Source organism: Streptomyces sp. NPDC111628 (assembly GCF_055635195.1).
Genome location: NZ_JBVKBZ010000001.1, coordinates 705,459 through 816,154, shown reverse-complemented (window position 1 = coordinate 816,154; position 110,696 = coordinate 705,459). Strand labels below are relative to the sequence as shown.

The following is a 110,696-nucleotide window of genomic DNA, read 5'->3' as shown; positions in this document are numbered from 1 at the left end:
CTGCAGACCGGGGTGCCCGGTCAGGTCGTCGACATCGACTCGGTGCTGCTGAACACGGTGGGCGTGGCCCTCGCGCACCTCGCCGTCGTCCCGGCGGGCCGGGCCCGGCTCCGCCGCTGGTACCGGCAGGACGGACGGGAGGGCGTCCTCCAGGAGGAGCCCGCTCAGGGTCGGACCCCGACGATTCCCAGGGTCGGTATCGCCCCGTAGAGCGACGCTTTGTGCGGTTCGTCTCCGTAGCGTGGAGGGCAGATGAAGGGGAAGCCGGAGGGCAGCCCCACCGACACGCTCACGAAGGAGCCGCGATGTCCAGCCTCGCCCGCCCCACCCACGGCCGCATGATCGGCGGAGTGTGCGCCGCGCTGGCCCGGCGCTTCGGCACCTCGGCCGGCACGATGCGGGTGATCTTCCTGGTCTCCTGCCTGCTGCCCGGCCCGCAGTTCCTGCTCTACCTGGCCCTGTGGATCCTGCTCCCGTCCGAGGAGAAGGCCGCCCGTACGGCCTGGTGAAAGACGTACCACCCCCTCTGGTACACCGATGGGGCGCACCCGGCGACCGGGTGCGCCCCTTCGGCGCGTACGGGGGGGGGGGGCGGTGGTGCTCAGCCGCCCAGCGGGAGGCCGTTGACCGGCAGGCCCTGGGTGGGCAGCCCCTGCAGCGGCACACCGCCGAGCAGCTTGGCGACCGGCTCGGTCGGGCCCTCGGCGAGCTGCTCGGCGACCACCTGCTCGACCACCGGCTGCGCGACGGTCAGGCCGGTGTGGGAGATCTTGCGGCCCTGCTCCAGCACGTTGCCCGCGCCGGGCGCCACCTGGGAGACGGTCTCGGCGGGGAGGGTGCGGGCGACGGAGTCCACCGTCTGCGCGGTGTCCGGGAGCTCGGGGGCCGCGGTGGCCGCGCCCGCGCCGGCGGCGGCGAAGGCGGCGCCGAGGGCGGCGACACCGAGGGTCTTGGCAGCAGACTGCTTCATGAAGATGAGTCCTCGTAATGGGGTGACGGGGATGTGAGCGGTCCTTGACCGTAAACACGCCCCGCCCCCGGCGGCAAACATCGAAATGCGGACGGATGGTGAATGCCCGTCCGCGTTTCCGTATTACCGTCGTCCCGCACTCAGCCGTCGGATTCCGAAGAACCGCTGGTCGAAGCCGTCTGCTGGAACAGCCATTCGGACTTCAGCTCGGCATATCCGGGCTTGATGACGTCATTGATCATGGCCAGTCGTTCATCGAAAGGAATGAACGCTGATTTCATCGCATTGACGGAGAACCACTGCATGTCGTCGAGCGTGCAGCCGAACGCCTCGACCAGGTGCTCGAATTCCCGGCTCATGCTGGTGTGGGACATGAGCCGGTTGTCGGTGTTGACGGTGGCCCGGAAGTGGAGCCGGCGCAGCAGCCCGATCGGGTGCTCGGCGTAGGAGTCGGCGGCGCCGGTCTGGAGGTTGGAGCTGGGGCACAGCTCCAGCGGGATCCGCTTGTCCCGGACGTAGGAGGCGAGCCGTCCGAGCTTGACCGAGCCGTCCTCGTGAACCTGGATGTCGTCGATGATGCGCACTCCGTGCCCGAGCCGGTCGGCGCCGCACCACTGCAGGGCCTGCCAGATGGAGGGCAGCCCGAAGGCCTCGCCGGCGTGGATCGTGAAGTGGTTGTTCTCCCGCTTCAGGTACTCGAAGGCGTCCAGGTGCCGGGTGGGCGGGTAGCCGGCCTCGGCGCCGGCGATGTCGAAGCCGACGACGCCGAGGTCGCGGTAGCGGTTGGCCAGTTCGGCGATCTCCAGGGAGCGGGCGGCGTGCCGCATGGCGGTCAGCAGGGCGCCGACCCGGATGCGGTGGCCGTGGTCCCGGGCGCGCCGCTCGCCCTCCCGGAAGCCCTCGTTGACGGCCTCGACGACCTCTTCGAGGGTCAGCCCCTTCTCCAGGTGCTGCTCGGGGGCGTACCGCACCTCGGCGTAGACGACGCCGTCCTCGGCGAGGTCCTCCGCGCACTCGGCGGCGACCCGGACCAGGGCGTCGCGGGTCTGCATGACGCCGACGGTGTGGGAGAAGGTCTCCAGGTACCGCTCCAGGGATCCGGAGTCGGCGGCCTGCCGGAACCAGGTGCCGAGCAGGTCGGCGTCGGTCTCGGGAAGGCCGTCGTAGCCCGTCTCGCGGGCGAGTTCGACGACGGTGCCCGGCCGCAGCCCGCCGTCGAGGTGGTCGTGCAGCAGGACCTTCGGCGCCCGGCGGATCCGGTCCGGCGACGGGGTCTTCGAGACCGTCGCGGTGTTCGCCGCGGCGCTCTTCTCGGTGCTCTGGCTCGTCATTTGCGCACTCTAACTCCTACGCGCGTAGAACGCCGGGCGAATACCGGGACCCGATGCGGTGTACGGACTCCTCGATATGTAACGGTGACCGCGCGGACGGGTTCCGTACACCCGGTCTTCTGAGAATCTTCTGACATGGCACAGCAAGCGACGCCGGTCCGTCGGGCCCGGCTGGGGCGGACGCTCGGTCCGGAGGGGACGGCGGTGAGCGGTGTGGTGCTGCTGCTTCCCGAGGGCGACGAGGTCTCCGACCGCAGGCCCTCCGCGCTGCTCGCGGCCGCGTCCGTACGCGCGTTGGGGCGCAGGCTGGCACGTGCGGGCCGGGAGGAGGGTCTGGCCACGCATGTCGTGCACTACCGCTACCGCGGCTGGAACGGCGCCGAGGCCCACCTCGCCCGGGACGCCGAGTGGGCCGCCGACGAGGCCGTACGGCGCTACGGCGACGTACCCGTCTGCCTGGTCGGCACCGGAATGGGCGGCCGGGCGGCGTTGCGCGCGGCGGGGAACGAGGCCGTCAACTCGGTCCTGGCGATCGCCCCTTGGCTGCCGGAGGACGACGTGGCCGCGCCACCCGAACCGGTGAAGCAGCTCGCCGGGCGGCAGGTGCTGATCGTGCACGGCACGAACGACGGGCGCAGCGACCCGGAGTTGTCATTCCGGCTCGCCTCCCGGGCGAAGAAGGCGAACCGCGGCGTGTGCCGGTTCGAGGTGCATTCCGACGGCCACGGGCTGCGTCAGTACCGGGACGAGGTCGCCGCGCTGGCCGAGGACTTCGTGATGGGCGTGCTGTTCGGACAGTCCTTCTCCCGCCCGGTGGAGGACGCCCTGGCCGCTCCCCCGCCGCTGGGCCTGCGGATGCCGTTGGCGGCGGGGTTCGGGAAGTCGCTGCGGCGGTAAGCAGCCGCGCCCGTCTCGAAGTTCAGGAGGGCAGCAGACTGCCCCTCCTCGACAGCAGGAACCGCTTGAACGCCGCCACCGGTGGCGTGTCCGTGCGCCCCGCCAGCCAGGCCACGCCGATCTCGCGGGCGGCGCGCGGGGCGGTGACCGTCAGTTCGACCACGCCGGGGCGGGGCACGGCGGGCGGCGGCAGCAGGGCGACGCCGAGACCGGCCGCGACCAGGCCGCGCAGCGTCTCCGCCTCCTCCCCCTCGAAGGCCACCTTGGGCCGGAAACCGGCCTCCTTGCACAGCGCGTCGGTGATGCGCCGCAGGCCGTAGCCGGGCTCCAGGGTCACGAAGATCTCGTCGGCGGCCTCGGCGAGGCGGATGCGCCGGCGCCCGGCCAGGGAGTGGTCGGCCGGGACGACCAGGCGCAGCTTCTGCTCGTCGAGGCGGCGGGCGACCAGGTCGGGCGCGTCGGGGACCGGGGAGGTGAGGCACAGGTCCAGCTCCCCCGCGCGCAGCCGCTCCAGCATGGCCTCGCCGTAGTTCTGCACGAGGCTGAAGCGGACCCGGGGGTGGTCGGCGCGGAAGGCGTGCAGCAGGCCGGGGACGGTCTCGGCGCCCATGGTGTGCAGGAAGCCGAAGGCGACCTTGCCGGTGGCCGGGTCGGCGTCGGCGCGGACCTCGTCGGCGGCCCGCTCGACCTCGGCGAGGGCGCGTTCGACGGAGCCGAGGAAGGTCCGCCCGGCGACGGTCAGCGCGAGGGTGCGGCCGCGGCGCACGAACAGGTCCACGCCGAGGTCCTCCTCCAGGCGGACGAGGGCGCGGGAGAGGGTCGACTGGGGGACGTTCATCTCCTGGGCGGCCCGGGTGACGTGCTCGGTGCGGGCCACTCCGGCGAAGTGCGCGAGGCGGGGCGCGAGCAGCGCGACGATGTCTTCTGTGTCACCGGACGGTGACAGGCGGGGCCGTGAGCTTTGCTGATGCACCATGGGAACGATTATGGCCATTCCATGCATTGGACGGATGAGTAAGGGGCTTCGTACCTTCGTGGCATGACTCCCGCCGATACCGGGGCGTCCACGGTCGTGGACGCCTCCGCCGTCTCCGCCGCCTCCGACGCCGATTCCTTCGAAGCCTCCGACTCGCGCATGGCTCCGGGCGGCCCCGGATACCGCCGGATGAGTCTCGCGCTGTTCCTGGCGGGCGTCGCGACCTTCGCGCTCCTCTACTCCACCCAGGCCCTGCTGCCGCTGATCTCGGGCGACCTCGGCGTCACGGCGAGCGACGCGAGCTGGACCGTGGCCGCCGCGACCGGCGGCCTCGCGGTGTTCGTGCTGCCGATGAGCGCGCTGTCGGAGCGGTTCGGACGGCGTACGGTCATGACGGCGTCGCTGGCGGTCGCGGTGACCGTCGGGCTGCTGGTGCCCTTCGCCCCGTCGCTCCCGGCGCTGGTCGCGCTGCGGGCGGTGCAGGGCGCTGCGCTGGCCGGGCTCCCGGCCTCGGCGACGGCGTACCTCGCGGAGGAGGTGCGGCCGCGGGCGCTGGTCACCGCGATCGGCCTGTTCGTGGCGGGCAACAGCGTCGGCGGGATGAGCGGCCGGGTGATCACCGGCTGGGTCGCCCAGGAGTGGGGCTGGCGGGTCGCCGTCGGGGTCATCGGCCTGGTCGCGGTGGCGTGCGCGGTGGCCTTCCGGCTGCTGCTGCCGGCGCCGAAGCACTTCACGCCGGGTTCGCTGCGCCCGCGGGTCCTGGTCCGCACGGTCCGCGACCACCTCGCCAACCCGCTGCTGCGCCGCCTGTACGCGATCGGCGCGCTGTTCATGACGGTGTTCGGCGGTGTCTACACGGTGATCGGCTACCGCCTGACCGAGGCACCGTTCTCCCTCCCGCAGGGCCTGATCGGCTCGATCTTCCTGGTGTACCTGGTCGGCACGGTCTCGGCCTCGACGGCCGGCCGTCTGGTGGACCGTCTCGGCCGCCGCGGGGCGCTCTACCTGGGCGCGGGGACGACGGCGGCGGGCCTGCTGCTGTCCCTGGCGCCGTCCCTGCCGCTGGTCCTCCTCGGCCTGGTGCTGATCACGGCGGGCTTCTTCGCCGGGCACGCGGTGGCCTCCTCGGCGGTCGGCAAGACCGCCCGGCACGGCCGCGCCCAGGCCTCGGCGCTGTACCAGTCCGCCTACTACGTGGGTTCCAGCGCGGGCAGCACGGTCGGGGCGGTGGCCTTCCACTCCGGCGGCTGGGCCGGCACGGTCGCGGTGGGGGTGCTCGCGGTCGTGGGCGTCGTGGTCATCACGGTCTCCGGGTCGCTGGCGGCCCGCCGCCAGGCCGCGGGCGCGCCGGTGAGGGCTCTGGGCCTGCCGCGCTGACCTGCGCCTTTGTTGACTGCACAGGCCATTGTCAGTCCCCTGCGGTAGCTTCCGAAGTGCGAGGCGCGAAGACGCGCACGACGGGACGCCACAGGGGTGGGTGGACGATGACCAACGGCACCGTGACGACGGAGCTGGACTCCGCGCTGGAGAAGCACCGGCCCGAGCTGACGGGGTACTGCTACCGGATGCTCGGTTCCTCCTTCGAGGCCGAGGACGCGGTGCAGGACACGCTGGTCCGCGCCTGGCGGAGCTACGACAAGTTCGAGGGCCGCTCCAGCCTGCGCTCCTGGCTGTACCGGATCGCGACCAACGTCTGCCTGGACATGCTGACCGCGGGCAACAAGCGGGCGCGTCCGATGGACCTGACGGAGGCGACCCCGCTCGCCCAGGCCGCCCTGTCCCCCCGCCCGGACCACACCTGGCTGGAGCCGATGCCCGACGCCCGCGTGCTGCCGCAGACCGCCGACCCGGCCGAGGCCGCGGTCGCCAAGGAGTCCGTGCGGCTCGCCTTCATGGCCGCCCTCCAGCAGCTGCCGCCCAAGCAGCGGGCGGTGCTGATCCTGCGCGAGGTGCTGGCGTGGAAGGCGAGCGAGGTCGCCGAGCTGCTCGGCACCTCGGTCGCCTCCGTCAACAGCGCGCTCCAGCGCGCCCGCGCGACGCTCGCCGAGCGGGCGGACCGGGGGGCCGACGCCGCTGTCTCGGACCCGCTGGACGAGGAGCAGCAGAAGCTCCTGGAGCGCTATGTCGCGGCCTTCGAGGGCTACGACATGACGGCGCTGACGGCGCTCCTGCACGAGGACGCGGTCATGACGATGCCGCCGTTCGACCTGTGGCTGGCCGGCCCGGCGGACATCACCGGTTTCATGACCACGCTCGGCGCCGCGTGCGCCGGGTCCCGGCTGCTGCCGGTCCAGGCCAACGGGCTGCCGGCCTTCGCGCACTACAAGCCGGACCCGGAGGCGGGCGGCTTCGCGCCGTGGGCGGTCCAGGTGCTGGAGATCTCAGACGGCCGCATCACCGGGTTCCACTGCTTCCTCGACACCAAGCGGTGGTTCCCGCTGTTCGACCTGCCGCTCCGTCTCGAAGCGGAGGCCGACGAGGTCCAGTAGGGCGTGCAGGGCCGGATCGGGGTCGCGCAGCCGGATCCGGCCCCCGGTCCGCCGGGCGGTGAGCTCCAGCCGGGCCAGCAGGTCGACCACGGCGAGCCCCGGCGGCCCGAGACCGCCGACGTCGCAGACGACCACCCCGGCCCGGGTGCTTTCCAGCAGCGCGCGCACCTCGTCGCAGAACCGGGGCGTCTCCCCTCGGGAGACGGGCCCCGGCAGCACGAGTACGGCGGGTGTCACGGCGTCCACGTGCGGTAGACCGGGCGTCGGCCGGGAAGTCATCGGTGTCCGCCGCCGGAGATCGCAGCAGAGATCACATTGACGTGCGCGGACTCCGCCCCGGAGGGTTTGCTGCATGCCCCACGCATCCCCGCCGTCTCCCCCTGCCATACCGTCCCTGGTCCGCCCGCTCGGCGGGGAGGTGCCGTGCAGGGGGTGCTGACCGGCTTCGCGGTCATCGCGGTGGTGATCGGCGTCGGCTATGTGCTCGGCCTGCGCGGCCATCTGGGCCCCCAGGGCCGCGAGGTGCTGACCAAGCTCGCCTTCCACGTGGCGTCACCGGCCCTGCTGTTCACGACCCTCGCGACGGCCGACCTGTCGGTGGTCTTCTCCGCCCGGCTGCTGGTGACGGCCCTGTCCACGGTGGCGGTGGCCGGTGCGTTCGTCGCGGTGGGCGTCGTACGGGGCTGGGGTGTGGGCCGTACGACGATCGGCGCGCTGTGCTCCGGTTACGTCAACTCCGGCAACCTCGGCATCCCGATCGCCGTGTACGTCCTGGGCGACGCCTCGCTGGTGGCGCCGGTGCTGCTGTTCCAGCTGGTGCTGGTGACGCCGGTGGCGGTGACGATCCTGGACCTGTCGCGCGGGGGCGGCGGGGGCACCCTGTGGCGGCGCCTGCTGACGCCGCTGCGCAATCCGATCGCGCTGGGCTCACTCGCCGGGGTCGCGGTCGCCGCGAGCGGCTTCGAGGTGCCCGACCCGGTCATGGACCCGGTGACGCTGATCGGCAACATGTCGGTCCCCGCGGTGCTGCTGGCCTTCGGCATCGGTCTGTGCGGCTCCACGATGCCGCTGCGGGGCGTGGAACGGCGGCCGGTGCTGCTCGCGGTCGCGCTGAAGGCGGTGGGCCAGCCGGCGGTGGCCTGGGCGCTGGCGTCGGGGGTCTTCGGTCTGCGGGGCCCCCAACTGCTCGACGTGGTGGTGACGTCGGCACTGCCCGCCGCGCAGAACCTGTACACGTACGCGTCGACCTACGGCGTCGGCGAGCGCCTGGCCCGCGACGCGATCCTGGTCTCGACGGTGGTGTCCGTGCCGGTGCTGGTGGGGGTGGCGGCGGTGCTGGGGTGAGTCAGGCCTCGGGGAACTCGCCGGTGTCGATGGTCAGGTCGAAGGGGGCGGGGAGCTTGACGGGGTCGCCGAACTTCGCGGCGCTCAGTACCCGGTAGACGTCACCCTTCGGTTCGCCGTAGAGGGTCGCGGTGGGGCCGCCCGGGGCCAGGCAGTCGATGAGAAGGTACAGGGGGACGCCTGCTTCCGCGTAGCCCGCGAGTTTGTGGGTTCGGTCGTTGGTCGCCGTGGCCGTGGAGGTGATCTCCCCGACCAGTTCGGCCGTGGAGGCGGGGATGAGCTGATCGTCCCCCGCGCGCAGCGCCTCGCCGGCCACGACCGCGAGGTCCGGCACGTACAGGCCGAGCCGGGCCGGTACGGCCAGGGGCAGCCGCTGGTAGACGCCCCACTCCTGCGGGATCACGTCGTAGAGGCGTCGCTGTACGCGTTCGGCGGCCACGTTGTGCGCGAGCGAGGAGAGGGGGGCGACCGTGATCAGCCCTTCGACGATCTCCACCTTGCAGGCCTTGGGTGCCTCCGTCCGGCGCCAGACCCAGACGAGTTCGTCCCACATGTTGTCGGCCAGGACGTAGTCGCCCTCAAGTTCCCGCATGCGGGCAGTCAACATGCCGAACGGGACCGGTGGAGGTGCACCGGTCCCGTTCACTCGATCGAGGAAACCTCCTGATCAGGCGATACGTTCCCGCACCACCGGCGAGGCGGTGAAGTCCGTGCCGGCCGAGGCGACGTCGTACGCGCCCTCCACCGCCGCGAGGGCGTACTCGAAGCGGTCCGGGGTGTCGGTGTGGAGGGTGAGGAGGGGCTGGCCCGCGGTGACCGTGTCGCCGGGCTTGGCGTGGAGTTCGACGCCCGCGGCGGCCTGCACCGGGTCCTCCTTGCGGGCGCGGCCCGCGCCCAGGCGCCACGCGGCGACGCCGACGTCGTAGGCGTCGAGTCGGGTCAGGACGCCGGAGGCACCCGCCTTCACCACGTGCTGTTCCTTCGACGTGGGCAGCGCGGCGTCCGGGTCGCCGCCCTGGGCCGCGATCATGCGGCGCCAGACGTCCATCGCCGAGCCGTCGGCCAGTGCCTTCGCCGGGTCGGCGTCCTTGAGGCCCGCGGCGTCGAGCATTTCGCGGGCCAGGGCGAGGGTCAGCTCGACGACGTCGGAGGGGCCGCCGCCGGCCAGGACCTCGACCGACTCGCGGACCTCCAGGGCGTTGCCCGCGGTCAGGCCGAGGGGGGTGGCCATGTCGGTGAGGAGCGCGACCGTCTTCACGCCGTGGTCGGTGCCGAGGCCGACCATCGTGGAGGCCAGTTCGCGGGCGTCCTCGATGGTCTTCATGAAGGCGCCCGAGCCCACCTTCACGTCCAGGACCAGCGATCCGGTGCCCTCGGCGATCTTCTTCGACATGATGGAGGAGGCGATGAGCGGGATCGCCTCGACCGTGCCCGTCACGTCGCGCAGCGCGTACAGCTTCTTGTCGGCGGGCGCCAGGCCGTCGCCCGCCGCGCAGATCACCGCGCCGGTGGTGTCCAGGACGTTCAGCATCTCCTCGTTGGACAGGAGGGCGCGCCAGCCGGGGATCGACTCCAGCTTGTCCAGGGTGCCGCCGGTGTGGCCGAGGCCGCGGCCGGAGAGCTGCGGGACGGCCGCGCCGCACGCCGCCACCAGGGGCGCGAGGGGCAGGGTGATCTTGTCGCCGACGCCGCCCGTGGAGTGCTTGTCGGCGGTCGGGCGGGACAGGGACGAGAAGTCCATGCGCTCGCCGGAGGCGATCATCGCGGCCGTCCAGCGGGCGATCTCGCCGCGGTTCATGCCGTTGAGCAGGATCGCCATCGCGAGCGAGGACATCTGCTCGTCGGCCACCTCGCCGCGCGTGTACGCGTCGATGACCCAGTCGATCTGCTCGCCGCTGAGCTCGCCGCGGTCCCGCTTGGTGCGGATGACGGAGATGACGTCCATGGCCATGTCTGGCTGTCCTAACGCGAGTTGCTACTTGGTGAGGTGGTCGGGGCCGAAGGCCTGCGGGAGCATCCGGGAGAGCGGGAGGATCCCCTCCGGGGTCTCGAGGAGCAGCTCCGGGCCGCCGAACTCGTACAGGAGCTGCCGGCAGCGGCCGCAGGGGACGAGTACCTCGCCCTCGCCGTCGACGCAGACGAAGTGCGTCAGCCGGCCGCCGCCGGTCACCAGCAGCTGGGAGACGAGCCCGCACTCGGCGCACAGGCCGATGCCGTAGCTGGCGTTCTCCACGTTGCAGCCGGTGACGGTGCGGCCGTCGTCGACGAGGGCGGCGGCGCCCACGGCGTACCCCGAGTAGGGGGCGTACGCCCGGGACATCGCGTCCCGGGCCGCCGTGCGCAGCTCCTGCCAGTCGGCCCCGGTCACTTGCCCTGGCCCTTGCGGTACTGCATGCCGTCCGCCTTGGGCATCCGCAGCCGTTGCGCGGACAGGGCGAGGACGACGAGCGTGACGACGTACGGCGTGGCGGAGACAACCTGGTTGGGGACCTCGTTGGTGCCTGCGTACCAGGCCGTCATCCCGGCGGCCGCGAGCAGGAGCAGCCCGCCGCCGTAGCGCTTCACGACCAGCAGGACCACTGCTGCGACGACCAGCAAGACTGCGAGGTACGGCAGGGCCGAGTCGAGTCGGGACGGCATCTCGTCGTCGACCCCGTTCCAGATCGCCATCAGCGCTGCGAAGACCAGCGCCACCGCACCGGCCATGTACTTCTTCTTCAGCAGCACCGCGACCGCGGTGACCACCAGCAGGAACGCCACCAGCAGCAGCAGCGCGTGCACGTTGGCGGAGCCGCCGCGCAGGTTGAGGCTGTCGGTGTAGCCGAAGAGACCGGCGCCGATGGCGAGGCCGCCCGGCATCCAGTTGCCGAAGATCATCGCCGCGAGGCCGATGTAGCCGCGGCCGCTGGTCTGGCCCTCCAGGTAGAAGGGGTTGGCCACGATGGACAGGAAGACGCCGCCGAGACCGGCCAGGCCGCCGGAGATGATCACGGCCAGGTACTTGTACTTGTAGACGTTGACGCCGAGGGACTCGGCGGCGATCGGGTTCTCGCCGCAGGAGCGCAGCCGCAGGCCGAACGGGGTGCGCCACAGGATCCACCAGGTGGCGGGGATCAGGGCGACCGCGATCAGGGTGAGCCAGGAGACGTCGGTGACCAGGCCGCCGAGCAGGCCCGCGATGTCCGAGACGAAGAACCAGTGCTGGTCGTTGAGGCTGTCCAGCCAGCCGGAGAGGCCCGGGATCGAGAAGTGCCCGAGGGAGTCGACCGGCGGCGACTGCTTGGCCGAGCCGCCCTGGTGGCCCTCGAAGGCGAGCGGGGCGAGGTAGCGGGTGGCGCCGAGGGCGAGGATGTTGATGGCCACACCGGAGACGATGTGGTTGACGTTGAAGGTGATCGTCACGATGGCGTGCAGCAGGCCGCCGAGGCAGCCGCCGACGATGCCGACGAGGACGCCGGTCCACGGCCCCCACTGGAAGCCGGCCCAGGCACCGAACCAGGTGCCGAGGATCATCATGCCTTCGAGGCCGATGTTGACGACGCCCGCGCGCTCGGCCCACAGACCGCCGAGACCGGCGAGGCCGATCGGCACGGCCAGCTGGAGGGCGGTGGACATCTGGCTGACGTTGGTGATGCCGTTGGCGCCGGTGATCAGGCGGACGATCGAGGTCAGCGCCAGGGCTCCGGCGATGACCAGGAGCAGCACGGGCCACGACATGCGGCGGCCGGTCCGTGGTGCGTGCTCCAGCGACGGCTGGTTGACGTCGGTCGCTGTGGTCGGAGCGGTCATCGGCCGGCCACCTCCTTCTTCGAGTTGTCGGTGGCGCCGAGGACGTGACCGGCGGCCAGCTCCGCGCCGACCCGGCGCTGCTGGCGGCGCAGGCCCCACTCACGGACGGCCTCGTAGGAGACGACGACCGAGAGGACGATCAGGCCCTGCATGATGACCGCGATCTCCTTGTCGTAGCCGTGGAAGTCCAGCTCGGGCGAGGCCTTGTCGAGCCAGGCCCACAGCAGGGCGGCGAAGGCGATGCCGACCGGGCTGTTGCGGCCGAGCAGGGCGATGCCGATGCCGAGGAAGCCGATGCCGGTGGGGAAGTTGAGGCTGTAGGTGTGGGTGTCGCCGAGCAGGATCGGCAGACCCGCGAGACCGGCGAGCCCGCCGGAGAGCAGCATCGCGGTGAGCACCATGCGCTTGGGGCTGACACCGCTGGCCGCGGCGGCGGACTCGGAGGCGCCGGAGGCGCGCAGGTCGAAGCCGAAGCGGGTGCGGTTGAGGACGATCCAGTAGCCGATGCCGAGGAGGACGGCGAGGATCACCAGGCCGTAGATCTCGCCGGCCGCGCCCGTGTCGATGCCGGGGACCCAGCCGGACTCGTGCATCTCGCCGGTGGTGTTGTTGTTGCCGATCTTGACGCCGAAGACGTCCGGCAGCCACAGGTAGCCGATGACGGAGGTGGCGATGGCGTTGAGCATGATCGTCGCGACGACCTCGCTGACGCCCCGGGTCACCTTGAGGACACCGGCGATGCCGGACCAGAAGGCGCCGGTGAGGACGGCGGTCAGGAGGAGGAGCGGGATCTGGAGGGCGGCCGGCAGGTTGGCGTGGGCGCCGACGATCGCGGCCATCATGGCGGCGAGCTGGTACTGCCCGTCGACGCCGATGTTGAAGAGGTTCATCCGGAAGCCGATGGCCACCGCGAGGGCCGCGATGTAGTACATCGACGCCTGGTTGACGATCAGGACCTGGATGTCGGAGAACCCGGCCTGCTCGAACATGAGGGCGAACGGTTCGACCGGGTTCTTGCCCGAGGCGATCAGGACGATCGCACTGAGCACGAAGGCCACGGCGAGCGCGATGACCGGTCCGGCCACCGCGAGGAGCACGCGCTCCTTGTCGAACTTCTTCATCAGCGGGCCTCGTCTTCCGGAGACTCGGGGGACTCAGGGGCCTCGGGGGACTTGAGTGACTTGGACGGCTCGGACGGCTCGGGGGCGTCCGGGGACTTCGGGGACTTCGCCGGACCGGCCTCCCCGCCCTCCCCGGCCGGGGTCCCGGCGTTCTCCTCGTCCTCCAGGTGTCCGGAGGCGGCGCCGGTCATCGCCGAGCCGAGTGCCTCGGGGGTGATGGTGGCGGGGTCGGCGTCCGCGACCAGCTTGCCGTCGTAGATGACCCGGAGGGTGTCGGACAGGCCGATCAGCTCGTCCAGGTCGGCGGAGATCAGCAGCACGGCCAGACCCTCGCGGCGGGCCTCGCGGATGTGGTCCCAGATCGCGGCCTGCGCGCCGACGTCCACGCCGCGGGTGGGGTGGGCGGCGATGAGGAAGCGCGGCTTGTGGCTCATCTCGCGGCCGACGATCAGCTTCTGCTGGTTGCCGCCGGAGAGCGAGGCCGCGGTGACGTCGATGCCGGGGGTGCGGACGTCGTACGTCTCGACGATGCGGCGGGTGTCCTGCTGGGCGCTCTTCAGGTCCAGCCAGACGCCCTTGCTGTTGGGCTTCTCGGTGACGTGGCCCAGGATGCGGTTCTCCCAGAGGGGTGCCTCGAGGAGCAGCCCGTGGCGGTGACGGTCCTCGGGGATGTAGCCGACGCCCTGCTCGCGGCGCTTGCGGGTGGGCAGCGCGGTGATGTCCTGGTCGAGGAAGCGGATGGAGCCGGAGTCGGCGTGGCGCAGCCCGATGAGCGCGTCGACCAGCTCGGTCTGGCCGTTGCCCTCGACACCGGCGATGCCGAGGATCTCACCGGCGTGGATGGTGAAGGAGATGTCGTCGAGCAGGGCCTTGCCGCTGGGCGCGGCCAGGCGCAGCGTGTCGACGGTGAGGACCGCCCGGTCGGTGACCGTGGACTCCGCCGTCTGAGGCGTGGGCAGCTCGCTGCCGACCATCAGCTCGGCGAGCTGACGGGGCGTGGTCTCGGCGGGGACGGCCGTGCCGACCGTCGTGCCGCGGCGGATCACGGTGATCTCGTCGGCGACCGAGAGGACCTCGCCCAGCTTGTGGGAGATGAAGATGACGGACAGGCCCTCGGCCTTCAGCTCGCGCAGGTTGTCGAAGAGGGCGTCCACCTCCTGCGGCACCAGGACGGCCGTGGGCTCGTCGAGGATCAGCGTGCGGGCGCCGCGGTAGAGGACCTTGAGGATCTCCACACGCTGGCGGGCGGCGACGCCCAGCTCCTCGACCAGGACGTCGGGGCGCACGCCGAGGCCGTAGCGCTCGGACAGCTCCTTGATCTTGCGGCGGGCCCTGGCGCCGATGCCGTAGAGCTTCTCGCTGCCGAGGACCACGTTCTCGAGGACCGTGAGGTTGTCGGCGAGCATGAAGTGCTGGTGGACCATGCCGATGCCGCGGACGATCGCGTCGGCGGGCGAGGAGAAGGCCACCTTCTCGCCGTCGACCGCGATGGTGCCCTCGTCCGGCTTCTGCATGCCGTAGAGGATCTTCATCAGCGTCGACTTGCCGGCGCCGTTCTCGCCGACGAGGGCGTGGACGGTGCCCTTGCGGACGGTGAGGTGGATGTCGTGGTTGGCCACGACTCCGGGGAAACGCTTGGTGATCCCGGCGAGTTCGACGGCGGTCACCGATTCGTTGACCGCCGCTCCGGCCGGAGGGCTGCTGGACGCGTTGATGGCGCACTCTCCTGGGGACGGGGGCCGTCTACGCGCGTAGCGCCCCTACGGCATCTAAAAGCGGCGGCACATCGACGCGACGGGGTACGGGGAGAGCGACTTCGAGGACGCTCTCCCCGTACCCCGCCGTGCGGCCGGGCCGGCGCGGTTACACGCTGTTCGAGGTGTTGCTGGTGCTACTCAGCCGTTCAGCTGCTCTTGACCTTGATCTCGCCGCTGATGATCTTCTCCTTGGCCGTCTTGATGGCTGCCTGGAGCTCGGCGTCGTCCGCGAACTTCGGGTTGGAGTCCGAGAGACCGACCTCGCCGGACTTCAGATCGCCCCGAACGATACCGGTCTCCGGCTTGCCGTCCTCGACCGACTTCGAAAGGTTGTAGACGGCCGAAGCGACGTCCTTCGTGGCCGAAGTCAGGATGTAGTCCTTGTACTTCGCGAGGGCTTCCTGCTTGTACTGGTCGGAGTCGACGCCGATCGCCCAGACCTTGTTGGCGGCGGCGGCCTCGATCACGCCCTGGCCGGAGAGACCGGCCGCCGCGTACACGACGTCGGCCTTCTTCTCGATCTGGCCCTCGGCGGCGGTCTTGCCCTTGTCGGGGCTGGAGAAGCCGCCCTCCTCCGCGGTCTGCGTGAGGTACTGCGAGATGACCTTGATCTTCGGGTTGGTGTCCTTGACGCCCTGCTCGTAGCCGGCCTGGAACTTGTGGATCAGCGGGACGTCCACACCGCCCACGAAGCCGACCGTGTTGGTCTTGGTGCTCTTGGCGGCGGCGACACCGGCGAGGTAGGACGCCTCCTGCTCGTTGAAGACCAGGTCCGCGACGTTCTTCGCCTCGATCGTGGCGTCGTCGACGATGCCGAAGGTGGTGTCCGGGTACTTCTCGGCGACGTTCTTCATCGCGGAGGCGTAGGCGTATCCGATGCCGACGACCGGGTTGTAGCCCTGCTTCGCCAGCGAGGACAGCCGCTGCTCCTTGTCGGCGTCCGTCTCGCCGTCGGTGGGCTCGACGTCGGCCGTCTCGTAGCCGAACTCCTTCTTGGCCTGCTCCAGACCGGCGTACGCCGCGTCGTTGAAGGACTGGTCGCCCTTGCCGCCGACGTCGTACGCGATGGCGAGACCCTTGTCCCCCTTGGACTCCGAACCGGAGTCGGTCGAGGTACCACCGCAGGCGGCGAGGGCGAGGGCCAGGGAGGCGGTCGCTGCGCCTGCGACCGTGATCCGGGAAATCCGGCGCATGTCTGGTGCTCCTGTCGTACAAGCGCCGGGGACGGTTCGGCTGCGGCGCTGGCTTCGCCGCAGATTAACGCGCGTAGACCTGCCTGAAAACCCCTTCTGTCCACCTTGTTATCCGCCCGTGAGCAAGGGGACGCGAATGGCGGTACGGGGCTTGCCGGACGCAAACGGGGGGTGGCGGAGGGTGACGCCCGGCGGCGGAGCCCGCGGAGCACGGAAGCGGACGGGCACCCGGGGGCGCCCGTCCGCTTCGTGAGGGTGTGTGCCGGGAGTGTGGCTACTCCGTCGCGACCTTGATGGAGCCGTCGACGATGCCCGCCTTGGCCTTCTCCACGGCCTCCTTGGCGCCCGGGACCTCGGCGAACTTCGGGTTGCTGTCGGACAGGCCCACGCCGTCGGACTTCAGGTCGAAGGTGTGGGTGCCGGTCAGCGGCTTGCCGTCCTCGACGGACTTGGCCAGGGCGAAGACCGCGCCGTTGATGTCCTTGAGGGCGGAGGTCAGGATGGAGTCCTTGTAGGCGGCGAGGGCCTCCTGCTTGTACTGGTCCGAGTCGACGCCGATCGCCCAGATCTTCGCCTTGGCGGCGGCCTCGATCACGCCCTGGCCGGAGAGACCGGCCGCCGCGTACACGACGTCGGCCTTCTTCTCGATCTGGCCCTCGGCGGCGGCCTTGCCCTTGTCGGGGCTGGAGAAGCCGCCCTCCTCCGCGGTCTGCGTCAGGTACTGCGAGACGACCTTGACCTTGGGGTCGGTGTCCTTGACGCCCTGCTCGAATCCGGCCTCGAACTTGTGGATCAGCGGGACGTCCACACCGCCCACGAAGCCGACGGTCTTGGTCTTGGTGGCCTTGGCGGCGGTGACGCCGGCCAGGTAGGAGGCCTCGTTCTCGGCGAAGACGAGGGACGCCACGTTCTTGCCCTCGACCACGGAGTCGACGATGCCGAAGGTGGTGTCCGGGTACTTCTCGGCGACGGCCTTCATCGCCGGGCCGTAGGCGAAGCCGACGCCGATCACCGGGTTGTAGCCCTGCTTGGCCAGGGACGTCAGGCGCTGTTCCTTGTCGGCGTCCGTCTCGCCGTCGGTGGGCTCGATGTCGGCGGTCTTGTAGCCGAACTCCTTCTGGGCCCGCTGCAGACCGGCGTACGCGGCGTCGTTGAAGGACTGGTCGCCCTTGCCGCCGACGTCGTAGGCGATGGCGAGGCCCTTGTCGTCACCGCCGTCGTCGCCGCTTTCGCCGCTGGTACCGCCGCAGGCCGTGGCGGCGAGTGCGAGCGACGCGACCCCCACCGCGACGCGGATCAGTCTTGATGTCCGACGCATCTGAAGTTCCCCATTCTCCAAAGCCCCGCAGCGGGCGCTCGGTTCGGCGCACAGTAACGCGCGTAGAAACTCCTGGGAACGGGGTTGCGCGGCGCCGTTATCCATTCGTGCCGCTGGCCTGATACCGCCGGTGCCGCTACGTCACGGCTACTGCACCGCGTCGATGAGCGCCGCCGCGGTGAACATCTCCACGCCGACCGTGATGGCGTGCTCGTCCACGTCGAAGTCGCCCTGGTGGAGGTCGCGGACCGTGCGCTCGCCGGGCGGGCGGACGCCCAGGCGGGCCATGGCGCCGGGCACGTGCTCCAGGTACCAGGAGAAGTCCTCGCCGCCCAGGCTCTGCTCGGTGCCCTCCACGGCATCGGTGCCGCGCCGGGCGACCATGGCGGCCTGGAGCAGTTCGGTGCTGGTGACCTCGTTGACGACCGGGGGGACGCCGCGGACGTAGGTGATCTCGGACTTGGCGCGGTACAGGCCAGCGATCTCGTCGATGGCGCCCATCACCAGGTCGGGCGCCTGCCGCCAGGCGTCGAGGTCGAGGCAGCGCACGGTCCCGGCCAGTTCGGCGTGCTGCGGGATGACGTTCGGGGCGTGGCCGGACTCGATCCGCCCCCAGGTCAGGGCGAGCCCGCTGCGGCTGTCCACGCGCCGGGCGACGAGCGAGGGCACGTCGGTGGCGACGCGGGCGGCGGCGGTGACCAGGTCGGTGGTGAGGTGCGGGCGGGCGGTGTGGCCGCCGGGGCCGTTGAGGGCGATTTCCATGCGGTCGCAGGCGGAGGTGATGGGGCCGACCCTGAGCCCGATCTTCCCGGCGTCCACCCGCGGGTCGCAGTGCACGGCGAGGATGCGGCGCACCCCGTCCAGCGCACCGCCCTCGATGGCGTCGGCGGCGCCGCCGGGCAGCACCTCCTCGGCGGGCTGGAAGACCAGCCGCACGGGCCGGGGCAGCAGGCCCTGCTCGTGCAGGGCGGCGAGGACGAGGCCGGTGCCGAGGACGACGGTGGTGTGCACGTCGTGCCCGCAGGCGTGGGCGCGGTCCGGCACCTGGGAGCGGTAGGCGCAGTCGCTCTTCGTGTCCGGGATGGGCAGGGCGTCGATGTCGGCCCGCAGGGCGAGCATGCGGGGCCCGCCGGACCACTGGCCCGAGTCGGTGCCGGTGCCGATGTCGCAGACGAGTCCGGTGCCGATGGGCAGTACGCGCGGCTTGAGACCGGCCCGCTCCAGCCGTTCCTTGATCGCGGCGGTGGTGCGGAACTCCTGGTTGCCCAGCTCGGGGTGCATGTGGAGGTCGCGGCGGAAGGACACGAGCTCCGCGCGCAGCGCGTCGGGCAAGGTGCCGGGCAGCGCGGCTTCACCGGGAGTGTCGGCCTCGGACTCTGGGGACATCAACACGTTCACCCTTTGCAGCGTAGGGCTCCCGGGCGATCGATGGACCCACGATCAACAAAATTCAGCCCGTTAGGGGAAGAAAACTCGGCCGCCCCACGCATAGCCATCGTCTCGCTTGGGTAAACTCGGCCGCCTTTCCGGCCGAGCCGATCATGAGATCACCGGGAGCGGCCCGACCGCTCCACGGCACCCGTCCTCTTCCCCACGGTTACCACGCGTGGCCCGCTCCACGCGCCCTACCCGGCGCCCGCCACCGCCGACAGCCGGTGCACGTCACGGGCCGAGCCGGTGACGCCGCTCAGGAAACCGCGGGCCCGCGGTGAGGCCGACTCGGTGAGCCAGGCGGGGTCGATGTCGCAGACGGCGACGCGGACCTCGGTGCCGGCCAGCGCCAGCGGGAGGGTGTGGACGACGGTGGAGGGGAAGCTGAGGATGGTGCGGCCGATCGGGCCGCGGCGGGCGATCAGCTCCAGCGGGAGGTCGGGGCGGACGATCTGCAGGCCCGTCTCCACGGCCAGCCGGTGCAGCTTCACGGCGCTCTCGCGGCGGTGGGCGAAGTAGCGGGCCGCCCCGTGGCTCTTGGCCAGGGCGCGTACGGCGTCCACGTAGCGGTCGGCGTCGACGACGCCGGTCTCCACCAGGGAGGTGCCGACCATGTCGGCGCCCTTGGTGATGCGGGGCGGGCCGAAGCGGGACCTGGTCCAGGCGAAGCCGTTCGCGGTGACGGTGACGCCTTCGGGGACGTCCTCGATGGGCATGGAGGAGAAGACCGACACCTGCCGGTCCGGGGTCGGGGTGAGGCGGTGGCGGGCGGACCGGGAGACCGGGGCGAAGAGCAGGTCGCGCGGGCCGGGGCGGCTGCCCTTGCGGTGCCAGCGCACCAGGCGTTCGCCGTGGGCCAGCTGGGTGACGAACTCCATCGTGGCCGTGCCGTCGTCGACGACGACGAGGTCGTGGGCGCGGGTGATGGTGAGGAGCAGCTGCACGTAGCGGGAGAACGGGTCGCCCATCACGATCCGGTCGGCCTGGCGCAGCGCGGTGGTCAGGCCGCCGACCGTGCGGAAGGGGGCGGTGGCGCCGCCGCGCGCCTCCTCCCAGCGGATCTCGTGGCCCTCCTTGCGGGCCAGTTCCGCCATGCGGCGCAGCTGGCCGCGGGTCATCGGGTCGACGGGTGAGAGGACCACGAGGGTGAGCTCCGCGCCGGGTGCGCGGGTGTGCGCCCACTCCAGCACGTTCAGCAGTTGTACCGGGCTCTCGACGAAGGCGAGAGTGCGGGGGCCGGCGTTCCCGGCGCGGGGGCTCATCGGTGGGGGACCGTCCCGTGGTGAGTGACTCGGTGGCCGGGGATCAGACGGTGACGGGCTCGCCCGCGGCGGCGGCGATCTCCGCCTCGGCGACGACGCCGGGGACGCGGCGCAGCTTCTTCATCGGGCCGAGCTCCGAGTCGTAGACCTTCTTGACGCCGTCGCCGAGGGAGGCCTCGATGGTGCGGATGTCGCGCACCAGGCGGGTCAGGCCCTGCGGCTCGACGGAGGCGGCCTGGTCGGAGCCCCACATGGCGCGGTCGAGGGTGATGTGGCGCTCGACGAAGGTGGCGCCGAGGGCGACGGCGGCCAGCGTGGTCTGCAGGCCGGTCTCGTGGCCGGAGTAGCCGATCGGGACGTTCGGGAACTCCTGCTGGAGGGTGTTGATGACGCGGAGGTTCAGCTCCTCGGCCTGCGCCGGGTACGTCGACGTGGCGTGGCACATGAGGATGTTGTCGCTGCCGAGGACCTCGACGGCGTGGCGGATCTGCTTCGGGGTGGACATGCCGGTGGAGAGGATGACCGTCTTGCCCGTGGCGCGCAGGGCGCGCAGCAGCTCGTCGTCGGTCAGGGAGGCGGAGGCGACCTTGTGGGCGGGGACGTCGAACTTCTCCAGGAAGGCGACGGCCTCGGTGTCCCACGGGGAGGCGAACCAGTCGATGTTCTTGGTCTTGCAGTACTCGTCGATCTGGCGGTACTCGTCCTCGCCGAACTCCACCCGGTGGCGGTAGTCGATGTACGTCATCCGGCCCCAGGGGGTGTCGCGCTCGATGTCCCACTGGTCGCGGGGGGTGCAGATCTCGGGGGTGCGCTTCTGGAACTTGACGGCGTCGCAGCCGGCCTCGGCGGCGGCGTCGATCAGCTTGAAGGCGTTCTCCAGCTCACCGTTGTGGTTGATGCCGATCTCGCCGGTGACGTAGACGGGGCGGCCGGGACCGGCCTCGCGGGTGCCGAAGGTGCGGATGCGGGAGTTGGTGCTCATGGCAGGGGGTTCCTTACTTGGACTGGGTGAGCGTGGGGGTGGTTGCGGGAGCGGGGTCGAGGGCGTCCAGGGACGGGCCGAGCAGCCAGGTCGCGATCTCCCGTACGGCGCCTTCGCCGCCGGGGACGGTGGTGACCGCGCGGGCCGCGCCGCGTACGGCGTCGTGGGCGCTGGCGACCGCGACGGGCCAGCCGACGAGGGCGAAGCACGGGAGGTCGTTGACGTCGTTGCCGACGTAGAGCACGCGTTCGGGCGCGATGCCCTGTTCCTCGCACCACTGCTTGAGGGCGAGGTCCTTGCGGTCGATGCCGTGCAGCACGGGGAGCTTGAGCTTGCGTGCGCGGGCGGCGACGACCGGGTTCACCTCCGTGGACAGGATCAGCATGGTCAGGCCGCTGCGGCGCAGGGCGGCGATGCCGAGTCCGTCGCCGCGGTGCACGGAGACGAACTCCCGTCCGTCGGAGTCGATCAGTACCCGGTCGTCGGTCTGGGTGCCGTCGAAGTCGAGGACCACGGCGTCGATGTCGCCCGCTGCGGGGAGGCGGGTGGGAGGGGCGTCAGCCAGGGCGCCGGGCCGGGCCGTGTCGAAGTGCGGGGCGAGGGCGCGGGCGCGGGCGAGGTCGTGCGGGTCGTCGATCTCCAGGACGCGGGCCGGGTCGGTGCGGACCAGTTCGGTGCGGCCGAAGAAGCGGTGCTGGTGCTTGCGGAAGCCGGGGGCGGCCATGGCGTAGGCGGCGCCGGTCTCCAGCAGGTCCTGGGGCCGGTCCTGGCGGCGGGGGCGGTAGGCCTTGTCGTGGTTGACGCCGTGGCCGCCGTCGGACCCGCCCGGTTCGTCGGCGCCGTCCCGCCAGACGAAGCCGTGGAAGGGGGCGACGGTGACGGCCGTGTCCGCGCCGTCCTCGACAACCGCGCCGGCCACTGAGTCGACGTCCTCGCGGACCAGGAAGGGGCTGGTGCACTGGACGAGCAGCACCACGTCGACGGCGGCGCCGTGCAGGGCCTCGTGGGCGTCCATGGCGTGCAGCACGGCGGCCTCGGAGGTGGCCGTGTCCCCGGCGATGGCGGCGGGGCGCAGCACCACCTCGGCGCCGGCCTCGCGGGCGGCGGCGGCGATGGCCTGGTCGTCGGTGGAGACGACGACGTCGGTCACGAGGCGGGCGGCCCGGCACTCGTGTACCGCGCGGACCACGAGCGGGACGCCGCCGACGGGGGCGAGGTTCTTCGCGGGCACTCCCTTGGAGCCGCCGCGGGCGGGAATCACGGCGAGCACCCGGCGCACCGAAGCGCCTTGGCCCGCTTGCGGGTTGGACATGGGTTCTGCTCCTTGCGCAGGTGTCGCGGATGGCGCCGCTGGTGTGGGCGCAACCGCGGAGGTCCCGGGTGCCGGGGCGGGCCCCCGGGTCGGGCCGGTCACAGCTCCCCCATCCGGCGGATCACCGGGGCGACGCGCTGGACGCCGTGGCGGTAGGCGCCGCGGGCCGCGCGGCGGACGACCTGGCGCACCGGGCCGGGCGTGCGGTCCGCGGCCGGGGCGCCGGGCAGCGGCGTGCCGTCGGGGGCGAGGTGGTGGCGGGCGAGGATGCCGGGGAGGTACCCGGGGGCGGTGGCGAGGGTGTAGTAGGGGGCGAGCGGCGGCAGGCCGCCGGGCCGGACCAGCAGGGCGGCGATGCGGGCGCGGGCCTCGTCGAAGGCGCTCTCGTAGCCGCCGTCCGCCGCGACGCCCTGCCGGGCGACCCACTCGGGGTCGGGGGCGGGGCGGTGGCCGGCGTCGAGCTGGTCCCAGGAGGCGAGGCAGCCGGAGCCCACGAAGTGGTGGTTGCCGAGCGCCTCGCGCACCCCGAGGTCGCTGAGGACGACGGTGGGGATGCGGCGGTGCAGGGATTCCAGGGCCGCCGTGGAGCTGATGGTGACCAGGAGGTCGGTGCGGTCCAGGACCTCGCCCATGTGCCCGTAGACCAGGCGGAAGTTGGCCGGCGGGTCGGCCCGCTGCACCAGCTTCTGGTAGGGCAGCTCCTCGATGTGCGTGGTGTGTTCGCCGGGCCTGGAGCGCAGCTTGAGCAGCACCTCGCGCTCGGGGTGCAGCCGGGCGTGGCCGATCAGCCGTTCGAGGAGGTACGTACGGTCCCGGCGGCTGTCCGGCACGGAGGGCTGCGCGGCGAAGACCACGGTGCAGGGGCGCTCGTCCCCGTCGCCCGGCTCACCGGCGTAGGCGGCCCCGCCCAGGAAGGGCAGGGCGACCTCGGTCACCGCGGCGGCGTCGGCGCCGACCCCCTCGTACACGGCGCGAAAACGCTCCGCGTCCTGGCGGGAGTTGGCGAGCACGAGGTCGGCGCCGTGGCGCAGCAGCAGGCCGTCGGCGAGCTTCTCGTAGACGACGCCGACGTATCCGGTGACGACCACGGGCCGTTCGGCGCGGTCCTGCCAGACGCGGCCGAGCCCGTGCAGCATCGCCTGGACGCCGCCGCCGACCAGGGCGAGGACGAGGATGTCGTAGGAGTCCTCGCCCCGCGCTCCGTCCATGGCGCGCAGGAACTCGACGGCGGTCACCTCGCGGAGCGAGTCCGCGCTGACGCCGACCTCGCGCAGCTGGCGGGCGGTGGGGGTGGCTCGGCCGCGCAGGAGGTAACCGTCGAGGTGGATCTCCGTGTCCCCGGGGCGGAGGCGGGTCGCGGTGAGCGCGCCCCATTTCCACCGGGTGTCGGAGTCCGCCAGGACGGCGACTCGCAGGGCCTTCGTTGCACTTGCTGGCACGCCGTAGACGCTAGGAAGCCGTTTCTAGGAACCGCCCAACCGGAATCCAACAAAGGGTGAACAGCACATCGCCGAATGGGGAATCGGCCGGTCCGAGCCGCGGAACAGCATCCGCTTCACCGCTTCGCCACGCCTCGTTCACCTCGTATCAAGCCACGGGTAAAGCCGGATGCCGGAGCGCCGCCTAACGTCCCTCACGTGCCAACTCTCTCCGTCATCGTGCCGTTCTACAACGTGCGGCAATACGCACCCGACACCCTGCGGAGTCTGCGCGCGAACGCGCGGGACGACTTCGAATTCATTCTCGTCGACGACTGCTCGACCGACGGGACCGCGGACATCCTCGCGCGCGCGGAGCACGAGCTGCCCGGGGCGGTCCTGGTCCGACACGAGCACAACGGCGGCCTGGCGACCGCCCGCAACACCGGCATCGACCGGGCGCGCGGCGAGTACCTCACCTTCCTGGACGGCGACGACTGGCTGGCGCCCGGCCACTACGACCGGCTGGTCGCCACGATCGAGGGGCTGGGCTGCGACTTCGTGCGCACCGACCACGTCCAGTGCACGGCACGGGCCCGCACCGTGTACCGGGTGCCGCACGGCCGCCGGGGCGTGGTCCTGCGTCCGCGGGACGCGATCCTGCCGGCCCACCGGTCCACGTCCGTCGACTACGCCTATGCCTGGGCCGGGATCTACCACCGGCGGCTGGTGGAGCGGGGCCTGCTGCACTTCACCGACGGGCTGCGCACGGCCGAGGACCGGCCGTGGATCTGGAAGCTGCACCGGGAGGCGGAGTCCTTCGCCGTGACCGGACTGCTCGGGGTCTTCTACCGGCGCGGTGTGGCGTCCTCGCTCACCCAGATCGGGGACGTCCGCCAGCTGGACTTCCTCCGCGCCTTCGACGAGGTCGTCGCGGGGGCGGCCGCGGACCCCGACGCCGCGAGTCTGCTCCCGAAGGCCGTGCGCACGTACTGCGCGATCATTTCCCACCATCTCGGTTCCATCGAAAGGTTCGAGCCTGCCGTGGCCCGGAAACTGAAGGCGATGAGCGCCGCCGCGCTGCGGCGGATGCCGCAGGACGCGCTCGACCAGGTGCTCGGCTCGATGGACACCGAGCGCGCCACACGGCTGCGGCGGCTGCGCCGGCGTGCGGTCGCGGGCGCGGGCGCGGGGGTGGCCGCGTGAGCACGCAGATCTTCCTGGCGTCGACGCTGTACGGCACGGCCACGCTCGCCGCGGCCCTGGACGCGGGCTGCTTCGACGCGGCCGACCGGCGGATCCTGCTGGTCTCCAACAACGCGGCGACGCCCGAGACGACGCCCGCCGTGGACGGGATGCCCGGATTCGAGCAGGTGCGGTCGCGGTTCGACGACGTGGTGTCGTGGAACGAGACGATCTTCCCCTTCCATCCGGGCGGCTGGTCGCCGCGGGTGGACGACGCACCGATGTGGGAGCGGTATCTGCGGCTGGCCTGGGGGCTCGGCGACGACGACGTGGAGCTCGTCGTGGAGTCGATCCAGGTGCACCCGGCGCTGGGCGTGGCGCAGATCTTCACCGACGCGCCGCTCACCGTCTACGCGGACGGTCTGATGAGCTACGGGCCCACCCGCATCAAGCTCGACCCGCTGGTCGGCACGCGCGTGACGCGGCTGCTCCACCTCGACCTGGTGCCGGGGCTGACGCCGCTGCTGCTCACCGAGTTCGGCGTGGCGCCGGAGATCGTGCCGACCCAGGCGTTCACCAAGGTGCTGGCCGAGCTGGCGGGCACCGGCGCCGGTCTGCCGGACGTCGAGGAACCGGCGCTGCTGCTCGGTCAGTACCTGTCGGCGCTGGGCATCCTGTCCGCCGAGGAGGAGGAGGCCCTGCACGTGCGGATGCTGACGGGCGCCGTCGGGCTCGGTCACACCCGTGTGGTGTTCAAGCCGCATCCCACGGCCCCGGCGCGCTTCATCCGCTCCCTGGAGCAGGAGGCGGAGCGGCTCGGCGTCGACCTCACCGTGCTGGACACACCGGTCCTGGCGGAGGTGCTGTACCAGCGGATGCGCCCGGCGCTGGTCGTCGGCTGCTTCTCCACGGCTCTGCTCACCGCGTCCGCCCTGTACCGCCTGCCGGTCGCCCGGGTCGGCACCGAGATCCTGCTGGACCGGCTGACGCCGTACGAGAACAGCAATCGCGTCCCCGTCACCATCGTCGACGCGCTGCTGCCCGAGCCGGACGACGCCGACGCCGTCGCCGAGCGGCGTCCGGGCCTGGACACCGAGGCCCTGGCGGCGCTGGTGCGGGCGGTCGGTTTCGCGATGCAGGCCAAGATCCTGCCGGAGCTGCGGCCGGCCGCCGAGGAGTATCTGCGGAGCAGTCTCGACGCCCGCACCCGGCGGTACTTCAAGAAGCGGCGGCTCACGTCGTTGGGGCTGCCCGGCGGAATTCCGGAGCGGCTGGCATTCCTGCCGCGCAATGCCACGGCACGCAGGGTCGTGCGCCGGGCGCGCAGTATTCGACGGTCGGTCCAACGCTGAGGAAATGTCCGGTGTCGGGAACATGAACGTGGAATTCCTCGCGTGCCCTGCCCCCTCGCGTTCATTTTCCCTTCACTCATTGGCCGCCCCTTCCCGTGCGATGATCCCCACGGGAAATCTCCCCAGAAAAATCACAACTGGGCTGGTCGTCTATGCGTATCGCCGTCTTCATCGAGAACCGCAACGGTGTCGGTCTCACCGCAGGGATCATGAACGCGCCGGGGGCACGGGAGCACACGTTCCTGCTGGTCACCGCCGACCTCGAAGGGGACGTGGGGCGGTGGATCGAGGAGGAGGCCTCGGCCCGGCTGGACGGGGCGCGGGTGGACAACCTGTTCCGGGAGGAGGAGGCGCTCGCGCACGCGCAGTTCCTGGAGGAGACAGCCCCCCGAATATCGGACTTCGTGCGGACCGAGTCCGTCGACCGGCTGGTCCTCTTCAACGACCGCTCGCAGCGCGGCAGCAGGGTCGCCCAGGCACTCACCGAGACGCTGCCGGTGGTCCTGGTCCAGGACGGGCATCTCGACTTCCACTACAAGAGGCTCGGCCCCGGGCTCCGCGACCAGAACTGGTACTACGGTTCCTCGGGCCCCGCCGCGGTCTGCGTCTGGGGGCCTTCCACCGCCCAGCACCTGCTGTACCGCAGGGCGGACGACGACCCGGTCGTCCACATCACCGGCGCCCTCGGCCACAGCGACGACCCGGACCTGCTGCGTGCCACGCTCAATCCGGCGCCGCGGCCCGCGCGTTCCTCGCGGGAGCCGCTGCGGATCATCGTCCTGGACCAGCCCCTGGGCGACCAGCGCAAACTGGCGGCCGGTCAGCACCGCGAGTACCTGCGGGCGGCCTGCGAGGCGCTCGCCGAGTTCGGTGAGGTCGCGGTCAAGCCGCACCCCTCGACCCTCTCCGGTCACCTGAACTGGCTGGGCACGCTGCCCGGGGTCACGGTCCTGGACGAGTCGACGCTGGTGGACGCGGCCGGCCTGGAGTCCTACGACCTGGCCCTGACGTTCTTCTCCACGTCTTATCTGCAGACCCTGCGCGCCGGTGTCCCGCTGGTGCTGTTCAGCCCGCCGCCGCTGAACATCGTCTTCCCCGCCGTCAATCACGCGCTGCTGCGCAACGTCGGCAGCGTGGGGGAACTCGTGGACGTGGTCGGGCAGTTGCACCGTACGGGCAAGTTCACCGGCAACAACACCGGTGAGCCGCTGACCCACTTCCTCACCTTCCACGACGACGTGGCGGAGCGGATCCTCACGGTGGTCCGGGAGGCGAAGGTCCGTACTCCGCGCGCCGTCCCGGTCTCCGGCGAGGCCTCCCGCGCGCCGGTCGGCACCCGTGCCGAGCGAGCGCTGCGGGCGGTACGGGACCGGCAGCGGCCGCCCCGCTCGCTGGCCGTGCTGGGCCTGGGCTTCGGCTATGTCACGGGCGTGGCGATCCCGGTCCTGACGTACACCCAGGCGCTGCTCGCGCACTCCCCCGTGGACGTCCGCTACATCGACCTGAGCGCGTACTGCCGTACCGAGGACGTGCTCGACGCGCTGCGGGACATCGATGTGGTCCTGGTCAACAGCCTCGCGCCGCTGTGGCGTTCGGCCCTCGGCAACGACCTCGTCGGCACGCTGCTCGCCGAGGACCGGGCGGTCTTCCTGTACGCGCACGAGACCGAGCACGTGATGGCCTACGAGGCCGAGCACAGCGCGCTGCGGCACAAGGAGATGCTGAAGCTGCTGCCGGAGCTGAGCGTGCTGTGCGTCTCCACGGCCCAGGCCGACATGTTCCGCGGGCTCGGGGTCGCCGATCCCGTCGTCGTCTACAACTCCGTTCCGCAGGACACCCACCGGGTCCGCGCCCGGGACGTGCCGGGGGCGCGGCCGCGGATCGTGATGGTCGGCTCCATGCAGGACCGCAAGGGCCTGGACCTCTTCTCCCGGGTCGCGGAGCTCGCGCACGCCGAGGGCCTGCCGTGGCGGTTCGCGTGGATCGGCCACCGCACCCCGCGGATCGCCTCGTCGACCCTGCTCTCCGACCGGGTGACGTGGACGGGCGCGCTGTCCCGGCCGCGGGTGCGGGAGGAGCTGGCCGCGTCGGACGTCTTCTTCCTCTCCTCCGTGGACGACCCGATGCCGCTGTCGGTGGTCGAGGCCGTCCAGCAGCGGCTGCGGGTGGTCACCTACCGTCGGGTCGGCTCCCACGAGGTGCTCGACGGGGTGCCGGGCTACCGCTCCTTCGCCGACTACACCCCCGAGGCGGCGTTCGAGGCCCTGCGGGCGGTACTCGGCGGGCAGGTCTCGGAGGACGACTACCGGGAGGTCGAGGAGCTGTTCGCCATCCCCGCGTTCACCGCCCGGATGACGGCCGCCCTGGGACTTCCCGGGCCCGACCGGGTGCCGCACGGGCGGGACGCCGTGCGGCAGGAGGACCTCGGGACGGCGGAAGGCGATGCTTCCGAAGAGCTGCGGGCGGTGCTCCCGCAGCAGATCCGGCACCTCAACGAGGACTTCAAGCGCCACGTCTCCACGGGGAACGTCGAGGACGCCCTGCGGGTGGGCACCGAGATCCTGCGCCGCCGGCAGCCGGTGGACGTGCTGATCGGCATGGCCGAACTGCAGGCCGCCCGGGGCCGGACCGGCGAGGCGTGCCGGCTGCTGGCCGCCGCGGCCATCGCCGGTGGCGACCGGGGCCGGGTGTGGTCGGAGATCTCCCGGGTGGCGGCCCTGCTCGGCCCGCGCGGCCGGGCCATCCGTCAGCTGGCCCGCAGGGAGTCGGTCAGGGCCCAGGTGACCCATCACTCGGCGCGGCTGCGCAAGGGGGACTGAGCAGCCGACCGCCCGGTGCCGCGGCGGCCGTCCCCCGCCGGACAGCCGGAGTTCCCCAGAAGTTCTCCCGATGGCCCCCTCGGCTGTTCTTCTCCCGCCCGTGCGCATGCCTAGCCTTGCCCCACCCCCACCCGTGTTCCTCGTACTCACGTTCAACTCCGTGACGGATTGAGGTCCTTGACCCATGAACAGCCGTTCCCTCCTCCGCGGTCCGGCGGCCCGGCGCCTGCTGCGCCCGGTCGCCGACCTGATCGACGAGCGCATCGAGCGGCAGGTCCGTTCGGCCGCCCGGCGCGCCGGTGCCCAGGGGGCACCGGGCGGCCCGGACACCGAGACGCTGGTGCGGGACGTCGAGGTGCTCAAGCGCCGGCAGCTCACCTTCGAGCTGCTCTGCGGCCCCCGTGGCCGCGGCATCTCGCGCATGGTGGCCGAGGCTCCGCTGGAACGTCTGTACGCCGAGGTCACGGCCCTGTCCGGGGACCGCGACGCGGCGGTGCGCAACGTCTCCGCCGCGTTCCGGCTGCTGGTCGCGCTGGAGTCGCTGGGCGTCGGCCGGATCGCGGGCGGCACGATGAACATCTGCGGCAAGCTCGGCACCATTCCGCTGCTCGACCCGCCGAACGACGAGGTCCTGGAGATCGGCACGCTGTACGGCATGTTCTCCGCCGGGCTCGTGCGGATGCTGGAGCGCGACGGCCGCGGCCCGAACCTGACCATCGTCGACCCCTTCGCCGGCGTCCAGCTCCAGCCCGGCACCGAGCAGCGCCCCGACCCCACCGGGACCCCGGTCGACGAGCACGCCGTACGCACCAATCTGGGCCTGGCCGGCCCGGCGGGCGCGGCGGCGCGCATCCAGCGCGGGTACTCCGAGGATCCCGGGACCCGGGCCGCCGTCTCGGACCGCCGCTACGGGGTGATCGTCGTGGACGGCGACCACTCGGCCAAGGGCGTCGCCCAGGACCTCGAGTGGGCCGAGGAGATCTCCGCGCCGGGCGGAATCGTCGTCCTGGACGACTACGGCGACCCCCACTGGCCGGGCATCAAGGCCGCCCTGGACGACCACCTGAAGGGCGAGACCCGCTTCACCTACCTGGGCAAGGCCGCGCACTCCGCGTACCTGCGGGCGTCCTGAACACCGATGAACGACCGGACAGCGGTCGAAGGAGTAGTACGAGCGTGACCAAGACGGTCGTGAGCACGTCCATACCGCGGCCGGAGGAGAACGTCTCCCCTCCGGCCCCGTCCGGCCCGGCACCGGCGCCGCCCAGGTCCACGAAGGGGCGGCTGCGCGCCCTGGACGGACTGCGGCTGGTGGCCGCGCTGATGGTGGCGGCGTACCACTACGGCGGGCGCGGCGGTGACGTGACCACGGCCTGGGGGTCGTCGCCGAAGTTCCAGTTCCCGACCCTGCACTCGCTGTTCGCCTACGGCTGCCTGGGCGTGCAGGTGTTCTTCGTGATCAGTGGTTTCGTCATCTGCATGAGCGGGTGGGGGCGGTCGCCGCGGTCCTTCTTCGCCTCGCGCGCCTCCCGGCTGCTGCCCGCCTACTGGGTGGCGGTCGTGCTCGTGACGGCCGTGTTCGCCCTGCCGGTCGTCGCCTACGAGGCGGTCTCGCCGAGCGAGGGCCTGCTGAACCTGACGCTGCTGCACCAGCCGCTGGGCGCCGACCGGGTCCTGGGCGTGGACTGGACGCTGTGGGCGGAGATCCGCTTCTACGCCCTGTTCGCCCTCTGCGTCGTCCTGCCGGGCGCGAGCCGGCGGCGGGTCATCCTCTTCTGCGCCTGCTGGACGCTGGGCGCGGCGATCGCACAGGCGGCCGAGGAGCCGCTGCTCGACCTGGTCCTGATGCCGCAGTACGCGCCGTTCTTCATCGGCGGCATCGGCCTGTACCTGGTGCACCGGGACCGGCGGGACGCGTACGCGTGGGGCATCGTCGCCGTGAGCTGGCTGATCGGCCAGTACTGGGCCGTGCAGGACCTGTGGCGCCCGCCCTCCCCGGACGCCTTCGCCAACCGGACGTCGTTCGGCATCATCCTGATCGTCACGCTGGGCTTCGCCCTGGTCGCCGTGATCGCGCTCGGCTGGCTGAGCTGGGCCGACTGGCGCTGGCTGACGGTCGCGGGTGCGCTGACCTACCCCTTCTACCTCGTCCACGAGCACCTGGGCTGGGTCGTCATCGAGGCGCTCCACCGGGATCTGGGCGTCCCGTCGTACGCCACCTTCCTGCTGACCGTCGCGGCGATGCTCGTGCTGGCCTGGCTGCTGAACCGGTACGTCGAGAACACGCTGACTCCCCGGCTGCGGAGTGCGCTGGCCCGGACACATTGAGCGATACGTGCGATTTTCTGACCGTCGTATCGCGCGTGCCCCCTCCATTTCGGGTGCCGAGGGGGCATCCTCGCCTCATGGCCACTGCGCAAGAGACGCACGAGTACCCCGGTGAGCTGAACGACGTCCCCGGCTGGTTCTGGCCGCTCGACCAGGTGCTGTTCTCCTGGTTCCTGGAGCGGCAGGAACGCCTGGACACCCGCGGCGACCTGCTGGAACTGGGCGCCTACCTGGGCAAGAGCGCGATCCTGCTCGGGCACCGGCTGCGGGACGGCGAGACGCTCACCGTCTGCGACCTGTTCGGCGCCGAGCCGCCGGACGCGGCCAACCGGGCGGAGGCGGCGAAGTCGTACTCCTCACTCACCCGCCAGGCCTTCGAACGCAACTACCTCTCGTTCCACGACGCCCTGCCGAGGATCATCCAGGCGCCCAGTTCCGCGGTCGTCGACGAGGTCGCGCCGGGCACCTGCCGCTTCGTCCACATCGACGCCTCGCACCTGTACGAGCATGTGGAGGGCGACATCCGCGCCGCCAGGGAGCTGCTGGGGCCCGACGGCATCGTCGTCCTGGACGACTTCCGCAGCGAGCACACCCCGGGCGTCGCCGTCGCGGCCTGGGAGGCGGTGCTCAACCGCGGGCTGCGCCCGGTCTGCCTGAGCAGCCAGAAGCTGTACGGCACCTGGGGCGACCCGGAGCCCGTGCGGGAGGAGCTGCTCGCGGCGCTGCGCGGGCACGACGACATCGCCGTGACCGTGGAGCGGGCCGCCGGGCAGCGGCTGGTGCGGACCCGCGCCCGGGGCAAGCGGCTGCGGCCGCCCTCGCTGCCGTCCTCACGGCACCCGGCGCCCGTTCCCGTCCCCGACGCGGGCCGGCCGGACGCCGCGCCGGTGCCCGAGCAGACCGCGCAGGCCCGTCCGGCGCGGGCCGCGGCCCGCACGGCCCGGCCGTCGGCCCGGCGGGACCGTACCCGGCGGCTCGCGCTGGACCTGCTGCCGCCCCTCGTCACGCGCGCGGTGCGCCGGTACCGGGCGGCGCAGCGGTCGAAGGCGGGCGGGGCCGCGGGGGCGGCTCAGTCGAGGCCGTAGTACGCCGCGATGCCCGCGATCACCACGGCCAGCGACTCCTCGAAGTGCCGGTCGTAGTCCGTGAAGATCTCCGCGCCCGCCGCGGCCGTCAGAGGGTAGTCGGCCAGCAGGCGGGCGCGCTCGTCCACGTCGAAGCCCTCCCGGCGCTCGCCGGGCAGGGGCTCGACGCCCTGCTCCTCGGTGACGAAGCCGAGGGTGAACAGGTACGTCGTCGTGTTCGCCCGGACCGCCTGCGCGAGGGTGAGTCCGACGGCCGTGAACAGCCGCAGGCTCTCCTCCATCTGCCCCGCGTGCACCGCGCCGGTGAAGCGTGAGCCGCTGAAGACCTTGGCGCCGTCGCGGTAGCCGAGCAGGGCCGCGCGCAGGCCCCGGTTGGCCTTGAGCAGCCGCTCCCGCCAGGTGTCGGCCGGGTCGAGGGGGGTGGTGGCGACCATCCGCCGGTACATCTCGGTGGCCATCTCGTCGAGCAGCGCCTGCTTGTCCTTGAAGTGCCAGTACAGGGCGGGCGCCTTCACGTCCAGCTCCCTGGCGATGGCGCGCAGGGTCAGGCCGTCCAGGCCGACGTCGTTCAGCAGCTCGAGCGCCGTGTCCGCGACCCGTCGGCGGTCCAGGGGGGCGCGTCGTTCCGTACTCACGCTTGACAGCTTAACGGCGTTAAGGCCATCCTCGAACCCGTACGGGACTTAACATCGTTAAGGAGAGTTGCCGTGAATGTCACGGATACGCCTGCCCTGGACGCGGATGTTCTGATCGTCGGCGCGGGCCCCACCGGCCTCGCCCTCGGTGTCGACCTGGCCCGGCGCGGGGTCCGCGCACTGATCCTGGAACGCGCGGACGGGCTGTTCCCCGGCTCACGGGGCAAGGGCATGCAGCCCCGCACCATGGAGGTCTTCGACGACCTCGGCGTCCTCGGCGCCATCCACGCGGCGGGCGGCACCTACCCGGTCGGCATGGTCTGGCAGAACGGCGAGCGGGTCGGTGAGCACCACATGTTCGACCCGGCGGAGCCGAGCGAGGGCTCGCCGTACAACGAGCCGTGGATGGTGCCGCAGTGGCGCACGCAGGAGATCCTGGCGGCGCGGCTCGCGGAGCTGGGCGGCAGCATCGCCTTCGGCCGGGAGGTCGCCGGTCTCACCCAGGACGCGGACGCCGTCACCGCGCACCTGTCCTCGGGCAAAACGGTCCGCGCCCGCTACCTGGTGGCCGCGGACGGCGGCCGGTCGGCGGTGCGCCGCGCCCTGGGCATCGGCATGACCGGCGAGACCGTCGACCCGAACCCGACGCTGGTCGCGGACGTCCGGATCAGCGGCCTGGACCGCGACAACTGGCACATCTTCCCGCCCCACGACGGCGCCGACTTCCTCGCCGTCTGCCCGCTGGCCGGCACCGAGGACTTCCAGGTCACCGCGCGGTTCCCGGAGGACGCGCACGTGGACCTCTCCCCGGACGGCGTCCGCAAGGTCGTCGCGGAACGCTCGCACCTCGCCGCCGAGGACGTGACCGAGGTGCGCTGGGCCTCCGACTTCCGGCCGCGGGCCGCGCTGGCCGACCGGTTCCGCTCGGGCCGGGTCTTCCTCGCCGGGGACGCGGCGCACGTGCACTCGCCCGCGGGCGGCCAGGGCCTGAACACCAGCGTCCAGGACGCCTACAACCTGGGCTGGAAGCTGGGCGCCGTGCTGGCGGGCGAGGCCCCGGCCGCGCTCCTGGACAGCTACGAGGAGGAACGGCGCCCGATCGCCGCGCAGATGCTCGACCTGTCGACCGGCGTCCACCGCGGCGAGGTGCGGCGCGGCGCGGCGACCCGGCAGCTCGGGCTGGGGTACCGGGAGTCGTCGCTGAGCCTGGAGACGCGGGGCGCCGTCGGCGAGGGCACGGTGCGGGCCGGGGACCGCGCGCCCGACGGGACGGTGGACGGCGTACGGCTCTTCGACGCCTTCCGGGGGCCGCACTGGACGCTGCTGGCGCTGGGCGCCGACGCGCCCGACGGTGTCGTGGGGCCCGCGGTGCGGGTGGTGCGCGGGGGCGCGCGGGAGGCGTACGGGGCGGGGCTGTTCCTCGTACGGCCGGACGGGTACGTGGGGTGGTCCGGGGACGCGCCGGAGGGGCTCGACGCCTACCTGGGCCGGTTCGGGCTGGGCGGCTGAGGCCCGGACCTGGTCCCCGGCCCGCCCCGCGTGACGTCTTCGCCCACGATCACCCGTCCGGGGCAACAGCCCGGCTCAGCGGCTGTCAGAACGCATCCGACGGGACGTACATCCCCCAGACCTCCCGAAGTGCGTTGCACACCTCGCCGACCGTCGCGCGGGCGCGCAGCGCGTCCTTCATCGGGTACAGGACGTTGTCCTCGCCCTCGGCCGCCTTCTTCAGGGCGGCCAGTGCCGAGTCCACCGCCGGCTGGTCGCGTTCCGCGCGGAGCCCGGCCAGGCGTTCGGCCTGCTGGGCCTCGATGGCCGGGTCGACGCGCAGCGGCTCGTAGGGCTCCTCCGCGTCGAGCTGGTAGCGGTTGACGCCGACCACGACCCGCTCGCCGGAGTCGGTCTCCTGGGCGATGCGGTAGGCGGAGCGCTCGATCTCGCTCTTCTGGAAGCCGTGCTCGATGGCGTTGACCGCGCCGCCGAGGTCCTCGACCTTGCCCATCAGCTCCAGCGCCGCCGCCTCGACGTCGTCGGTCATCTTCTCCACGACGTAGGAGCCGGCGAAGGGGTCGACGGTCGCCGTCACGTCCGTCTCGTAGGCGAGCACCTGCTGGGTGCGCAGGGCCAGGCGCGCGGACTTGTCGGTCGGCAGCGCGATGGCCTCGTCGAAGGAGTTGGTGTGCAGGGACTGCGTGCCGCCCAGGACCGCGCCCAGGCCCTGCACGGCGACGCGGACCAGGTTCACCTCGGGCTGCTGGGCGGTCAGCTGCACGCCCGCGGTCTGGGTGTGGAAGCGCAGCATCAGCGACTTGGGGTTCTTCGCACCGAACTCCTCCTTCATCACCCGGGCCCAGATCCGGCGGGCCGCGCGGAACTTGGCGACCTCCTCCAGGATCGTCGTGCGGGCCACGAAGAAGAAGGAGAGGCGGGGCGCGAAGTCGTCCACGTCCATGCCGGCCGCGACCGCGGTGCGCACGTACTCGATGCCGTCCGCGAGGGTGAAGGCGATCTCCTGCGCGGGCGAGGCACCGGCCTCGGCCATGTGGTAGCCGGAGATCGAGATGGTGTTCCACTTCGGGATCTCGGCCCGGCAGTACTTGAAGATGTCCGCGATCAGACGGAGGGAGGGCTTGGGCGGGAAGATGTACGTCCCGCGCGCGATGTACTCCTTCAGCACGTCGTTCTGGATCGTGCCGGTGAGCCGGTCGGCGCTCACGCCCTGCTCCTCGGCGACCAGTTGGTAGAGCAGGAGCAGCAGCGAGGCCGGGGCGTTGATCGTCATCGACGTGGAGACCTTGTCCAGCGGGATCCCGCCGAACAGCACGCGCATGTCGTCGAGGGAGTCGATGGCGACGCCGACCTTGCCGACCTCACCGCTCGCGATCGGCGCGTCGGAGTCGTGGCCCATCTGGGTGGGCAGGTCGAAGGCGACCGACAGGCCCATGGTGCCGTTGGCGATCAGCTGCTTGTAGCGGGCGTTTGACTCCGTCGCCGTGCCGAAACCGGCGTACTGGCGCATCGTCCACGGCCGGCCGGTGTACATCGACGGGTAGACGCCCCGGGTGAACGGGTACTTCCCGGGCTCGCCCAGCTTCTCGGCCGCCTCCCAGCCCTCCAGGGCGTCGGGCCCGTAGACCGGTTCGATGGGCAGCCCGGACTCGGACTCGCGCGTCATGGTGTGATGCCTCCCGCTGAGCACATGTTCGACTTGCTCGAACTACCCGTCATTTACCCGCCGGTACGGGCCGGTCCTTCGACGGACTGTATCCGCGCGCGTGCACCCGGTGGAGAGGCGCACGCTGGGACCTTCCTCACAGCCCCGGAGCGGGCCCGGTCACAACGATGCCGTGCCGTTCGCGGCGCGTCATCCCGGGGAACATCTCTGGGGACGTTCCTGCGGGGCCGTGAGACGACGGGGGGCCGTGATGCGTATGACGGGCATGGGGAGCACGGGATGGGTGGTCGCCGTCGCGCTGGGGACCGTACTGGCCGCGAGCGGCTGCACCGTGCAGGGCACGGGGCCCGACGGCAAGGGCCACGCGCCGGTGCGCATAGAGGTCACCGGCCACCCGCCGAAGAGCACGCCGTCCCCGGACCGGCACCGGCCGAAGAGCACGCCGTCCCCGGACCGGCACCGGCCGAAGAGCACGCCGTCCCCGGACCGGCACCGGCCGTCGAGTGCGCCGCCGGCCGCGCCGGAGGCGGCCAGGGTGCTGTGGAAGCGGGGCGACACCGGCCGGGACGTGCGTGAGCTGCAGGCCCGGCTGCGCCAGGTGGAGTGGCTCGTGGACGGGCCGACCGGGACGTACGACGACCTGACCGAGCGCGCGGTCAGCGGTTTCCAGGGCAAACGCGGGCTGCCGCGGACCGGACGGACGGACTCCGTCACCTGGCAGCGGCTGCTCGGGATGTCGCACGAGCCGGGCAGGTGGGACCTGTACCTGATGGGCGGTCAGCCGGCCGCCGCGCCCGACCCGCGCTGTACGAGCGGCCGGGTGCTGTGCGTCAGCAAGTCGAGCCGCACGCTGCGCTGGATGATCGACGGGCGGACCGTGTCCACGATGTCCGTGCGCTTCGGCTCGCAGTACACCCCGACCCGGGAGGGCGTCTTCCAGGTCTACTGGAAGTCCCGCCACCACGTCTCGACCCTGTACGACTCGGCCATGCCGTACGCCATGTTCTTCAGCGGCGGCCAGGCCGTGCACTACTCCTACGACTTCGCGGCCCGCGGCTACGCGGGCGCCTCGCACGGCTGCGTCAACGTACGGGACGAGGCGGCGATCGCGGATCTGTACGCGCAGGTGAAGACCGGCGACAAGGTCGTCGTGTACTGGTGAGGCGGTGCGGCGGCACGAGTGCCGGGCGGCGAATGGGGCGCGGGCGGGACCGGGGGAACGTGTCCCGCCCGCGCCGAGGTGCACGAGCCGCAGGTACGGGGGGAACCCCGGCTCAGTGCGAAAGCCGATGACCAGTCGGCTCACTCATTACTGCGTCACGGCGGCCGAAAGTGTCACACCCTCGGCGAGAAAACCCTCGCCGTCCGCGAAACCCCAGGTCAGAGGGGTCGCTGGGCTACGCGGCGTGAGGCGCGCCGGTGTGCTGCGGCCGGGGCTGGTAGGCCGAGGGGGTGTGCGGGCCGTGCGCCCGGTCGGGGTGGTGGGGGCGAGCGGGGTGGTGGGGACCGCGCCGGGGCGGGGCTATGTCGGCGTCGTCGTCGCCGTTGCCGCCGTCGTCGTCACCGTCGCCGCCCTTGCCCTGGCCCTTGCCTTTGTCCTGGCCCTGGCCGCTGCCCTTGCCGTTGTCCCTGCCTTCGCCCTCGTCGCTCTTGGCGCCCTTGTCGCCCTTGTCGCTCTTCTCGCCCTGGCTGTCGCCGTCGCCGGTGTCCGCGCGGAGCTCGCCCTCCCGGACCGGCCCTCCCGGGGTGGCCCGGTCGGCGCCGTCCCGGCCGCCGGTGCCGGTTCCGGCGAGGAGACCGCCGCAGTACTTCCCGACCCGCGAGGCTCCGCCGGCCGCTTCCTTCAGCGCGCGGCGGTGGGCGGTGTCGAGTTCCTTGCCCGCGCGCACCGTGCGGCAGGACGCGGCGAGGCTCGACCGCCGGCCGTCGGAGCCGCCGGGCTCCCGGTCGTCGGAGCCGCGGCCCCGGGCCTCGCCGCCGCCCCGCGCGGCGCCCCCCTCGGGCGCGCCCGGGGTGGCGCCCGGCACCGACCCGCCCTGCACGCCGTCCAGCGGCGAGGGCGGGGCGGTCGGACGGTCGGGGGAGGCCGCGGCCGAGACGGTGGCGGCGGGTTCCGGTTCGGTGCGGTCGAACGGTGTCGGCAGCACTCCGGTTCCGGCCGCGGCGGCCACGCCGCCGAGCATGCCGACGGTCAGTGCGGCGGCCAGTCCGAGGCGCAGGGGGCGGCCCCGGCGCGGCCGCCGGGCGCCCTCGCCGCGCGGGCCGATGCGGACGGGACCGGCGCCGGAGGGCCGGTCCACGGCACCGTGCCCGAACGCGGCCGAGGCCTCCGCCGACGCGTCGGCCCGTTCGGCGCGCACCTTGCGGAAGGCGGCCAACGCGGCGGCCTCGCCGGGGAGTTCCTCCCCGGTCGGCACGGGCGGGACGGAGAGCGCACCCAGCGCCGCGACGAGTCGTCCGGCACGGTCGCGGACCGCGGGGTCGGCACTCTCCAGTGGCTCCCCGCGCAGCAGGAACTCCGCCGTTTCGCGGTCCAGCCACTTGTCCTGCTCGTCGGCCATCACATGTCCTTCTGCGTCCGCGCACGCGTATGCGTCACACTCGCGGACGTCACCGCACGACCGCGCGGTTCTCGCTGCGGGGGCAGGGCGTCGAGCCCGCCGCCCGATTCCGGATCGCCGCCGAGCAGTTCGGCCAGTCGCTTCAGGCCACGGTGCGCCGCCGTGCGGACCGCGCCGGGCCGCTTGCCCAGGGTCTCGGCGGCACTCTTGGCGTCGAGGCCCACCACCACGCGCAGGACGACCGCCTCGGCCTGGTCCTGGGGCAGCCGGGCGATGAGGGAGAGGGTGCTGCCGGTGGCCAGCGCCTCCATGGCCTCACCCGCGGTGTCGGACTCCGCGGGCTTGCCGGTCAGCTCCGTCTCGTCGCCGCCGATCACCGGCCGGCGGCCGCGCATGCGGATCTGGTCCAGCGCGCGGTTGCGGGCGATGCGGGCGGCCCAGCCGCGGAACCGGTCGGCGTCGCCGTCGAACCGTTCCAGGTCACGGGCTATCTGGAGCCAGGCTTCGGACGCCACGTCCTCGGCGTCGTGTTCGCCGACGAGCGTGCGGACGTATCCGAGCAGTCGCGGATGCACGGCGCGGTACACGGTCCGGAACGCGGTCTCGTCCCCGTCCTGTGCCGCACGCACCGCGGCGGTCAGCTCCGCGTCGTCCCCCAGCACCGAGAAGCCTTTCTGCGCCTGAGCCGGCGCCGCTCTCGCGGACGTGGTCCTCGCCGTCGTGGTTGCTCCATGGATGGTCGCGGTGGTCCCCCGCGACTCCGTCGCGGGGGCAAGCCCCCCGCTGCATCGGCGCGAATGGCACGTTACGTCTTGAAACCGCCACTCGTCCATGTCCTCCTCGCATTGCCGTACAAGATGCAACTAACCCGTGACGCGGTGAGGTGTGACAGAAAACGCAGTCGCGGCGCTGAAGAGAGTACGGGCCGCCGCGCGGCCCGTGCCGCGCGACGGCCGGGGCCTCTCCTGTGGGGGGTGGCGGCCCCGGCCGTTGCCTTGGCCGCCGCGGTTTTCCCTGGTGGGCGCTACTGACCCCGGCCGGGGACCGGTTCCGCAGCGCCGCCCGCCCCGCCGCTGCCGCCCTTCCCCTGGTCGGCGTTTCCCTGGCCGCCGTTTTCCTGGCCGCCGTTTTCCTGGCCGCTGTCAGCGGCGCCTCCGTTCCCCTCGCCGTTCGACCGGCCCGTTCCGGTCTCCCGGGCGGGCTGCCCGGCGCAGTAGGCCTCGACCTGCTCCGCGCCGCCCGCAGCCGTGAGCAGCCGCTGCCAGGCCGTGGCGTCCAGCGCCTCGCCGCGGCCCTCCAGTCGCTCGTAGGCGCGGCAGTGGGCCTCGATGTCCTCTGCGGTGGCCGGGCGCGCCGGTGGCGCGGAGGTACCGGGGACCGTGGTGGCGGGGGCGGGTGTGGCGGCGCGCGGGGTGGCGACCGGCTGGACCGAGGCGCCGTCGGCCGTGGCGGGCGGGCGCCCCCGGTCCGGGCGGCCGTCGTCCGCGGCGGAGCCGCCGCCGCCCATGGCCGCGTACGCGACCCCGCCCAGGGTGAGGCTCGCCAGCAGGACGGAGAGCGCGGTCTTCAGCGTGCGCCCCGTGCTTCGTCCGTCGCGCGGCCGCCAGTCGTCCCGCCGCCGGGTGCGCACGGCCCGGGCCGGTGCCGCCTCCCGCGCGGCCCGGAACGCGGCCACGGCGTGCCGCTCGCCCTCGGCGTCGGCCCGCTCCCCGCGCAGCGCCGCGGCGAGCAGCGCCTCCGCGTGACGGGTGCCGCCGAGCGCGGCGGGCCGACGGCCGTCGTCCTCCCCGTGCCGTGCACCCATGTCCGCCTCCGCTCCCGCTCGGTCCGCCGGGCCGCCGCCCTCGGCGCCCCTCATGTCGACTCTCCCAGCGTCCTGGGGCCGTCATCCGTCACACCGTCGGCCCCCAGCTGCCGGGCGAGCCGCTTCAGTCCCCGGTACGTCGCCGTACGCACCGCGCCCGGCCGTTTGCCGAGCACGCGCGCGGCGGAGGGCCCGTCGAGGCCGACGACGACCCGCAGCAGCACCGCCTCGGCCTGGTCGCGCGGCAGCGCCGAGACCAGGGTGAGCGCGGCCTGGGTGGAGAGCGACTCCAGTACCTGGTCGTGCGTGCTGTGCGGGCCGGGCAGGTCCAGGACGTCCTGCTCCAGCGCCGTGGGCCGCGGCCGCACCTTCTGGCGCCGCAGGTGGTCCAGGGCCCGGTGCCGGGCGATGGTCGCCGTCCAGCCCCGGAAACCGGCCCCGTCGCCCCGGAAGCGCCGCAGGTCACGGGCTATCTCCAGCCACGCGTCCGCCGCGACGTCCTCGGCGTCCTCGCCGACCAGCCCGCGCAGATAGCCCAGCAGTCCGGGCTGCACGAGCCGGTAGGCGACCGCGAAGGCCGCCTCGTCACCCTCCTGGGCCCGCGCGACAGCCGCGCCCAGTTCCCCGTCGTACGCCTGTACGCGGCGGGGTTCCCCTCGCTGACCCAAGAACCGTCCTCGTCCGTACCGAGTTCCTCCGCGCGCTCGGGTGAGCGCCCCCCAAGGTCATCAGCGTCGGCGCGCACAGAAGTGTCACAGGAACGTCCGGGGCCGCGGGGGCCCGGACGACCGGCGTCACCGGGCCGCCGTCGCGTCCCGGCACAGCAGGCGGAGCGACCCGTCGCCGGCGAAGCAGCGGCGGGCCTCGTCGATCGGGTCCCACAGGCGGCCGTCCGGGGTGCGGACCCAGTGGTCGCCACCGGTCGCCCACCACTCGCCGCCCGTCTGACGGGCGATCACCTCCCCGGCGTACGCGCCGAGTCCGCGCAGCTCCGTCTCCACGGCGGCGTACGGCGCCGCCGCGTCCCGGATGCCGTCGATCATCCGGTCCACGCGCCACAGACTCTGCGCCGAGTAGTCCAGGCGCAGCCTCGCGCCCTCGCGCATCGTGGCCACCGCGTCCGCCGCCCACCGCACCGGCTTGGCGGCGGCCGACGGCCGGGCCTGCTGCGGGCTCGTCGTCCCGCTCGTCAATCCGTTCGTCAATCCGCTGGTCACAGTCGTCACATGGGCTATAGCGCCGTGGCGCGGCATTGCGTCACACGCGGGGAGCGGTCGTTCCGCAACCGGCGCAGGACCGCCCCACCTCCCCCACGTCCGCCGCACCGCCACCGCGCGTTCCCCGCACGACGGTCACAGGCACGGCCCGACGGCGGCCCCGGCGTTCAGCCCCGTCCCCGGGCCCGGCGGGAGACGACCGCACGCAGCACCCGGCGTCCCTCCGTGGAGACCTCCAGGGCCGGACGCAGCCCGGCCGCGCCGTGCCCGGCGAGCAGTTCCAGGACGCCTGCCTGGCGGCGCAGTTCGGCGGCGACGAGCGGGGAAAGCCCTTCCGTGCCCGCGTCGCGGGGGACGTCGCCCTCCGGAGCAGCGCCCGCCGCCGGGTCGAGCAGCCGGTGGATGCGGAGCGAGGCGACGGAACAGGCGTCGGCCCACGTCCGCAGTGCCGGTCCCGAGCACTCGGCCGGCGCGGCCGCGAGCATGCGGCGGGCCAGGACCACGGCCTCGTCCTCACCCGCGGCGTCGGGGCCGGCGAGCTTGTCCCGCACCTGCGCCAGCCCCTCGGCCCACTCGAGTCCCGTCGCGTCACCGGTCGCGTCACCGGTCGTGTCGCCGGTCGCGTGGGCGAGGGTCGCCCACAGGGGTCTGAGGGCCTCGTCGTCGCCGTCGAGCAGCGGGACGCAGCGATCCAAACAAGCCAGCCCGCTCGCGGCGAGTCCGCGTGTGTCGGCCCGCGCGATCAGTTCCACCAGGCTCATCGGGTGCCTCCCTGTTCCGGCCGCTTCGCCCCGCTCACCACCACGGAGCCCGCACTGACCCTTACTGCGTGCGACGGCCCGGGAGTGTCACAGCGGCACGACGCCCAGCCGGTCGAGGAACCGGAAGAAGAGGTTTTCAGCCACCGGACCGGAGGAAAGGACCCTGCCGGCGCCCGCGTCGGGCTCCACATCCGCAGCCGCCCCCGCAGCCGCCCCCGTTTCCTCGCCCTCGCCCTCGTCCTCGCCCTCGTCCTCGTCCGCATCCGGGTCGTCCGCCAGCACCCGCGCCAGCTCGGCGGCGCTCGCGGTACACCCCGCCTCGGCGGCCCAGGCGACGGCGCGCTCGGCGGCGTCCCGGGGTTCCAGGAAGTAGTCCTCCAGGGTGAGCCCGTCCCGCTCGGCACCCAGGTATCCGGCCATGGCGGTACGCGCCAGGCAGGTCGTCCACGCCCCGCTCTCGGGCGCCGCCGCCTCCACGACCACGCAGTCGCTGTCCATCACGTAGCCGAACAGCGCGGGCGCGCCGGTCTGACCGGCCAGGTCGTTCATGTTCCCGACGTCTCCGTCGCCGCCCGGGAACTCCCACACCTGCCAGCCGCCCGGCGCCGACTGGCGCAGGGTCATGTCCCCGGCGCCGGCCAGCGCCTCCAGCTCCGCGAGCGGCCGCTCGGCGCGGCCGACGACGAAGTAACCCCAGTAGCCCATGTCCCGGTTCCCCCCGGCGTGTCGGTTCGGCTGGGCAAAAGACCACCACAGCCGTACGCGAGTTCGCAGCAGGATCGGCCAATCGGCGTGTTGGCCGCGTCGGTCGCGGTCAGTCGAGCCGGTTCGCCAGCGCCGCGAAGTCCGTCCAGGACAGCTCCGGTTTGCCGGGATCCCACAGCTTCTGGACCGTCGCGGCCAGCGGCAGCCGAATGCCCTCGGCGACCTGGGCCTGGGTCTGGGCGTTCGGGAAGTCACCCCAGACGGCGAAGCTGCCGCCGAGTATCTGGTCGTCGTACTTGGCGTCGACGGCCGTGGTGCCGCGCAGGACGCGCGGGGTCCACTGCTCGTAGATGCGCTCGCCGGTCGGGTAGACGAAGGTCTGCGGCTGGCCGAGCACGTAGTAGAGGAACTCGTCGTTGTAGTTGAGGACCTGGCGGCCCTCCCTCAGGTACTCCGTCGGCGGGCGGGCGCCGATCTCCTTGCCGGTCCAGTAGGCGACCTTGATGTCCTTGAGCGGCTCGACGGACGTGTCCTTGAAGAAGCCGTCGTTCCACGCGCGCGGGGTGCGGTCGTGGGCCATGACCGTCTTGGCGCGGCCGTTGAGCCAGCCGGTGGTGAGGTCGGCGACGGTGCCGTCGGAGCCGTACGCCTTGCGGGCGGCGGCGGCCAGCGTCGGGTAGGACGCCTCCGGGTTGGGCACCACGAGCGCCTGGTACTCGTCGGCGCCCAGGTGGAACTGGGAGCCGGGGAAGAGGTCGGCGTACTCGTTCAGCAGGTCGTCGACGATCTTCGCGGCCTCCGGCTTGGAGATGTCGATGGCGCCGCGGGTGGCCGTGCCCTGCGCGTTGCGCAGCTGGAGGTCGGGGTGCGCGGCGATCACGGCGCCGAGGTGGCCCGGCGAGTCGATCTCGGGGACGACGGTGATGTGGCGCGAGGAGGCGAGGTCGATGATCTCCTTCATCTCGGCCTTGGTCAGGTGCTCGTCCGAGACGATCTCGGGGTGCGAGTCCGACTCGATGCGGAAGGCCTGGTCGTCGGAGAAGTGCAGCCCCAGCTCGTTGAACTTGAGGTCGCCCAGCTCACGGATCCGGTCCTTGATCCAGTCGGCGCTGTAGTGCTTGCGGGCGATGTCGAGCGAGAAGCCGCGCTTCGGTTTGGCGGGCTCGTCCTTCACGACGCCCTCCGGCGCGGTGCCGCCGCCGTCCACCGACTGCTTCAGGGTGCGGGTGCCGTAGTAGACCCCGGCCTCGGCGGGCCCGGTGACGGTGACCCGGCCGTCCCGCACGGTCATGGTGTACGACTCCGGGTTCGCGCCCTTGTCGGCCTTCACGTCGAGCAGCAGGTCCCCGGCGCGCTCGTCGTCCTTCTCCCCCGCGTACGTCATCCCCAGGTCGCCGGCGATCTGCTTGCCCTCGTCGGCGAGTCCGGAGTCGGCGACGACGACCCGGTTCCCCTTCTCGGGCTGCCAGCCGGGGCCGCGGGCGGCGGTGTGCTCACGCACGGCGGGTATGGTGCGCGGCTCCTTGGACAGCGGGTAGGACCGGCTGGGGCTGGGGGCGGCCGCCTCCCCGGTGGAGGACCGGGCCGCCGAGCCCTCCCGGTCGCCGTCACCGCCGCCATCGCCGTCGGTGGCCCACAGGCCGACCCCCACGCCGAGTGCGGCGACCACCGCGCCGGCGATCACGGCCCGCTGTCTCACCTTGTGCGCCGGTATCCGGCCTCCGTGCTGGCTCACAGCGCCAACCTAAGGTCGCCGTTGCCGTCATGCGTCCACCACATGTTCTGAAACTCTCCCGTTCGGGTGAAATTCGGGCATCGGACGGACACGCGTTGCCGTCACTCGATAACGTGACGCCACACCTTTCGCACAATCCCCTGCCGACACACACGTGAAGCCCACGAGGACCCACGCTGCCTGCGCACCGTCTCCCAGACCTCCCCCGCCGAGTGGCCATACCGGTACCGGTGCAAACACGCGCCACACCGGCAACAGCCATCCCGCTGGAGCGCTTCAACGCGGCCCCCGCCGAGGAGGCCGCCCAGACCCTCCTCGCCTGCCTGAACAGCCACGCCTGGGCCCACCGCCTCATCGCCCACCGTCCCTACCCGGACCTCCCCGCCCTCCTGGCGGCTGCGGACGAGGCGGCCTACGACCTCTCCCCGGACGACCTGACCGAGGCCCTGGCCGCGGAGACGCTGCCCGCTCTCCCCGAGGACACCTACGCGGCCGCCCACACCGCCCTGAACGCGGCCCACGCGGCCTACGAGTCCCGCTTCGGACACGTGTTCGTCATCAGCCTGGACGGTTTGACCCCGGACGAGACCCTGAACCACGTGCTGGCAGCCATCAGGTCACGTTTGAACAACGCCCCGGACGAAGAACGCCTGGTTGCGGCAGAAGAACTTCGCCAACTGGCAAGAACGCGGCTGACCAGCGCCCTCTAGGGGCGCGGGGAACTGCGCGACCAGCCACAGGCGGCCCGCACCCGGCATTCAAGGACAAACCCCCACCCCCGTAGCCGCCCCCCGCTCATACCCACTGCTCCTTTGAGTGCAACTTTGATCACACCGGCAGGCCCCCTGTAAGCACCGCAGGTACACGTCGCTACCATGCTGGGGGCCGGTGGACCGTACCCGGCCGGGCCCGACCGACAAGGAAAGCCGGCGCGGCCCCAATCCCCGCTCCCGGAGGAAATTTCCGTGCCGGCTGGAACGCTGTACCGCGGCCGGGAAGGAATGTGGTCCTGGGTGGCTCATCGAGTCACCGGCGTCCTCATCTTCTTCTTCCTGTTCGTTCACGTGCTGGACACCGCTCTCGTGCGGGTGTCCCCCGAGGCCTACGACACCGTCGTGGCCACGTACAAGACGCCGATCGTCGCGCTGCTGGAGTACGGCCTCGTCGCCGCCATCCTCTTCCACGCGCTCAACGGCCTGCGTGTCATCGCCGTCGACTTCTGGGTCAAGGGCGCCCGCTACCAGAAGCAGATGCTCTGGACCGTCGTCGCCCTGTGGGTCGTGCTGATGCTCGGGGCGATCTACCCCGTCCTCGGCCACGCCGCTCGTGAACTGTTCGGGAGCTGACGCCAATGTCCACGACTGAATCCCCCGCTTCCGGGATCGGCCCCGTCGAGGGCGCCTCCCTGTACTCGGTCGACAACCCGGCGCCGCTCATCGAGGCGCCCCGCGCCCGCACGAAGAAGTCCCCCAGGTCCACCCGGGGCAACTTCGAGATGGCCGCCTGGCTGTTCATGCGCCTGTCCGGCGTCGTGCTGGTCGTCCTGGTCCTCGGCCACCTGCTGATCCAGCTGGTGCTCGACGGCGGCGTCTCGAAGATCGGCTTCGCCTTCGTGGCGGGCCGCTGGGCCTCGCCGTTCTGGCAGGTCTGGGACCTCCTGATGCTCTGGCTCGCGATGCTGCACGGCGGCAACGGCCTGCGCACGGTCATCAACGACTACGCGGAGCGCGCGAACACCCGCCTGTGGCTCAAGGGCCTGCTCTACACCGCCACGGTGTTCACCATCCTGCTGGGCACGCTGGTGATCTTCACCTTCGACCCGAACATCCGCTAGGCACGGGGCTGCGAAAATCATGAAGGTACACAAGTACGACACCGTCATCGTCGGCGCCGGTGGCGCCGGCATGCGCGCGGCCATCGAGTCGACCAAGCGCAGCCGCACCGCCGTGCTGACGAAGCTCTACCCCACCCGCTCCCACACGGGTGCCGCGCAGGGCGGCATGGCCGCCGCGCTGGCCAACGTGGAGGAGGACAACTGGGAGTGGCACACCTTCGACACGGTCAAGGGCGGTGACTACCTGGTCGACCAGGACGCCGCCGAGATCCTGGCGAAGGAGGCCATCGACTCGGTCCTCGACCTGGAGAAGATGGGCCTGCCGTTCAACCGGACGCCCAACGGGACGATCGACCAGCGCCGCTTCGGCGGTCACAGCCGCAACCACGGCGAGGCCCCGGTCCGCCGCTCCTGCTACGCGGCCGACCGCACCGGTCACATGATCCTCCAGACGCTCTATCAGAACTGTGTCAAGGAGGGCGTGGAGTTCTTCAACGAGTTCTACGTCCTGGACCAGCTGATCACCGAGGTCGACGGCGTCAAGCGCTCGGCCGGTGTGGTCGCGTACGAGCTGGCGACCGGCGAGATCCACGTCTTCCAGGCGAAGTCCGTGATCTACGCCTCCGGCGGCACCGGCAAGTTCTTCAAGGTGACGTCGAACGCGCACACGCTGACCGGTGACGGCCAGGCGGCCGTGTACCGGCGCGGGCTGCCGCTGGAGGACATGGAGTTCTTCCAGTTCCACCCGACCGGCATCTGGCGCATGGGCATCCTGCTGACGGAGGGCGCCCGCGGTGAGGGCGGCATCCTCCGCAACAAGGACGGCGAGCGCTTCATGGAGAAGTACGCGCCGGTCATGAAGGACCTCGCCTCCCGCGACGTCGTCTCGCGCTCCATCTACACGGAGATCCGCGAGGGCCGCGGCTGCGGTCCCGAGGGCGACCACGTCTACCTGGACCTCACCCACCTCCCGCCGGAGCAGCTGGACGCCAAGCTGCCCGACATCACGGAGTTCGCGCGGACCTACCTCGGCATCGAGCCCTACACGGACCCGATCCCGATCCAGCCGACCGCGCACTACGCCATGGGCGGCATCCCGACCAACGTCGAGGGTGAGGTCCTCAGCGACAACACCACCGTCGTCCCCGGCCTGTACGCGGCCGGCGAGGTCGCCTGCGTGTCCGTGCACGGCGCCAACCGCCTGGGCACCAACTCGCTGCTCGACATCAACGTCTTCGGCCGCCGCGCGGGCATCGCCGCCGCGGAGTACGCGCAGAAGGCGGACTTCGTCGAGCTGCCCGAGGACCCGGAGTCCCTGGTCGTCGAGCAGATCGAGCGGCTGCGCTCGTCCACCGGCACCGAGCGGGTGGCGACGATCCGCCGCGAGCTGCAGGAGTGCATGGACGCCAACGTCATGGTGTTCCGCACCGAGCAGACGATCAAGACGGCCGTCGAGAAGATCGCCGAGCTGCGCGCCCGCTACAAGAACGTGTCGATCCAGGACAAGGGCCGGCGCTTCAACACCGACCTGCTGGAGGCCGTCGAGCTGGGCAACCTGCTCGACCTGGCCGAGGTGATGGCGGTCTCCGCCCTCGCCCGCAAGGAGTCGCGCGGCGGTCACTACCGCGAGGACTTCCCCAACCGCGACGACGTCAACTTCATGCGCCACACCATGGCGTACCGCGAGGTGGGCGACGACGGCGCCGAGTCCATCCGGCTCGACTACAAGCCGGTCGTCCAGACCCGCTACCAGCCGATGGAGCGTAAGTACTGATGGCTACCCCTGTCATGGAGAAGAGCGACCAGGCCCCCGAGCCGGGCTTCGCCGACTCCCCCTACATCACGGTCACCTTCCGCGTCCGGCGGTTCAACCCGGAGGTCGCGGCCGAGGCGACCTGGGAAGACTTCCAGCTGGAGATCGACCCGAAGGAGCGCGTCCTCGACGCGCTGCACAAGATCAAGTGGGACCTGGACGGAAGCCTGACCTTCCGCCGTTCCTGCGCGCACGGCATCTGCGGCTCGGACGCCATGCGGATCAACGGCAAGAACCGCCTCGCCTGCAAGACGCTGATCAAGGACCTCAGCCCCGAGAAGCCGATCACGGTCGAGCCCATCAAGGGCCTGACGGTCCTCAAGGACCTGGTCGTCGACATGGAGCCGTTCTTCCAGGCGTACCGGGACGTGATGCCCTTCCTGATCACGAAGGACACCAACGAGCCGACGCGTGAGCGCTTCCAGACCGCCGAGGACCGCGAGCGCTTCGACGACACGACCAAGTGCATCCTGTGCGCCGCCTGCACGTCCTCGTGCCCGGTGTTCTGGAACGACGGCCAGTACTTCGGCCCGGCCGCGATCGTCAACGCCCACCGCTTCATCTTCGACTCGCGCGACGAGGCCGGCGAGCAGCGGCTGGAGATCCTGAACGACCGCGACGGCGTGTGGCGCTGCCGTACGACCTTCAACTGCACGGACGCCTGCCCGCGCGGCATCGAGGTCACCAAGGCCATCGCGGAGGTGAAGCGAGCGCTGATCACGCGCCGCTTCTGACGTCCGTCCGGCCGTAGGCCGCCGCAGGGCCCCGTTTCCCATGGAGACGGGGCCCTGCGGCGTTCCTGCGGCCGGACGGCGTAAGCCGGCCGCGGGGTCGGACCGGCAATCAGCCGTTCCGGGCGACGATCGTCCTAGCCTGACGCCATGTCAGATGACGAGTCGTACGAACTGCTCGGGTTCGACAACGTACTGCTGCCCGTCGGAGACCTCGGTGAGGCCGTCGGGTTCTACGAGCGGGCCGGCTTCCCGGTCGCCTACCGGCTCGACGAGGCCGGGATCGCCCTGCTGAAGGCGGGCGTCGAGACGCCGGGGCTGCTGCTGCGGGCGGAGGAGGAGTTCGGGCGGCAGCCGCCGATGTGGCCCTCCGCGCGCGTGTGGCTGGAGGTGACGGACGCCCGGGAGGCGGCCAGGTCGCTGCGCGAGGCGGGGGTGCCGCCGCTGGACGAGCCGTTCCCCGTGGCCACCGGCTGGACCGTCGAGTTCGCCGACCCGTGGGGCAACGTCATCGGCCTCACGGACTACTCCAAGCGCCCGGAGCTGGGCCGCCGCCCCTGAGCCGCAGGCGATCCCCCATCCGGCTTGAACGTGTTCAAAAACAGGTCTACAGTCAGTCCTGTCAGCGTTTTGAACGCGTTCAAGAAGGGGTGGGGCATGGACCGCACCGTCATCGCCTACGTCATCTACCTGGCCGTCAGCATCGGTCTGACCGTCTGGGTGGCCCGCACGCTCAGCCGCAACGGGCGGGTCTTCCTCGCCGACGTCCTGCACGGCAACGAGAAGCTCGCGGACGCCGTCAACCACCTCCTGGTGGTCGGCTTCTACCTCGTCAACCTCGGCTTCGTCGCCCTCTACCTGAGCGACGACGAGACCATCACCGACACCCGGGGCATCTTCGAGGCGCTCTCGACCAAGCTGGGCGTGGTGCTGCTGGTGCTCGGCGTGATGCACCTGGGCAACGTGTACGTGCTCAACAAGATCCGGCGGCGCGGCATGATGGAGCGCGAGCAGCTGCCCCCGGTCCCGCCGCAGGGCTGGGTGGCCCCGACGGCCGGGGCCTGAGCAGATGGCTCCCGCTCCCGGGACGACGGCCGGCGCCCCCGTGCGCCGGCTCACCGTCCTCTACGACGCCGAGTGCGCCCTGTGCACCCACGTACGGGACTGGCTGCTGCGCCAGCCCCGGCTGGTGCCGCTGGAGCTGCTCCCGGCCGCCTCGGACGAGGCGCGCAGGCGCTTCCCCGGCCTCGACCACGGGGCCACCCTCGACGAGGTCACCGCGATCGGCGACGCCGGGCAGGTGTACCGGGGCGCCGCCGCCTGGGTGGTCGTCCTGTGGGCGCTGCGCCGGTACCGCGGGCTCGCCCACCGGCTCAGCACGCCCAAGGGCGCCCTGCTGGCCCGGGGGGCCGTCCTGGCCGCCGCCAAGTGGCGCGCCGGGCAGCGGCAGTGGGGCGGCAACGGGTACCGCCGCGCCGACGGCTGGGTCTACGAGCCGGGCCTCGGGTGGATCTACGCGGGGCCGGGCTGTGCCGACGGCGCCTGCACCACTGGATAGGCTCTGGACCCGTGCCTGCGACCAACGACGGCGCCGACGACGGTGCCCACCTCAGCAAGTCCGAGCAGACCCGCGCGCTGATCCTGGAGACGGCCATGCGGCTCTTCCAGGAACGCGGTTACGACCGGACCACGATGCGGGCCATCGCCCAGGAGGCCAGGGTCTCGGTCGGGAACGCGTACTACTACTTCGCCGGCAAGGAACACCTGATCCAGGGCTTCTACGACCGGATCGCCGCCGAGCACCGCGCGGCGGTCCGCGAGGTGCTGGCCAGGGAGACCGACCTGGAGGCCCGGCTGGCGGGCGTGCTGAAGGTCTGGCTGGACATCGCCACGCCGTACCACGAGTTCGCGGTGCAGTTCTTCAAGAACGCCGCCGACCCGGACAGCCCGCTCAGCCCCTTCTCCCCGGAGTCCGAGCACGCGCGCGTGGAGGCCATCAGCATCCACCGCGCGGTGCTCGCCGGGGCGAAGACCAAGGTGCCCGAGGAGCTGCGGGACATCCTGCCCGAGCTGATGTGGCTCTCCCAGATGGGCCTCGTCCTGTACTGGATCTTCGACCGCACCGAGGGCCGCGAGCGCAGCTACCGCCTCGCCGAACGCGGCGCCCGGCTCACCGCGCGGGGCGTCGTGCTGGCCCGCTTCCGGGTGCTGCGCCCGCTGGTGCGCGAGGTGCACGAGCTGTTCACGGACTTCCTGCCGGGCATGACGAAGATGATGCCGGACCCCGCCAAGAAGCCGACGCGGGACGCCGGTCCTCAGGCCTGACGGGACGCCAGCTCGATCACCGTGATGTCCGAGGGCGCCCCCACGCGCGTGGGCGGCCCCCAGGCGCCCGCGCCGCGGCTGACGTACAGCTGCGTGTCGCCGTAGCGCTCCAGACCCGCCAGCGTCGGATTGGCGGCCCCCGCGATGAGGTTGCCGGGCCAGAGCTGCCCGCCGTGGGTGTGGCCGGAGAGCTGGAGGTCGACGCCGTGGTCGACGGCGTCGTGGATCTGCACCGGCTGGTGGGCGAGCAGCACGCAGGCGCGGGCGCGGTCCCGGTCGCCGAGGGCCTTGGCGTAGTCGGGGCCCTGGCCCTCGTCCTCGCCCGCCACGTCGTTGACGCCGGCCAGGTCGAAGTGGGGCAGCTCGGTGCGGGCGTTCTCCAGCGGGATCAGGCCGAGCCGCCGTACCTCGGCGACCCACTGCTCGGCGCCGGAGAAGTACTCGTGGTTGCCGGTGACGAAGTACGCGCCGTGCCGGGCCTTCAGCCGGGCCAGCGGTGCGGCGGCCGGGCCGAGGTCCTTCACGCTGCCGTCGACCAGGTCGCCGACGACGGCGACGAGGTCGGGCTGCGTGGAGTTGATCGTGTCGACGACCTGCTGCGCGAAGCCCCGGCCGAGCACCGGGCCCAGGTGGATGTCGCTGACGACGGCGATGCGGAAACCGTGCGCCGCGCGCGGGAGCTTGGCCAGCGGCACGGTGACCCGCTTCACCTTCGGGCCGCTCAGCACGCCGTACGTGCCGTAGCCGACCGTGCCGACGGCCGCCGCGGCGGCGGCACCGGCGACGACGCGGGAGACGAAGAGACGGCGGGAGGGGACGGCGAGAGTGCTGCCCCGGGCCGGAGCTCCGGTCCCCGGCGCCTCGGGCGTCTCGGGTGTCTCAGACGCCTCGGGTGCCTCGGCCGCCTCGGGCGTCTTCGGCGGGGCCGTGCCGGCCGGTATGCGCGAGGTGTCCGCGGCCGGGGTGACCGAGGGCTCCGCCCCCGCCGTCCGCCGGACGGCCGCCCGGCGTTCCAGGAACCGCCGCAGCAGCGGCCGGACGACCTCGCCCGCGAGCACCGCGAGCAGCAGGTAGATCGACAGGGCGAGCCACAGGAAGCCCGGCCAGGCGAGCACCCGCTGGAGCCAGAACGGGGCGCCCGCGCGCTCGGCGACCAGCGCCCCGACCGCCAGCAGCCAGCCCCCGGCGATCACGGCCGCGCCGATCCGGCGCACGGGCCCCGGGGCGCGGGTCGTGTCGCGGAACAGGCGCCGCCACACATACCAGTTGGCCGTCACCAGGACGCCCACCATCAGCAACGCGACCAGCACGAAGACGACCACCATGCCGTCGTATCCCCTCGGTTGTGACGCCCAGGACGTGCCGGGCGTCCGCGACGTCCTCGTCGCCCATGACGTTCGGCTATGACGTTCGGCGCAGTGCGCGCACGCCGCGCAACCCGATGACCCCGACGACCGTCCCCAATACGAAGGAGACGATCGCGAGCAGCAGGTGCACCCAGAAGTACGCCGTGGGGTCGCCGTCCTCGAAGGCGAGCCCGCTGCCGTCCTTGACCAGGTTTTTGACGAAAGTGATCCAGATGATCCAGCTCCACACCCCGAAAGCGAGCAGGAACCAGGAGACGGGGCGGCTGAGCTTCATGGTTTCAGTATCGCCGCACGCTGTCCGGATCCGTGCGCGGGGTGGGGAGGGGGGTGGGACCGAACCGATCGCGAGGGGTACGTTTCCGCTCGTGCCCGCTCCCAAGAAGGCCCTCAGGCGATCCCTGACGGTCACCTCCGCCGCCCTGACCGCTCTCGCCCTCCTCTCCCCGGCCGCGCTCGCCGCGCCGAGCCCGTCGACGAGTCCGTCGGCCACTCCACCGGCGTCGATGTCGAGCGTGGGCGGCGCGCGGCTCGGGAAGCCCGGCACGCAGGTGGACCTGGCGGGCGGGGCGCCCGTGCTGCCGAAGGACCTCACGGCCCGGTCGTGGATCGTCGCGGACGCCGAGTCGGGCGACGTGCTGGCCGCGCACAACGCGCACTGGGAGCTGGCCCCGGCGAGCACCCTGAAGATGCTGTTCGCGGACACCCTGCTGCCGAAGTGGCCGAAGACGACGAAGCACAAGGTCGAGGTCTCGGACCTCGCGGGCATCGGCTCCGGGTCCAGCATGGTGGGGATCAAGGAGGAGGAGACGTACACCGTCCACGACCTGTGGCTCGGCGTCTTCCTGCGCTCCGGCAACGACGCCGTGCACGTCCTGTCGGCGATGAACGACGGCGTCGAGAAGACCGTCGCGGACATGAACGCGCACGCCAAGGAACTGCAGGCCGGCGACACCACCGTGGTCAGCCCCGACGGCTACGACATGCCGGGGCAGGTCTCCTCCGCGTACGACCTGACGCTCTTCGCCCGTTCGGGGCTCCAGAAGAAGGACTTCCGCGAGTACGCCTCGACGGTGCGCGCCAAGTTCCCGGGCGAGACGAAGAAGGACAAGAAGGGCAGGACGAGCCGCAAGCCCTTCGAGATCCAGAACACCAACCGGCTCCTGGCCGGTGATTCGGACGTGGAGGTCTACCCCGGCATCGCGGGCGTCAAGAACGGCTACACCACCAACGCGGGCAACACCTTCACGGGCGTGGCCGAGCAGGGCGGCAAGGTGCTGCTCGTCACCGTGATGCACCCGGCGGAGGACAAGCACAACGAGGTCTACAAGGAGACCTCCCGCCTCTTCGACTGGGGCTTCCAGGCGGCCGGCAAGGTGCGGCCGGTGGGGGAGCTGGTGGGGCCGAGGAGCGCCACCGCGGCGAGCCCTTCGGCCGGGGCCTCCGGTGAGGCCGGCGGCACCGGGAAGGGCGCCGCGGGCACGAAGCCGGTGGCGGGCGCCCCGGCCGGGAACGGGGCGGGCGGGGCCGGGGTCGCGGCCGGTATCGCCGCGGGGGTCCTGGTGCTGCTCGCGGGCGGTGCGTTCCTGATCAACCGGAAGTGGCCGCTGCCGGACCTGGTCCGTCGCCGGACCCGTCCGTGACGTCCGCGTCGCCCGGCTCCCCCAGTTCCTGCGCCTTGCTGCCCGTCGCCGTCCAGGAGGCGCAGAACAGCACCAGCTTCGCGGTGAAGTTGATCCACAGCAGCAGGGCGACGGGGACGCCGAAGGCGCCGTACATGCTCTTCGCCGCGACGCCCTGGATGTAGCCGCTGAGCAGCAGCTTCAGCAGTTCGAAGCCGACCGCGCCGATCAGCGCGGCCACCACCAGGCGGCGGCGCTCGGGCTGGACGCCGGGGAGCAGGGTCAGGACGTAGAGGAGCAGCAGGAAGTCGGCGAGCACGGCGACGGCGAAGGCGGCGACGTAGAGCAGGACGCCGCCGACCCCGCCCTGGGCGAGACCGATCGTGCGGATGATCCAGCCGACCAGCGCCGAGGCGACGGTGGAGATGCCGACGGTGATCAGCAGCGCGCCGCCGAGGCCGACGAGGACGCCCGCGTCCTTGGCCCGGTGCAGGACCGGGTTCTCCTCCTCGTCGGGCAGCTCCCACACGGCGCGCAGACAGCCCCGGGTGGCCTCGACCCAGCCCATGCCGGTGAACAGCAGCAGGAGGGCGGCGATGATGCCGACGGTGCCGGCGTTGTCGACGAGGCCCTGGATGTTCAGCTGGTCGGAGATGCCGGGGATCTGCTCGGCGAGCTTGTCCTGGAGCTTGTCCTGCTGCTCCTTGTTGAGCGTGGCGGCGGCGACGGCGGCGGCCAGGCTCAGCAGCGGGAAGAGCGCGACGAAGCTGGTGAAGGTCATGGCGGCGGCCAGCCGGGACCACTTCACCCGGTCGAGACGCTCGTAGGAGCGCCACGCGTGCGTGGTCATCAGGCGGGCGATCCACGGTCCCACGACGGGGAGCTTCTTCAGCCAGTCCATGATCCGACCCTGCCCCCGCTCGTCGCGTTCCATGATCCCGAGGGCCCTCCGGTTCCGGCCGCGGACCGGAAGACCAGTGTCCTTGTGCCCCAGAAGCGCAGGATCGTGCCCAGGATCATGCCGACCCCGGCGCCGGAGACCGTGTCGGCACGCTGCGAGGTGAGGCCGAGCCCGTAGTGGCTGACGGCCAGGCAGAGCAGCTGTACGGCGGCGCCGGCGGCGTTCACGGCGAAGAACACCGCCAGGGGGCGCAGGCCCCGGGGGCGGCCGAGGTGGCGGTAGGTGCCCAGGGCGTTGCCCGCGTAGGCGACCGAGCAGCCCGCGACGAAGGAGAGGGCCTTGGCGGTGAGCGGGTCGAGTCCGGCCGGGCCGCGCAGGCAGGTGAAGAGGCCGAGGTCGACGGCGTAGGCGAGCAGGCCGGCGGAGGCGAAGCCCAGCAGTTCGCGCCGGCCGGCTACCAATTGGCCACCGCCAGGCCGTACATCGCGAGCCATACGACGCCGATCAGCGCGAGGGCGCGGTCGCGCAGGACGACGTCCTCGGGTTCGCCCGCGGTGCCGCGGTCGGCGAAGACGGCGTAGCGCAGGACGGCGAGGACGAAGGGGATCACGGAGAGCTGGCGCCAGGGCAGGACGCTGGTGTGCGGGACGCCGCCCTCCTCCATGGCCCACAGGCAGTAGCCGAGGACGGCGACCCCGGCGGCGAGCTGCCAGACGAAGCGCAGGTAGCCGGTGGTGTACTCGGTGAGCAGCGCGCGCGTGGCACCGTCCTTGCCGGCCATCTGGACGGCTTCGGAGTACCGCTTGGCGGCGACCATGAACAGCGCGCCGAAGCCGGTCGTGATGAGGAACCAGCGCGACAGGGGGATGCCGAGCGCGAGTCCGCCGATCATCGCCCGCATCAGGAAGCCGGTGGTGACGACGGCGAGGTCGACGACCAGGACGTGCTTGAGGCTGACGCAGTACGCCAGTTGCATGGCGAGGTAGGCGGTCAGCAGGGCCGCGACGGGCGCGGGGCACAGCCGGGCGGCGAGGACGGGCGCGAGGACGCCCAGGGCGCCTCCCACGGCGTAGGCGAGCGGCACCGGGACGTCTCCGGCGGCGACCGGGCGGTGCCGTTTGACGGGGTGGGCGCGGTCGGCGTCGGCGTCGCGGGCGTCGTTGACCAGGTAGACGGCGGCGGCGCAGGCGGTGAACAGGACGAAGACCAGGGCGAGCCGGCCCAGCGCGTGCGCGGAGAACAGTTCGCCGGCGGCGGCCGGGGCGGCGACGACCAGGACGTTCTTGACCCACTGGCGGGGGCGTGCGGTGCGCAGCAGCCCGGCCGGGACCCGTCTCGCGCGGCGCGGCGGGTCGGGCTCCCGCTGCTGTTCGGGGGCGCGTTGGCGCAGGACGGTGGTGTCGGTGACGGCGGTGTCAGTCACGGGTGCCTCCGCGCATCCAGCCGGTGCCGAGCCGGGCCGTGAGCGCCCCCAGGGCGGCGCCCGCGGCGACGTCGGAGGGGTAGTGGACGCCGACGACCAGCCGGGAGGCGCACACCGCGGCGGCGAGCGGCCAGGCGGCACGCACCCCGAGGGTGCCGAAGACGACGGCGGCCGCGGCGGCCGAGGTGGCGTGGGAGCTGGGGAAGGAGTGCCGGCCCGCGGTGCGGACCAGGGGGACGACGTGCGCGGGGCGGGGGCGGCGCACGACCCGCTTCACGCCCATGCTGACGACGTGGGCGCCCGCGGTGAGGACGGTGCCGCGCAGCCAGGCCGTGCGCCGGGGAGCGTCCACGGCGGCCGCCGCGAGGCCCGCCGCGAGCCACAGCGCCCCGTGCTCCCCCGCCCAGGACAGGGCGCGCGCGGCGCCGGCCACGCGCGGGTCGGTTCCGCGGGCCCTGAGCGCGCTGACGATCCGGTGGTCCATGTCGTCGAGGTCGTCCATGTGGACTCACTGTCCACGCCCGCGGCACGCGAAGGCGGGCACACCGGAGCGACATACCATTAATCACCCGTTTCAGGGATGCTCAGAATGTTTTGGAACCAATCATTCACACATGGAGAGACGGGGCGATACGGTCACCGCCATGTCTGCCGACACCGTTCCCGACGCCGACTGGGGCACCGTCACCGGCTGGGGCCGTACGGCGCCCACCGCGGCGCTCGTCGTCCGTCCGCGGACGTACGAGGAGGCGGCCGTCGCCGTCCGGGACTGCGGGGTCCGGGGCGGCATCGCCCGGGGACTGGGGCGGGCGTACGGGGACGCGGCGCAGAACGCCGGGGGTGCCGTGCTCGACATGACGGCCCTGGACCGCGTGCACGCCGTCGACGTCGCGGGCGGCACCGTGCTGTGCGACGCGGGCGTCTCCCTGCACCGGCTGATGGAGGTGCTGCTGCCGCTCGGCTGGTTCGTGCCGGTGACGCCCGGCACCCGCTACGTGACGGTCGGCGGGGCGATCGGCGCCGACATCCACGGCAAGAACCACCATGTGTCGGGGTCCTTCACGCGGCACGTGCTCTCCCTGGAGCTGCTCACCGCCGACGGCCGGGTCCGCACCGTCGCTCCGGGCACGCCCCTGTTCGACGCGACGGCGGGCGGCATGGGGCTGACCGGCGTGATCCTCACCGCGACGCTGCGGCTCCAGCCGGTCGAGACGGCGCTGATGTCGGTCGACACCGAGCGGGCCGGCGACCTGGACGACCTGATGGCCCGGCTGACCGCCACCGATCACCGCTACCGCTACTCGGTCGCCTGGATCGACCTCCTCGCGCGCGGCAGGGCGACCGGCCGCGCGGTGCTCACCCGCGGCGACCACGCCCCGCTGGACGCGCTGCCCGCCCGCTCCCGCGCCCGGCGCGCGCCGCTGTCCTTCCGCACCTCGCGCCTCCCCGCGACCCCCGACTTCCTGCCGGGCGGACTGCTCAGCCGCACGACGGTGGGCCTGTTCAACGAGGTCTGGTACCGCAAGGCCCCCCGGGAGAGCCGGGGCCGCCTCCAGCGGATCTCCACCTTCTTCCACCCGCTGGACGGCGTCCCGCACTGGAACCGGGTCTACGGCCGCGGGGGCTTCGTGCAGTACCAGTTCGTCGTCGGGCACGGCCGTGAGGAGGCCCTGCGCCGGATCGTGCGGCGCATCTCCGCCCGCCGCTGCCCCTCCTTCCTGGCCGTCCTCAAGCGCTTCGGCGAGGCCGACCCCGGCTGGCTGTCCTTCCCCGTCCCGGGCTGGACGCTCGCCCTCGACATTCCGGCGGGCCTGCCGGGGCTCGGCGCGTTCCTGGACGAGCTGGACGAGGAGGTCGCTCACGCGGGCGGCCGCGTCTACCTCGCCAAGGACTCCCGGCTGCGCCCCGAACTGCTCGCCGCGATGTACCCCCGCCTGGACGACTTCCGCGCCCTGCGGGCGGAGCTGGATCCGCGCGGGGTGTTCGTGTCCGACCTGGCCCGCCGCCTCGCCCTGTGACTCCCCCGCCACCCCCGACCTGTCTGGAGCAGCCGTGAAGGACGCCTTCGGCCTCCCCCAGTCCCTCCTCGTCCTCGGCGGTACGTCCGAGATCGCGCTCGCCACCGTGCGCCGCCTGGTGGCCCGCCGCACCCGTACGGTGTGGCTGGCCGGGCGCCCCTCCCCCGCCCTGGAGGCGGCCGCCGAGCAGCTGCGCGGGCTCGGCGCCGAGGTGCGCACGGTCGCCTTCGACGCGCTGGACCCCGAGTCCCACGAGGCGGCGCTCGGCAAGGTGTTCGCCGAGGGCGACATCGATCTGGTGCTGCTGGCCTTCGGCATCCTGGGCGACCAGGCGCACGACGAGCGCGAGCCGCTGAACGCCGTGCGGGTCGCGCAGACCAACTACACCGGCGCGGTCTCGGCCGGGCTGGTCGCCGCCCGCTCCCTCCAGGCGCAGGGGCACGGCTCGCTGGTGGTGCTCTCCTCCGTCGCCGGTGAGCGGGCCCGCCGCGCCAACTTCATCTACGGCTCCAGCAAGGCAGGCCTGGACGCCTTCGCGCAGGGCCTGGGCGACGCGCTGCACGGCACGGGCGTGCACGTCATGGTCGTACGGCCCGGGTTCGTGCGGTCGCGGATGACCGAGGGGATGGAGGAGGCGCCGCTCGCCACCACGCCCGAGGCGGTGGCCACGGCCATCGAGCTGGGGTTGCGGCGGCGTTCGGAGACGGTGTGGGTGCCGGGCGCGCTGCGGGTGGTGATGGCGGGGGTGCGGCACCTGCCGCGGGCGGTGTTCCGGCGGCTGCCGGTGTGAGGCGCGGCTACCGGGTGGGCAGGGAGCCGGTCTCCACGCGACCGGCCTGCGGGGGCACGGTGGCGCTGCCGAAGGGGAACTCGCGCAGCTTGCGCCAGACCGCGTCGGCGCCCTGCTCGTACAGCGCGAAGCCGGTGCAGGGCCACTGGGCCTCGTAGTCGGACAGCTCCTCGTAGGCGCGGTCCATCGCCGCTTCCTCGATGGCGTGCGCCACGGTGACGTGCGGGTGGTACGGGAACTGCAGTTCGCGGGGGACGGGGCCGGACGCGTCGCGTACCCGCTTCTGGAGCCAGGAGCAGGCCGCCGCGCCCTCGACCACCTGGACGAAGACGACGGGCGAGAGCGGGCGGAAGGTCCCGGTGCCGGACAGCCGCATCGGGAAGGGCCGGCCGCGCGCCGCCACCTCCGCCAGGTGCGCCTCGACCGCGGGCAGCGCGGCGCCGTCGACCTCGGTCGGCGGCAGCAGGGTGACGTGCGTGGGGATGCCGTGAGCAGCGGCGTCGCCGAAGCCCGCGCGCAGCTGCTGGAGCTTGCTGCCGTGAGGCTCCGGGACCGCGATCGACACGCCGATCGTTACGGTCCCCACTTCGTCTCCTGTCGTTGTGTGTCCTTCGGGCGGACACCCGGATATCGACTGTACGGCCACCGCCCTGCCGTGGGCAGGCGCAACCGGAGTGATGTGCAGCGCTACGGCGGCATGCCGGGGCGCACGGACGGGGCCGGGGGCACCGCGGCGGCGGCACCCCGGGCGGTGTCGCGGGTCAGTGCTTGGCGGGGAGGAAGCCCACCTCGTCGTACGCCCGGGCGAGGGTCTCGGCGGCGACGCTCCTGGCCTTCTCCGCGCCCTTGGCGAGGATCGCGTCGAGCGTCTCCGGGTCGTCCAGGTACTGCCGGGTGCGCTCCCGGAAGGGGGTGACGAACTCCACGACGACGTCGGCGAGGTCGGTCTTGAGCGCGCCGTAGCCCTTGCCCTCGTACTTCCGCTCCAGCTCGGCGATCTCGGCGCCGGTGAGGGTGGAGTAGATCGTCAGGAGGTTGCTGACGCCGGGCTTGTGCTCGCGGTCGAAGCGGACCACGGTGTCGGTGTCCGTGACCGCGCTCTTCACCTTCTTCGCGGTGGCCTTCGGCTCGTCGAGGAGGTTGATCAGGCCCTTCGGGGTGGCCGCCGACTTGCTCATCTTGGCGGTCGGGTCCTGAAGGTCGTAGATCTTCGCCGTCTCCTTGAGGATGTGGGCGGTCGGGACGGTGAAGGCGTCGCCGTAGGTCTGGTTGAAGCGGTCCGCGAGGTCGCGGGTCAGCTCCAGGTGCTGGCGCTGGTCCTCGCCGACGGGGACCTGGTCGGCCTGGTACAGCAGGATGTCGGCGACCATCAGCATCGGGTACGTGAACAGGCCGACGGTGGTGCGGTCGTTGCCCTGCTTGGCGGACTTGTCCTTGAACTGCGTCATCCGGGAGGCCTCGCCGAAGCCGGTGATGCAGTTCATCAGCCAGCCGAGCTGGGCGTGCTCGGGGACGTGGCTCTGCACGAACAGGGTGCAGCGGTCCGGGTCGAGGCCGGCCGCGAGGAGCTGGGCGGCGGCGACGCGGGTGTTCTCGCGCAGTTCCTTCGGGTCCTGCGGGACCGTGATCGCGTGCAGGTCGACGACCATGTAGAACGCGTCGTGGGTGTTCTGCATGTCGACCCACTGGCGGACGGCGCCGAGGTAGTTGCCGAGGTGGAACGAGCCGGAGGTCGGCTGAATACCGGAGAGCACGCGGGGACGATCGTTGGCCATGTTCACCATTCTCTCAGGCTTCGGCGGGCGGTCGGGCACTGGTTCGGAACAGGGGGGGCTCCATTCCGGACCCGGCGGTGTAACAAGGGCGGGGAGCAAGGGCGGGGACGGAGGGGGTACGGCGTGCGGTGGTGCGCGGGAGCGGGAGCGGCGATGGCCGCGGTGCTGTGGGCGGGGGTGCCGGGGACCGCGGTGGCGGACAGTACGGCGCCCCTGGTGGATCCGGACGTGGCGGTGATCGTGTGGACGGGCACCGGGCGCACCACGTCCTGGCACGCGGGTGAGCGGGACTTCGACCGGCTGCGGAGCCTGCTCGACCCGTCGCGCTCGGAGACCGAGCCGGTGCCGGAGGACTGGACGCGGGACCACCGTCCCCCGGTGCGGTTCACGGTCCTGTGGGGGCTGACCGGGGTCGGTGGCTGGCCGCAGACGGAGCGGGCGCCGGGCGGGGACGTGGCGATGCTGCGGCAGGACCAGCTGTTCCTGGCCGGGGACGGCACGCCGTGGGTACGCACCGATCCGGCGCCGGACGTGGCGGACGACGACATCCGCTGGCACCGGGTGCCCCCGGACACCTACGCCCGGCTGGTCGACGAGGGCTTCCTCGCGAAGGACGGGACCGGGGCCGGCGCCGGGGGCGGAGGGGGCGGGCCGGACGGCGTGTGGTGGGCCGCCGCCGGGCTCGGGGCGGGCGTCGCGGGGACGCTGCTGACACGCCGCGCGGCGGACCGGTACCGTGCCGGACCGCCGCGCGGGGAGCCGCGTCAGGAGCTGATCGACCTCTAGGGGTGTCGCGGCCCCTCAGCCGAGGTCGATCTCCGGGTACAGCGGGAAGCCCGCGACCAGGTCGGTCGCGCGGTGCGCGATCTCGTCGGCGACCTTCGCGTCGAGGACGTGGGAGGCCTTGGACGGGGCGCCGGACTTGGTGGTGCCGGGCTCGGTGGCGGTGAGGACACGGTCGATGAGGCCCGCGACCTCGTCCATCTCCGCCGTGCCGAGACCGCGCGTGGTCAGCGCCGGGGTGCCGATGCGGATGCCGGAGGTGTACCAGGCGCCGTTCGGGTCGGCCGGGATGGCGTTGCGGTTGGTGACGATGCCGGAGTCGAGGAGGGCGGCCTCCGCCTGGCGGCCGGTGAGGCCGTAGGAGGACGCGACGTCGATCAGGTTGAGGTGGTTGTCGGTGCCGCCGGTGACCAGGGTGGCGCCGCGCTTGGCCAGGCCCTCGGCGAGGGCGCGGGCGTTGTCCACGATGCGCTGGGCGTAGTCCTGGAACGCGGGCTGCCGGGCCTCGGCGAGGGCGACGGCCTTGGCGGCCATGACGTGCGGGAGCGGGCCGCCGAGCACCATCGGGCAGCCGCGGTCGACCTGGTCCTTGAGGGAGTCGTCGCACAGGACCATGCCGCCGCGCGGGCCGCGCAGCGACTTGTGGGTGGTCGTCGTCACGATCTGGGCGTGCGGGACCGGGTCGAAGTCGCCGGTGAGCACCTTGCCCGCGACCAGGCCGGCGAAGTGCGCCATGTCGACCATGAGGGTCGCGCCGACCTCGTCGGCGATCTCGCGCATGATCCGGAAGTTCACCAGCCGGGGGTACGCGGAGTAGCCCGCGACGATGATCAGCGGCTTGAACTCGCGGGCGGAGGCGCGCAGGGCCTCGTAGTCGATGAGGCCGGTGGCCGGGTCGGTGCCGTAGGAGCGCTGGTCGAACATCTTGCCGGAGACTTCAGTAAGCGCAGTAAAAGGTTACCCTTGCCCGCATGAGCGCACCCACAACGACCGACGTGTCATGGACCGAGGCAGAGCTGAGGGAGCTTGCCGACATGGAACGCATGTCGGCAGACCTCCCCCAGGATGCCCGCCGAGCCCTCCTCTCCGTCCGCCTGTCCGTCCTGACGGACGAGACGACCTCACCCGCCCGCACGGAACTCGACCTCCGCCGTGACGCCCTCCGCCGTGGCTGGCGTGTCGTCGGCGTTGCGCGGGATCTCAACGTCAGCGCTACCAAGGTCCCGCCGTGGAAGCGTAAGGAGCTGGGCGAGTGGCTCAACAACCGCGTGCCTGAGTTCGACGTGATCATGTTCTGGAAACTCGACAGGTTCGTACGCCGCATCAGCGACCTTCACGTAATGATCGGCTGGTGCAAGGAATGGTCGAAGGATCTCGTCGCACTTAATGACCCCATTGACCTGTCCACCGAAATGGGTCAGGTGATGGTCACCCTCATCGCAGGAATGGCCCGCATTGAAGCGGTGAACACTGGCACCCGCATTTCCTCCCTCTGGAAATATTCGCGCAACCAAAAGGATCGCTGGCTTATCGGTAAGCCGGTATACGGCTTCACCACAGAGCAGTCAGCCGAATACCGCATTCAGGTGATTCACCCGGAGCAAAAGCGCGTGTTGCGCTGGACATACGAGATGCTTAAGCGCAAGCGTTCCGTTTCCCGAATCATCTACATGTTCCGCCGCGCGGGTATCCCCTCGGCCACGGGTAAGGAGTGGGGGGCTACGACCCTTTCCAAGCTCCTCAAGAACCCTGCCCTGATGGGTTACAAGGTTTACAAGCCTGAGGGATCTAACCCCAACATGCCTTCGCAGATCGTCTACGGGGATGACGGAAACCCTGTCGTCCTCTCAAAGGGTGTATTCGAGCCCGAGGAGTTCGAAGAGATTCAGGCCCTCCTCACTAAGCGACCTGGAGCAACACGAGTCCCCTCCACCAAAAAGCGTTCCCGCTTCTTGGGGGTAGCCAAGTGCCCCCACTGCGCCGGAAACCTGAAGAGGGACCGTCAGGAGAAGAAGAACCGTAAGGGGGAAACGAAGGTCTATGACTACCTTCGTTGCAGTCAACCTAAGCACATGTGTCCCGGCTTTACCGTCCCGAATCCTGAAGAGGTCTATGGGGTAATGACTGACGTTCTCCTGGGAGAACTGGGTGACATGGAAGTTGAGTATCGGGAATACGTGCGCGGCGCAGACACTGCTAAGAGGGTTACCAACCTTCAGGCATCCCTCAAGTACTACATGGAGGGGTTGAAGCCGGGCGGCATGTTCGCGGTCGGTGGTTACGTTCAGAAGGAGGCGCAGGAGTCCCTTACGAGGCTGAATAATGAGTTGTCCGAGATCGACCCTGAGACGACCAAAGACCGATGGGTGTACAAGAGCCAGGGAATCACCTATCGGCAACGCTGGCAGAAGGAAGGGCAGGAAGCAATGGAAGAAGACTTGGTACGGTCTGGTGTCAAATTCGTGGTACACAGTGCGGAAGTGTGCGACCTTCTGTTGCCCGAGCAGCTTCGTGAAAGCCTCATCATGAAGAAGGATGAGTTCCAAAAAGCGTTCTGACAGCACAAAGGCCCGCCCCAAGTGGGGCGGGCCTTTTCACTTCTCCAGCACCTTGACTAGGCGCTTCTCTCCAGTCTTCGACACTGCGTAGACGTTAACGGTCAAGGCTTCTTCCCCCAGTCCAACACCTTGGCTTCGTAGCCAGTCTCAGTGCGCCACACAACACGGAATACGCCTGCCGCCTGTAGGCGGGGAAGGCATCGATAGCAGGGAGCACGAGTCACGTACACGGTGCCCCCATCAAGGTCTTCACGCCTCGCGTGAATCAACAGGTTCTCTTCGGCATGGATCGAAATACAGTTGCCGTAGTCACTGCCTGGAGCAACGGCACCAGGACAAGGCCACACAGCCCCGCACGCACAGGAGTTGGGGTCATAGCCGCCCGAGGGCAAGGCGTAGTGCCGTCCACGGGGACAGAAGCCCTCTAGACAGCCTTTCTCCCCCGCAACCGTCCCGTTGTAGCCGGACATGCAGACACGGCGCCTGCGGTCCAGGAGGACTGCACCAACCTTGCTCCTGGTGCAGTCCCCCCGAGCTGCTACAGCGTCAGCTATGCCGAGCGCCCATCGATCCCAGCTAGGCCGGTCAGAAGGGTGCTGGTTCAGGGCTCTCCCCAATGATGAATCGGTGGGTCACGTCCTCGTATCCGGGCAGGGCGTAAACCGTCGCTCGCCTCAGGCCCTTACCTCCATGCCGGACGTACACGCCCCGGAGGGAGTTACGAACGTTCTCCTCCGTGTAGGCCAGCCTGTGATCCGGGCAGCCGTACGAGATCAGATACTTAGGCAGTCGCTCACTCACAGTCCATCTCCATCTCTTCGTACATCAGGCATTAGCCTTCTTCAGCATCTCTTCGAGTACGCTCATCTTCATTGCACAGCGGTGAGCGACGCCCCACTCTTGCGCGTGTACGGCGTTCTGCTGGCATTCCCGAAGCTGCGCAAGCTTGTCAAAGATGGCGCTCTTCAGCTTCTCGTCAGCAACAGTGACCGTGACGGTTACCTGATCTCTCGGGACGTTCCGCAGATCGATGTAGGCGTTGTCCCAGGTTGCATCCTGGCCATAGCGCGGAAACGCAGCCATTACTCTCCCTCACTCTCCGAAACAGTCACTACCTGCACACCCATAAGGCCTATCCACGTATCCGTTGCCATGTCCTTGGAAAGGTCGGCCGGCACACCGGAGGCAACAGCCTCCGTATAAACGGCTCCGACAATCCGAGCAGAGGCCAGGGCGTAAACACCCTTCTTCTCCAGGCTCTTGGCGTTCAGTTCCTCCTCCAGGCCCTCAACGAGGTTCCCAAAGAGGTCGTCCGGCTGCTTCTCGTTCTCACCCATCAAATCCCCCTAGTGCTTACTGTCTTCGAGTTCCAGAACGGAACCCCAGGACCGTCCACCAATCTCGGCGTCAGCCGGGATCAGCAGACCGTTAACGGTGAACTGCATGAGCCGCGCACACTCACGAGAGAGTTCCTCGGCCTCCCTCACGGGGAAGCTAAAGACCAACTCGTCATGAATAGGCAAGCGGCAGTACTCCAACAGGCCTGCCCGGTCGATCTCGATTAGGGCCCGAGCCGTCACGTCCCTGGAGCCCCCCTGAATGAAGTAATTGAGCGCTCGGAACCACTTACCGTGGTCCACCACCAGGCGGCGCCCGGTAGCCGTGTAGACGTAGCCGGTCTTACGGGCCTCGTCGGCTAGCTTTCGTCCAAAGGCCCCGACACCTGGATACGTTGCGGCGAACGCGTCCAGGACGGCCCGCGCCGTTTCTTCATCAATGTGGGCCTGCTCCATGAGAGCGCCCCAACCGCCCCCATACACGGTCAGGAAGTTGGCCATTTTCCCGATCTTGCGAGCAACCCCAGCGGCATCGGCCGTTATCTGGTGGAGGTCATCACCGTTCAGGAACGCGTTAAGCATCGTCCTATCACGAGAGAACGCAGCCAGATAGCGAAGCTCCATGTTGCCGAAGTCGATAGAGCACGAGACGTGCCCCTCTTCGGCGAGGAACATGTGCCGCACATACCCGTCTCCCGACGGGAATGTCTGAGCCGGGATGCTTCCCGAAATCGACATGCGGGACGTGCGGGCGAGGAGACTATTGATGCTCGCATGCACCCGATCGTTCGAGTCTCGGCCGTTCAGCGCCCGCTCGAACCACGTCTTACGCCACTTACCGGCCTTACGCGACTTGATTACCGCGTCTGCCATCGGATGATGGAGGCCCGAAAGGACTTCATCATCTGTCGACAGTTGGCCCTTCTTCGTCTTCTTGGTGAGCTTGATACCAAGATTCTTGAAGGCTTCTACAAGCTGAGGACCGGAGTTGGGATTCTCGACGCCGTATGACTTAGCGACCAGTTCCCACTTCTCTTGTTCCTCGGCTAGCTCCGCACTGCGCTTCTCGGCGTACCCAACATCAAGTAGGTATCCCTTCCGCTCCAGCTTGGCCGTGATGTGCGCTAGCCGATGTTCCCACCCAATGAGCCCCCGCTCTTTCGAGCGGAACGGAACAAGCTTGTAGAGGATTTGGAACAGGCGGTAGGCGAGGGCCGGGTCCATACCTGCGTACAAGTTGTACTCGTCATCATCCACACTGACGAGTGCCCAAATCTTTTCCTTAGTGGTCTTGTACCGCTTGGCAATAGCGGTCATCGACCCCTTTACTTCATCAGCCGTCTTAGCGCAGATATAGAACTTGGTCAGCTCTTCGAGCTTGAGCCCCGGTCCCTTCTCTCGAACCGCTCTGCCGTCGACAAGGTGTGCAAGCTTGGACGTGTCCCACGTCTTGGGCGCTAGGTCTTCCATGGGAATCCCTAGGCACTGCTCAACCACATGAAGGTCAAAGGTCCCGTTGTGGGCTACAAGCCAATCCAACTTGGCCAGGGCCTCACGGGTGGCCTGAGCGAACTCAGGCCCCTTCTCGACAGGGATAACCCAAGTCTCACTGCCTGTGCCGAACTGAGCGAGCCTCAGCCGAAATCCTCGGTCTGAGTCCCACCAGTCAAGCCCTGTGGTCTCTGTATCGAATCCGGCTATCCGATGGCGGCTGATCCAGTCCCTGAAGTGGGGGAGGTCTTCTGCGGTCTCAATAACCCGGATGTGGACCGGGCTTCCCTTGATGCTGTAGTGAATACTCCTCAATGGCCCCCCGTTTCAGGCGCTAGAAAATGACGTAGATCAGAAAGAGCAGAGCCCCGAGGAAACCGAGGGCGGCGCCGAGCACGGCAAGCAGGCCGTAAGCCAGTCCTCGGACAAGGCCGTAGACGAAACCGATGAAGAACTCTCGCAGCTCAATCACGGCGCAACCCTTCCGTTGTCTGCAAAGGCGAGATACGTAAGAGGCATAGCGTTACCAAATGCCTCCTCCATCTGAAGCGCCACCTTCTCTATCTCTTCCTGAGGGAAGGAAGGGAATGCGGATTCAGGGAACCGAGTACGCAGCCCAAGGAAGTGCATCAGGGACCGCGCATTGCACGTTGCGTAGTACGACGTGTAAATGCCGACCGGCAGCACCGTTCGTGCCACCTCACGGGCAATACCCTTGCTGAGCATTGCCCGGTAGTTGAGGTAGGCGAGTTCGTAGGCAATTGGCATGTTGAAGTCAATGGCGTTCCACTGCTCTTCTGTGCCGTCAACGTACTGATAGGCACCAGGCTTTCCTACCTGCTTAAGCGGTCGGTCTCTGGGCGGCATGTAGAAGACACCTTCCAGTTCCTTATACCGGCCGCTCTCCTCGTTGTAGCTCCATCCCGCACGGTGCCTCATGTGCTCTCGGGCCACGAATATCGGAGCTTCCACAAGGAAGGTAAAACTGGTGTGCTCGAAAGGCGAACCATGCCGATCCCTCATCAGATAGTTGATGAGTCCCGCGGGCTTGGTGTCCGACCCCAGAGAATCCAGCCCCTGAGTAGAAACACGTGCAGCCTGTACAACATCTGCATCGGTGGCACTGGCCTTGACCAGAGTTACCTTCATATCGCTGCGAAGCGTTATGTCACTCACTGAGTTACTCCAAAGAGAAAGGGGGCCGGAAGACCCGGCCCCCTAACTGGTGCCTACGGTTTAGCGGAACTCGCCCGTTTTCTGGTCCTTCCAGAGCGGGTCACACTGCTCGTGCTTCTCGCGTGCCTGGCAGAACAGAGCGGACCACGGGCCCTTGGCGCCCTGGCCCTCACGGAGGGTCCGGCCGTGCGGGCAGGAGTCGCCGTCTGCGGCCGGTGCCGCCTGCGTCTGCACCTTGCCTCCGGAGAACCGCTTGGGAGCCGCAGCAGACGCCTTCTGGGCGTCGTTGGGCTTGTGTGCCGCACGGACGGCAACAGCCGCGTGAGACACCATGTCGACCACGCCCTTATCGGCGAGGGCCTTCACCAGGTCCACGACGTTCTGAGCGACCTCGTCGGCCGTCTCGCCGTACACCTTGGGGGTCAACCACTCGGCCTCAAAGCCAGAGCCGCTCTTCAGGGTCAGGCCGATGGCGAACTTGTTTGGCTTAGCAGCAACAGCAGTAGTGGTGTCGGTCATAGGCGTAGCCTCCTGGGGCTGCTTCTGGTCGGCCCACGGGTTAGGGCCGGAAAATGGGCTAGGGGTGCTCAATTGACCTCACTAGATTGGACATGCGCCGGATGCGCAAATCTCGTCGTAACTCGTGTCGGTGGATTCGTCGTCGCTGATGTGCTTAATCAGGGCGTCGTACTCGTCCTTGGTGATCCGCTCATATGGCGGCTGCTCGAAGCTCATTTCCGGGAAGACGGTTGTTCCCTTGAGCTTCGGAAGGTACGGCTTCAGGGCCTTCATGAGGTCGTCAGCCGTGTACTTCTTCGGGTCGACATTGATGGTGTAGGACACTGCCTGATCAGCCCAGTACTTTTGGTACATGGCCTGAACCTTCAACATGTGCTCTAGTCCCAGATCCCCAGCATGCTCAAAAGCATCTCCCACAGTGCTGACAAGAGCGTCCTTAGTCGGGATCGAAACGACCGACGTGTTCGCCGCCTGCTTGTCTGGTTCAACGTGGTACCCCTTCCGCCTGTACTCCTCGACCTGCGACACCTCCGAAGGCTCTAGGTCCGAGAAGCGAATCCTGCGGATGAAGTAGCCAGCGAAAGGCGGGTGCGTCGCCTCACCAGACACACCGGCAAGCTTCGAGGTCGTTCCTGTGGGAGCGATTACCCGAGACTTGATCGGCACGGGGATACGCAAGGTGTTCGCATACTCCCGTGCTGCCTGGTCTACGACTGACGCCATGTCTTCGAGCAGCCACTGAACAGACCACGCGTTAGACACACGGGAATACTTGATTCCCGACTTCACGAGATAGTCAGCGAACCCAAAGTGCCCGACACCGATACGCCGATACTTGGCGATGGCCTCGGCCGACTTGGGGTCAGCTACCTCGGCAAAGGTGGCACGGATCAGGTACCGCGTAAGCAGCCTGTGTGCCTCCTCAAGGCCCTCATAGTCCAAGTCGAGCCCACCCCGCGCAAAGGCACCAAGGTTGACAGAGCCGAGATTGCACGGCTCCCAAGGTGTCAGCGTCGCTTCTCCGCATGGGTTAGTGGTGAAGGTACCGTCAACCTCTCCAACCGCTGTCAGAAACGAGTTCCAGATGCCCGGCTCACCGTTCCTCAGCATGCCTTCAGCAATGCGTCGGAACACCAGGCCGGCCCGTGAATTCGGATCGTCCAGACCAGCAATGAACGCGTCGTCAATCTCAACGCTTACATTGGTTGTCCAGTGGCCCTCCAAAGCCTTTACCGCTAGGAAGTTCTCAATCAGCGGATCGTTCCAATGCATGATTGACATGCGAGCGGAACGGCGTACACCACCCGAGATGATGCACTGGGCTATGGAGTGGTCAATGTCCATGGCATCGAGCCCGTTAAGGCGCCCGTCGAGACGGCACGCCCGGCTCAGAACAGCCCCCACCTCCTTCAGCATTTGACCGAACGGCAGCGGCCCTGAGGCCGTACCGCCGAACTGCTTCAGAGGGGCTCCCTTGGGGCGTACGCGGGTCACGTCGTACACGCGCGCCTGGTGCACGGTGTTGGGGTCCATGGAGGTCCGTACAAGGTCCCCCAGGGCCTCAGCCCAGCCTTCTCGGCTGTCCCCGACCTCATAGGCCCCGGTCCACTCGTGGCTGTACTCCGTGCTGATCAGCCCGGCCTCTACGAGGTCGAGATAGTCAGCGTGATCGGGGTTGCACACGATGTGCACCTCTACCGGCACCACCACGTCAGGGAACTTGGTCAGGTATCGGCTGCTGTAGTTGCTGCCGACTCCGCCCCCTTCCGCGAGCCTCAAGAGGCTAAAGGTGAAATGCTCCTCTGGCTTCTCCGGATTCCACCCGGCCGCCCAACAGTTGTTCAGGGCAAAGTTATTCACCCCACTGCTCTTGAGATGCCGTCCAGCCGGAAGAACCTTAAAGGTTCGGATCAGGTGGAGAAGCCTTTCCCGCTCCCCCTCCTCAATGTAGCGAGGAGCTACAAGAGAAAGGTTGCCGTCTACGACACGGGTTACGGTCTCTTCCCAGGTCTCTTGGTGACCATCCGGCTTGACTCGGGAATAAGTGCGCTTGAAAACGGTCTCTGCCGTCTCGGTTAGAAATTCGGTCATGCAGTCACCTTTCGTAGGTCTCGATTCATCTGACGCGCCAGGGCATCTACGGCCCGGTTTGAAGCCTTGCGCTCTGTGTCATCGACAGGAGGCAGGCCGTACACATAACGGCGCATCAGGATTGCCCTGGTGGCCTTCGGCAGCTTATTGAGCGCCAGAGAGGCATCTAGGCGGGCAGTCATCAGGCTGTCAGTGATTCGGCACTTCAGGAGGTCGTCATACCGCCCGATGAGCTGCCCTATCTCCTCATCACTGATGACGAAGGACTCAATAGCCTGCCGAGCCTCTTGGGGCGTGTAGTAGTACTGCCCGTCCTGCACGTCTCGTGCATCCCTCTCAGCGCTGGCGTACTGCTGCCCCACCTTCTTGCAGAAGGCGTAGAGGAAGGTGTCGTCTCCCCAGTTCTCTTCGAGAGACTTCCGACGCTCATACGCGTTCAAAAGAATCTGCTGCTTTACGTCGTCCTTCTCTACGACAGCCCAGCTTGCAGCAATCGAGCGTGAGACCTTATCGGCAACCTCCGCCACGTGAGCCCAGTCAACCTCTGCCATTAGTTCCCCCGCTTTGCGAAGCGCCCCCCGGCGCCCCGCGATATCTTTCCGTACCGAGTGCCTTCCACCACGAAAGAGCCATCCCGGCGAATGTCGACAGCGACCGGCGATACGTCGTGATCTCCGACATAGAGAATGCCGAAGCCGCTTTGCCAGTTAGCCACGGCCCCAGGTCCCAGGTACTGAGCCTTTCTCGGGTCCATGATGTGGCCGACTTCGAAGCCCCAACGCATTCCCCCGAGATGCGATGGGCCGTGCCGTCGGATGCCGAGCCGGTGAGTGTGGCCCATGACGAGATTCATCGTGGCCTTACTCGCGTGGCCGTAGGCCGTTGTACCGGCGATACTCGACAGTCCCTTGATCTCGTGGCCGTGGATCAGGCCGGTATCTGGGCCCACCTTGTGAAACGGCGGGGTGAGGTCGATACCGAAGCTGTTGAAATCCAGCAGCTTGGAGAAGTGGAAGTCGTCGGCAAACTCGGCTAGAGCCGGGGCTTTGGCGGAGAGGTAGGTTCGCGGCCGAAGGTCATGGTTACCCTCCAGGACCCCGAAGGGGCCGTCGTAGACGGCCCGGATCGGTTCGAACACCTTGCGCTTCGTGATCTCGGAATCGCTCTTTACCTGCTGCTGGTACTCGTATCGAGTGCCTTCGTTCCAGCGGCTTGGAGTCTCGTAGTCGTTCAGGTCCCCGATCTGATACAGCTCGTCGGGCTGGTAGTCCTTGAGGAAGCCCACCACGTTGTTGAATGCCTTCGGATCGTGGTAGGGCACCTGTAGGTCAGAGATAACTACAACACGCTTCAAATGGTCTCCCCCGTCGCCTTTGCGTAAGACTCCCCCCAAGGCGTCTTCTCGTCCTGGTAGCTCTGTACCGAATCCAGGACGTTGACCATCTTCGGGGAGATGTTGTCCAGGAGGCGCGGAATCATGTTGAGTGCCGCGTGCCCCTCCTGCTCTGCCATCGCCTCAAGAGAGACGCCCAACCGATGGAGGACAACACCGACCACGCAGCCCGCGCTTACCGGGGTCCCGTCCTCGTCGTTGTGGACGTAGAAGCACTTACCGCCGCCTATGGGGGCAGGCGCCATGTATTCGGGCGCGGAGTAGACGTACTCCGGACGCTCGGAAACGACCTGCCTGAGCGTTTCCTTGACCTGCTCATCCGTAACGGTGATCACTTCTTGTTCCCCTTCTTAAAGCACTGCGGATCGTCGATTACTGCGATGGCCTTACCGGCAGAGTCACCGGCTCGTGTGGTGAATACGCGATGCCCGAAGCCGTCGCACTTGTCAGCAAAGTTGGCGTATCCGTCGGGCATTGAGTGAATGCGTGCCGGCCCGTCGTCCTTGTATTCGACCGGAGCGTCATTCCAGGGCTCCCCGAAATTGGAGCAACCAGAAAGCGCGAGGGCCGCGCAGAACGCGGCCCCCACAACAGCAAGACGCTTCACGCCTTGGTCTCCGCGTACGGGTCCCCGTAGGTGCCCTCGCTCCGGGCCTTATCGAAGGCATCGCCCCAGGCAACGCCCTTGTCCTGGTGGGCCTGGAGCCTGCGAAGGAACGTCTGGACGCGGTAACTGACGCCCGTCACACCGGTGAGCGACATGACAACGTGCGCGCCCTGCGTCTCGGCCTCCTCCAGGTCTTCCAGGGGCACGCCCAGGCGGTTCAGGAGGTTGCCGACGATGCAGCCTGCCGACTTGTTGCCCTCCTTGTCCTTGTGGACGTAGTAGCAGAGTCCGAATTCAGACGCCTCCGGGGACTCGTAGACCTTCTCCCGGTTCTCCTCCACGAGAGAGCGGAGGGAGGTCAGAACCTGCTTGTCAGTCAGGCGGATGCTCACTGGTTTTCTCCTGTCGGAATTCTTTGATCCATCGCCGCTCTTCGCGACGCTTTGCTATGCGCTTGTTCTGCCGTCGCTCTTTGCTGTAACTCCTGCCGTTCCTCGCCACATCTGCGGGAGGGTCAGCCGAACAGCACTTGCAAAACCACTTCAGCTCATGGCTTCTTCTGAGCATCCCGCTCATTGATCACCTGGAAGTCGGCTCGGTAGATGGCGTGCGGCGGCACAAACATGTGGTGGCCGTCGCTTACCTCCACGAACATGCCTTCGTCTCTCAGCACTGCTGCGGCATCCGACATGTCTTCCTTGAGGTGCTTCGATTCGACGTCGGAAACGGTTGTTGAGTGGTATTTGATCGTTCCTGCGGGATCGCGGTACTGAATGGACACCTCTACGTCAACCATTGCCCTTTGCCTTCTCAACTCGCTTGATCTCCCGCTGTACGTACCAAAGGGCCTTATTCAGGTCCTCAAGTTCCGTATCCGGGTTCTTACGTCCGGCTCGACACAGGTACTTGACCGCGTTACCCCGGTTGGTTATCAGGTGCTCGATAAGGTCGATGACCTCAATGCCGTTCGGAAGCCACGTGTAGTGGTCCGGGTGGTTCACTGGGTCTGACTTGCTACTCAAAGCCCGATCCTTTCCAGAAGGCCCTTAGCGCCTTCGAGAAGGTACGTGGAGTTGGAGTCAAGATTGCCGGTCATCTCGACAATTTTTGCGTTGGGCATCTCAGCCGCCAGTGATTCCATGAAGGTGAACCCTGCGGCGTCCTCTGAGATCAGGTAGACCGTCTCGTATCCGAGGAATGCAGGCGACCAGTAATCCCGCCATGTGCCTGTCCCAGGAGCCCCTACGGCCGCTATTCCGGCCGCATCCCAAGACATGGTGTCGAACTCTCCTTCAACGACCACCAGGACGCGAGAGGGACGAGTAAGAGCAGCCGTATTGAAGATCCGCGGGGGGTCTCCCGGAAGGCTGTTGTACTTGCCTCCTTTGTGGTCGTGCTGCTCCTTCTGACCCAACTCGAACAGGTACCGTCCGTCCGAGTCCTTAACGCACTCGTCCTTGACACAGCGGAAGCGCACTGTGGCTACGCTGTCTTCTCCGCCTGCCGGACGGAGATACGGGATAGCTAGGTGATCCCGATACCGCTCATGCCCAGGTATCGCCGAACCGACAAACCCCAGACCGAACCGAGTTGCTACGTCGTCCAGGCCTCGGGCCTTGACGTACTCCTGGGCCAGACTCCCCGGATACTGCTCGTGGTACGTCTTGGCCATCTCCAGCGAGTTGGCTACTCGCGTATTCCTTGGCTTGAGTGAAGCCAAAACTTTTCTCCCTCATGATTACCGCGTATGAGTCCTCCGAAAGATTGCAGGCGAAACAGTTCCACCTGTTCTTATCGAGATCCACCGAAGCGGAAGGATTCGAGTCCGGGTGATCTGGAAGGGGGCAAGGAATCTTCACCCTGCCCCCGTCGCGCGTCGTCTCGAATCCATAGAAGTGGTTGAGGACCCTACTTATCGGCGGCTTCCACTGGGATTCGCTCACCGTTGGGACCAACCTTGTACGTCGTGACGGGGAAGTCGTAGCGCCGAGCTGCCGCCTGCCACGTCTCGTGGGTGCCCCGCCAATTTCGAGACCAGGCGGGGCCCTGCGTCATGTCAGACACTTAGAGCGCGGACACGTACCCGGAGGAGTACGGCTTGGGCTTCGGCTTGGTCAGGAGTCGGATGGACCCCGGCTCCAGGTGGCCCCTGTAGCGGGCCACGATGCCCTGCCCCGACAGGGCGTAGTACACGGCGTCCGTGTGCTTCCGAGGACCGTTCTCGGAGTCTCCGATGATGCTTCCCGTCAGGGTTGCAAGGGCCTCGGCCTCCTCCTTGGAAAGGGTGAGCGTCACGGTTTCCGTGGTAACGGGCTTACGGTTCTCAACGGCCTTCGCCATGGTTATTCCTTAGGTCAGAAGTGGGTGAAGAAAGGGAGTGCCGGCTCAGTAAGAGCGGGGGTTCGAGCGGAGCCGCGCCGTGCCCTCGTAGTGCTTCTGGAACTTGTTGTCGACGCCCTGACCGGAAAGGGCCCAGTAAACCGAGTCCGCGTGCTTGCGCGGGCCGGTGAGCGAGCTACCGGAGACGTTGCCGGTGAGGACGAGAATTGCCTGTGCCTCCTCCTCGGAGAGGGTCAGGGTGTAGTTCTTCTCGACAACGGTCTTCGTGGTCTTGTTCGCCTCAGCCATTTTTGTTCTCCCCATCGTGGGTGTATCTCGGCCCGAGTACTTCCCAGGCCGGATAGTGCTCTAGATAGTCCGCTGCCCGCCTTAGAACGTCCGGCCGGTCCCTTGCCCCCCGTGCAAGGAGCTGGCCGTTACAACGGGCACACAAAAGGCCGCGTACCGCCTCTGTCTTGTGACAGTGGTCCACGGCCAAGTTGGTTTTGCGTGTCTCCCTACAGATTGCGCAGCGGCCCTCCTGGAACTCAAGGAGTTTTCGGTAATCCTCTGCGGACAGTCCATAGGTTTTTTGGATTCTGGCATCTCGTGACGCCTTCCTCCGCGTTGCCTTCCGGCAGGAAGAACAGGTCTTCCCCCGAGGAGTAAAGAACTTCTCAGACCTGTTCTTACCGCACTTCTGGCACTTCCTGTAGCCCTTTTTGGGCTCAGCCACTAGGCCCCCGTTCCTATGGCCTTCTCCAGTCGGGCCATTTCCTTAAGCCGCGCGGACTCGTCCACCTGCATAAACAGGTCGAACAGCGGGATAGCCGTGCACATGTCGGTGTCCTTGATGTGGATTACCGCCGTCTTGATTCCCCCGTTGGCGACACCGATAAGCACCTTCGAGAGCTTGAAGACGTTCAACCGCTTGCGGTCCGTGATCTCTACCACGAGAGCGACGCCTTCAGTGTCCATCCCAGTCAGATCCAGGTCCGGGAACTTGTTGCCCAGGTCGAATCCGAATTCCCGAGTGGCCGTGAATCCGCCGTCGAGCTTCTTCTTAGCCGGTGCCGTGCACGTGCTCAAGGTGACTCCCTATGTCCCCGCAACACAAGTGATTTTCTTAGACGAGAGCGGGAAGCTCTTCGTCGACCTCTTCCAACCGGAGATTCGACCGGTTGAGTCGGAAACTCGCAAACGTGTTTCCAGAAGAGTCCTCAAAGCCCTCTCGGTTCTTGACCGGGGACACATGGAGAATGCGGCTGTTCATGCCGTCGATCTCCTTGTGAATGGTCAGGATCAGGGAGGGCACTCGGCTGATCTGGCCCTTAACTCCGCTGAGCGGAATCGGATTCAGACCATCGGCCCACTCGCCCTTGACGTGGTGAAGTCCTAGCACATGCGCGTTAGTCACCTTCGCCATTTCCGAGAGGTACTCACACAGGCCTTCAAGACCGAATGTGTAGCTCTCGGCATCACCTACTGTCCCCGTGTCAACGTTTGTGACGTTGTCCACGATGATCAGGTGAGGGCTAATGCCGTAGACCTCGTAATAACACAGCAGGTCCCTTTCGATATCCGATGGCTTCGGCCGTGCGTCGAAGTTGTACCGCATCCACCATCGGGCGCCCAGGACTTTTGCGTAATCGCTGAAGTCGCCTTCCAGTAGGGCATCCTTTACGACCTTGGCGTCATCGCCAGTAATCATGGAGGTTGCCCGCGCTGTCTGCGTGGCCGGTGAAGAGTCCGCCGAGAAGTAGTAGGCGGGCACATTCCCCTGCGTGGCCAGCATGGCAGCAAACAGACTTTTACCGGTTCCAGGACCAGCCGCGACCAAAGAGAACTCTGATCGTCGGAACTCGACCTCTAGCCGGGACAAGCCCTTGAACGTGTGTGGGATCGGTTCCCCCGCCGCTCCCCGTATGTCTACGGACTGAGCTAGTGAGTACACGAACCCACCTCCTTTCTAGCCGACCACCCGCCATCACCGCAACGTGAATTGCGAGGCCCAAAAAAGCCGCCGTGTCGGCGGGCGATCTACTTACAGAATATGCCAGCGGCAGCGTCACCGCAACGTGATTTGTCTACCGCCTCTTAAAAGTGCAGGCGTGCGAAACATCACAGAAACGGCAGCCGAAGCCAGGGGCAGGGGGAAAGTCCCCTGCCTTGACTCCTGCGTCCATGCGGGCGTACTTCTCCCCTACCTCATCTTCGGAGACTTTAGAGAGGTCAAGAGGACGGCTCAGGCCGTTTCTCTTGGCCATGTACCAGTCACCCTTGTTCACCACCAAACCCAAAGCCTTGCGTACGAGAATCGCGTACGTCTCCAGTTGGAACCTGCTCTTGGTGCTTCCGGTCTTGAGGTCCCGAATCCGTACCGAGCCGTCAGGCTCCTCGGGGAGCTGGTCTATGTAGCCCTGCACGTTGACCCCGCCAATCTCGGCAGTCAGGTGCAGTTCGACGCCCGGCTTCCCCTTCTCGTCCTTCCACAGGGTCGGACCGTTCTCCTCGGCCCAACGTACGTACGCCTTGGCCTGGTCCCGTCCGAGGACGTACCGAGACTCAATGTCGGTAGCTCCGTCAGGGCCTGCCGTCATCCACTGCTTCAGGTCTGGCGTCTTGTTCAGATCCTTGTTTACTGCGGCTGCATAATCCTGGCTGAACAGCTCAGCCACGAATTCGGCGTCTGCACGCCGGCCCCCAATCTCGTATGTCTCGATCGCACCATGGAAAGCAGTTCCCTGATGAGACCAAGCAGCCGGGCGAGGGGTAACCCCTTCAACCCGGCGTAGGTAGTAAGCGTGAGCGCACTTGTCTAGGTACTGCTCTGTCTGTGAGACAGAGCGGGTCATATTCCGTACGCGTTCATATCGATCAGACAAACACAACTCCCCTTGGCTGCCCAGGGGGGCAAGCCGGGTGCACCAAATGCACCTTGAACGTGCTCGACATAGGTAGCGCGCTATGTGGCTCCCTATGCACGTCCGTCGTGATGATGCGGTCCCGCCAAGGCGGTCCCCCCAATTCCTGTTCCCAACGCTCCAGGGCGTCTATGTCCTCAGGGAACATCACGTCAGACTCCGTGACAAGCCAATAAGTTCCCAGGTCCCGCGTGGTCACCCGAGTAATGATCACGCCCTCGTGGGCCTGGTCCTCCCGCCCTATGGTCTGCGCCCCCCGCAGCGCAGACAGCAGCTCGGCTCTCGTACCCGACTCCGCAGCGACAACCCCCACGCTTCCCACCCCGCTCCGTTCGGCCACGTTCGAACACCCATCCGAACGTTCTGCTGATCGACTGTAACCGGCCGTGGGCGGATGGCAACCCTCCATTTAGCTGTGACACATGTCACATCTTCACGAGATGTTCACGGCACAACCAAATAAGGCCCGTGCAGGTCATAGCCTGCCGGGCCTGGTGCGACGTACCCCGTTGTACGTCGCGTCAGTAGCTCATCCGGGACACGTCAACTTGCACCGTGTGCAGGAGGGTTGCCCTCCACTTGCTTCACTGGGGGCCGTTTGTGCACGAAGGGTGACAGCCTCTGCGGGTCCCTGGGGGCGCCTTCCGGCCACCTCACGACCAGATCCCCGTCACTGTCCTGCTTGGGCACGTAGGTGAAGCCCTGGCCGTCCAGGAGGGCCAGAACCTGACCATCGCCCACGCGGTTGAGAAACGCCTTCAAGTCCTTCTCGGCCCGTTCGGTCAACTCCTCGCCTCCACGCTTGCGGAGAAAGTACCGGAGACCTCGGAACGGAGCTTGATTCACAAGTCTTCGCTTATCTGGATGGTTAGAGATATCCCAAGGGAGGGCGGCAGTCGTCTTACTCGAAGGGCCGACCATTCGAATGCCCATTTTTTCGAGCCTGTGAGAGACGGCCGTCCGATCGACGCCATACTTCTTGGCAATGCGTACTGTGTTCCAACCAGCAGAAAGCAGCTTATGAATCTCCAAGTCACTCTCTGGGAGAGATCCCATTGTTCTTCCTTACTGGTGAGGGCTAGCACAACTGGGGACGTTAGTTGCTCAAGGTTACTGGCAAGTCATGATCGATCCGGCGGAGACTACCACCCCCAGCCTACTTAGTCTGATCCGTGGGTGTCCTGCTTTCATCGATGGCATGTGACCTACGTCTCACCTTAGCCCTCCCCTGTCCTCCCTGTCTCGACAGGACACCTACGTATGTAGTGAGAAGAAGTTAAGAGACAGAACAAACAGACTAACTGCTCTCTGTAGTTAGTTCAGTGACTTACAGTCATCTCTTACTCTCTAAACATCTTGTAGAAGTTTGCATTACCTAAGGGGTTCCCCCTTCCTCTGTTGAGTCTCCTCGGTGAGTCGCCTCGGCCCGAGTGGAGAGCCAGAGGACATGTGCCCCCTGCGCTAGATCAGTACCCGCAGGGGGCACCAACTCTTCCCTACGGCTTACCGCCAAGGCTCAAGCCAGCCTTAAAGGTTAGTCACGAGATCGTCACGGAGGTGGCCATGCCTAGAGCTGCTTCCATCTGCTACCGCCAGGGGTGTCTACGCCGGACCGTGTACCGGGGCCGATGCGAGGAGCACGCTCCCCCGGCCTGGGAGACCAGGAGCGCCAGGAACAACGCCAGAGGGCCCGAGCAACGGGCCTGGGAGCGAAGCATCAGGCCTCACGCCCTGGCGCGCGACGGCTTCGCCTGCGTGGCCTGCGGAGCACGTGAGGGCCTGGAGGTCGACCACGTGAAGCCGATTGCCCGAGGGGGCTCCTGGAGCCTGGAGAACGCGCAGACCCTGTGCGAGGCCTGTCACAGGGCCAAGTCAGTACGAGACCGGCACAGCCGGTAGAACGGCCCTTAGCTCAGTCACGGGAGAGCACCGGAGTGAAACCCCGGGCGCGGTGGTTCAAGTCCACCAGGGCCGACAAAGGGAACGGGAAAACCGCTGGGATTTGCGGAGCGTCGGTGTACGGCGTGGGTTGGTCTCCGGGGGTTCGAATCCTCGCCTGTTCCCGACCAACGATCATTAGCTCAGTCCGGTTAGAGCACCGCCCTGATATGGCGGGGGTCCCTGGTTCAAATCCGGGATGATCGACTGTGTTCGTAGATCAATTGGCAGATCGCCGCGTTGTGGTCGCGGTCGTTGTGGGTTCGAGTCCCACCGAACACCCTGCTTCCTTAGCTCAATGGATAGAGCGCTGGCCTGTCGAGCCGGTGGCTGCCGGTTCGAGTCCGGTAGGGAGCGCAATGGGTTGTGTGGTGTAACTGGTAACACGTCTCTTTTGCAAGGAGAAGTAGCGGTTCGAATCCGACATGATCCACCAAGGACCGGAGTAACGAGGATGGCGGTACGTCCGTACGGCTCGCCGGTCCGATGGCACGTAGCTCAATGGGAGAGCACCACTCTTACAAAGTGGGGGTTGTCGGTTCGAGTCCGACCGAGCCAACTGGTTGCAGACAATAGGCCGTGACTGGCCGACGATACGCGACCCTGGGTGAAACCGGCCCCGAGTACTGCGCCTAGTCAGCGTACGGGAAACGGGCGGCAAGTAACCCTTAATGACGTGTAGCTCAATGGCAGAGCAGGGCACTGTTAATGCTCGGGTTGCTGGTTCGAGTCCAGCCATGTCAGCGAGAGGGTTCCCGGCATGAGCCAAGCGGGATAAAGCAAAGCGGGCGAGGCGGCCCCGCCCTCGTGAAAGTGGGGTAGCTCCCCTTAGCCTGAAACTCCCCCTGATCAGGGGACGGACGGCTAGCGCGTTTCGTCTAGCGGCCTAGGACTCTCCCAGTCACGGGGGAAACGCGGGTTCAAATCCCGTAACGCGCCTCATGCCCTTGTAGCTCAACTGGATAGAGCAGCCGACTTGTAATCGGCAGGTTCGGGGTTCGAGTCCTCGTAGGGGCCCCATTCTCCGTTCGTATAGCGGCATTACATCGGGCTCTGGACCCGAAGAGTGTGGTTCGAATCCATGACGGAGAGCTTTAGCGGGATAGCGCAGTTGGTAGCGCGTCGGGCTCATAACCCGAAGGCCGTGGGTTCGATCCCCACTCCCGCCACGCAGGGAAGACACGCATATTAGTTGAGGGTTCTCGATCGGGGCGTGTCATGAAACCGGTTGGTTGCCGGGGCCACATTCGACCAGCCCCATGCAGGGTGACGACCTTGTATGCGGCTGGCTTGGTTCAGTAGCTCAGTTGGAAGAGCGGGGCACTCTTAATGCTCTGGTCGTAGGTTCGAGTCCTACCTGAACCACAGGGAGGCGTCTCGTGTGTAACTGCGCAGTGCACGCCTGAATGAAGCAGTGGTTAGGTAGTAGAGCGGCCGAGTGCGCCCGACGCAATCGGGAGACGCCGGTTCGAATCCGGCCCTATGAATCACTGCGGCTATCCGACGGCGAGACCCGGATGGCCACTTGCCCGCTTACGCGAATTGGCATAGCGGTCTGTCTTAGGAACAGATGTTTGGGGGTTCGAGTCCCTCAGCGGGTACGGAGCTAGCGACAACCCAGAAAGCGATGGGCTCTGAGGGGCATGCACCCCCCTTGCCGGTATAGGCGCCTCGGCATCGCTAGCGATAGGTCATTGTGTCAAATGGAAGCACAGCCGGTCTCCAAAACCGGACGGCACAGGTTCGATTCCTGTTGGCCTAGCATCTGTAGTTATCGCCTCTGTCTTGTTGGTCGACTCGGAGATATGCGGTAGCTACCCCCACCCTGGCGTTATACGAGGTGGCCCGGACATACAGAGCCGGGGAAATCGGCGCAAGCCCTCATACCCATGTATCGACCCTTGGGGAGGGCTCCTCTGGCTATAGCTCAGTAGGTAGAGCGCCTGGTTTGGGACCAGGAGGCCGCAGGTTCGAGACCTGCTAGCTAGACCACACGCGTTGAGTGCTGGGACACAAGGGGGCCTGTAAAGCCCTCGGCCTGAGGGCCTCGCAAGGTTCGATCCCTTGGCAACGCACCCACACAGTCCGGCCCCCGACCTGGGGGCCGTTGTTGTTACCACAGCGGGGGTTGATGCAGGAATGTACGAGGACGACCAGGAGCCGGGTCCGCGCCTGCGGGACGCAGCCCAGCCCAACCGGGCCCAGGAGGGCCGCAGTTGGCGCCAGGAGGCCCTGTGGGAGCTGGACGACCTAGCAGACCTCTACCCCGGGCTACCGGGGGTGCGCCTGTGACCCGAGGCCCCTCCCCCAGCCCCAACGCTCGACGACGCAACGTCCACGAGCACGCCCAGGAGCTGCCCGACGAACCGCAGCCCGGCCGGTCCCTCCCGAAGGCTCTGGGAGTCACCACAGGAGGCGCACGGCGCTTCTGGAAGACCTGGAGCCAGGCACCCCAGACAGCCACATGGGTTGAGACCGATTGGGCTGAACTGGAGATCACGACCAAGTTGGTTGACGAGTTCTTCAAGGGCGATACCAAGTTGGCCGGTGAGATCCGTCAGCGAGTCGCCAAGTGGGGCGCCACGGTCGAGGACCGTAACCGACTCCGCATGAAGATTGAGGACCCGGACGAAACCCCAGGTGAGGGCACGCCGGCCAGCACACCAAACGACAATTCCGTGACTGATGAAGAGCTGTTCAAGTTCCTGAGTCAAAGCTAAATAGGTGGTGAGGTTTCTTGCAGACTGGAAACCTCCCGCCCGGAGTACCGAAGCCTTCCGAGACGCTCGGGTATCAGGTCATCCGCTGGTGTCAGAAGTACATCGTTCAGCCTGACGGAGAGAACGCAGGTGAACCATGGGAGTTCACTAATGAACAGCTCCGCTTCGTGCTCTGGTTCTATGCCATCACCCCGGATGGTCGGTGGCAGTACGCAGCAGCCACGCTCAGGCGGGCAAAGGGCTGGGGGAAGACGCCCCTACTTGCTGCCCTTGCCGTGGTCGAGTTCATCGGCCCCTGTAGGTTCAGTCACTTTGATGCCTTCGGCCTTCCTGTAGCCCGACCGGTCCCCCTGCCTGTTGTACAGCTCGGGGCAACGTCTCTGGACCAGACGGAACAGACCATGGACTTTATTCGTGGTCTCCTGTCCGAGTCCCCGGCCGAGAAGGAATACGGCCTGGACATTGGGAAGACCACAGTTCAGTTCAAGTCGGGTAAGCCCGGATCAATCAAGCCGCGGGCCACTGCTTCCCGAACTAACGAGGGAAATCGACCCACGTTTGTACTCATGGACGAGGTACACCACTGGGTGGGCTCGAATGGGGGCCCTGACTTCTATCAGGTGCTGAAGCGAAATGTAGAGAAGACGACCAAGGCAGGGTCCCGCTGGGTTTGCACCACTAACGCGTACAACCCCAATGAAGACAGCGTCGCTCAGATCATCCACGAATCCGAGATGGTCTCTCAGGACTTTTGGCTGTACGACTGCCTTGAAGGCGGCATAGCCGTTGAAGACATTCGGGACGAGGAAGCCGTCAGGGCCGCTCTCGTCCAGGCCTACGGAGACGCATCCTGGGCTGACATTGATGGCCTGACTAAGACGATCCTCTATGACCGTACGACGCCGGACAGCACCTATTGTCGGTTCTTCTTCAACCAGATTGCGGAGTCCTCCGACGGTTGGATGAGTAAGGCTGAGTGGGACGCCTGTTACGAACCTCCGGATGAGGACCCGATTAAGCCTGGAGATCAAATCGCAATCGGCTTTGATGGGTCGATCCGTGGAGACTCAACAGGTTTGGTAGGCGCCCGCCTACGTGATGCCAAGCTGTTCGTTATCGGCGTATGGGAGCGTCCCGAGAACGCTCACGATGACTGGGAAGTTGACGTGTTGGCCGTAGAGGCGGCCGTTCAGCGGGCTTTCGAGATGTACCGCGTCGAGTGGTTCTACGCAGACCCGCCTTACTGGCAGGAAAACATTGGCCGTTGGGCCATCGAACATGGCGAAGACTACGTCTTTGAGTTCTGGACCAACAAGCCAACCAGAATGACCCAAGCCATTGAACGCTTTCGAACTGCTGCCATGGTTCAGGACCTGAAGCACGAAGGTGATTCACGGCTGAGCCGGCATGTCCTTAACGCCGTAACTCGTGAAGTTCCCCAGGGAATCCTGATTCAGAAAGACTCACCCCGCTCTAAGCGGAAGATCGACCTAGCCGTATGTGCCGTACTCGCTATGGAGGCGAGAGCAGATGCCATCGCAGATGGACGACTCAAGATACGTAGGAGCCGCGTAGTCGGCTTTTAGGAGGCCTTGCCTATGATCGTGCCACCAGGAAGCCATACGGCATTCATAGGCAAGCCGACCAAGCCCGATGAGTGGCTCTCATATCTGTACGGCAAGGTTCCCGGTTCCTTCCACCCATCGCGTATCTACTCGCGCTATTACGAGGGAGACCAGCAGAAGCTAGCGTTTAGCCAGATGCGCTATAAGACGACGTTTGCCAGCGTCTTTGAGCAGTGGCGAGACAACTTCTGCGGGACCATCATTGACGCGACGAATGAGCGCCTGCACGTCGACTCGTTCCGCATTCCCGGTGAGGACGACGGCAAGGACGCCCGCAAGTTCTGGCAGCGCTCCTCCATGGACGCCTACTCCACCTCTGTGCACCTGGAGGCCCTCATCTCAGGGGCCTCTTACGTTGTGGTCTGGGCCGACAAGGACGGAGAGCCCACCATCACGCCGGTTGCGAGCGACCGTATGGCCGTCTGCTACAAGGCCGGTTCCCTGTGGGAGCTGGAGGCTGCGGCCCGCTTTGAGATGGACGCTTGGGGCCGTCAGCAGGTGACGCTATGGACTGAGGAGTACGTCTATGAGGTCGCCTACGGCGTGACCGAGTGGGACCAGGGAGAGCTAAAGCCCAACCCGCTCAAGATGGTGCCAGTCGTCCCCTTCGAGAACCGCACTCGGCTAGGTGGAGAGCCAACCTCCGATCTCCTTAACTGCATCCCGATTCAGGATGCCATTAACAAGATCACCATGGATGCCCTTACGGCGTCCGAGATGGCTGCCTTCCCTCAGCGTTGGGTCACCGGCCTTGAGATCCAGGAGGACGAACACGGTAACCCCGTGGCTCCGTTCAACGTGGGTCTAGACAAGCTCCTCCAGGCGGAGGACGCCGGTTCCAAGTTCGGCTCCTTCGAGGCAGCAGACCTCAAAAACTATGTGGTCCTGGTCGATATGCTCGTTCAGCACCTGGCGACTGTTTCCCGGGTGCCATCCCATTACTTCCTGGTCAACTCCTCCAACACTCCTTCCGGTGAGGCGATCATTTCGGCTGAGGCCGGACTAGTCGCCAAGGTGAAGGAACGCATGCTTCATTTCGGTGAGGCTTGGGAGCGAGTTATCAGGCTTTGCTTCGCGGTCAAGAGCGACAAGCGCCGAGACGCTTTCGATATGGAGACGCGTTGGGCCGATCCTGAATACCGAACCGAAGCCCAGCACATTGACGCACTGCTGAAGCTTAAGCAGCTCGACGTGCCCCTAGAGTTCCTGTGGTTTGAGGCAGGCTTCACCGCTGCCCAGATTGCCGACTTCCGCGAAATGCGGAAGCAGGATGCCAAGGCTCAGGCAGAGATTATGCAGCTCATGCCGCAGCCTGAACCACAGCCGGGCCAGCAGCCCAATCCCAACAAGCCTCCGCAGGGAAACGCCGGTAACGCAAACCGGAAGATCAGCGAGGCCAAGTAATGACCCGCCGAAATGGCAGAGGTCCCCTCTTCCGAAATGGAATCACGCATGACGACTCAGAACGATGACGCCTCCAAGAAGTCCACTGAGGGCAATCCTCCTGTGACTCCTCCAGTCCCCCCGGTTACTCCTCCTGCTACTCCAACGCTGGAAGAGGTCGTTGCCGACCGGGACCGTTGGAAGGCTATGTCTCGTCAGAACGAGACGAACTACAACAACACCCGCACGGAGCTTCAGAAGCTCCAGGACGACCAGAAGGCAGCCCTGGAGGCTGCTAAGACCGAGGGCCGGACGTCTGCTCTCGGGGAGGTCTCTAAGGATCTCGTTACCAAGGAACTTCAGCTCCAGGCTGCGCTCACTGGTGCGGAGCTTCCCAACCTTGAGTTCCTGGACCTGGACCGCTTCAAGGGTGACGACGCACGGCCGAACGCCGATGCCGTCAAGTCGTTCATTGAGTCTCTGCCCAAGGGGCAGAATTCCGGATCGGGGTTCCCTCATCTTGAGGGCGCCGGTCATAACCGAGGCGGTACCGGAGACTTCAAGAGCCTGAACCCTGGCGACCTTGCCGACTACATCTCTGGTGGGTCTTTCCTCTAAGCCTCTCCCCTATTTTCGTTGTAGCCCTCTGCGGAGGGGTTTTCTAGCGGCTCCATAGCGCGCGAACGAAGCCCCCTCGGGGGGCTTTTTTCATGCCCTCTTGGAGGCGCTTTGGCTACTACGCACCACTTTAATCTTGATCCAGTACAGGTGACCATTGCTGCACTTGGCATTCTGGATCGACAGCTAACTCTTGGCGGGATTCCCGCACGTTATTCTGAGCTGAACTTCCGAGGCGGAATCGGTGACGTGATCAACGTCAACCGCGAGTCTCGCGGTATCCCGGTCGTTGAGGCGGGAGTTTCCGCGCCGATCAAGAACCCAATTACCGGTGACAAGAACGTTTTCGCCGCTGCATCGGACCGGCCGCTACCTGCGGCTGAGCGTCGGGCGCCTAACGGGTTCATCAACGAGACCCGGTTCCCAGTTCAGCTCACGACTCTTGCCCAGAATGCAACTGCACTGGGCATGGAGCAGGTAGCTTTCGACCTGAAGCAGTTCGGCGCTCAGGTTCTTTCGAAGCTCACTCGCGGTTTCGCTGAGTACTTTGACGACACCGTTGCGGCGTTCATCAAGGCGAACATCAACCGCTCTTCGCTGACTGCGGCACAGAAGACTGCCGTAGGCGGTGACGTGACCGTAGACATTCCTACGGCTGACGGCACGGCGGCGAACCTGACTCAGCGTGCTCTCGGTATTCGTACCGCGCTTGTCGACGCACGTATGAACATGAACCTAGCCCTTGTTCCGACCTCGGAGCGGTATCTCATCGCCGGTCCTGAGGTAGAGGCAATCCTTCTCAAGGACCCCGAGTTTGTTGCCGTTGACTATTCCGGCGACACGAATGCGCTTCGGCGTGCGACTGTCGGCCGTATCTACGGTTTCGACATTGTGATTCACAACTCCTTCGGTCTTGAGATGTACCTATTCCACAAGTCCGCAATGCTGATTGCTTCGGCCACGCCGGCACTGCCTATGGGTGCGGTTACCGGAAGCATTCAGAACGTTAACGGTATTGCTACCCGCATGCTCGTTGACTACGACTTCGGGCTGAAGCAGGACACCATTGGACTGGACACCATGTACGGCATGGCCACCATCAAGGAAGACCCGGATTATGCAGTCCGAGGCACCGTGATTGGTGAGAAGTTCGTCCGTGGTCTGAAGATTTCGATCACGGAGACTGCTCCTTCCACTGGCGCCTAATCTCCCCATCCCTAAAGGGAGGTTGGATTGTCTCTAGCAACCGTTGAGGACGTGGCCGCCCGCCTTGGGCGGCCTCTCCTTGAAGACGAGACCACCCGCGTAACCAAGTGGCTCGGAGACGTGACAGGCCTCATTGAGGACTACTGCGGCAGGGACCTGGACCGGCGCCAGGACCAGGCCCTGACTCTGTACTCCAAGGACGGCTGCACGCTGCGTGTACCCCCTCGGTACCTCACCGGCTTCAGCCCCTCGGCCGTCCAGGCCGACGGCCAGGCCGTAACCGGCTGGACCTTCGACGGACAGCAGCTCGTTACTGACGGCTCCTGGTACTGGCCTCAGGGCCCGGTCACTGTGATTGCCTCCTGGGGCTTCCCTGTAGCTCCCGCTGGCCTAGTAGCCGTCGTGTGCTCAGAGGTTGTCCGCTGGCTCTCTGTGGCCCCTGGCATCGGCAGGGAGCGGGTTGGGGAAGTCGAGGTCGAGTTCACGGGTGCTTCCAGCACTCAGACGCTCTCTGGGCTCACCAGGTCGGCTCTGGGCGCCTACCGGCGCCGTGGTGTTGGCGTGCTGACCCTCCGGAGGGAGGGCCCCTATGTTTACGGCCACTGACCCTGTAGAGGTCTGGCGTACGAGCGCTGACAGCAAGAGCGTTTACACATCCCGGCCTGACTGGTCCAAGGCAGTCAAGGTCTGGTCCGGACTCGGCTCCGTTCAGCCGGACAAGGCATATGAGGCTTACTCCCCCGACCGAGACATTTCCCAAGAACGGCTAACAGTCTTCCTCCCACTCGACGCTGTTGTGTCGGACAAGGACCGAGTACGTATCAACGGCCTTGACTACGAGGTTGACGGAGACCCCCGCCGACATACGCAGACCTCCCGCAGGCACATTCGGCTGACTGCTTGGAGGGCTATTCGATGATGCAGCCCGACGCCCGCACGAAGGTCGTGTTTCGACGTAACTGGGAGCGGGACGTTTACACGTCCTTTGGGACTAAGGAACTCCTGAACATAGCCGTCAAGAAGATTGAGGCATACGCCAAGGGTGACGCTCCTCGTCGTGGGACCGGCCTTAGCCGCTCCTGGAACTCCATTCGGGAAAACATTGACGGTGTAGTCGCAATGGACCGAGACGGCTGGTACGGCGGTGTCGTCCTGGAGGCGAACGACCGCGTACGTCACGCAATGCTCCTAGAGCGCGGCTTCACTGACCCGTCCGGCCGTCGCCACCCCGGCCGACGCTGGCTCAAGGGGGCACTACTGAAGGCACGGATCGAATGAAACTAGACCCTGTTGAAGTGGTGATTACCTTCCTACGAGACCAGCCGGATATCCCGGAGGGTGCACCGATCGGCGATATGACAGAACACGTCACGGGAGCTACTTCGGTCTACCTGGAGCACTCAGGTGGGTACCGAGTTGTTCGGGACTCCATGGACCGAGCAGATATCGAGTACTCGGCATACTCCGAAGACCGTAAGGCGTGTATCGATCTCGCCCTTCTCGTGAGAGAGAAGCTGCTTGAGGAACTGCCCAGAAAGGCAGTGGCCGGCGCCCTGGTCCTGGACGTTGAGGATATCGCCCTTCCGGCTTATTACCCGGACGAGTCCTCTCGTGAGCACATGTATGGCGGAGAGGTCGCCGTGTTCTACACCTCCGCCTGATCCCACATTTTCCTAGCCCCCTTCCTGGGGGCCTTTTTTATGCCCTCAGGAGGCCCTATGGCCAATGACGCCAAGAAGATTCGGTTTGCCCCTAACGGCAACATCTACATTGCCCCGGCTCCCGTGGCTGGTTCCGCTGGTGGCACGACTCCACCAACTGACCTCGGTACAGCGGACACGGTACCGACCGGTTACAAGGCACTCGGTTATGTCGATGAGGGGGGCGTCACCCTTACCCCTGCTATCGAGACGCAGGCCGTGAACGCGTGGCAGTCTGCAATGCCCGTTCTGTATAACGTCCAGTCGGCTTCGTTCTCTGTGAAGGCAACGCTTCAGGAGACCAACGAGGTCACTACGGAACTCTTCTGGGGTTCTGAGTGGGTGGAGGTTACCGAGGACGTAGAGGGCGTGCCTACGCCTACCGGCACTTACCGGCTGGACCTCAGCTCGACTCCAGAGCTGAAGGAAATTTCCATTGTCGTGGACTGGCAGCAGAACTCTGTGCGGTACCGCTGCGTGATTCCTCGCGCCATGATTTCGGACCGAGGTGCTATCCAGCTCTCGCGTACCGAGAACGGTAAGTACGAGCTGACCATGGAAGCCATGGATTACAGCGGCACTATCGGCTACGTGCTGACGAATGACGACATTGTAGAGGCCGTCACTCCGTAAGTAATGCCCCGAGCCGGGGCGGGGTTACGCCCCCGGCACTCTCTCTTACCCAAACCGCGGGGCCCTTTACGGGCCTCTTTTCGTTTTCCAGGAGACCCCATGACCACTCCACGAAAGACCACTGCAAAGAAGACTGCGCCCAAGGATGCTCCCGAGGTCGAGGCCTCCCAGAATGAGGCGCAGGAGAAGCCAACCCCGTTCGAGTTCAAGGGGCAGTCCTTCGAGGTCCCTCACCCGCTCGACTGGCCTCTAGAGGCATACCAGACCGGTGACGAGATCGAGGTAATCGCCATCGTCCTAGGTGATGAGCAGTGGGCACGCTTCATGGGTACTGGCCCAACTCTGAGGGACTTCAACGGCCTTATGGACGCCATGAGTGAGGCTCAGGGCCGGGGTGAAGGCCAGGGAAACTAATTGCCATCGTCCATGTCATCCGAGAGTTCCACAATGAGCTAGAGGCTGATCTGTTGGAGTTCTTCAACGTCGATCTACTCGACTTGTGGCGTGGACGATTGTCTCTCCGTCGTGTGGGGGTCCTGGTGGACTCCCTCATGAAAAAGCCTGGCAGGAGCACGCTCCTTATGGCCATGGATGAACGGGCTATGTGGCCCGAGTCCAACTATCTCCTTGCTCGGGTATCTGACGCCCTTGAGCTTTCTAACTTCCTCTTCATCAAGGCGAACGCCTCTTCCACTGATGATCTCGAACTTCCCATTCCCGTTACGAGGCCCGGCACTCCGGAGCCACAGCCCGAGCCTGAACCTGTATTCGCTACCGGCGAGGAGGTCACGGCCTTCTTCGGGCAGATGAACGCCCTTTAGGAGGTCCCATGGCTGAGTCGGGACGTGGACCTATCAAGGTAGGTACTGGATACGTAGAGATTGTTCCGAAGGTCCAGCAGAAGGACATGACGGAACTCCGCACGAAGATCACTCAGGAACTGGAGAAGATTGGTCGGGCTGCCAGCAAGCAGGCCAACAAGGCTGTTGCTGAAGGGCTGGCCGGTCTCCCCAAGGAAGTCCAGAAGCAGGCCAAGAAGGCTAAGGACGCCTCCGAGAAGGAAGCACTGGACGGCAAGAAGAAGCTTGCCCGCATTGCCAAGGAACTGACGAAGCAGTACGGCCGAGAGGCCGCAGACCGGTTCCTAGAGGCGCAGAAGCGCGAGAAGCAGAAGGTAAAGCTTGTCGAGAAGACTTCCACGGCCACCAAGAAGGCACTGCGGGAGACCGTAGCGGCTGAGGAGAAGGCAGCCAAGGACACGGCCAAGGTGTGGGCTGCCACTGAAAAGGATCGGCTTAAGCTCGCCAGAGACCGTGAGAGGGCAACCGAGAAGGCCGCCCGCGAAGAGCGGAACGAGGCGGAGAAGACGGCTAAGGCCGTCACTCAGTACAACAGGATGATCCGCGAGGCTTACGCCGAGAACGAGAAGCGTAAGCGCAAGGAAGCTCAGCAGACCCACAATGATGAGATCAAGTGGGGTCGCACGCTGGCACAGGCATACGCAGAGAATGAGCGCCGGAAGCGCCGTGAAGCCGCAGAGACTGCCGCCCAAGAGCAGCAGTGGCGCCGTACGGTGGCAGCGGCGTATGCGGAGAATGAGCGGCGCAACCAGGCTGCTATCCGGCAGACGCAGGCTGCCCAGAGGGCAGCACATCAGCAGGCCCTTGCGGATATCCGTGCTCAGGCTGCCGCTCAGCGCCTGGCCCGACAGGATCAGATAGCAGGACTGCGGCAGACCATTGCCGATCACCGCTCCCGTATCCGGGAGCTGAATACCGCCATCACTTCCACGGGCACCACGACTGAAAGCTACTTCAAGAGGGTCGAGACCAGTCTGAAGAAGACCGGTACATGGTTCCATGAGCTAGGTACTCAGATCACTGAGGCCGGAAACATTCTGACGACTCGTTTCCTCGCTCCTCTAGCTCTTGTGGGTAGCGCTCTGACGGCTATTGGTGTCGAGAGCGCCGATAAGCGCATGCTCGGTCAGCTCGGCCTTTCGTCTGCGGGTGTCTCCACTGCTACATCGACGCAGCAAATGACCAAGATCCAGCAGTACGCCATTGATACGCCGTTCTCGATCGACGTTATGCATGAGTATCAAATGAAGCTCATTCGCTCTGTTGCTGGTGCTGATAAGAACTGGTACAGCGACAATGCGGGTAAGCGGATTGGTGCTGCAAACTCGGCAGCCGAGAAGACCACTGACCTAATCATGTCTATCGGCGACTCGATGGCCCGAGCGGGAAACCTGAATCCCGATCAGTTCCGCCGTGCGATGTACGCCATAGACATGATCATGGATATGGACCGGGCGCCTACCAGAAATGTCAAGCAGCTTGCAGCCGCGACCGGCATGCCTGCCTCTGAGCTTGCTCAGCTCCTTGGCTTCAAGGACGCAGAGGAAATGTGGAAGGTCATTGGTACGCCTGCCGCTAAGGGTGGCGGCGTGTCCGGTACTCAGATCATGAATTCGATGTTGAACTACTGGAACCCTGGAAAGTACGGCGAGAAGTACGGGCCTTACACCAGTGGTGGTTCCATTGGTTCGGCTTCGGCAATGACTAACGCCACGATTACCGGCCGACTCCAGCAGATGAAGGAACGTGCGGTATTCGAGCTGGGCACGCTCTTCGCTGATGACACGGGCCCTGCTGGCGCTTACGAGTACACCGCACTTGGCGAGATGCTAATGGGCAAGCAGGTCATGAAGCGCGACCGACATGGGGAGCTTACTGCTACAGGCGAGTACGAGGGTGGCCTACTCAACCAGTGGGAAGACATGGCCAAGAAGTACTCGCCTGACGTGAAGAAGTTCCTAGAGGCCTTTCTAGAGGGGCTCCAACAGTTCACGGACATGGTGGACACGGCAGCGTCTTACCTGAAGGAATCCGGTCTGGGTGAACTCGCTATGCAGGTTGGCAAGTTCCTTGCTGCATGGGGTCCGCTCATTCTTGCTGTAGGCCTGGCAACCAAGCTGTTCGGCAAGGTACTGGGAATTGGGGCTAAGGCCCTTGCTCCTCTTCGTGCTGTGGGCCGTGGTGCTGTCGGTGCCTATGACGGAGTGCGCAATAGCCGTCAGCGGGCACAGGACGCTACCGACCGTTGGGACGCTCGCTCTGAGGCTCGGCGCCAGACCCGTGACAGCGGGGGCACTCGGCGGGAGGCTCGGCGGGCAGGCCGTACAGCCCTCCGTGAGACCCGAGCAAGCCAGCGTGAGGGCGATGCCCGTAGCCCTGTCCGGAGGGCCGTAGACAGGCTCGTAGGGGCCAACACGCAGCAGTCCTCCGACGACCGCGCACGGCGCGAGATCCGGGCCCTGACGGAAGCTATCCAGACTGCCCAGGAGGCGTCTGATCAGCTTCAGCGGGAGATCCAGGACGTCAACCGTGAGTCCTTGCGGCAGATCACTGCCGCCCTGGCGGGCCAGGGCAACGGCACGGTGCAGGGTGCGGCCGGTCAGGCCGGTCAGGGGCTCCAGGGAGCCCAGCAGCAGGCACAGCAGCTCAACCGTGCCACCTTCACCCAGCTCGACCAGGAGCTAGACAAGGTCAAGAAGAGCGCCGATGCGCTGACGACTTCCCTCAAGAACTCCTCTGCGGAGGTTAAGACCCTTGACGGGCGGAAGCTTGGTTCTCTTCGTGCACAGCAGATCGAGACCACGACTAAGCGAGTCGGGGAACTCAAGGCGAAGGTAAACGAGACCAGCACTGCCGTACAGAACCTGAATGGCAAGTCGCTCTCTTCTCTCCGTACGGAGTTCACCAACACAACCAATGCCGCCAATGCGACCAACAAGGCGACCAAGAACGTCAGTTCTTCCGTCGAGACTCTGAAGGGCAAGAGCCTCCGCAGTCTGAAGGACTGGTTCGACAAGGTCACCAGTTCCGCGAACGAGGCATACAAGAAGGTAGGCACAAAGACCGGTACCGGTTCCCTGAATGGCCGTATCAAGATCCTGTCCGACCAGTCACTGAAGAAGCTAAACAAGTTCGTCAATGACCTGAAGACGGCTCTAGAGAACGCCAAGAAGCAGGCTGAGGGACTCGACGCAGCTCTAGACAGCATCTCCAAGAGGTCGCCAGGAAGCGGCGGCGGAGGTGGGGGCGGAAAGAAGAACAACGACGGCAAGGGGAATGCCCGTGGTGGTGTAGCTACTCAGGCTGACGTCTCAATGTATGGCGTCATGCCCGGATACTCGCCATGGGTAGACAGTATTCCTGCCGTCCTCTCCCCCGGTGAGGCTGTTCTACGCCCGGAGGTAACTCACCACCTGGGCGCCGACACTATTAACACCTGGAACGCTATGGCCATTCGTGGTCAGCTTTCTCGGCATGCCCGAGGTTCCTCGGGCAGTGGAGGCGGAAAGTTCAGCCTGGACAACATCACTGAACTGCTCGACCTGCAGAACATTGCGCCTGTCGGCACGGCCCTTCTGAAGACGATGAAGATGGACGGTACTTCGGACCGTCTAGGCGGAGGCGTCCAGAATGGCATCCTGCGGACCGGCGATCATGCAGCAGGTCTAGGCGGTTCTGAGGGTGCGTCCAAGTTCCGTGGAATGTACGACTGGATGACCGAAGACGTATGGGGCCTTCTAAAGAAGGTTCCGTCTGGTGTCGGACAGATCGCAGGCATTCTAGGTGGGGCTCTTGCTCCGACCCTCGGAGAGTATTTCTGGAACGACGTTTGGAAGGGTTCGGGGAACATCGTTTCCCGAGGAAAGACCTACATGAGCCACGTGTTCTCCATGGACACGTTGGAAAGCGTGTGGGACGACCTCTTTAGCGGTGTGACGGATTCCCTAAGCTCTATCTGGGATGCTGTGACCAATCCGTTCGACACGTTCACTGGGCTGTTTGACGATATCGGAGACATTGTTTCCGGCTCGTATAACAACATCATTGGAATGATCGACACGGTTAAGGAGATCAAGGATTCCCCTCTTGGTTACGCAGGCCGTGTGTTCGACGGTTTCATGGCTAACGCCCGTGAGGCCATGCCGAACACCAAGGGACTGTTTGACTTCGAGTCGGGCTCCAAGATTTCCGCTGACATTCCTGATCTGGCTGAGCAAATGGTTAACCCTGGCTCGGGCGACAACGTACAGCGTTGGGCCCCTGTCGCTGCTCAGGCACTGGGAATGCTTGGCCTACCGGCTAACGCGCTGTCTCTGGTCCTGAACCGTATTGGTGTCGAGTCCGGAGGCAACCCGAACATCGTCAACAAGTGGGATTCCAACTGGAAGATGGGAACTCCCTCGGTTGGTCTGATGCAGGTTATCGGTCCGACCTTCCAGCGCTGGGCAGGACCGTTCCGCAAGGTCGGCCCATTCCAGTACGGGACTTCCACTAACCCACTGGCGAACATCTATGCCGGACTGAACTACGCAACCCATCGGTACTCCGATTGGCGCTCGGCTCTGTCTGGCAACAAGGGCTATGCAACCGGCACCCTTTCCGCTTCTCCTGGCCTCGCCATGGTGGGCGAGAAGGGCCGCGAAATCGTGGCCTTTGGTGGTGGTGAACGGGTCATCGACAACGAGACCACCGAATCCCTCTTGGGAACCAAGTACGAAATCCATATCCACGAAGCACGCAACGAGACGACCCCTCAGGCAGTGATGAGGGCTCTTCAGACTGCGGAGGCGCTTTACACGAATCTGTAAGGAGGAGGCTCTATGCCGATTCCGGTTCGATATAGACCGGCACCCCCAGCAGTTGTCACCCCTCCACCCCCGGTAGCGGTTAGGTGGAGTCGTACGGTCGTGAGTGTGGTTGGGCAGAACGGTGAGGGGGAGGTAATCCCCCTCACCAGCACGCCCAGGGACAATACTTGGCCGAACATCTTCATGCAGCCGGGGGCTACCGGTTTGGACATGCCCCCGTATCTGCTCTTCAGTGACGACTCGCCAAACCTGGACGGGTCCATATTCCGTTCTGCTCGTGCTTCGGCACGGGAAATCATGCTCCCTGTCTTCATATGGGGCAACGATCGACAGCACATCAACCAACTGAAGCGACAACTCTTCCAGGCCCTTAATCCCTCCCGCGGCTTCTGCTATCTGCGGTTTACCGAGGGCAATAACCAGACGCGTCAGATCGCCTGTTACTACAAGGGCGGAATGGAGGGTGCCGAGGGTACCGACGTTTCCGGCTTCACCTGGACTAAGTACGGACTTCAGTTCACTGCCATGGACCCCTGGTTTTACCAAGACCGACCCACCTCCACCCGATGGGATTTTGGTAGTGGAGACACCTTCCTAAGCACGACTGCAAGCTTCCTCCCAATGAAGATCAGCCGTGGCGTGATGGGTGGTGACGGGGCCGGACTCGTCATGAGCAATCCAGGCGACATTGAGGCGTGGCCTGTATGGGAACTAGAGGGCCCGATTAGGTCCTTCTCGCTCAAGAGTCCAGCTGGGGAAATCCTTCAGGCATCGGTCCAGTCTGACGGCACAGATGCTGTGCCGGCTGGGCGAATACTAACCATTGATACACGCCCCGGAAAGAAGACCGTAAAGGACGACCAGGGCACCAACTATTGGGCCAAGCTCGACACCAACCCGCAGTTCTGGGGGGTCCAGCCTGGCGACACGCTAGCCAATATCACTGTCGTAACCGGCTCGGGTAACGCGTCAGTCACTCTGACATTCCATCCCCGGTACGCGTCTTTCGTGTAAGGGGGTCCCTCTTGGGTTATCGCGTTGAGGTCATCGACAAGAACCTTAAGCGGGTGGGCGAGATTGATGAATGGATCTCGCTTGACTTCACTGTGAGGCTCCGTCAGGAGGGCACTTGGCAGCTCCTTATCAAGGACGACACTCCACAGTCCAAGCTCATTGAAAAGGGCGGCGGAGTTGTCATCTGGCAGGACGGAGTTTCCACGCCCGTTCTCTCAGGCCAGGTGGATACCTTCCAAAAGTACTGGACGAAGCTACAGCACACGGGACCAGGAAGCCTCTACATCGCGGGTAAGTGCCACAACGGGCTGACCGCTCGGCGCCTTGGCCTCCCTAGCCCTTCTAGGGCCATTAGCGCCCAGTACCAGGGGCCAACTGCCTACACGGTTGACGGGGCTGCCGCTGAGGCCGTGTGGGACCTCGTACGTAACAACCTGGGGTCCGGGGCCGTGGCTGACAGGCGCTTGGCGAGTCTCAACTTTGGGACCAGGCCAAACGGGGTCGGGGGGACCATCAACGACTCTCTTCGCTACGACGTGCTTTCCACAAAGCTGGAAGAGTGGTGCGAGGCAAAGAAGATCGGTTACAGGTTCATTTACAACCCCGACACGCAGGTTATTGACTTCAAGGTCTTCCCCTTCCGTGACCTGTCCAGAGAGGTCCGCTTTTCCGCAGACCTGGGCAACTTGCGAGAGTTCATCTGGACTCTTAATGCCCCCAAGCTGACAAGGGCTGTGGTCGGCTGTCAGGGAGACGGTAAGGATCGTTTCGTTTGGCAGAAGGTTGATACGGCCGCTGAGGTCGAGTGGGATATGTCCATAGAAACGTTCATCGACCGTCGAGACGTCCCCCTGAAGTTTGGCAAGAATGGGGCCGCGGACCTGATTACAACCATCATGGATAACGGCTGGGAAGATATCGGCGTAAACCCTGATGGGCAGGAATGGACCGAGGAGCTTCGTCTAGCCAAGAAGGCGTACGAGGACGCGGTTAATGCCGGAGATCCCGACACGGACCCGGAATACGATGCCGTGGTCTACGCAATCAAGCAGGCGAAGCCTACTGCTATTCAGTACTACTTGAACGTAGTTGAGGAAGCCGCGACAAGCGCACTTAATGAGGGGCAGCGAACCGGCAACTTCCAGATTTACCCGATCGACACACCAGACTGCCAATTCGGTAAGGACTACTTCGTCGGGGATCTCGTCACGGTCACGGTTGATGGCACCGAATATACGGACGTGGTGAGAGAAGTCGTCGTCTCAGTGGACGACGGGGGCAACGTGCAAGACGTGAGCCCAAAAATTGGCGAACAAGGGACAGGAGAGCCCCTGAACCTCTACAAGACGGTTTCCGATATGCAGCGCAAGCTGAATCGGCTTCAGGCGAGGATGTGACGCAATGGCAGAAATCAGTTATCCGTTTAATGTGGGCAACGAGAATGGCGGGTCTGCCGTTGTCTCTCAGACACAGTGGCAAGCCATGGCTCATCTTTGGGGCGGCGATCGAGTTGACTTTCAGCTAACTAGCCGAAGCTATGCCTCATCGACTCTGCCGTTTAACTCGACCACTTCCGGACGCACCCTAACCATTCGGCCGGGTAAGGCTTGGGTGGGTGGTTTCTACTACACACTTACGGCTTCTCTACAGGTCACCATCCCAGGAAACGCGACGGCACTTCCCCGTAAGGATCTCGTCGTTATCCAGGCTGACATGGCAAAGAGTTCCGTGAACATCGTTGTTGTGACCGGCACTCCTGCTGCCACTCCGAGCCCTCCCCCAGTACGCAAGCAGGCTGGTGGCCTGTGGGAACTCCCCCTGTTCCTGGTGGACTCGGGGGCTAACAACGCCTCCATCTCGGTCACTGGCGTGATGCCGTTCGACACCCCTAACCGGGCTTCCTTCCCGTGGAACGCCACTCCTGGAGCCGGGCACCTACCTCAGGGGAGTTTCTACTACGACGTAGACAGCAACGGCGGAGACACGCAGTGGGAAGGGTTCGTCGGTCGAGACGGCACTGTTAACGCACGTGACCTAGGCCGTACCCGCACCTACACCCCAAGCCTTGTAGGCATCACAAACCCGGCCACTCGGTCCGGCCGTTTCCGCTACATCGCTCCAGGCATCGTCTACTTCTCCTCGCGTTTCGTCAGTACCTCAAACTCTGACTACAAGGTGACTGGGGATTACTGGACGATCGGCGTCAAGCTTCCTGTACCTGCAAGCGGATACACGGGACAGGTTCTTAATGGCCACCTCTACAACAACGGGTCTGTGAACTCTCCAGCGATCCCGAACTTCGTGGATATCACGGCCAAGGTCAACCAAGGCGGCTTCAGTCAGACCACGGCATGGCTGTACTACCCGAACAGGGACTACGCACCCAACACAGGTCTTGACGGTATCGGCATCTTCCCTCGCAAGGGAGAGCTAGTCATCTCGGGAATCTACGAGACCGACGAATTCGGAGCTTCGGCATACCGACCAGAGATGCCAACCGGCTAAACACCCTGCCCCCACGGGGCCTTTTTTATGCCCAAGGAGGGTATTGGATGACTCGACTTATGTTCGGTGGCACCGCTGCTGACGTTGCTGAAGACCTGTCCGGCGCACGAGTACCAGGAGCCGCAGGAACTGTTTGGGACGGACTCTCTGAGGGTGCCTCCCAGGTAACCGACCTCGTAAGCATGGACGGCAGCCCTCTAGCCGGTCTCGTGGCTGACGATGACGGCATGATCCCGGCCTTCCTCGGGCCGGACGCTGTACGGCCCGCAGAGCGCCTCTACGTCGACTTCGGAGGGGCACGGGTAGCAATCCTCGCAACAGACGTTGGTGACCGGCTACAGGCCCATACAGCGGCTGATGACCCCCACGGGTCCCGAGCTGCTGTCCTGAACGACCTGGACAACATGCGGGGCAAGGCGGGCGGACTGGCCACCCTGGACGTGAACGGCAAGGTACCGACGGATCAGGTACCTGTCCTCACTCCCCCTGACATTCTCGACTGGCTGAACGTCCAGGCCCCCGAGTTCGGGGCCAAGGGGGACGGAGTGTCAGACGACACGGCAGCCATTCAGGCAGCCATCAACGCGGCCGACATTGGCGGAGTCGTGTACTTCCCCCGAGGGGTTTACATCATCTCTGCGCCTCTCGACCTCCCACGGGGTGTAACCCTCCTTGGCTCGCACTCCAATCTGATGGTTGGTCCGGGCATGGTTGACGAAGACTTCCCTTGCTATATCCAGGCTGCCCCGTCTTTCACTACCGGTTCCATGATCCAGATTATTGGCGACAACGACGGCACCCACCCTGCCATCAATGGCGAACAGCGAATTCTTAACCTGATGCTCGACGGCTCCAAGGTACCTACTGGCACGCTTGATGGGGTATTCGCCAAGGGCAACGTTCAGAACGTCGTGATGCAGAACGTATGTATCCGAAAGATGCCTAACCACGGAATCACTACCGCCAGCAACGCCAAGGAAGAGTGGCCGTACTCGTGGCGCCTTACCAGTGTCATGGTCGACAACTGCCACACGGACGGCATTGTGTTTGAGCGTCAGACCGACCTCACCATGACCGACTGCCAGGTAATTGGCTGCTGGGGTACGGGTATCCGTATCAGCAACTCGGCCAACTCGATTCTTCAGGGTTGCCGTGTTGAGTGGTGCGGTAGCTATGGCTTCCACATCACTGGTGAGTGGGGGAACTGGCCGGGTAGTGGAAGCATGACCATGAGCGCTTGCACTACCGACCGAAATGGCTGGGATGGCGTACGAGTAGACGCGACCGGCAATGGCCCCTTCATTATCACGGGCCTAAATACTCGGCGTGATGGACGTAATGGGGGACCGGGGGGCGGGGGGTATGCCGGCCTGGCCCTATATAACCGTGCTCCAGTCATTGTCAGCGGCCTTGGCTGCTATGTCGGAACGGATGACGGAGGCACCGCCAATACGTCCCCGGAGTACGGTGTAAAGATTTCCTGGGCTCGGGATATCTCGGTTGTCGGCGCTTATCTCCACGGCCTTACGGCTGGCATTTTCCAGGAGGGCACGAACGACCGAGTGACGTTCCTGTCCACGATCACCAACGCCGGAAACAACTACGCAGAAGACCGCGTGCAGGCTTTCTAAGCCTGTCTCTACGTCAGGGCCCTGGGAGCGTCTCAGGGCCCTTTCTCCTGCCCTGAGGAGCCCCCCATGTCCTTTCCTGAGTTCTTCTCCTACATGGGCCCTGTAGCGGTCGTGATTGCGGCTGTCGTTGTGGTGGCTGCGGGATTCCGCACCAACACGGCAAAGGTCTGGAAGGAAGAGGCCGAAGCACAGACGGCCCGAGCGAATCGACTAGAGACCGACCTGAAGGAGATTAAGGAGCGCCTCACGCAGATTGAGCGTGACAACCGGCGCCTTATCTCGCTGCTTACTTCTCTCGATCCCACGCAGCTAACCGCTTACCGGCTGCTGACGAATCCACCAACCCCGGAGGCTGACTAATGGCAACTCCTATGACTCCTGCACAGATCCTGTCGCAGCTCAAGAAGTTTGGTGTTCCCGTCAAGGAATACCGCGACTGGAAGAACCACAACCGAAACCACAAGGGCGCTTGGGGCCCCGTACACGGCCTCATGGTCCATCACACGGGCAGCGACGCCAAGGACCAGCGAGCGCTTCTCTACAACGGCTATGAGGCCCTTCCTGGTCCGCTCTGTCACTTCGGCCTGGACCAGGACGGCGCCATTCACATGATCGGCTGGGGTCGAGCGAATCACGCTGGCCTAGGTGACGATGACGTACTAGATGCGGTTATCGCCGAGAAGACGATCCCCCACGACGACGAGTCCAACACCGACGGAAACGCCCGTTTCTATGGCGTTGAAATTTGGTACAGCGGCTCTCACAAGATGACCGATGCCCAGTACAAGACTCTTCAGCTCCTGTCTGCGGCTATCTGCGACTTCCACAACTGGAATGAGCAGAGCGTCATTGGGCACGGTGAGTGGGGCTCTCCAGGTAAGTGGGACCCCGGTTACGCGTCCGGCAAGATGATGGACATGAACGACGTACGGAAGGACATTAAGGCGACCATCGCCAAGGGTAAGCCGTCGACTCCTTCCAAGCCGACCCCGAGCAAGCCCAAGCCGTCCGTACCGGCCTTCCCTGGACGTGGGTACTTCCGTCCTGGCGCTCGGAACAAGTACGTCACGCAGCTTGGACAGGCTCTGACCAAGAAGGGGTACGGCTACTTCTACAAGGTCGGTCCTGGCCCGTCCTGGACCAACGTAGACCGGTCGGCAACTAAGGCTTTCCAGAAGGCTCAGGGTTGGACTGGCAGCGACGCTGACGGTTACCCCGGTCCAGAGACTTGGAAGCGCCTGTTCAGCTAACCCCCTGGGATTCCCACATCAAGAGGTGATGCAGTATCAACGTTATCGGTTCGTTTCTTTCTAAGCACGGGGCTCGCATCTACGCAGTTCTAGCGGCCCTCGTCCCTGCCCTTGTCCTGGTATGGCCGAACGTGGCTTGGGAAGCCCTTCTAGCGGCTTCTGCGGCCCTTCTAGGTGTCGGTGTGGCCGTGGCCACCCATGAGGACACCAAGACCGTTCAGGCCCTGTATCAGGACTCCCCCTTTGAGGCTGAGGTCTCAGGGGGCAAGTAGACCTTAGGTGGAGGGGTCCACCTTGGGTGAGAGAGAAAACAAGAAAGCCCCCCGGCATCAGCCGGGGGGCTCTTTTGCGTTGTGCCTCAGCGCGGGATGACCTTAACGCGCCCCTGAATCACAGCCCAGTACCCGTTATGGAACTCGGCCGTTTCCGGGTAGTAGCAGAGGGACATGCGCTTGCCGGGGTGGTACTTGTTGCACCTCCACCAACTGACTTGCCTTTCCCTCCCGTACGAATCCCGCTGCACCCTAGTGCGCCACTTAAAGACGCCCTCAGGGCAGTACGGGCACTTGACCCCCTCCGAGAGGGGGACTGGGGTTTCTTCCTCGCTCACCGGCCCTCTTTCGGCTCGTACTTCCAGACGTTTGTGTCCCGGTCCCGAAGGACGGTACCGCTCTCCCCCTTCATCCCGCTGTTACCCCAATAGGACGTGGAGTGAAAGCCCCTCAGGGGCTCCTCGCCAATCGACTCCAGGAAGTTCAGGGCTTCCTCAATCGACTTGTACGCGTCCTCAGGGTTCAGGAACGTGCGCTTCATTTCCTTGCCTTTCACTCGCTCCGTGCACAGTCGGCGTCCCCTGCGGGACACCGACAACTTCCACCAGGACTACAGGGGTCCACCGGCTCAGGGCTAGTGATTCCTTTGTACGTGTGTCCGGGGTACCCCCGGACAACGGCCAGAAGATGCCCCATATATGTCCTGGCGCCGCACTTGCAGTTCACACCCAAGACGCCCTTTCCGCTTCATCCTTCAGCTTGTTCTCTCGGAAGAGCTTGCGGTGAATCTTCAGAATCTCTTCCGCCTGCTCTCGCGTTTCGACCTCGTTGTACTCAGCCTTCCAGAGGGCGAGGACGGCAGCCTGCCTGTACCCGTCTACCCTGGCCCGCTGCTGACGCTGAGCCGTCCGACTCAGGCTGTCCGTGCGATAGTCCAACCCGCACATTTCCGCGAGGATAGACGCGTATACGGCTCCGTACTTCTCGGCTGCCGCACTGATGAAGTACTGCACTTCGGTCTGCACTGCTCTTGCCCTCCCTACGAAACCAGCCCCCGCCCAGTATGAGGGCGGGGGCTGACAAATGCTGGCGGTTCTCAGGACTTCGAGCGTTTGGCCGTCAGAGTTCCCAAGACTGCCTCAGCTTCCTGAATGGCGATGTGGTACCAAGCGGCCCTCTGGACCGGGCCCCCGATTTTTGCCGGCTTGCCCCAGCCGATTCCGTCCTCTGCGAGCTGCTCAGCCTCGTACCGAACGACCTCCAAGGCGGCTTCCAGCCTTACCAGCAGATCATCGGTCGTGGCCTCGTAACCCACAGGGTGGGCAAGAAGGGCCACCCCCTCTCCGGTCAGCTCACTCCTTCGGAATGTGAGGCCGCAGCCGCTTTCCTTCAAGGTAGAGGACAACGCCGACAACGCGCGTCGCCTCATGTCGTGGAACGTCTGAGGGCCTACAGGCCCCCCGATACGCGGGTTGTACTTCCACCCAACCTCTGTGATCTGGTTACTCACCCTGCGGATGGTGTAGCCGTGGGCGTACTTGGATGCTGGAACTTCCTCAGAGCCCTCCAGCGCCCTGCGTACAGCCTGAGTCATGGTCGCTGTCATGAACTCCCCTCCCTAGGGGCCCATTTGATGGGCCCCTAACCTGTCGGCCCCTTCTTGGCTACGCGTTGGCCTTCTCGTAAGCCTCCACGATGTTACGCGGGACGCGCCCACGCTCGGCCAGCTCGAAGCCGTTCGCCTTCGCCCAGGTGCGAATGGCGCCGGTGTCCTGCTTCGGGCCGCTGGCCGTGCTCCTGGTGGTCGTGCTCGTCGCCTTCCGGCCCGGTCCCCCTGCGATCCGACGACCGGCCTTCACGTACGCCTCCAGGAAGGAACGCAGCTCCTCGGCGTGAGCGTCGTTCAGGTCGATTTCGTACGTCCTGCCGTCCAGACCGAAGGTAAGCGTGTCGGTGGCCTCCGAGCCGTCCAGGTCGTCAACCAGTTCCGTAATGACGCGCTGAGCCATGTCTCTACTTCCAATCTGCGATGTTCGTTGCCTGCATGGAATCACATACGTAAGGCGTCCGGCTAACTCTTTGCCGAACGCCCTTGGTAGGTATGCGTGAAACTTATTCGGTTGTTACGTGCACGTTGCACGCGTCCCGCTCCTGTCGCTGGGCTTCATAGGCCCACTTTCGACAGAGCCGGGAGTATCTCCCCTGCACGGCACGGCTCTTGACCGGCCGTGTCTGCGGCATCCCCGATGGGGCCGGAATGATCCGGCCCCCCGGTCCCCCCGTTGTGGGGGTCATCAGTACTCGTCGTCCCAGCGCTCACCGGCTGCCGAGGGGTCGAACCAGGCGGGCGGGTTGGGGGAGTCCGGGTAACGGGACCGAATGGCCTCGGTCCGCTCCTGAGCCGTCCTGGCGTGCGCCGTACAGCGCCAAATCAGGGTGCCGGTACCGGCTGCCGACGGACGGCCCTCCACGGGTCCCTGACAGGCCCCCTGAGCCGCGTTCAGGCACTTGCGCTGTTCCATCACTGCCCCACCTTCCAGCGGCTCACCAAAGCCGCCAACTGCTCATCGTTGGCCAGGTTGTTGCCAACCACCTGGAGCTGACTACTGCCCCAGTACGAAGCGACCTCGGCCTTACTGCCGTCCAGCTCCAGGACGATCCCGTACACGGCGCCCTCGTACCAGATCCCGATGTTGAGGGCCGCAACCGACTTGTACGGCTCCTCATCCAAGTACAGGCTTCCGGGGTGCTCGGCCAGCCAAAAGACCTTGTCCACCACCTCACGCGGAAGCGTGATGCTGCGGGAGCCGCGCTTAGCTCCCTCGGGAATACTCATTCGTCCTCCACCTCTCGGGCATCTCCCCATGCCCCACTGAATTCCCTGTCGACTCTCTGAGCCGCTCCGCTGTTGCGGCTCGCCTTAGGGACGAACCTTGTCGACTCCCTAAGGTACTCGTAATCGTCTGCGGACAGGTACAGAACGTACTTCCAGTCCCCTTCCTTCTCCTCGTACGCATCAGAGATGGCGACCGATACTTGCTGGTTGATGCTCTGATACCGGTCCCAGGACTTCCGGGCCCGTATCCGTCTCGCCCTGGCCTCCCAACCGGAGATCAGGTATTCCCAGTCCTCCCGCTTCAGGAAGACGGGAAAGCGCAACGTCTGCTCACTCACCCTTGTACCCTTTTCCCTTTGCCCAACGGTCGATAAGAACAACTTGCCAGACTGTCACCCGGTACCGGGTGTCCCTCACCTTCTCCAGGGACACCCCGTACCGCTTTGTGAGCCCTTTCCGCGTAAGCCGTGCTGCGTAGTCGTGCAGGAGGTCTACCGCTTCCCCCCAGTCCCCGCTTATGTCAAGCACGGTCCGGGGGTTGTGCAGGTTGCTCGGGTCTAGGTCACTCACTGGACTTGAGTAGGCCGGGCACGTCTTCGAGACGGACCTTGGGTCGACTCACCATGTGTTCGCGGTATGCCTCAATCACACGGTTCGCCTCTTCGGTGTCCTCAGGGAGGACCAGGCCGGGAAGGGACTCCTGTACGTCCTCAGGCTTCAGGGGCTCATCCAGGGTCGGAATGGGCAGGGCTGCCGGGTGATCCGGCGTGTGAATTTCGCAGGAATCCCGGAGGTAACAACGTCCAGGCTCGTGCACCTTGTAGCCCAGCCTGAGCGCTGCCTGAATACCTACCGGCGTGAGCGATGCATCCCACGTCCGCTCAGAACCATGGTTGTTCACTCCCCCTCGCCAAATGGTTTCCCAGTACTCCTTAGTCTCGGCCAGCCCCAACCTTTCCAGGGCTTTGGCCGTACTTAGGTGTAGTCCCGTACCCTTCGAAACGCTTACGGGGTATACGAGAAGAAGCTGACGAAGTCCGTCCCTCTGCTTGTCGTTCAGCCCGTCTTCTGGCCTCACGACTTCCCGCCTTTTCCCAGGTTCGCCTTCGCCTCCGTCGCGGTCACGAAACCGTTGTCCGGGGTGCGGAAGCCAACAACCCTTTCCTTGTCCCGCACGTGATAGATGGGGACGCCGACCGACAGGGGGATAACCACCCCGTCAACCTCCGTGCCTTCCGGCTGCTTGGCCTTCTCCTCCTCCATTCCCTTCTCGTACGCCTCCGCGTAACGGTCGAGTGCCGCCTGTCCGGCCTTACGGGCGGCCGACTTCAGGTCGTCCCGCTCCAAGTAGCCGTTCGCCGTCTGGTCCGCGATCCAGCCGAGGGTGTACAGGCTCACCTCTCCAGCGGCGCCCTTGGGGCCCCACTTGAGCGCCTTCAACTCCTCGCCCACGACCGGCTTTTCGGCCGGGTCCTCCCCCAGAAAGACGCCGGTCTCCGAGATCCATTCCATGAGGCCGTTCGGGATCTTGACGCCATACATGGTGGGCTCGTTGCTCATCGTTATGCCTTTCCTGGTGTTCAGTTACTCGTGACTGCCGCAGCAGTCTTCTTAGCGGGGGCCGGTACGGACTTCTTAGCCGTCCTCTTGGCAGGCTTGGCCGTGACCTTCTTAGCAGCCGTCGTCTTGGCTGCCGTCCCCCTGGTCCTGGTGCTCGTTGTGGTCGAGCTGCTAGCCGTGCCCTTCGTGGCCTTCCTGGGGGCCGCAGAGCGCTTCGCAGGCGCCTTCTTAGCAGGAGCCGGGGACGGCTGGGCAACGGACGCCAGGAAGTCACTCAGGGACTTGCCTGCGTTGCCCTCCTGGCCCGCCCACTCCGCGTAGAGATTCAGGAGCTGTTCCGCCTCGGCCGGTCGGGGACCGGGCACGGATGCCTCAGCCTCGGGCGCCTCCTGGTCCTCCGTGATCAGACGGAAGTAAGTCGGTTTGGCTCCCGCACGCTTCGTGTCCCGCACTTCGAATACTTCCACGTCCGGCATTGCCCGCGCCTCCGCCTCCACCTGAGCCGCACTGTAACGACCGGCGCCGACAGACCGGTAAACGGTCGACCGGGAAGCCTGGTGGTTTTCGTGCTTACGGAGGCACCGACGGATTCGCTCATCAAGAGGCGTGACGGTACGAGTTGAGTCACTCGCCAATTCACGCTGGAGCTGTACGACACTCGAAATCGAGTAGTCGACGAAATGCCGTGCTGCCTCTACAGCCTCACGTGTGATGCTCGTACGCCGGTTGGCAGCCGTAAGGATCGACGCAACACGCTTCACCTGTTCTGCCGAGCGCTCGAAGAATGACGCCAGGACTTCCGGCATATCCGAGAACTTCTCTGCGTACTCCATGCGCATCTCGTCAAAGCGCTTCCGTGCGGGAGCACTCAGAGACATGACGCGCTGTTCCTTGCGTGCCCATTCGTACGCACGCTTCAGAGCGGGAGTCGGCACGTAGGTAAAGATGGGCCGCTCCTCCCCCTCTTCCGGCTCAGGCAGGAACTTGGACTGTTTCACCAGCACGGGAAGAATCCGGTTATATGATCCGCCGAGAGCTTCCGTGTTGGAAATGAACTTGCCCCACGCCCCGGGCTGAATGTGGGAGTGGAATCCCAACAGCGGTTCGTCTACCCGCTGTTCGTACCGCTCCCCCGGCTTGTTGCCCTTCGTGGTGTTGCTGATCATGCGTCCGTCCCATGCGGTACGGAAGTGACCTGAGAAGGTAGGACAGCGGTTCGTGCGCTTAAGTTGGTTCTGCCACTCCTCCTCAATAATGATCAGGCGATTGTCCGGCCCGCCTTCCGTGGTCCCGCTCTTCTCCTGCTGCTCGAACAAGGCGTTCACGAGAGACGGACCAGAGGAGATACCCGAACGTAGGTGTACGTCCAGGAAATCCCCCATAGCAGGCTTCAGGATGTGGTCTGCCGCTTCCTTGGCCGTACCCTTCATGCCGGTACCCGACCGGCCGACAAGGCACGTCCAGACGACCGTAGGGCGCCCGCCAGGCTGCACCACGTGCCCGTTGACCCCTGCCGAGAAGAGGGCAAGGAGGGCAGCGAACACCCCGATAGGGTCCGCCTCCGTGTAGGGCATTACGGCCTGAACTTCCTTGCCGATCGGCCCGTATGCCATGTCTTCGAAACGCGACTGCGTTTCCACTATTCCCCTTTCCTGTAGCCGTTGCACTGGCACTCACCAGGGTTGTGAGCGTCCATGAACGGGAGCCGGACCGGAATCCGGCGCCCGAACACGGAGGTTCAGCCCTTGGGGCAATCCTCATGCTCTTCACGGAGATGCATCGTGATCTCAACGTTGGTCGGGTCCAGGGTCTGATAGACCGTGAACTCTTCCCGGCATTCGTCACACTTGTATGTGACTTCCAGTCCTACCGGCCTACCCGGCATGCTATCCCTCTCTTCTCACTGACTCATACCCGAACATCCGGGCCACGCGGTTAGCCTCACGCTGCAATACCGCGTCGAACTCTTCCTGTTGCGTGTCGGGTATGCGATTCTCCATGCTCCAGTACTTATGCCACGCAATGGAGAGTGCGTCCATGATGGCTTCCTGAGCCTCTTCTTTCAGCTCAGTTCGGGAGAGACGCTTAGGCACTCTTGCGCCCCTCATAGTAGAAGGGGGGCCGGTTGGACGGACGGACGCTGATACGTCCGGTCTCGTCGTCAAATACGACAGCAGCACCATTGTGCGCCCATACGTTGACGTTCACGTGAACCTCCCGCAGCTCTGACTTTCGCTGCGACTCCCCGTTGAAGCGATACGACTTGAAGCCATGTCGTCGCGTGAACTCCTGAGCCTCCGCCATCGTGTGCTCACCCCGGACAATAGCCCGAGTCGTCTCTATGGCGGGAGGCAAGGGCATTTCCAGCATGGCATGCGCCCAGTCCCACCAGTGCATCCCGTCAATGGTCGGAACCAGGGACACCCGATCAATCTCGATATCCGACAGGGCGACGCCGGTAGCCTCCGCTACCTGTTCAGGTGTCGCGTCAATGCCGAGTGCCACTTAGACCCCCACCTTTTCCAGAATCAGGGCAACCTGTCGGCCCATTCCGTATGCCTTGACTGCCTCGCGCACAAGCGCACGTACCGCGATGTGCGGGCAAGCGTAGTCGTTGGCGACCTCCCCCAGGGTCTGAAACAGCGTTCTCAGCCCCTGGAGCCGCTCAGAGGCACGCGGGAGCTGGGCAGCCTCCCACGCGACCGCGTGAGCCGTGCTCACGTCCTCCTGCCATGCCTTGACGGCACTCACTCTGCCTCCCCTTCGATCTCCAGTCCGAACATGTGCCGGACGGGCACCGTGCGCCACGACCACTGGACCAGGTAGACCGGCCTCCGCAGCGTCCACCAGGGACGCGTAACGCGAATGACCGTGCCTTCCCCCACCTGAGAATGGTGTCTGACCACAGTGCCTATACCGATGCGCATTTACCCCCCTATTCAGTCCTAGCGACTGAGCAATGTGGACCGGCCCGACTAAAGGCCGGTCCACAAAACTGAGTGCTAGCCCTGTACTGCGACCGTGGCCGAATGGCGCACGGCCAGCAGCCTCAGACGGCTTTCCGTGCCGTGCTCGGCCCACGGCGCGAACGGCGCAGACTTGAGCGTGTAGCGCTGGTTATGCAGCGACCACAGCGCGATCAGGTGGGTTGCCTGATAGACGTCCCGGACGCCGGTCCAGTGCGACGGCTCATGTCCCGTTGCCTCGGAAGCAAGCGTCAGCTTGCCGGACGCGCGGTCGAGTATCGCGGTCCACTCAGCGACGCTTCCGAATGCCGTGTTGTTCTCAGGCACTTGCAAACCTTTCCGTGGTCCAGTTCCAGCCCCATTCCAGCGTGTAATGCGCTGCCAGGGCTACGGGGTTAGTACTCCATCCCTTGTTGTGGGAGTGG

118 protein-coding genes, 13 tRNA genes and 4 pseudogenes (2 of these 135 cut by a window edge) are annotated in these 110,696 nt (G+C 66.8%); 61 read left to right on the top strand and 74 right to left on the bottom strand.

Going from position 1 to position 110,696, the window contains the following annotated elements; translation table 11 throughout:
• Positions 1-210, top strand: partial view of a VanZ family protein gene (locus ACZ7MF_RS04110; protein ID WP_471474367.1) — the 3' end only. The gene continues 342 nt to the left of window position 1, outside the view; the window shows 210 of its 552 coding nt (coding positions 343-552); the start codon falls outside the window, past its left edge; it ends in the stop codon at positions 208-210.
• A 95-nt stretch (positions 211-305) separates the two neighbouring features.
• Entirely contained in the window at positions 306-509 is a 204-nt protein-coding gene (locus tag ACZ7MF_RS04105; RefSeq protein WP_003974070.1) for a PspC domain-containing protein, read from the top strand.
• Positions 510-601: 92 nt separating this feature from the next.
• Here ACZ7MF_RS04105 and ACZ7MF_RS04100 read toward each other — a convergent pair whose 3' ends face one another.
• Together ACZ7MF_RS04100 and ACZ7MF_RS04095 are read right to left on the bottom strand one after the other, a co-directional pair.
• Positions 602-970 (bottom strand): ATP-binding protein, encoded by a 369-nt coding sequence (locus ACZ7MF_RS04100; RefSeq protein ID WP_356860269.1) that lies wholly within the window; start codon positions 968-970, stop codon positions 602-604.
• Positions 971-1,110: 140 nt separating this feature from the next.
• Positions 1,111-2,301: an adenosine deaminase gene (locus ACZ7MF_RS04095; protein WP_471474366.1), complete on the bottom strand. Its 1,191-nt coding sequence runs from the start codon at positions 2,299-2,301 to the stop codon at positions 1,111-1,113.
• A gap of 135 nt (positions 2,302-2,436) precedes the next feature.
• Between ACZ7MF_RS04095 and ACZ7MF_RS04090 the strand changes: the two genes are divergently transcribed.
• The gene (locus ACZ7MF_RS04090) at positions 2,437-3,198 is read left to right on the top strand and encodes an alpha/beta hydrolase (protein ID WP_326649983.1); all 762 of its coding nucleotides are present in this window, start codon (positions 2,437-2,439) and stop codon (positions 3,196-3,198) included.
• 22 nt (positions 3,199-3,220) lie between these two features.
• Here the strand turns inward: ACZ7MF_RS04090 and ACZ7MF_RS04085 are convergent, their stop codons facing one another.
• Positions 3,221-4,174 carry a LysR family transcriptional regulator gene (locus ACZ7MF_RS04085; protein ID WP_385964352.1) on the bottom strand — a complete coding sequence of 318 codons (954 nt, stop codon included), beginning with the start codon at positions 4,172-4,174 and terminating at the stop codon, positions 3,221-3,223.
• Positions 4,175-4,237: 63 nt separating this feature from the next.
• Between ACZ7MF_RS04085 and ACZ7MF_RS04080 the strand changes: the two genes are divergently transcribed.
• Both ACZ7MF_RS04080 and ACZ7MF_RS04075 read left to right on the top strand, forming a co-directional pair.
• Positions 4,238-5,551 (top strand): MFS transporter, encoded by a 1,314-nt coding sequence (locus tag ACZ7MF_RS04080; protein WP_471474365.1) that lies wholly within the window; start codon positions 4,238-4,240, stop codon positions 5,549-5,551.
• Positions 5,552-5,658: 107 nt separating this feature from the next.
• The gene (locus ACZ7MF_RS04075; protein WP_159324016.1) at positions 5,659-6,663 is read left to right on the top strand and encodes a sigma-70 family RNA polymerase sigma factor; all 1,005 of its coding nucleotides are present in this window, start codon (positions 5,659-5,661) and stop codon (positions 6,661-6,663) included.
• On the opposite strand, the gene ACZ7MF_RS04070 is transcribed toward ACZ7MF_RS04075, so the two are convergent.
• Positions 6,556-6,942 carry an STAS domain-containing protein gene (locus ACZ7MF_RS04070; protein WP_471474363.1) on the bottom strand — a complete coding sequence of 129 codons (387 nt, stop codon included), beginning with the start codon at positions 6,940-6,942 and terminating at the stop codon, positions 6,556-6,558. The genes ACZ7MF_RS04075 and ACZ7MF_RS04070 overlap by 108 nt on opposite strands.
• Before the next feature lie 144 nt (positions 6,943-7,086).
• Between ACZ7MF_RS04070 and ACZ7MF_RS04065 the strand changes: the two genes are divergently transcribed.
• Positions 7,087-8,007: an AEC family transporter gene (locus ACZ7MF_RS04065; RefSeq protein ID WP_356860251.1), complete on the top strand. Its 921-nt coding sequence runs from the start codon at positions 7,087-7,089 to the stop codon at positions 8,005-8,007.
• Between the two features lies 1 nt (position 8,008).
• Here ACZ7MF_RS04065 and ACZ7MF_RS04060 read toward each other — a convergent pair whose 3' ends face one another.
• From ACZ7MF_RS04060 to ACZ7MF_RS03995, 14 genes and pseudogenes are all read right to left on the bottom strand, one after another.
• The gene (locus ACZ7MF_RS04060; protein WP_471474362.1) at positions 8,009-8,599 is read right to left on the bottom strand and encodes a Uma2 family endonuclease; all 591 of its coding nucleotides are present in this window, start codon (positions 8,597-8,599) and stop codon (positions 8,009-8,011) included.
• Positions 8,600-8,674: 75 nt separating this feature from the next.
• Positions 8,675-9,952, bottom strand: a complete 1,278-nt coding sequence (locus ACZ7MF_RS04055) for a thymidine phosphorylase (protein ID WP_471475184.1) — start codon at positions 9,950-9,952, stop codon at positions 8,675-8,677.
• 30 nt (positions 9,953-9,982) lie between these two features.
• On the bottom strand, positions 9,983-10,375 hold the full coding sequence (locus tag ACZ7MF_RS04050; RefSeq protein ID WP_471474360.1) for a cytidine deaminase: 393 nt from the start codon (positions 10,373-10,375) through the stop codon (positions 9,983-9,985).
• Positions 10,372-10,527: pseudogene (locus ACZ7MF_RS04045) on the bottom strand (ABC transporter permease); the annotation flags it as partial. The gene ACZ7MF_RS04050 and the pseudogene ACZ7MF_RS04045, both read right to left, overlap by 4 nt.
• 87 nt (positions 10,528-10,614) lie before the next feature.
• Positions 10,615-11,796: pseudogene (locus ACZ7MF_RS04040) on the bottom strand (ABC transporter permease); the annotation flags it as partial.
• A complete protein-coding gene (locus ACZ7MF_RS04035; RefSeq protein WP_471474359.1) occupies positions 11,793-12,917 on the bottom strand; it encodes an ABC transporter permease in 1,125 nt (374 codons plus the stop codon). The gene ACZ7MF_RS04035 and the pseudogene ACZ7MF_RS04040, both read right to left, overlap by 4 nt.
• Positions 12,917-14,584, bottom strand: coding sequence for an ABC transporter ATP-binding protein (locus ACZ7MF_RS04030; protein WP_471474358.1), 1,668 nt, complete (start codon positions 14,582-14,584; stop codon positions 12,917-12,919). The genes ACZ7MF_RS04035 and ACZ7MF_RS04030 overlap by 1 nt, the downstream gene beginning before the upstream one ends.
• A 236-nt stretch (positions 14,585-14,820) precedes the next feature.
• Positions 14,821-15,867, bottom strand: coding sequence for a BMP family lipoprotein (locus ACZ7MF_RS04025; RefSeq protein WP_471474357.1), 1,047 nt, complete (start codon positions 15,865-15,867; stop codon positions 14,821-14,823).
• 274 nt (positions 15,868-16,141) lie between these two features.
• Positions 16,142-17,185: a BMP family lipoprotein gene (locus ACZ7MF_RS04020; protein ID WP_471474356.1), complete on the bottom strand. Its 1,044-nt coding sequence runs from the start codon at positions 17,183-17,185 to the stop codon at positions 16,142-16,144.
• Between the two features lie 147 nt (positions 17,186-17,332).
• On the bottom strand, positions 17,333-18,571 hold the full coding sequence (locus tag ACZ7MF_RS04015) for a M20 family metallopeptidase (RefSeq protein WP_471474355.1): 1,239 nt from the start codon (positions 18,569-18,571) through the stop codon (positions 17,333-17,335).
• A gap of 239 nt (positions 18,572-18,810) precedes the next feature.
• Positions 18,811-19,878 (bottom strand): hypothetical protein, encoded by a 1,068-nt coding sequence (locus ACZ7MF_RS04010; protein ID WP_471474354.1) that lies wholly within the window; start codon positions 19,876-19,878, stop codon positions 18,811-18,813.
• Between the two features lie 43 nt (positions 19,879-19,921).
• Complete coding sequence (locus ACZ7MF_RS04005) at positions 19,922-20,860, bottom strand: N-acetylneuraminate synthase family protein (protein ID WP_007444225.1); 939 nt, start codon at positions 20,858-20,860, stop codon at positions 19,922-19,924.
• A 13-nt stretch (positions 20,861-20,873) separates the two neighbouring features.
• Positions 20,874-22,172: a cytidylyltransferase domain-containing protein gene (locus ACZ7MF_RS04000; protein ID WP_471474352.1), complete on the bottom strand. Its 1,299-nt coding sequence runs from the start codon at positions 22,170-22,172 to the stop codon at positions 20,874-20,876.
• 98 nt (positions 22,173-22,270) lie between these two features.
• Positions 22,271-23,611 carry a DUF6716 putative glycosyltransferase gene (locus ACZ7MF_RS03995; RefSeq protein ID WP_471474351.1) on the bottom strand — a complete coding sequence of 447 codons (1,341 nt, stop codon included), beginning with the start codon at positions 23,609-23,611 and terminating at the stop codon, positions 22,271-22,273.
• Positions 23,612-23,809: 198 nt separating this feature from the next.
• Between ACZ7MF_RS03995 and ACZ7MF_RS03990 the strand changes: the two genes are divergently transcribed.
• The 6 genes from ACZ7MF_RS03990 (at position 23,810) to ACZ7MF_RS03965 (ending at position 32,359) form a co-directional block, all read left to right on the top strand.
• Positions 23,810-24,796: a glycosyltransferase family 2 protein gene (locus ACZ7MF_RS03990; protein ID WP_471474350.1), complete on the top strand. Its 987-nt coding sequence runs from the start codon at positions 23,810-23,812 to the stop codon at positions 24,794-24,796.
• On the top strand, positions 24,793-26,127 hold the full coding sequence (locus tag ACZ7MF_RS03985; RefSeq protein ID WP_471474349.1) for a polysialyltransferase family glycosyltransferase: 1,335 nt from the start codon (positions 24,793-24,795) through the stop codon (positions 26,125-26,127). Before ACZ7MF_RS03990 ends, ACZ7MF_RS03985 begins: the two co-directional genes overlap by 4 nt.
• A 152-nt stretch (positions 26,128-26,279) precedes the next feature.
• Positions 26,280-28,946: a glycosyltransferase family 4 protein gene (locus tag ACZ7MF_RS03980; protein ID WP_471474347.1), complete on the top strand. Its 2,667-nt coding sequence runs from the start codon at positions 26,280-26,282 to the stop codon at positions 28,944-28,946.
• A 184-nt stretch (positions 28,947-29,130) separates the two neighbouring features.
• On the top strand, positions 29,131-30,078 hold the full coding sequence (locus tag ACZ7MF_RS03975; protein ID WP_471474346.1) for a class I SAM-dependent methyltransferase: 948 nt from the start codon (positions 29,131-29,133) through the stop codon (positions 30,076-30,078).
• A 44-nt stretch (positions 30,079-30,122) separates the two neighbouring features.
• Positions 30,123-31,274: an acyltransferase family protein gene (locus tag ACZ7MF_RS03970; protein ID WP_471474345.1), complete on the top strand. Its 1,152-nt coding sequence runs from the start codon at positions 30,123-30,125 to the stop codon at positions 31,272-31,274.
• 77 nt (positions 31,275-31,351) lie between these two features.
• Positions 31,352-32,359 (top strand): class I SAM-dependent methyltransferase, encoded by a 1,008-nt coding sequence (locus ACZ7MF_RS03965; RefSeq protein ID WP_471474343.1) that lies wholly within the window; start codon positions 31,352-31,354, stop codon positions 32,357-32,359.
• Here the strand turns inward: ACZ7MF_RS03965 and ACZ7MF_RS03960 are convergent.
• Positions 32,344-32,994: a TetR/AcrR family transcriptional regulator gene (locus tag ACZ7MF_RS03960; RefSeq protein WP_356860215.1), complete on the bottom strand. Its 651-nt coding sequence runs from the start codon at positions 32,992-32,994 to the stop codon at positions 32,344-32,346. The two genes, ACZ7MF_RS03965 and ACZ7MF_RS03960, sit on opposite strands and share 16 nt — an antisense overlap.
• Positions 32,995-33,090: 96 nt before the next feature.
• Between ACZ7MF_RS03960 and ACZ7MF_RS03955 the strand changes: the two genes are divergently transcribed.
• Entirely contained in the window at positions 33,091-34,503 is a 1,413-nt protein-coding gene (locus tag ACZ7MF_RS03955) for an FAD-dependent oxidoreductase (RefSeq protein WP_471475183.1), read from the top strand.
• Positions 34,504-34,588: 85 nt separating this feature from the next.
• On the opposite strand, the gene ACZ7MF_RS03950 is transcribed toward ACZ7MF_RS03955, so the two are convergent.
• Positions 34,589-36,169: an acyl-CoA mutase large subunit family protein gene (locus tag ACZ7MF_RS03950; protein ID WP_471474342.1), complete on the bottom strand. Its 1,581-nt coding sequence runs from the start codon at positions 36,167-36,169 to the stop codon at positions 34,589-34,591.
• A 250-nt stretch (positions 36,170-36,419) separates the two neighbouring features.
• Here ACZ7MF_RS03950 and ACZ7MF_RS03945 point away from each other — a divergent pair, with 250 nt between their 5' ends.
• Positions 36,420-37,331 (top strand): L,D-transpeptidase family protein, encoded by a 912-nt coding sequence (locus ACZ7MF_RS03945; RefSeq protein WP_471474340.1) that lies wholly within the window; start codon positions 36,420-36,422, stop codon positions 37,329-37,331.
• A 235-nt stretch (positions 37,332-37,566) separates the two neighbouring features.
• On the opposite strand, the gene ACZ7MF_RS03940 is transcribed toward ACZ7MF_RS03945, so the two are convergent.
• From ACZ7MF_RS03940 to ACZ7MF_RS03905, 8 genes and pseudogenes are all read right to left on the bottom strand, one after another.
• Positions 37,567-38,730 carry a hypothetical protein gene (locus ACZ7MF_RS03940; protein WP_471474339.1) on the bottom strand — a complete coding sequence of 388 codons (1,164 nt, stop codon included), beginning with the start codon at positions 38,728-38,730 and terminating at the stop codon, positions 37,567-37,569.
• Positions 38,730-39,392 (bottom strand): RNA polymerase sigma factor, encoded by a 663-nt coding sequence (locus ACZ7MF_RS03935; protein WP_471474338.1) that lies wholly within the window; start codon positions 39,390-39,392, stop codon positions 38,730-38,732. The genes ACZ7MF_RS03940 and ACZ7MF_RS03935 overlap by 1 nt, the downstream gene beginning before the upstream one ends.
• Positions 39,393-39,754: 362 nt before the next feature.
• Positions 39,755-40,534 (bottom strand): hypothetical protein, encoded by a 780-nt coding sequence (locus ACZ7MF_RS03930; RefSeq protein WP_471474336.1) that lies wholly within the window; start codon positions 40,532-40,534, stop codon positions 39,755-39,757.
• A gap of 50 nt (positions 40,535-40,584) precedes the next feature.
• Positions 40,585-41,202: an RNA polymerase sigma factor gene (locus ACZ7MF_RS03925; protein ID WP_471474335.1), complete on the bottom strand. Its 618-nt coding sequence runs from the start codon at positions 41,200-41,202 to the stop codon at positions 40,585-40,587.
• A gap of 126 nt (positions 41,203-41,328) precedes the next feature.
• Complete coding sequence (locus tag ACZ7MF_RS03920; RefSeq protein WP_471474333.1) at positions 41,329-41,751, bottom strand: hypothetical protein; 423 nt, start codon at positions 41,749-41,751, stop codon at positions 41,329-41,331.
• A gap of 167 nt (positions 41,752-41,918) precedes the next feature.
• Positions 41,919-42,512 (bottom strand): hypothetical protein, encoded by a 594-nt coding sequence (locus ACZ7MF_RS03915; protein WP_471474332.1) that lies wholly within the window; start codon positions 42,510-42,512, stop codon positions 41,919-41,921.
• Between the two features lie 261 nt (positions 42,513-42,773).
• Positions 42,774-43,217: pseudogene (locus ACZ7MF_RS03910) on the bottom strand (hypothetical protein); the annotation flags it as partial.
• A gap of 109 nt (positions 43,218-43,326) precedes the next feature.
• Positions 43,327-44,952, bottom strand: a complete 1,626-nt coding sequence (locus ACZ7MF_RS03905; protein ID WP_471474330.1) for a beta-N-acetylhexosaminidase — start codon at positions 44,950-44,952, stop codon at positions 43,327-43,329.
• A gap of 230 nt (positions 44,953-45,182) precedes the next feature.
• Here ACZ7MF_RS03905 and ACZ7MF_RS03900 point away from each other — a divergent pair, with 230 nt between their 5' ends.
• The 9 genes from ACZ7MF_RS03900 to ACZ7MF_RS03860 all read left to right on the top strand — a co-directional run bounded on the left by ACZ7MF_RS03900 (position 45,183) and on the right by ACZ7MF_RS03860 (position 51,655).
• On the top strand, positions 45,183-45,662 hold the full coding sequence (locus ACZ7MF_RS03900) for a 2-oxo-4-hydroxy-4-carboxy-5-ureidoimidazoline decarboxylase (protein ID WP_471474329.1): 480 nt from the start codon (positions 45,183-45,185) through the stop codon (positions 45,660-45,662).
• Positions 45,663-45,917: 255 nt separating this feature from the next.
• Positions 45,918-46,298, top strand: a complete 381-nt coding sequence (gene sdhC / locus ACZ7MF_RS03895; protein ID WP_003974113.1) for a succinate dehydrogenase, cytochrome b556 subunit — start codon at positions 45,918-45,920, stop codon at positions 46,296-46,298.
• A 5-nt stretch (positions 46,299-46,303) separates the two neighbouring features.
• Positions 46,304-46,786 carry a succinate dehydrogenase hydrophobic membrane anchor subunit gene (locus tag ACZ7MF_RS03890; protein WP_115743831.1) on the top strand — a complete coding sequence of 161 codons (483 nt, stop codon included), beginning with the start codon at positions 46,304-46,306 and terminating at the stop codon, positions 46,784-46,786.
• 19 nt (positions 46,787-46,805) lie between these two features.
• Complete coding sequence (sdhA, locus tag ACZ7MF_RS03885; protein ID WP_356860194.1) at positions 46,806-48,560, top strand: succinate dehydrogenase flavoprotein subunit; 1,755 nt, start codon at positions 46,806-46,808, stop codon at positions 48,558-48,560.
• The gene (locus ACZ7MF_RS03880) at positions 48,560-49,333 is read left to right on the top strand and encodes a succinate dehydrogenase iron-sulfur subunit (protein ID WP_164249468.1); all 774 of its coding nucleotides are present in this window, start codon (positions 48,560-48,562) and stop codon (positions 49,331-49,333) included. Before sdhA ends, ACZ7MF_RS03880 begins: the two co-directional genes overlap by 1 nt.
• A gap of 147 nt (positions 49,334-49,480) precedes the next feature.
• A complete protein-coding gene (locus ACZ7MF_RS03875) occupies positions 49,481-49,891 on the top strand; it encodes a VOC family protein (RefSeq protein ID WP_471474327.1) in 411 nt (136 codons plus the stop codon).
• 96 nt (positions 49,892-49,987) lie between these two features.
• Complete coding sequence (locus ACZ7MF_RS03870) at positions 49,988-50,395, top strand: hypothetical protein (RefSeq protein WP_356860189.1); 408 nt, start codon at positions 49,988-49,990, stop codon at positions 50,393-50,395.
• Between the two features lie 4 nt (positions 50,396-50,399).
• A complete protein-coding gene (locus ACZ7MF_RS03865; protein ID WP_471474326.1) occupies positions 50,400-50,888 on the top strand; it encodes a thiol-disulfide oxidoreductase DCC family protein in 489 nt (162 codons plus the stop codon).
• An 11-nt stretch (positions 50,889-50,899) separates the two neighbouring features.
• On the top strand, positions 50,900-51,655 hold the full coding sequence (locus ACZ7MF_RS03860) for a TetR/AcrR family transcriptional regulator (protein ID WP_471474324.1): 756 nt from the start codon (positions 50,900-50,902) through the stop codon (positions 51,653-51,655).
• Here the strand turns inward: ACZ7MF_RS03860 and ACZ7MF_RS03855 are convergent.
• A complete protein-coding gene (locus tag ACZ7MF_RS03855) occupies positions 51,646-52,980 on the bottom strand; it encodes a metallophosphoesterase (protein ID WP_471474322.1) in 1,335 nt (444 codons plus the stop codon). The two genes, ACZ7MF_RS03860 and ACZ7MF_RS03855, sit on opposite strands and share 10 nt — an antisense overlap.
• A 76-nt stretch (positions 52,981-53,056) precedes the next feature.
• Entirely contained in the window at positions 53,057-53,296 is a 240-nt protein-coding gene (locus ACZ7MF_RS03850) for an SCO4848 family membrane protein (RefSeq protein ID WP_003974124.1), read from the bottom strand.
• A 91-nt stretch (positions 53,297-53,387) separates the two neighbouring features.
• On the opposite strand from ACZ7MF_RS03850, the gene ACZ7MF_RS03845 reads away from it, so the two are divergent.
• Complete coding sequence (locus ACZ7MF_RS03845; RefSeq protein WP_471474320.1) at positions 53,388-54,662, top strand: D-alanyl-D-alanine carboxypeptidase family protein; 1,275 nt, start codon at positions 53,388-53,390, stop codon at positions 54,660-54,662.
• Here ACZ7MF_RS03845 and ACZ7MF_RS03840 read toward each other — a convergent pair.
• The 4 genes from ACZ7MF_RS03840 to ACZ7MF_RS03825 are packed head-to-tail and all read right to left on the bottom strand — an operon-like array spanning position 54,610 to position 57,467.
• Positions 54,610-55,542: a YihY/virulence factor BrkB family protein gene (locus ACZ7MF_RS03840; RefSeq protein ID WP_471474319.1), complete on the bottom strand. Its 933-nt coding sequence runs from the start codon at positions 55,540-55,542 to the stop codon at positions 54,610-54,612. The two genes, ACZ7MF_RS03845 and ACZ7MF_RS03840, sit on opposite strands and share 53 nt — an antisense overlap.
• Positions 55,530-56,036: a GtrA family protein gene (locus ACZ7MF_RS03835; protein WP_471474317.1), complete on the bottom strand. Its 507-nt coding sequence runs from the start codon at positions 56,034-56,036 to the stop codon at positions 55,530-55,532. The genes ACZ7MF_RS03840 and ACZ7MF_RS03835 overlap by 13 nt, the downstream gene beginning before the upstream one ends.
• Complete coding sequence (locus ACZ7MF_RS03830) at positions 55,997-56,965, bottom strand: decaprenyl-phosphate phosphoribosyltransferase (RefSeq protein ID WP_471474316.1); 969 nt, start codon at positions 56,963-56,965, stop codon at positions 55,997-55,999. Before ACZ7MF_RS03830 ends, ACZ7MF_RS03835 begins: the two co-directional genes overlap by 40 nt.
• Positions 56,958-57,467 carry a phosphatase PAP2 family protein gene (locus ACZ7MF_RS03825; protein ID WP_471474314.1) on the bottom strand — a complete coding sequence of 170 codons (510 nt, stop codon included), beginning with the start codon at positions 57,465-57,467 and terminating at the stop codon, positions 56,958-56,960. Before ACZ7MF_RS03825 ends, ACZ7MF_RS03830 begins: the two co-directional genes overlap by 8 nt.
• A gap of 142 nt (positions 57,468-57,609) precedes the next feature.
• Here ACZ7MF_RS03825 and ACZ7MF_RS03820 point away from each other — a divergent pair, with 142 nt between their 5' ends.
• A complete protein-coding gene (locus tag ACZ7MF_RS03820; protein WP_471474313.1) occupies positions 57,610-58,983 on the top strand; it encodes an FAD-binding protein in 1,374 nt (457 codons plus the stop codon).
• A 34-nt stretch (positions 58,984-59,017) separates the two neighbouring features.
• Positions 59,018-59,773, top strand: a complete 756-nt coding sequence (locus ACZ7MF_RS03815; protein ID WP_471474311.1) for a decaprenylphospho-beta-D-erythro-pentofuranosid-2-ulose 2-reductase — start codon at positions 59,018-59,020, stop codon at positions 59,771-59,773.
• Positions 59,774-59,780: 7 nt separating this feature from the next.
• On the opposite strand, the gene ACZ7MF_RS03810 is transcribed toward ACZ7MF_RS03815, so the two are convergent.
• Together ACZ7MF_RS03810 and trpS are read right to left on the bottom strand one after the other, a co-directional pair.
• The gene (locus tag ACZ7MF_RS03810) at positions 59,781-60,359 is read right to left on the bottom strand and encodes a 2'-5' RNA ligase family protein (RefSeq protein WP_471474310.1); all 579 of its coding nucleotides are present in this window, start codon (positions 60,357-60,359) and stop codon (positions 59,781-59,783) included.
• A gap of 175 nt (positions 60,360-60,534) precedes the next feature.
• Complete coding sequence (trpS, locus tag ACZ7MF_RS03805; protein ID WP_471474308.1) at positions 60,535-61,548, bottom strand: tryptophan--tRNA ligase; 1,014 nt, start codon at positions 61,546-61,548, stop codon at positions 60,535-60,537.
• A gap of 123 nt (positions 61,549-61,671) precedes the next feature.
• Here trpS and ACZ7MF_RS03800 point away from each other — a divergent pair, with 123 nt between their 5' ends.
• Complete coding sequence (locus ACZ7MF_RS03800; protein WP_471474306.1) at positions 61,672-62,334, top strand: hypothetical protein; 663 nt, start codon at positions 61,672-61,674, stop codon at positions 62,332-62,334.
• Between the two features lie 15 nt (positions 62,335-62,349).
• Here the strand turns inward: ACZ7MF_RS03800 and ACZ7MF_RS03795 are convergent.
• Positions 62,350-63,267 (bottom strand): annotated as a pseudogene (locus tag ACZ7MF_RS03795) (aminotransferase class I/II-fold pyridoxal phosphate-dependent enzyme); the annotation flags it as partial.
• 35 nt (positions 63,268-63,302) lie between these two features.
• Between ACZ7MF_RS03795 and ACZ7MF_RS03790 the strand changes: the two are divergent.
• Positions 63,303-64,889 carry a recombinase family protein gene (locus ACZ7MF_RS03790; RefSeq protein WP_471474304.1) on the top strand — a complete coding sequence of 529 codons (1,587 nt, stop codon included), beginning with the start codon at positions 63,303-63,305 and terminating at the stop codon, positions 64,887-64,889.
• 101 nt (positions 64,890-64,990) lie between these two features.
• Here the strand turns inward: ACZ7MF_RS03790 and ACZ7MF_RS03785 are convergent, their stop codons facing one another.
• From ACZ7MF_RS03785 to ACZ7MF_RS03670, 24 genes are all read right to left on the bottom strand, one after another.
• Complete coding sequence (locus ACZ7MF_RS03785) at positions 64,991-65,506, bottom strand: deoxycytidylate deaminase (protein WP_471474303.1); 516 nt, start codon at positions 65,504-65,506, stop codon at positions 64,991-64,993.
• A 208-nt stretch (positions 65,507-65,714) separates the two neighbouring features.
• On the bottom strand, positions 65,715-65,972 hold the full coding sequence (locus ACZ7MF_RS03780) for a hypothetical protein (RefSeq protein WP_471474302.1): 258 nt from the start codon (positions 65,970-65,972) through the stop codon (positions 65,715-65,717).
• Positions 65,972-66,226, bottom strand: a complete 255-nt coding sequence (locus ACZ7MF_RS03775; protein ID WP_471474301.1) for a hypothetical protein — start codon at positions 66,224-66,226, stop codon at positions 65,972-65,974. Before ACZ7MF_RS03775 ends, ACZ7MF_RS03780 begins: the two co-directional genes overlap by 1 nt.
• 9 nt (positions 66,227-66,235) lie before the next feature.
• The gene (locus ACZ7MF_RS03770; protein ID WP_471474300.1) at positions 66,236-68,032 is read right to left on the bottom strand and encodes a DNA polymerase; all 1,797 of its coding nucleotides are present in this window, start codon (positions 68,030-68,032) and stop codon (positions 66,236-66,238) included.
• A gap of 19 nt (positions 68,033-68,051) precedes the next feature.
• Positions 68,052-68,189, bottom strand: coding sequence for a hypothetical protein (locus ACZ7MF_RS03765; protein WP_471474298.1), 138 nt, complete (start codon positions 68,187-68,189; stop codon positions 68,052-68,054).
• Positions 68,186-68,866: an FAD-dependent thymidylate synthase gene (gene thyX / locus ACZ7MF_RS03760; protein ID WP_471475182.1), complete on the bottom strand. Its 681-nt coding sequence runs from the start codon at positions 68,864-68,866 to the stop codon at positions 68,186-68,188. Before thyX ends, ACZ7MF_RS03765 begins: the two co-directional genes overlap by 4 nt.
• An 87-nt stretch (positions 68,867-68,953) precedes the next feature.
• Positions 68,954-69,484 carry a hypothetical protein gene (locus ACZ7MF_RS03755; protein WP_471474297.1) on the bottom strand — a complete coding sequence of 177 codons (531 nt, stop codon included), beginning with the start codon at positions 69,482-69,484 and terminating at the stop codon, positions 68,954-68,956.
• Between the two features lie 9 nt (positions 69,485-69,493).
• Positions 69,494-71,503, bottom strand: a complete 2,010-nt coding sequence (gene nrdJ, locus ACZ7MF_RS03750; protein ID WP_471474296.1) for a ribonucleoside-triphosphate reductase, adenosylcobalamin-dependent — start codon at positions 71,501-71,503, stop codon at positions 69,494-69,496.
• A complete protein-coding gene (locus tag ACZ7MF_RS03745) occupies positions 71,500-72,054 on the bottom strand; it encodes a hypothetical protein (RefSeq protein WP_471474294.1) in 555 nt (184 codons plus the stop codon). The genes nrdJ and ACZ7MF_RS03745 overlap by 4 nt, the downstream gene beginning before the upstream one ends.
• A complete protein-coding gene (locus ACZ7MF_RS03740; protein ID WP_471474293.1) occupies positions 72,054-72,857 on the bottom strand; it encodes a metallophosphoesterase in 804 nt (267 codons plus the stop codon). Before ACZ7MF_RS03740 ends, ACZ7MF_RS03745 begins: the two co-directional genes overlap by 1 nt.
• The gene (locus ACZ7MF_RS03735; protein WP_471474292.1) at positions 72,854-73,231 is read right to left on the bottom strand and encodes a hypothetical protein; all 378 of its coding nucleotides are present in this window, start codon (positions 73,229-73,231) and stop codon (positions 72,854-72,856) included. The genes ACZ7MF_RS03740 and ACZ7MF_RS03735 overlap by 4 nt, the downstream gene beginning before the upstream one ends.
• Positions 73,228-73,503 (bottom strand): hypothetical protein, encoded by a 276-nt coding sequence (locus ACZ7MF_RS03730; RefSeq protein WP_471474290.1) that lies wholly within the window; start codon positions 73,501-73,503, stop codon positions 73,228-73,230. The genes ACZ7MF_RS03735 and ACZ7MF_RS03730 overlap by 4 nt, the downstream gene beginning before the upstream one ends.
• Entirely contained in the window at positions 73,500-73,895 is a 396-nt protein-coding gene (locus tag ACZ7MF_RS03725; protein ID WP_471474289.1) for a hypothetical protein, read from the bottom strand. Before ACZ7MF_RS03725 ends, ACZ7MF_RS03730 begins: the two co-directional genes overlap by 4 nt.
• Before the next feature lie 155 nt (positions 73,896-74,050).
• Positions 74,051-74,284 (bottom strand): hypothetical protein, encoded by a 234-nt coding sequence (locus ACZ7MF_RS03720; protein ID WP_471474287.1) that lies wholly within the window; start codon positions 74,282-74,284, stop codon positions 74,051-74,053.
• Between the two features lie 7 nt (positions 74,285-74,291).
• Positions 74,292-74,525 (bottom strand): DUF3310 domain-containing protein, encoded by a 234-nt coding sequence (locus ACZ7MF_RS03715; protein ID WP_471474285.1) that lies wholly within the window; start codon positions 74,523-74,525, stop codon positions 74,292-74,294.
• Complete coding sequence (locus ACZ7MF_RS03710; RefSeq protein WP_471475181.1) at positions 74,522-75,139, bottom strand: topoisomerase; 618 nt, start codon at positions 75,137-75,139, stop codon at positions 74,522-74,524. Before ACZ7MF_RS03710 ends, ACZ7MF_RS03715 begins: the two co-directional genes overlap by 4 nt.
• Positions 75,048-75,362, bottom strand: a complete 315-nt coding sequence (locus ACZ7MF_RS03705; protein ID WP_471475180.1) for a CHC2 zinc finger domain-containing protein — start codon at positions 75,360-75,362, stop codon at positions 75,048-75,050. Before ACZ7MF_RS03705 ends, ACZ7MF_RS03710 begins: the two co-directional genes overlap by 92 nt.
• 205 nt (positions 75,363-75,567) lie before the next feature.
• Positions 75,568-75,798, bottom strand: coding sequence for a hypothetical protein (locus ACZ7MF_RS03700; protein ID WP_471474284.1), 231 nt, complete (start codon positions 75,796-75,798; stop codon positions 75,568-75,570).
• 90 nt (positions 75,799-75,888) lie between these two features.
• Positions 75,889-76,131, bottom strand: coding sequence for a hypothetical protein (locus ACZ7MF_RS03695; protein WP_471474282.1), 243 nt, complete (start codon positions 76,129-76,131; stop codon positions 75,889-75,891).
• A complete protein-coding gene (locus ACZ7MF_RS03690; RefSeq protein ID WP_471474280.1) occupies positions 76,124-76,558 on the bottom strand; it encodes an endonuclease VII domain-containing protein in 435 nt (144 codons plus the stop codon). The genes ACZ7MF_RS03695 and ACZ7MF_RS03690 overlap by 8 nt, the downstream gene beginning before the upstream one ends.
• Entirely contained in the window at positions 76,558-76,911 is a 354-nt protein-coding gene (locus tag ACZ7MF_RS03685) for a hypothetical protein (RefSeq protein ID WP_471474279.1), read from the bottom strand. Before ACZ7MF_RS03685 ends, ACZ7MF_RS03690 begins: the two co-directional genes overlap by 1 nt.
• Positions 76,912-76,948: 37 nt before the next feature.
• Positions 76,949-77,776, bottom strand: a complete 828-nt coding sequence (locus ACZ7MF_RS03680; protein WP_471474277.1) for an AAA family ATPase — start codon at positions 77,774-77,776, stop codon at positions 76,949-76,951.
• Between the two features lie 133 nt (positions 77,777-77,909).
• On the bottom strand, positions 77,910-78,677 hold the full coding sequence (locus tag ACZ7MF_RS03675; RefSeq protein ID WP_471474276.1) for a RecB family exonuclease: 768 nt from the start codon (positions 78,675-78,677) through the stop codon (positions 77,910-77,912).
• Between the two features lie 612 nt (positions 78,678-79,289).
• Positions 79,290-79,802, bottom strand: coding sequence for a hypothetical protein (locus ACZ7MF_RS03670; protein WP_471474274.1), 513 nt, complete (start codon positions 79,800-79,802; stop codon positions 79,290-79,292).
• Positions 79,803-80,309: 507 nt separating this feature from the next.
• Here ACZ7MF_RS03670 and ACZ7MF_RS03665 point away from each other — a divergent pair.
• The 33 genes from ACZ7MF_RS03665 (at position 80,310) to ACZ7MF_RS03505 (ending at position 102,637) form a co-directional block, all read left to right on the top strand.
• Complete coding sequence (locus ACZ7MF_RS03665; RefSeq protein ID WP_471474273.1) at positions 80,310-80,645, top strand: HNH endonuclease; 336 nt, start codon at positions 80,310-80,312, stop codon at positions 80,643-80,645.
• A gap of 2 nt (positions 80,646-80,647) precedes the next feature.
• A tRNA-Phe gene (locus tag ACZ7MF_RS03660) sits at positions 80,648-80,721 on the top strand.
• A gap of 95 nt (positions 80,722-80,816) precedes the next feature.
• A tRNA-Ile gene (locus ACZ7MF_RS03655) sits at positions 80,817-80,891 on the top strand.
• A 2-nt stretch (positions 80,892-80,893) separates the two neighbouring features.
• Positions 80,894-80,966 (top strand) — tRNA-His (locus ACZ7MF_RS03650).
• Positions 80,967-80,968: 2 nt separating this feature from the next.
• Positions 80,969-81,041, top strand: a tRNA-Asp gene (locus tag ACZ7MF_RS03645).
• Between the two features lie 130 nt (positions 81,042-81,171).
• Positions 81,172-81,243 (top strand) — tRNA-Val (locus tag ACZ7MF_RS03640).
• Positions 81,244-81,356: 113 nt separating this feature from the next.
• Positions 81,357-81,428, top strand: a tRNA-Asn gene (locus ACZ7MF_RS03635).
• 123 nt (positions 81,429-81,551) lie between these two features.
• Positions 81,552-81,623, top strand: a tRNA-Asp gene (locus tag ACZ7MF_RS03630).
• 4 nt (positions 81,624-81,627) lie between these two features.
• A tRNA-Thr gene (locus ACZ7MF_RS03625) sits at positions 81,628-81,704 on the top strand.
• A gap of 76 nt (positions 81,705-81,780) precedes the next feature.
• Positions 81,781-81,853 (top strand) — tRNA-Met (locus ACZ7MF_RS03620).
• A gap of 123 nt (positions 81,854-81,976) precedes the next feature.
• A tRNA-Lys gene (locus ACZ7MF_RS03615) sits at positions 81,977-82,049 on the top strand.
• Positions 82,050-82,211: 162 nt separating this feature from the next.
• Positions 82,212-82,285, top strand: a tRNA-Leu gene (locus tag ACZ7MF_RS03610).
• An 86-nt stretch (positions 82,286-82,371) separates the two neighbouring features.
• A tRNA-Trp gene (locus ACZ7MF_RS03605) sits at positions 82,372-82,446 on the top strand.
• 154 nt (positions 82,447-82,600) lie between these two features.
• A tRNA-Pro gene (locus ACZ7MF_RS03600) sits at positions 82,601-82,676 on the top strand.
• Between the two features lie 147 nt (positions 82,677-82,823).
• Positions 82,824-82,976 carry a hypothetical protein gene (locus ACZ7MF_RS03595; protein ID WP_471474271.1) on the top strand — a complete coding sequence of 51 codons (153 nt, stop codon included), beginning with the start codon at positions 82,824-82,826 and terminating at the stop codon, positions 82,974-82,976.
• Complete coding sequence (locus tag ACZ7MF_RS03590; protein ID WP_471474270.1) at positions 82,973-83,404, top strand: phage terminase small subunit; 432 nt, start codon at positions 82,973-82,975, stop codon at positions 83,402-83,404. The genes ACZ7MF_RS03595 and ACZ7MF_RS03590 overlap by 4 nt, the downstream gene beginning before the upstream one ends.
• 17 nt (positions 83,405-83,421) lie before the next feature.
• Positions 83,422-84,990, top strand: a complete 1,569-nt coding sequence (locus tag ACZ7MF_RS03585) for a hypothetical protein (protein ID WP_471474268.1) — start codon at positions 83,422-83,424, stop codon at positions 84,988-84,990.
• 12 nt (positions 84,991-85,002) lie between these two features.
• Positions 85,003-86,433: a phage portal protein gene (locus ACZ7MF_RS03580; protein WP_471474266.1), complete on the top strand. Its 1,431-nt coding sequence runs from the start codon at positions 85,003-85,005 to the stop codon at positions 86,431-86,433.
• Between the two features lie 48 nt (positions 86,434-86,481).
• Positions 86,482-87,030, top strand: a complete 549-nt coding sequence (locus ACZ7MF_RS03575; protein WP_471474265.1) for a hypothetical protein — start codon at positions 86,482-86,484, stop codon at positions 87,028-87,030.
• A 150-nt stretch (positions 87,031-87,180) separates the two neighbouring features.
• Positions 87,181-88,236 (top strand): hypothetical protein, encoded by a 1,056-nt coding sequence (locus ACZ7MF_RS03570; RefSeq protein ID WP_471474263.1) that lies wholly within the window; start codon positions 87,181-87,183, stop codon positions 88,234-88,236.
• A gap of 27 nt (positions 88,237-88,263) precedes the next feature.
• Entirely contained in the window at positions 88,264-88,842 is a 579-nt protein-coding gene (locus tag ACZ7MF_RS03565; protein WP_471474261.1) for a phage gp6-like head-tail connector protein, read from the top strand.
• Between the two features lie 309 nt (positions 88,843-89,151).
• Positions 89,152-89,514 (top strand): hypothetical protein, encoded by a 363-nt coding sequence (locus ACZ7MF_RS03560; RefSeq protein ID WP_471474260.1) that lies wholly within the window; start codon positions 89,152-89,154, stop codon positions 89,512-89,514.
• A gap of 17 nt (positions 89,515-89,531) precedes the next feature.
• Positions 89,532-89,897, top strand: coding sequence for a hypothetical protein (locus ACZ7MF_RS03555; RefSeq protein WP_471474258.1), 366 nt, complete (start codon positions 89,532-89,534; stop codon positions 89,895-89,897).
• Between the two features lie 57 nt (positions 89,898-89,954).
• On the top strand, positions 89,955-90,569 hold the full coding sequence (locus ACZ7MF_RS03550; protein WP_471474257.1) for a phage tail tube protein: 615 nt from the start codon (positions 89,955-89,957) through the stop codon (positions 90,567-90,569).
• A gap of 99 nt (positions 90,570-90,668) precedes the next feature.
• The gene (locus ACZ7MF_RS03545; protein WP_471474255.1) at positions 90,669-90,983 is read left to right on the top strand and encodes a hypothetical protein; all 315 of its coding nucleotides are present in this window, start codon (positions 90,669-90,671) and stop codon (positions 90,981-90,983) included.
• A 53-nt stretch (positions 90,984-91,036) separates the two neighbouring features.
• Positions 91,037-91,390, top strand: a complete 354-nt coding sequence (locus ACZ7MF_RS03540; protein WP_471474254.1) for a hypothetical protein — start codon at positions 91,037-91,039, stop codon at positions 91,388-91,390.
• A gap of 8 nt (positions 91,391-91,398) precedes the next feature.
• Positions 91,399-96,237 carry a hypothetical protein gene (locus ACZ7MF_RS03535; RefSeq protein WP_471474252.1) on the top strand — a complete coding sequence of 1,613 codons (4,839 nt, stop codon included), beginning with the start codon at positions 91,399-91,401 and terminating at the stop codon, positions 96,235-96,237.
• A gap of 105 nt (positions 96,238-96,342) precedes the next feature.
• Positions 96,343-97,251: a phage tail domain-containing protein gene (locus ACZ7MF_RS03530; RefSeq protein ID WP_471474251.1), complete on the top strand. Its 909-nt coding sequence runs from the start codon at positions 96,343-96,345 to the stop codon at positions 97,249-97,251.
• Positions 97,252-97,262: 11 nt separating this feature from the next.
• Positions 97,263-98,648 (top strand): siphovirus ReqiPepy6 Gp37-like family protein, encoded by a 1,386-nt coding sequence (locus tag ACZ7MF_RS03525; protein ID WP_471474249.1) that lies wholly within the window; start codon positions 97,263-97,265, stop codon positions 98,646-98,648.
• A 4-nt stretch (positions 98,649-98,652) separates the two neighbouring features.
• Complete coding sequence (locus tag ACZ7MF_RS03520; RefSeq protein WP_471474248.1) at positions 98,653-99,756, top strand: hypothetical protein; 1,104 nt, start codon at positions 98,653-98,655, stop codon at positions 99,754-99,756.
• 209 nt (positions 99,757-99,965) lie between these two features.
• Positions 99,966-101,387 (top strand): glycosyl hydrolase family 28-related protein, encoded by a 1,422-nt coding sequence (locus tag ACZ7MF_RS03515; RefSeq protein ID WP_471474246.1) that lies wholly within the window; start codon positions 99,966-99,968, stop codon positions 101,385-101,387.
• A 66-nt stretch (positions 101,388-101,453) separates the two neighbouring features.
• Positions 101,454-101,747 carry a hypothetical protein gene (locus tag ACZ7MF_RS03510; protein WP_471474245.1) on the top strand — a complete coding sequence of 98 codons (294 nt, stop codon included), beginning with the start codon at positions 101,454-101,456 and terminating at the stop codon, positions 101,745-101,747.
• An 11-nt stretch (positions 101,748-101,758) separates the two neighbouring features.
• The gene (locus ACZ7MF_RS03505) at positions 101,759-102,637 is read left to right on the top strand and encodes a peptidoglycan-binding protein (RefSeq protein WP_471474243.1); all 879 of its coding nucleotides are present in this window, start codon (positions 101,759-101,761) and stop codon (positions 102,635-102,637) included.
• 606 nt (positions 102,638-103,243) lie between these two features.
• On the opposite strand, the gene ACZ7MF_RS03500 is transcribed toward ACZ7MF_RS03505, so the two are convergent.
• The 13 genes from ACZ7MF_RS03500 to ACZ7MF_RS03440 all read right to left on the bottom strand — a co-directional run.
• On the bottom strand, positions 103,244-103,450 hold the full coding sequence (locus ACZ7MF_RS03500) for a hypothetical protein (RefSeq protein ID WP_471474242.1): 207 nt from the start codon (positions 103,448-103,450) through the stop codon (positions 103,244-103,246).
• A gap of 181 nt (positions 103,451-103,631) precedes the next feature.
• Positions 103,632-103,934 (bottom strand): hypothetical protein, encoded by a 303-nt coding sequence (locus ACZ7MF_RS03495; RefSeq protein ID WP_471474240.1) that lies wholly within the window; start codon positions 103,932-103,934, stop codon positions 103,632-103,634.
• A 71-nt stretch (positions 103,935-104,005) separates the two neighbouring features.
• Positions 104,006-104,515 carry a hypothetical protein gene (locus tag ACZ7MF_RS03490; RefSeq protein WP_471474239.1) on the bottom strand — a complete coding sequence of 170 codons (510 nt, stop codon included), beginning with the start codon at positions 104,513-104,515 and terminating at the stop codon, positions 104,006-104,008.
• A 58-nt stretch (positions 104,516-104,573) separates the two neighbouring features.
• On the bottom strand, positions 104,574-104,918 hold the full coding sequence (locus ACZ7MF_RS03485; protein WP_471474237.1) for a histone-like nucleoid-structuring protein Lsr2: 345 nt from the start codon (positions 104,916-104,918) through the stop codon (positions 104,574-104,576).
• 285 nt (positions 104,919-105,203) lie between these two features.
• Positions 105,204-105,431: a hypothetical protein gene (locus tag ACZ7MF_RS03480; RefSeq protein ID WP_471474236.1), complete on the bottom strand. Its 228-nt coding sequence runs from the start codon at positions 105,429-105,431 to the stop codon at positions 105,204-105,206.
• Positions 105,431-105,745: a hypothetical protein gene (locus ACZ7MF_RS03475; RefSeq protein ID WP_471474235.1), complete on the bottom strand. Its 315-nt coding sequence runs from the start codon at positions 105,743-105,745 to the stop codon at positions 105,431-105,433. The genes ACZ7MF_RS03480 and ACZ7MF_RS03475 overlap by 1 nt, the downstream gene beginning before the upstream one ends.
• On the bottom strand, positions 105,742-106,083 hold the full coding sequence (locus ACZ7MF_RS03470) for a hypothetical protein (protein ID WP_471474234.1): 342 nt from the start codon (positions 106,081-106,083) through the stop codon (positions 105,742-105,744). Before ACZ7MF_RS03470 ends, ACZ7MF_RS03475 begins: the two co-directional genes overlap by 4 nt.
• A gap of 224 nt (positions 106,084-106,307) precedes the next feature.
• The gene (locus ACZ7MF_RS03465; RefSeq protein WP_471474232.1) at positions 106,308-106,823 is read right to left on the bottom strand and encodes a hypothetical protein; all 516 of its coding nucleotides are present in this window, start codon (positions 106,821-106,823) and stop codon (positions 106,308-106,310) included.
• The gene (locus ACZ7MF_RS03460) at positions 106,820-107,305 is read right to left on the bottom strand and encodes a hypothetical protein (protein ID WP_471474231.1); all 486 of its coding nucleotides are present in this window, start codon (positions 107,303-107,305) and stop codon (positions 106,820-106,822) included. Before ACZ7MF_RS03460 ends, ACZ7MF_RS03465 begins: the two co-directional genes overlap by 4 nt.
• A 20-nt stretch (positions 107,306-107,325) precedes the next feature.
• Positions 107,326-108,945, bottom strand: a complete 1,620-nt coding sequence (locus ACZ7MF_RS03455) for a YfjI family protein (protein WP_471474230.1) — start codon at positions 108,943-108,945, stop codon at positions 107,326-107,328.
• A gap of 445 nt (positions 108,946-109,390) precedes the next feature.
• Entirely contained in the window at positions 109,391-109,810 is a 420-nt protein-coding gene (locus tag ACZ7MF_RS03450) for a hypothetical protein (RefSeq protein ID WP_471474229.1), read from the bottom strand.
• A gap of 497 nt (positions 109,811-110,307) precedes the next feature.
• Complete coding sequence (locus tag ACZ7MF_RS03445; RefSeq protein ID WP_471474227.1) at positions 110,308-110,598, bottom strand: hypothetical protein; 291 nt, start codon at positions 110,596-110,598, stop codon at positions 110,308-110,310.
• Positions 110,591-110,696: the final stretch of a hypothetical protein gene (locus tag ACZ7MF_RS03440; protein WP_471474226.1), read on the bottom strand. Its footprint extends 194 nt past the window's final position; 106 of the gene's 300 nt are visible here — the last part of the coding sequence; its start codon lies off the right edge, out of view; the stop codon is at positions 110,591-110,593. The genes ACZ7MF_RS03445 and ACZ7MF_RS03440 overlap by 8 nt, the downstream gene beginning before the upstream one ends.

What these genes read in the sequence shown, in the direction of transcription:
- ACZ7MF_RS04105 (WP_003974070.1), top strand. Translation starts at nt 306, where the DNA reads ATGTCCAGCCTCGCCCGCCCCACCCACGGCCGCATGATCGGCGGAGTG.
- ACZ7MF_RS04100 (WP_356860269.1), bottom strand. Translation starts at nt 970, where the DNA reads ATGAAGCAGTCTGCTGCCAAGACCCTCGGTGTCGCCGCCCTCGGCGCC.
- ACZ7MF_RS04095 (WP_471474366.1), bottom strand. Translation starts at nt 2,301, where the DNA reads ATGACGAGCCAGAGCACCGAGAAGAGCGCCGCGGCGAACACCGCGACG.
- ACZ7MF_RS04090 (WP_326649983.1), top strand. Translation starts at nt 2,437, where the DNA reads ATGGCACAGCAAGCGACGCCGGTCCGTCGGGCCCGGCTGGGGCGGACG.
- ACZ7MF_RS04085 (WP_385964352.1), bottom strand. Translation starts at nt 4,174, where the DNA reads ATGGTGCATCAGCAAAGCTCACGGCCCCGCCTGTCACCGTCCGGTGAC.
- ACZ7MF_RS04080 (WP_471474365.1), top strand. Translation starts at nt 4,238, where the DNA reads ATGACTCCCGCCGATACCGGGGCGTCCACGGTCGTGGACGCCTCCGCC.
- ACZ7MF_RS04075 (WP_159324016.1), top strand. Translation starts at nt 5,659, where the DNA reads ATGACCAACGGCACCGTGACGACGGAGCTGGACTCCGCGCTGGAGAAG.
- ACZ7MF_RS04070 (WP_471474363.1), bottom strand. Translation starts at nt 6,942, where the DNA reads ATGACTTCCCGGCCGACGCCCGGTCTACCGCACGTGGACGCCGTGACA.
- ACZ7MF_RS04060 (WP_471474362.1), bottom strand. Translation starts at nt 8,599, where the DNA reads ATGCGGGAACTTGAGGGCGACTACGTCCTGGCCGACAACATGTGGGAC.
- ACZ7MF_RS04055 (WP_471475184.1), bottom strand. Translation starts at nt 9,952, where the DNA reads ATGGACGTCATCTCCGTCATCCGCACCAAGCGGGACCGCGGCGAGCTC.
- ACZ7MF_RS04035 (WP_471474359.1), bottom strand. Translation starts at nt 12,917, where the DNA reads ATGAAGAAGTTCGACAAGGAGCGCGTGCTCCTCGCGGTGGCCGGACCG.
- ACZ7MF_RS04025 (WP_471474357.1), bottom strand. Translation starts at nt 15,867, where the DNA reads ATGCGCCGGATTTCCCGGATCACGGTCGCAGGCGCAGCGACCGCCTCC.
- ACZ7MF_RS04020 (WP_471474356.1), bottom strand. Translation starts at nt 17,185, where the DNA reads ATGCGTCGGACATCAAGACTGATCCGCGTCGCGGTGGGGGTCGCGTCG.
- ACZ7MF_RS04015 (WP_471474355.1), bottom strand. Translation starts at nt 18,571, where the DNA reads ATGTCCCCAGAGTCCGAGGCCGACACTCCCGGTGAAGCCGCGCTGCCC.
- ACZ7MF_RS04010 (WP_471474354.1), bottom strand. Translation starts at nt 19,878, where the DNA reads ATGAGCCCCCGCGCCGGGAACGCCGGCCCCCGCACTCTCGCCTTCGTC.
- ACZ7MF_RS04005 (WP_007444225.1), bottom strand. Translation starts at nt 20,860, where the DNA reads ATGAGCACCAACTCCCGCATCCGCACCTTCGGCACCCGCGAGGCCGGT.
- ACZ7MF_RS04000 (WP_471474352.1), bottom strand. Translation starts at nt 22,172, where the DNA reads ATGTCCAACCCGCAAGCGGGCCAAGGCGCTTCGGTGCGCCGGGTGCTC.
- ACZ7MF_RS03980 (WP_471474347.1), top strand. Translation starts at nt 26,280, where the DNA reads ATGCGTATCGCCGTCTTCATCGAGAACCGCAACGGTGTCGGTCTCACC.
- ACZ7MF_RS03975 (WP_471474346.1), top strand. Translation starts at nt 29,131, where the DNA reads ATGAACAGCCGTTCCCTCCTCCGCGGTCCGGCGGCCCGGCGCCTGCTG.
- ACZ7MF_RS03965 (WP_471474343.1), top strand. Translation starts at nt 31,352, where the DNA reads ATGGCCACTGCGCAAGAGACGCACGAGTACCCCGGTGAGCTGAACGAC.
- ACZ7MF_RS03950 (WP_471474342.1), bottom strand. Translation starts at nt 36,169, where the DNA reads ATGACGCGCGAGTCCGAGTCCGGGCTGCCCATCGAACCGGTCTACGGG.
- ACZ7MF_RS03945 (WP_471474340.1), top strand. Translation starts at nt 36,420, where the DNA reads ATGCGTATGACGGGCATGGGGAGCACGGGATGGGTGGTCGCCGTCGCG.
- ACZ7MF_RS03940 (WP_471474339.1), bottom strand. Translation starts at nt 38,730, where the DNA reads ATGGCCGACGAGCAGGACAAGTGGCTGGACCGCGAAACGGCGGAGTTC.
- ACZ7MF_RS03930 (WP_471474336.1), bottom strand. Translation starts at nt 40,534, where the DNA reads ATGGGTGCACGGCACGGGGAGGACGACGGCCGTCGGCCCGCCGCGCTC.
- ACZ7MF_RS03915 (WP_471474332.1), bottom strand. Translation starts at nt 42,512, where the DNA reads ATGAGCCTGGTGGAACTGATCGCGCGGGCCGACACACGCGGACTCGCC.
- ACZ7MF_RS03890 (WP_115743831.1), top strand. Translation starts at nt 46,304, where the DNA reads ATGTCCACGACTGAATCCCCCGCTTCCGGGATCGGCCCCGTCGAGGGC.
- sdhA (WP_356860194.1), top strand. Translation starts at nt 46,806, where the DNA reads ATGAAGGTACACAAGTACGACACCGTCATCGTCGGCGCCGGTGGCGCC.
- ACZ7MF_RS03880 (WP_164249468.1), top strand. Translation starts at nt 48,560, where the DNA reads ATGGCTACCCCTGTCATGGAGAAGAGCGACCAGGCCCCCGAGCCGGGC.
- ACZ7MF_RS03875 (WP_471474327.1), top strand. Translation starts at nt 49,481, where the DNA reads ATGTCAGATGACGAGTCGTACGAACTGCTCGGGTTCGACAACGTACTG.
- ACZ7MF_RS03870 (WP_356860189.1), top strand. Translation starts at nt 49,988, where the DNA reads ATGGACCGCACCGTCATCGCCTACGTCATCTACCTGGCCGTCAGCATC.
- ACZ7MF_RS03865 (WP_471474326.1), top strand. Translation starts at nt 50,400, where the DNA reads ATGGCTCCCGCTCCCGGGACGACGGCCGGCGCCCCCGTGCGCCGGCTC.
- ACZ7MF_RS03855 (WP_471474322.1), bottom strand. Translation starts at nt 52,980, where the DNA reads ATGGTGGTCGTCTTCGTGCTGGTCGCGTTGCTGATGGTGGGCGTCCTG.
- ACZ7MF_RS03850 (WP_003974124.1), bottom strand. Translation starts at nt 53,296, where the DNA reads ATGAAGCTCAGCCGCCCCGTCTCCTGGTTCCTGCTCGCTTTCGGGGTG.
- ACZ7MF_RS03840 (WP_471474319.1), bottom strand. Translation starts at nt 55,542, where the DNA reads ATGGACTGGCTGAAGAAGCTCCCCGTCGTGGGACCGTGGATCGCCCGC.
- ACZ7MF_RS03835 (WP_471474317.1), bottom strand. Translation starts at nt 56,036, where the DNA reads ATGGCTCGCGATGTACGGCCTGGCGGTGGCCAATTGGTAGCCGGCCGG.
- ACZ7MF_RS03825 (WP_471474314.1), bottom strand. Translation starts at nt 57,467, where the DNA reads ATGGACGACCTCGACGACATGGACCACCGGATCGTCAGCGCGCTCAGG.
- ACZ7MF_RS03820 (WP_471474313.1), top strand. Translation starts at nt 57,610, where the DNA reads ATGTCTGCCGACACCGTTCCCGACGCCGACTGGGGCACCGTCACCGGC.
- trpS (WP_471474308.1), bottom strand. Translation starts at nt 61,548, where the DNA reads ATGGCCAACGATCGTCCCCGCGTGCTCTCCGGTATTCAGCCGACCTCC.
- ACZ7MF_RS03790 (WP_471474304.1), top strand. Translation starts at nt 63,303, where the DNA reads ATGAGCGCACCCACAACGACCGACGTGTCATGGACCGAGGCAGAGCTG.
- ACZ7MF_RS03780 (WP_471474302.1), bottom strand. Translation starts at nt 65,972, where the DNA reads ATGGCTGCGTTTCCGCGCTATGGCCAGGATGCAACCTGGGACAACGCC.
- ACZ7MF_RS03775 (WP_471474301.1), bottom strand. Translation starts at nt 66,226, where the DNA reads ATGGGTGAGAACGAGAAGCAGCCGGACGACCTCTTTGGGAACCTCGTT.
- thyX (WP_471475182.1), bottom strand. Translation starts at nt 68,866, where the DNA reads ATGAAGGTAACTCTGGTCAAGGCCAGTGCCACCGATGCAGATGTTGTA.
- nrdJ (WP_471474296.1), bottom strand. Translation starts at nt 71,503, where the DNA reads ATGACCGAATTTCTAACCGAGACGGCAGAGACCGTTTTCAAGCGCACT.
- ACZ7MF_RS03745 (WP_471474294.1), bottom strand. Translation starts at nt 72,054, where the DNA reads ATGGCAGAGGTTGACTGGGCTCACGTGGCGGAGGTTGCCGATAAGGTC.
- ACZ7MF_RS03695 (WP_471474282.1), bottom strand. Translation starts at nt 76,131, where the DNA reads ATGGCTGAGGCGAACAAGACCACGAAGACCGTTGTCGAGAAGAACTAC.
- ACZ7MF_RS03675 (WP_471474276.1), bottom strand. Translation starts at nt 78,677, where the DNA reads ATGACCCGCTCTGTCTCACAGACAGAGCAGTACCTAGACAAGTGCGCT.
- ACZ7MF_RS03670 (WP_471474274.1), bottom strand. Translation starts at nt 79,802, where the DNA reads ATGGGATCTCTCCCAGAGAGTGACTTGGAGATTCATAAGCTGCTTTCT.
- ACZ7MF_RS03665 (WP_471474273.1), top strand. Translation starts at nt 80,310, where the DNA reads ATGCCTAGAGCTGCTTCCATCTGCTACCGCCAGGGGTGTCTACGCCGG.
- ACZ7MF_RS03595 (WP_471474271.1), top strand. Translation starts at nt 82,824, where the DNA reads ATGTACGAGGACGACCAGGAGCCGGGTCCGCGCCTGCGGGACGCAGCC.
- ACZ7MF_RS03580 (WP_471474266.1), top strand. Translation starts at nt 85,003, where the DNA reads ATGATCGTGCCACCAGGAAGCCATACGGCATTCATAGGCAAGCCGACC.
- ACZ7MF_RS03575 (WP_471474265.1), top strand. Translation starts at nt 86,482, where the DNA reads ATGACGACTCAGAACGATGACGCCTCCAAGAAGTCCACTGAGGGCAAT.
- ACZ7MF_RS03560 (WP_471474260.1), top strand. Translation starts at nt 89,152, where the DNA reads ATGATGCAGCCCGACGCCCGCACGAAGGTCGTGTTTCGACGTAACTGG.
- ACZ7MF_RS03550 (WP_471474257.1), top strand. Translation starts at nt 89,955, where the DNA reads ATGGCCAATGACGCCAAGAAGATTCGGTTTGCCCCTAACGGCAACATC.
- ACZ7MF_RS03545 (WP_471474255.1), top strand. Translation starts at nt 90,669, where the DNA reads ATGACCACTCCACGAAAGACCACTGCAAAGAAGACTGCGCCCAAGGAT.
- ACZ7MF_RS03535 (WP_471474252.1), top strand. Translation starts at nt 91,399, where the DNA reads ATGGCTGAGTCGGGACGTGGACCTATCAAGGTAGGTACTGGATACGTA.
- ACZ7MF_RS03520 (WP_471474248.1), top strand. Translation starts at nt 98,653, where the DNA reads ATGGCAGAAATCAGTTATCCGTTTAATGTGGGCAACGAGAATGGCGGG.
- ACZ7MF_RS03510 (WP_471474245.1), top strand. Translation starts at nt 101,454, where the DNA reads ATGTCCTTTCCTGAGTTCTTCTCCTACATGGGCCCTGTAGCGGTCGTG.
- ACZ7MF_RS03505 (WP_471474243.1), top strand. Translation starts at nt 101,759, where the DNA reads ATGACTCCTGCACAGATCCTGTCGCAGCTCAAGAAGTTTGGTGTTCCC.
- ACZ7MF_RS03500 (WP_471474242.1), bottom strand. Translation starts at nt 103,450, where the DNA reads ATGAAGCGCACGTTCCTGAACCCTGAGGACGCGTACAAGTCGATTGAG.
- ACZ7MF_RS03490 (WP_471474239.1), bottom strand. Translation starts at nt 104,515, where the DNA reads ATGACAGCGACCATGACTCAGGCTGTACGCAGGGCGCTGGAGGGCTCT.
- ACZ7MF_RS03485 (WP_471474237.1), bottom strand. Translation starts at nt 104,918, where the DNA reads ATGGCTCAGCGCGTCATTACGGAACTGGTTGACGACCTGGACGGCTCG.
- ACZ7MF_RS03480 (WP_471474236.1), bottom strand. Translation starts at nt 105,431, where the DNA reads ATGGAACAGCGCAAGTGCCTGAACGCGGCTCAGGGGGCCTGTCAGGGA.
- ACZ7MF_RS03475 (WP_471474235.1), bottom strand. Translation starts at nt 105,745, where the DNA reads ATGAGTATTCCCGAGGGAGCTAAGCGCGGCTCCCGCAGCATCACGCTT.
- ACZ7MF_RS03460 (WP_471474231.1), bottom strand. Translation starts at nt 107,305, where the DNA reads ATGAGCAACGAGCCCACCATGTATGGCGTCAAGATCCCGAACGGCCTC.